We start from the raw sequence: 112,721 nt of genomic DNA, 5'->3' as shown, positions 1-112,721 counted from the left end.
GCGCCGACACCTCGGCATCCGATGTCGGACTACACCCTGATCGGTGTTGTTGAGGCAGATGGCGGAGGCTGGGCGCTGTTGCGAGATATGGACGGTGTTGTTACGGCGCGGATCGGGCAGGTTGTTGGCGGCTTCGAGCTGGTAGAATTATCGCCGGATGGCGCGATTTTCGCCCGTGGCTCAGAGGAAGTCCTCCTTGAGCGCTCATATTGACGGAAAAACATGGTTTTGCTGGTGACGACCTGCCGAGAGGTCTAGTATGTCTTCACCACCTTGGGGGGAGTAGCGTGCAGAATACGATGTTTAAGGGTCTGGTTGTGTCGTTCGCGGCGATTGTGACGCTGTCCGCGTGCGCGAGCTTGATGCCGGATGCGCGGACCGTGCATGAATCTCGTTACGCTGGAGCTCCGGTATCGCAACCCGGCTACACCCCGTCCTCGACAGTGGAGGCCGAAGCCGCATCAGAGGATACTGAAACCGTTCCCGGTGAAATCTCACCCACCGATCGACTTGTCTATTTTGATTCCACATCGGCTTCCCGATTGGGCGGGCGTGGCTCGGCAGACGAGCTGGATGGACGCACGTTGCGTCTCAACTTCATTGATGCCCCGGTCGCGGATGTTGTCCGCGCCATCATCAGCGAAGCGCTGGGCCAGACCGTCATGGTTGCCGACGGTGTGGACGGCCGGGTTTCACTGTCTTCGCGAGACCCCTCGCCCGCCCGCGCGGCCCTGCGTGCCCTGGAAACGGTGCTCGCGGAATCCAACCTGGTGCTGGTCGAGCGGAATGAGGGCTTTTTGCTGACACGACTGGATTCGGCTCGACCAAGCCTCGGCGGATCCGCATCCAGGCTTGGTTATGGTGGCCAGGTAGTGCCGATCGAACATACCGACCCCAGCGCTGTGCTCTCTTTGCTGGATCCATTTCTTTCCGACAATGTTCAGGTCGTTCCACATGATGATCTGGGGGTGCTGGTGATTGCCGGTACCGGACCCGATGTCGAGGCGGCTCGCGACGCAGCGATGACGTTCGACCGGCCGTTCCTGACTGGGCGGGTGATCGGCATGCTGGAGCTGAACTTCGTGTCTGCCGAGACCGTCACCTCGGAGTTGAATCTTGTTCTTCAGGGGCTGGGTCTGTCCACGGAAGCTGTTCGCGTTGTTGCCTTGCCGCGACTGAACATGCTGCTGGTCACGGCTCGAACGCAGGACCAGTTTGACCGTGTCACGGCCTGGATTGACCAATTTGACCGTCCGTCAGGAGGGTCGGAACGCCGGCTTCGTTATTATGTGGTCCGCAATGCACCGGCAACGGTATTGGCTACGCAGATCACCGCAGCGTTTGCTGGGGGGCAGTCAGGTGATGGTCAAAGTCTCGGACCGCGATTTCAGGGCGAGGATGCTGCAGAGGGCGATGACAGTAATGAGGAAGAGGGCCGCCTCGCCATCATCCCGGACGAGCTGAACAATGCCCTGATCATTCGTGCAACCGATCAGGAATACCGCGAAATCCTTGAACTGGTTCAGATGATGGATGTGATGCCACCGCAGGTACTCATCGAGGCGACCATCGCTGAAGTGCGCCTGCGGGACGGGCTGGATTTTGGTGTTCGCTGGTTCTTTGAAAATGGAGACCCGGGCGAGGTGACAACAGTTCGCTTCTCGGACTCGGAGACGGGCTCAACGGCACCGATTTTTCCGGGTTTCAGCTATGCCTTTTCCGGCACGGATGTCTCTGCGACCCTGAACACATTGAGATCGATGACGGATGTAACGGTGTTGTCTGCGCCGTCGATCATGGTGCAGAATAACCAGCGCGCGCATCTGCAAGTGGGTGACGAGGTTCCTATCGTCACGCAAACCGCAACGTCAGTGACAGAGAGCAATGCGCCGATCGTTTCCGCCGTCGAGCTTCGCGAAACCGGCATCATCTTGCAGGTCACACCGCGCATCAATGCGAGCGGGATGGTGGTTCTGGAAGTGACCCAGGAAGTTTCCAGCGTGCGTCCGACGACCACGTCCGGTATCGACTCGCCTACGATCCAGATACTCGAATTCACCAGCACGGTTTCGGTCCGCACCGAGAACACCATCGCTCTGGGCGGGCTGATCCGAGAACAGACCTCTGACAACGAATCGCGCATTCCCGGCCTGGGTGATATTCCCGGAGTCGGAAATTTGTTCCGCAATCGTGGCCTGTCGAGTGAACGCAACGAGCTGATCATATTCCTGACACCTCGGATTATCCGGACAGACGCCGACACGGCCGATGCCCTGTCGCACGTCCGCCGGCAATTGGAGGCGCTTGAACTTCGCCAGCCGAGACTGTTTGAGCAATGAATGTAGCACCGGGGGAGACTGAACGCGGCAGCGCACTGCTTCTCGTGGTGTGGATGTCCGCGTTGATGGCCGCCATACTCATTGGCGTCATCATGCTGGCTCACAACCAGGTCCGCGCGACCGCTGGTGACCGGGTCGCGCTGCAGCGGGAGGCCGCCTTGCAGTCCGCGCTTGAGATTGTCGCCTTTGACATCTCCCAGATTGGGCGGAGCCATGTCGCGCAACTGCCGGTGCAGATTGATGTGGGCGGATACAGCGTCCGGGTCTCTCAGGGTCGGACGCAAGTCCTGATCGATATCAACATGGCCAACGAGCAGCAATTCGCAGCGCTGTTTCGGCAGCTGGGGCACGATGATCTGGGCGCGAGGACGCTGGCCGACCGCATCATGGACTGGCGTGATAGTGACCAGACCCCTCGTGCCCTTGGAGGGGAATCGGAGGCCTATTCGGCGAGGCCAGCCTCGGCGCCCCGGAACCGGCCATTTGTGTCGGTTGAGGAATTACAGCATGTGCTGGGTATGTCGCCCCGGTTGTGGGCTTGCGCCGCACCGTATCTGACCGTGTTGGGCGGTACGCCTCTACCCGTTCGGGAGTCCGGCAGTTTCGAGGCGACGACGGATGAGACCGGGATGCGTGTCGCTTTGTTGGCCCGAACCATAACGGTTTCCGGCGCCCAGCACGAGATGGCGGGGTTGGCGGAGTTCCGTTCAGCGACAGAGGTTCCGTTTGAATGGGTTGCATTCGGTGATGACCGCCTGCGCACCCCGACCTGCCTTGGGGGAGGTGGGGCATGAATGGGACAGAAACCTGGGTTGACCGGGCTCGCTGGAAGCGCCTGGCCTTAGCCGCGCTCGCGGCGCTCGTTCTGGCCGTGTTGTTCTGGGCGACGTCGCGTTACCCGTCTCTGGATGAAAAAGCGATGATGAGTGGCGCCATCCAGCTCGAGTTTCCACTCGGGTTCGAGGCCCTGATTCCCTATGACCCGACTGCGCCTTTGGTCGAACGCGTCATGGTTGCAACGGTGAACTGGGTGGATACCAACAAGAAGGGAATGGTGTTCGGGTGGCTGTTTGGTGCTGCCTTTCTTACCATTCTGGGATATCTGCGCCGGCGCAGTTTCCAGGGTGGCTTTGCGAACGCTTTTTACGGCATGATCCTGGGGGCACCGCTTGGCGTGTGTGTGAATTGTGCTGCACCCATCGCTCGGGGCTTGTTCCAGGGAGGGTCGAGAGCCGAAACGACCCTGTCCGCCATGGTGGCATCGCCGACGATGAATATCGTCGTCCTGACGATGGCCTTCTCCCTGCTGCCGTTTTACATGGTGGTGACCAAGATTGCGCTGAGCCTGTTGGTCATACTCCTCGCGGTGCCGCTGATCTGCCGTTTCCTGCCCCCTGAAAAGCTCATCTTCTCGGTTAAGCAGGCCTCAAACCTGCCCGAAGTGCCGCAGATCGAGGAGCTGCCTGATGAGAGGTTCGTTCCGGCTTCCGGCGGTTTTGCTGCGGACTATCTGAAGAACCTCTGGTTTATTCTGCGGGCGACCGCCCCTTTGATGTTGCTTGCGGGTTTCCTGGGTGCACTTGTCGCGACGCTCTTCCCTGCCAGCTTGGTGTCTGGCCGTGAGTTTGGTGTGGTCAGCGCGTTCGTGGCAGGAGTCGCGGGCACTTTTGCGCCGGTTCCTATTGGGTTTGACGTTGTGATGTCCGGCGCGCTGCTCGCTGGTGGTGTGGCGCACGGTTTCGTCATGACCCTGTTGTTCACCCTGGGCAGTTTCAGCGTCTATTCCTTCTTCATCGTGGGCGGAACCATTGGATGGCGAGCTGCGACGATGTTGGGAATTGTGGTCATGGTGCTGGGCATTGGTGGCGGTTTGGCCATCGACGCATATCATGACTATCAGACACGCCGGGCCCTCGAGCTGCTCACGGCCGAAACCACCGTTCTGCAGGTAACAGAAACGGCCCCGGGCCATTCCGGTCTTGCTCCCAGCCGTGTGACAAAGCGTATGAAACAAGGCGCTGACGACTGGGGCATCGAGATTGAACGTGTTCCCTTTACCGATCCTGTGTCCTACGGCGATACACCCTTTACCCGCCGTGAAGCGTGGCGTTTGGGAGTTGATCACCCGGTCGAATTCTCATTTGCCGACATGTGGCCTCCCTTCTGGGAAGGACGCAGTGTCGCCTCCGGTGATCTCGATCGTGATGGTGATATCGACCTGGTCTTTGCCTCCACACGCAACGGCCTTTACTTTTATCGCAATGACGGCACGGGTCAGTTCAGTGCCGATCCGGTTTCCGCGCCTGCTTTATCTCGATGGCTGATCTTCAATGCCGCGCTTGCGGACATCGACAATGACGGCTGGCTCGATCTGTTCCTTACCACCTATCAGGATGGAAATTTCGTTCTCCCCAATGAAGAGGGGAGGTTTGATGCCGATGCCCTGCGACCGGTCCGAAACCGTGACGATGCCATCCTGACGCTCGCGACGAGTTTTGCTGATGTGGATCGGGATGGGGATCTCGACGTTGCGCTCGGCAACTGGGCGGCAGGCTGGTACCGCCGTATTCCCGGCGAGGAATCCCGCAACCGGATCGTCCTGAATGATGCGGGGCGCTTGTCTGGCAACCAGTTTGTCGATCTGCCCGGCATTCCTGGTGAAACCCTGTCCATCCTGTTCAGCGATATCGATGTCGATGGTCGCCAGGACCTTGTCGTGGGCAATGATTTCGAGGTGCCGGACTATGTCTATTTCGGGGACGGCACGGGCCAGTTCGACATGCTGACTTATCAGGATGCCCGTATTCCCCACACGACCAATACGACGATGTCGGTGTCAGCATTTGACGCGACTAATTCTGGCGACGTTTCGCTTTATTTCGCGCAGATTGCCGGTCGCGCCTCCGGTGTTTCGGAGCGTTTGCGCATGCAGCCGATTGAGCGGTATTGCGACATCATCGAACGCGATGGAGACCGTGAGATCTGTCAACGCAACATGGACATCAAGACCTGGTATCGGTCCGGCAACAGTCTGGACCCGTCCAATGCCAGTCGCTGTGCCAGCTTCGATGAGCCATATCGGTCCGAGTGTCGCGGCATGATGATCAAGGATCTGGCGATCCAGAACAATGACCCCAGCCTGTGTGCGCTGATCCCGCCGAACCAGGCCCGCGTTCGCGCATATTGCGACATTCATTTTCAGCCTGTGCGACCGATCCAGCCTGTCGAAGCTGATGTGGCGCTGCCGCAGATCATGTCCCGCAATGTGCTGCTTCAACCTGATGCGGACGGCGTTTACAGCGATATCGCCGAAACGGCCGGGGCCGAGGTCGGCGGCTGGAGCTGGGATGTCACCATGGGTGATCTCGACAATGACGGCTGGCAGGACATCTATATTGTTAATGGTACCTGGGTCCCCAATGAGGTGACGCCGTCCAACATCTTTCTGCGCAATAATGGCAATGGATTCCGGGAGGAAACGGCGGCGTTCGGGCTGTCTGACTTCGCCATCACGGCTTCAGCCGTGTTTGTCGACCTGGAGCATGACGGAGATCTCGATATCGTGACGGCTCCGGTCAATGCTCCGGCAACAGTCTTCCTGAACAACAGCGCCAGTCATAACGCCATCGCGTTCCGGCTCATCGATGAGCGTGGCAATCGGGATGGTGTGGGCGCCCGCCTGACAATCCGGCATGAGGGCTACGGAACCGGCATGCAAACGCGCGAGATTCAGCTGGGGGGCGGCTTCATGTCCTTTGAGGCGGCGATCGCCCATTTCGGATTGGGTGGGGCCAGCCATGTCGATTCAGTCCAGGTGGACTGGCCGGACGGTTCGGTCACGCATATCGATGAACCGCTGGACGCGGGGGCGAGTTACAACATTCGCCGCCGCGCCGGACCATAACATGCTCCCGGGGAAGGGAATTCAGAATGAACCAGAACCTTATTCGCATCGGCGCAGGCGTTGTCGGTGTCGTCATCCTAGGTGCCGGGCTCTACTTCGCCTCACAGTCGATGACCGCATCCACACCTTCCGATGAAGAGATGAATGCGCGGATGGCCGCGGCGGAGGAGGCCTATGGTCTCAATCGTTATGGCGAGGTGATGGATATCATGCAGGAGCTGGCGGAACAGGGCATGCCCCTTGCGCAATACCGGCTCGGATTGATGTACGCCAACGGCTTGGGTGTTGAAGTCGACCAGGACACTTCGATCATGTGGCTGGCGCGCGCCGTGGAAGCGGGATTTGAGGATGCGCGCTCACCTTTGATCGACATGTATATGGCGCGAGCTGTGGGCACACAGGATCTCGCTGATGGTCTGGTCTGGTATGAGCGGGCGGCGGCGCTGGGGCAAGCGGAAGCGATGGCAGTGCTGGGCAGCTACTATTTCACCGGTACGGTGGTCGAGCAGGATGTGCCGGAAGGTCTCCGACTGCTGCGGGCAGCAGCCGATGCAGGCGACCCGCGGGCCCAGAGCAATCTGGGTTTTGCCTATGCGAGCGGCACGGGTGTGATCCGCGATGATGAAGAAGCTTTCCGTTGGTATCTGCAGGCGGCGGAACTCGGGCTGGTGCGGGCGCAGGCCGCAGTTGGTCTGTTCTACGAGACGGGACGCGGTGTTGAAGCCAATATTCCCGAGGCCGTGCGTTGGTATCTCAATGCCTATGAGGCCGGTGCGCCGGGTGTGTCGGAACGCCTGGGGCAGTTTGTGGCCGACGGGGTCGTCAGCGCGAGTATCGACGCCGAGGCATCCGAGTGGGTCCAGGCGGCGGCGCGCGCGGGCAGTGAAAGTGCGGTGCGCTGGCTTGAAGCTGAAGGTGATGGCGGCAGTGCCGAGGCGCTGGCTGCCCTGGCAGAGCTGATGAGCGCAGGTGAGGCCGTGCCTCAGAATGCTGCGCGGGCCCTGGATTACTACCAGCGCGCTGCCGCTGCCGGGTCAGCGCCTGCCCAGCTGGAGATGGCACGCCGCCACGCGACAGGGGATGGCGTTGAACAGGATTATCTCCAGGCGCACGTCTGGGCCAACCTCGCCGCCGCCGCCGGCATGGAAGGTGCTGCGGATGAGCGTGCTGTGTTCGCGCGCTTCCTGTCTGCAGAGCAATTGGCTGAGGCGCAGGAACGCGCCTCGAACTGGCGTGAGTCTGTCGATGAGTGATCGGCTGGAGCATATCGCGCGGGTTGTCTCCGTTGCTGCAGGTTTGTTGGTTCTGGTCAGCCTGCCCGCGGCTGCGATCCAGACGGGTTTGACCCGCGCTGAGACGATGCTGGAACGCGGCCAGTTCAGCGAGGCCGCCGAATTGTTGGCGGCTCGGGCGAGGGCTGGTGATATTGAGGCGACGGCGATGCTCGCCCGTCTCTACACCCAGGGTGCCGGGGTCCCGCAGGATTTTGCGCGCGCGGCTGAACTGAATCGCCTCGCCGCTGAACAGGGCAGTGCCATGGGGCAAAACGCCCTCGGGCGTGCCTACTCGGCCGGTTACGGTGTGCCGCTGGATCCCGAACAATCCCTGCGCTGGCTGCGCACTGCAGCGGAGGCGGGAGAGCCGTCCCACCAGCTAGACTACGGTCTGGCGCTGGAGACGGGGCTTAATGGATTGGCAGACCCGGCTGCTGCCGCGATCTGGTACCAGGCAGCTGCGGAGCAGGGTTTTGTCCCGGCCATGACGAGTTTGGGAATTCTCTATCTCCAGGGCAGCGGCGTCGAGCGAAACACGGTGGAGGCACTCCGCCTGTTCGAGATGGCCGCGGAGGCCGACGACCCGCGTGCGCTCAACAATCTCGGATTGATGTATGTGAGAGGTGAAGGGGTTGAGCGGGACTATGCGGCAGCTGCCCCGCTTCTCGAACGTGCAGCCGAACAGGGTGTTTCCGAAGCGATGCGAAATCTGTCCGTCTTGTACGAGAGTGGGCAGGGGGTCCGCCTGGACGAGGAACGTGCCCGTGACCTGCTCGCGCAAGCGCGCGCTCTGGAAGCCGGACGCTTGCCAGCCCTCTTGAGTGCGATCGGGTTTCCCTATGATCCGGGACTGGTTGAGCCGGACTGGCAGGCGCCGCTAAATCCACAGATGGAGGACGCCGCCGCCGCGGGCGATGTGCTGGCGCTCTACGAGACGGCATTTCGTTACCTGCATGGTGCTGGTGTTCGCCAGGATATTCCCCAAGCTGTGACCCGGCTTGAGCGGGCGGCTCGGCAGGGGTTGGGAACAGCCGCCTTCAGCCTGTGCCTGCTCGAAGCCAATGGCGCCGGGCGCCCTCAGAACTACTACTCGGCCTACTCCTGGTGCAGCGTCGCCGCCTATCGCGGTGTGGCTGGAGCGGCGGCTGTTCGTGACGGGCTGGCATCGGCCATTGGTCCGGACCGTCTGGCGGGGGCGCAGGAAAGAACATTGGAAATTCTCGCGATTGAGAATTGAAAATCGGCTCGGCGCCGTTAAAAAAGAATTTGGTAAGTGAGTGCATTTCACTACCAGACGCTGTATAGTGCTTGGGGATCTAGCGCTTGTGGAAATTGGGGGAGCTGAATGCAAAGATATCTTGTTGTTATCACTGCCGTTTTGGCTGTGTTCCTGTCTGCCTCTCAGGCATCTGGTCAGGTTCGTGGTGAGGCGGGTGAAGACAGCTTGTCCTATCGATTCTCCGGAACACGAATCTTCTTTGACGCGAGTCCGGAGCTTTTTAGCTTTACCGTAAGCGTTACGGGTCCAAACGAGTATGTTGGACAGGTCTATTCGCAGCGCCGGCCGCCCAGTTTCCGTCTGGGGGATCATGGCGATGTCGCGGATGGTCTGTACCAGTTCGAGATTTCAGCTGCCTCGCGGCAGACATCGCGCAGTGTCTCTGCAGCCGTGATGCGTTCAAATGGGCGGGATGGATCGAGCCAACAAGCGTACGATGGCGCCCAGGCCTCCGGATCCTTCCGTGTGGTCAATGGCCAAATTCTCGTCTTAGACGAATTGGAAAGTGAAACAGAGCGCTAGGCGCTGCCGTTAATGGGGGAATGCAAATGTATAGCAAGTTTCGGAAATTGAGCGTACCGGCTGCGGCTCTCGCAGTTTCGCTTATCTCTCCGTCTGTTGGTTCGGCTGATATTGTCCACCTGGACGATGTCATCATCGAGTTCAGCCTTTGTGTCGGTAATGACTGCGTGAATGGCGAGAGCTTCGGTTTCGATACGATGCGCCTGAAGGAGAACAACCTTCGCATCCACTTCGACGACACCAGTACGTCAGCAAGCTTCCCGCGGAATGACTGGCGAATTATCGTCAACGATTCCTCCAATGGCGGTGACAGCTATTTTGCGATCGAGGACTCCACGGCAGGTCGCCAGGTCTTCCGCGTTGATGCAGGAGCTCCGGCGAATTCCCTGCGCGTAGACAGCGGTGGCGATGTTGGTATCGGCACCTCCAATCCGGTTGTCGAGCTGCAGGTTGTAGACGGCGACTCCCCGACGCTGCGGCTGGAGCAGAACGGCTCATCTGGTTTCACGCCGCAGACGTTTGACCTGGTTTCCAATGAAGCCAACTTCTTCATCCGCGATGTGACCAATGGCAGCCAGTTGCCGTTCCGCATCAAGCCGGGCGCCGACTCGAATGCGCTGTTTATCGCAGCCAATAACGACATTGGTTTCAGCACGGATTCTCCGACCGACAACCTGCACATTCGTGACGGCTCCGACACTTTCTTCGGCCTGACCCTCGAAGATACGACGGCAACCGGCGGCACGGGAACCTGGCGCGTGGTTCATGGTGGTCATGATGCGACTTTCCGAATTTCTCGCGGCGGCAGTGGCCTGTCAGAGCTGATCCTGTATGAGGGCGGCAACATGACGATTGGTGGAGAGCTCACCACGTCCGGAAGCTGCTCTGCCGGTTGTGACCGCGTGTTCGACGAAGATTACGAGCTGCCGTCCATCGAGGAGCATGCTGAGTACATGTTCGACAACCGTCACCTGCCGAATGTTGGTCCGACTGCTGAGGAAGGCCCGATGAATATCTCGCAGAAAGTCGGTGGCATGTTGAACGAGCTCGAGACGGCTCATATCTACATCGATCAGCTGCACCGTGAGCAGCGGGAATCGCGTGAAGCGATGGCGGCACTGGAAGCGCGCCTGGCTCGCCTCGAGCACACTGCCGACTAATTCGCGAAATCCAAACAATGAAGGGCTGCGAACTTGTTTCGCGGGCCTTTTTTGTTATTGGCTATGTCGATGCAGGATTGAAGGGCAAAGCTGGACCCCATGGCGAGCAAGTCGATCGGAATCCTACAGCCCGTCTATTTACCTTGGCTGGGCTATTTCGAGCAGATCGCCCGGGTTGATGAGTTCGTCTTCCAGGACGACGCCCAGTACACCAAGGCGGATTGGCGGAATCGTAATCGTATCAAAGGGCCTCAGGGGCCGATCTGGCTGACGGTTCCAGTGACCAAGGCGCCGTTGGATACGCCGATCAATGCCATTGAGATTGATCACCGGCATCGTTGGGTCGACAAGCACCTCAAATCCATCGCCGTTCACTATGCTCGAGCACCTTATCGCGACGCAATCCTTGCAGAGCTGGAGGCCGTCCTGCGTGTTGAGACGGCCTTGTTGTCGGAATTGACGACGCGGTTGATCATGCGTTTATCGGCCTTGCTGAAGCTGGAGACCAAGTTCAGCTTTTCCGCGGCTGTGCCGCGTGACCCGCAGGCAGGGCTCAATGACCGGTTGTTGGAAATCGCCCAGGCCCGCCAGGCAAACCATATCTATCTCGGGGCCACGTCAGGCGACTATGTACCGCCGGAATTCTACGCACCGCACCGCATCTCGGTCGAATTCCAGACCTGGGAACACCCGGTTTATGCCCAGCAGTACGGCCCCTTCGTCTCGCACATGTCTGTGATTGATGTTCTGATGAATATTGGGCCCCAGGCGACGGCCGAGTGCCTGCAACCAGTTTCCGCAAATTGATTTGGGCTCGCTAGCCGTCTGCGTCCGGTTCTTTCGTTCCCAGTTGTTCACGGACCAGATAGGCCGGTTTCGCAGACACCGCATCGAGAATTCGGATGAAGTACTGGCCCGCTATGCCGGTCGCTCCCAGATTAAGCCCCCCGATCAGGAGGATGGAGACCATCAGTGACGACCATCCGGTTTCCGTCGTGATCCCGAGGATCTTGCGTACCAGCACCACCCCCGCCAGAATCAGGCTCAGGGCCATGACGACGAGTCCCATCCACGCGATCACCTGCATCAGCAGCGCCGAGTTCCCGAACAGCAGGTTGGAAAACTGTTTCCAGCGCGTGCGCCAAGTGTAGCGCGACTTCCCGACTGAGCTGGCGTCATGACTGACCGGGACGCCGACAATATCCGTTGTAACTTCGCGGATGAGCGCGGGAATAAACGGCCGATTGCCTTGCATGGACAGCATCCCGTCGACAACGTGCCGGCTGATCAGCTTCATGGGTGCCATGGGCACCTTGTGCCCGAGGATCAAGCGGTCAAACCCTCGTTTGATGCGGCTCGCAGCACGCTGAGCCGGGGTGTGCTGCTTGTTGATATGCGTGGCGACAACGACGGCATGGGCGTTGTGCTCCACCAGTGCAGGAATATCTTCCGGCCGCTGTTGCAGATCATCATCGATCGTGATGGCAAACCGGCCGCGAGCTTCTTGCAGGCCGCAGAGAATGGCGCCGGGCTTGCCAAAATTTCGGGTCAGCACCAGGGCTCGCACAGCGTCATGCTGACAGACGGTCAGCAGGCTGCTGCGGGTGCATGGATCGGTAGATCCGTCATCCACGATGATGATCTCGTAACTGGTCTGCAGCGTGGTTTCGAACACGGCCGACAAGCGCTGCACCAGGTCGAGCAGGGCTTCGCCACTGTTATAGACCGGGACAATGACGGAATACTCACAAGCTGTGGCGGTGTGGGGCATGGGCAAACTCATGGAGCAGTGGCCGCGCCTGCGGAGCGCGCGAGCACACGATCAATTATGGCCAAGCGCTGTTGCCGGATTTCCGCTTCTGACGCGCTGCTCACCGCATAAGGCTGGGGCGGGGAAAGTTCCGCCTGTAGCGCCTGGGCGTCGGCGGCGCGCGCCACTTCCGTTGCGGGCAACAGCCCAGATCGTGGCTGGTAGTCAAACTGTTGCATCAGCTTCGCGCATCGCAGTTCGATATAGCGGATGTCTGTGGCCGAAAGCTTGTGCTCAAATCCACCCACATTGCCGGCCATGACGGGCCGGTTGAGGTTCGACCAAGCGTCAATTCGATCCGCGTTTCGGATCGTTCTGTCATCTCCGTGGAAGTCCAGCATACAGGGGTCATAGTCCAGCCCCAGATGTGCGCAGAGCAACCTCGCCGCCCCTGCGGTATCCATCAGCAAGTCTTCATAGCGCACACAAAGTAGCCGGTCTGACGGAGTGATCTGGTCCGCCAGCGCTAGCGCGGCGCTCTGGTCGGCGATCCATGTGTCCACGGCTTTCTCGATGCCACCGGGAATGCCCTGAGTGTGTTGCCAGCTCGCGGCAACATCCCTTGGGTCACGGACCTGATGGACGAGGCGGCACGACGGCCAGTGATTATTGAGGAAAGCCCAGAAGGACGGAGTGTGGTTCTCCTTCACGAAAGCCTGGCTGGCCGCGTCGGTAGACGCCTCCAGCTGGTAGATTGCATCCAGTACAAGGGCAATGCTGCGTGGCGATGACGGTGCCAGGATCGTGTCCCAATCGGGTGAGCTGTTCCAGGAGCCCAGCATCGCGTCAAACGCATCGCGAAAGTCGCGGGAGAAATCAGCCCAGTTCTGATCCTCGGACAAGGCGCCATATCGATGTGCGTTCAAACCGAACAAGCGAAAAAGGTGAGAAGGCGGCGGGCCAGAGACTTGCGGGTGCCCATTCATCAGCGAGGTGATGAAATTGCTCCCGGAGCGTTCGCTGCAGATCAGAAAAGTAAATTGCATCCCGCTCCCCCTCAATGTGCTTCAAGAAAAGCACGTACATGCAAAGCTAACGCGAGAGCCTGGTCTTCCGCAATATTCTTGTCGTTGAAAAGATTTACGGTTTTCGATTGAAGTCGGCGCGTTTCCGGGAGGTCGAATTTCCCGAAGGCGTGTTCAAACCCGCGATAGTGAGAAGATGCGAAAAAGCCGGCTGCACGAATGTGTTCGAGAAGGGCGTGGCTGTCGTGGGTTGATATTTGAAAGCGCCAGGACTGGAATGGGTCCGGCCAGCAGGCTTGTTCGGGTAGATGCTCGCGGTAGATCGCATTGATCATGCGTTTGTGCGCCAGAACAGGAGCAAGGTTTGATTTGACGTGCTTGTCCTGCTCAACGGGATCCGGACCGGCGGTATTTGGAAGCCAGTGGTCGCTGGATCTGCGCAGGATCTCATCCTCGTCCATCGGACAGACCTGGCCTCGTGTTTCCGCGGTCTGAAGTGCAGAGACCAGTCGGCGTTCAGCCGCCGGGTCATGGGGCGCTTCCGGCACCGGGATGTTCAACGGGTCCCTGGCAAAGCCATAGCCGCCGCTCCCCAGGTCCAGCACTTTTCCATATCCCGTGCTGTAAAGGACAAGGTCCGCTTCGGATTCCGTCGGCTCCAGCGATGGCACGCAGAGGCATCGGTCATCGATCAACAGGCTGTTCGAGCCGATGAGCTGGCGCAAGTGCCGAAGGCGTTGTGCCGCGCCGTGAGAGGAACCGTAGGGATGGATATTGATGATCCCGGCGCACGGCCCATGCCGATCGAGAGAAGATGCGACCCGATCGGTGTTCAGGGCCAGGGTTTCCACATCAATGTCGATGAACTCGATTGGCGCGTCCGCGCTCATCAGTGCCAGGGGAACGGCCTCGCAGATATTGCCGGGCAGCAGCCATCGTCCTGCGCTTTTTTGGCGAGCGGCTTGACGACGCGCGAAGCCATAGATCAGGCAAGAGGCCCGGGCCGTGGTGAGACGATGCATCATGTCGCTTCCACTGTCGGCCGGGGCGTGACCAGGTTTGGGAAGATGAACCCTTCCGGAGCACGCGCGGGCCCGCCGTGCCGGCATTGCGCGAGACGTTCAAGTTCTTCGCTCAACCGCTCCGGTGTCCATTGATAGGCACGCATCTCCGTCCGTTCGGGTGGATCGGTCTCAAAGGGGTGAGACCTCAAAATGGCCTCTCTCTGGTTGGCGGAGATATCTGGCGTGTAACCAAGCGCGGTCATCTCCTCAAAGCAAAGGGCGTCGATGAACCGGGCAACCGGTTCCCGCATGTGCTGCCGGTGGCGACCGATACTGGATGTAGAGACATCGTGGAACTCTTCGAATGAGCTGTTGGTGTCCCAGGAACCGGGTTTTGGGTTTTCCGGATAATCCAGCCCGGACAGTGATTTGAGTGTTAAGGTTGGACGTTTCACCAGGTCTTCGTAGCGGAGATGATGGAACCGTCCCTGGGCTTCCAGTGCGAGCGCGTAGAGCGCGGATTTTCGCCATTGTCGGCACAGGTATAAGAGGGGGCGGGATGCACCGGCATAGTCCTCTCCTCGCCCTGTCAGCTGGGAGTTGATCGAGTCGCGCGGATCGCGGATGACCAGGATGCCGGTATGCCCTTCCGCCAGCCAGGCCGGGAGCAACTCCTCGCCGAATACTTCCTTCCAGGCGATCACGCTTGTCGCGGCCTCGGGTTCTGCTGCCCATTGAATATATGCGGCGAGCGCCTCGATCGCCCGGCGGTTTTCCAGCGCACCCAGGCCCGCTCGCGGTGTTTGCGGTGCGGTATACTGTCCTGAATATCCGACCATTGCGTCGAGCCAGTGCGTCCAGAAATCCCTTGCGGGCACCGAGGATTGCAAGAATTCGGTGAATGCCTCGGGCGGGGTGAAGCTGGCAAATTGCTGGTCGGCGAGCGGGTAGGTGTCGGGCCAGTGTCGTGGTCTGGCGGATTTGAGGAATTCCGCCTTCAAGCCGACGGGCAGTAGCGGTGCGGGCTGGGAGCGCGCACGGACTTCTTGATGTTGGCCCAGCAGGTTGATCAGCAGGCTGGTTCCTGATCGCGGGGCGCCCGTGATGAAACACAGCCGGGTCATGAACCCTCCCCGGCAGGGTGAGACTTGCCGGTCCGCCGCTCCAAGATCGCCAGGCCCGCCCAACCGACCAGGCTGACCGATGCGGCGAGCAGTCGGGTACCGCTGGCTATCAGGATTGCCGCGGTCAGAGGGGGGCCCAAGGCAGCGAGTGCTGCGGCGATGGCTGCTTCACGCAAACCAATGCCGGCAGAGGTGAAGGGCACGACAGAGATAACCAGGCCAACACCGCTTGCGGCCAGTGCTATCGGCAGGCTGACTTGCTCGCCCAGCGTCAATGCAACGCTCCAGAGCAATAATCCCCGACCCAGGGCGACACCCAGGCTGACCAGGCCAGCGAGCAAGAGTGCAGGCAGGCGGATATCACCCACTGCCGTGGAGGTTTGCGAGAGGAGCTTTTGCACGCGGGCCATGAGCGGTCGACGCACGCGTGGAAGGAACAGCAAGACAGCTGTGGCCAACACCAGGAGTGTCAGCCCAATGCCAAGCGGACGCTGCAGGCCGGAAACATTGAAGGCAATTTCAGGCGGGTCGGTCAGGATTGCGAACGAGGCAATTGCAAACAGGGCTGTGGTGGCGATCAAGCCCAGCAGGCGGGCGATGGCGACGCCACCGAGCGCCTCCCCGGCATTGGCGGCGAAGCTGGACAGTTTGTGTGTGCGGTAGAGATCACCTCCGACCCAGCCCAAAGGCAGCAGGCTGAGGAGGTTGGCCATGAAGCTGATGCGTTGGCTGGCCAGCCAATGCGCCTTGCCCAGACGGGTCAGGAGGAGGACGCGCGCCGTCTCTCCCAGCTGGACAAACAGGGACATAGCCGCACCGAACGCCAACCAGGCAGGCGCCTGCACGATCAACGCGTCTTGGCTGAGCTCGGTTGCGACGGCCCAGCTGAACCCCATTATCGCCAACAGGGCAAACACGATGTTGAGTAAGCCCTTTAGCGGGGATTTTGGCGCGGTGGGTTTGCACATCCGGAATCGCTAATCCGGTTGTGCAGGCTTGGCAAGAACGAAGCCGTCGCTTCCGCGTTTCCACGCTCATATCGCCTTGCGTTCGGGCCTTGTCCTTCTACCGGCAGCCCGCATACTGACCGTACAGCCGGTCCAGGGGGAAATAATGGCTCAGGTGCCGATCAAAGTGCCGTTCTGCAAACCAGACTACGCCGTAAATGAAACGGGCCACCTGAACGCTGCTATTGCGGAGGGGCGGCTGGAAGGCGGTGGCCGGTTTACCCGGGCCAGTGAGGCGTTTCTGGAGACGATGCTCGGCGCCAAGGCCGCGCTCGTCGTGCCATCCTGCACCGCTGCGCTGGAGATGATGGGACTGGTGCTGGACCTCAAGCCAGGCGACGAAGTCATTATGCCGTCCTTCACCTTCGTCTCGACGGCCAATGCCATGGCGCTTCGGGGAGCGGTGCCGGTGTTTGTCGACATTGACCCGAATACGCTGAATATCGATCCGGTCGCGGCCGAGGCGGCGATCGGGCCGCGCACGCGCGCCATCATGCTCGTCCACTACGCGGGCGTAGGTTGTGATATGGACGCGTTTGAGGCACTGAGTCGGAAACATGACTTGGTCCTGCTGGAAGACGCTGCCCAAGCCCTTGAGGCGTCATGGAATGGCCGCCCCCTTGGCAGTTTCGGTACCTACGCAGCAATCAGCTTTCATCATACCAAGAACGTGTCGTGCGGCGAGGGCGGCGCATTCATCTCCAATCACGGTGGCGATGCGCGCTTGGCCGAATTCGTTCGGGACAAGGGAACAAATCGTGCGGACTTCCTGCGTGGAACCGAGAGCAAGTATGAATGGCTTTCACTGGGGTCATCCTATCTCCTGAGCGAGCTTGCAGGTGCAGTTCTGCTGGGGCAGCTCGAGCGGTCTGGCGACCTCCTTGCAAAGCGCTTGCGATTGTGGGCCCGCTATCAAGAGGCGTTCGCGGGTCGAGATGATGTCATCGTGCCCCGTATTCCACCGTCGGCCGGGCACAATGCGCACATTTTTCATCTCCGACTATGCGACCGGGAGGCCCGGGATGGCTTTTGCCAGGCCATGCGCGAACGGGGTGTGGTTGCGTCTCCGCATTACGTGCCGCTGCATCTGACGCCAGCTGGCCGCCAGCTCGGTCGAGCTGTGGGGTGTATGGATATCACAGTGCGGACGACGGAGACGCTGGTGCGTTTGCCGCTGTTCAGTGCTATGACCGACAGCCAGCAGGCGTTTGTCATTGAAACCGCTCTCGCCCTCCTTGACGGCGGCCGAGGTTAGTCCGTCGCGACTTCTCCCTGCCGCTCCCACAGAATCAAGGGTGAATTCAGATAGTCCGACCAGGTCATGGCGACCGGGGTGTAGGCCTCCGGAAAATCCAGCCCCCGCGCGTTGAGAGCATCCGGCGCCAGTGAGCGATCCCAGGCTGGAGCCTCGAGGATCCACGCCGATTCCAGTGTTTGCAGTGGCAAGCTGTCGTAGGTGTAGTCAAACAGGGCCTGGGATCCGGGATACATCGACAGGATCCAGGCTGAACGCGGCGTGTCCGCGTCCAATTGGAAGGCGACCATTGGTAACCGGCCGGAAAGATCAATCAGCGCCCGACGCGGTGCATCCGCGGGCTGGCTGTTTCGAACCTGTGCAAATGTGGTGAGCAATTCCCGTGTAGGGGCGTCGACGCGCATAAATCGAGTGCCACGCCCCTCCGGGACAGCCTCTGTCTGTTCCGAGAGCGGAGCCGGCAGGCGGTAGGGTATATCAAGCAGGTTTTTCACCGGCAGCAGGCAAAGCACCGCGCTGGTGGCAAGCGCAACCGAGAAGCGGATATCAATCTGCCGGGAGTGGGTGCTCAGTGTCACCAGGCACAGGGCGGCCAGAAGCACGCCGGAATACCGGAAATAGGTGGCGTACCAACCGCTCTGTGTCCCGAAGAATGCTGCGATGCCCAGCACGAGGGCAATCAGCACTACGCAAACGCGCGGCAGCCAGGCTGAGGCGGGTGAACGATAGATCAAGGCGAGAAGAGTGGCGATGAGGCTGCCGCCAACGGCAGTTGTTACCAGTGCGAAGCTCTGCAGGCTGAAATTGGTGCGTCGCGGTAGCTCGCCAAACAGTAGTGCCTGATAGTCGGCGCTTTGCAGGCCGATGGCGATCGCCAGAATGATCAATAACAGGCCGCTCAACCAGCCACTGTATTGACGTGTCCGGCCGGTCAGGGCGGGGCGTGAGAGTTGAAGGGCGAAGAGTGAGGTCGCTGCTGCGATGATAACCGGGTACGCAGAAAGGAACGTGCCGCTCTGCCTCGTCAGATAGGAAATACCATGGCTGAGAAAGTCTCGTCGGGCCAGGATTTCCCGTCTTAAAAAGCCGCCCTCCATGCGCTCGAGGGTCACCCAGACGGGTTCTATGATCAGCGATTGGACAATCAGATAAGCTGACAATCCGACCGCGACCCAGCCGGCAGCCTTGGCGAGCTCTTGCAGGCGCGGCCGTGCCACGATCAGCACCAGTGGAATGACGGACGCTATGACGAAGGCCGGAGCGATCAGGCGCGAGAGGAAGAGCGGAAACGATATCGCGCCGGCGATGATCAATTCGGTGCGGGACGACCGCGCGGAGTGCGACAGTTTGCCGGAAACCCTGAACGCCAGAGCGTAGATTAGCAATAACAGGGAGTAACCCAGGGAGTTGTAGGACGGGTCAGGCAGCCAGAATGTGTAGATCGGGATGATCGAGACCGTCGCGAGAGCGGCGTAGTGCAGATTGCGTTTTGGATTGTGTGGCAGGTCCCGCTCGATGAACTCGTGTGCGCTTCGGACGAAGAGGAACGCAGTGCCAAAGAGCAGGGCGAGAGTGATGAAGCGGTGAAAAAGAAACAGCTCCGTAAAGGCCAGAAAGCGCCACACAACGGAATACTGCGTGGTTTGCATATCGATCTGGGGCAGGTTGAAAATTGAGCTGTAATAGTAACCCGTGTCGGAGAAATCGAGTCCGCGCGGCAAGCTCACAACCAGGGTGAGGAGAAGGCCGACTATGAAGGCCGAGATCGCATATTCCACCATCGCTGTGACGCGCATGGTCGGCACGATCTGGCGGATATTCGCTAGCAGCTTGGCTGTCTTCATCTGTTGTTTCCCCCTCTTGCCAACAAGCAATCAGAGCCCGGGCTGATTGTCCATCTTGCGAGGGTGTGCGCTGCCATCTGCTGAGTGGTTGGGGTTTCGCCGCGATTGGGTGTTTGGGAACTTATGCAAAAATAAGCAAACTAACGCAGAATAATTTCTATTGTTCATAATATACTTTGCATATAGCCTACAAAAAAATGCGAATATGGGGATGTGAATGGCGCGTGTTCTCTTGAAGGCTGGAGTGTTGAGTGGTGTTGCGTGTCTGCTTGCGTCTTGCGAGGAGCTTGACCGGCAGCAGGCGGAACCGGTCGTTGACCCGGGTCTCCAGGCTGTGGCCGAACAAGATGCGCCGGTGATGGAGCTGGAGCGCCAGCCGCGCGATGAGATCATCTATTTCGTCATGCCGGACCGGTTTGAAAATGGTGATACAGCCAATGATCTGGGCGGTCTTGAGGGCGAGCGTCTTGATCATGGTTATGACCCCACCGATCCGGGCTTTTATCATGGCGGCGATATCGCCGGCCTGACCCAGCGGCTCGACTATATCCAGGGTCTGGGTGCGACGGCGATCTGGCTGACACCGATCTTCCAGAACCGCGCGGTTCAGGGCGAGGGCGACTGGGCCTCGTCCGCCTATCATGGCTATTGGATCACCGATTTCCTGCGTCCCGACGCGCATCTGGGCGAGCGCGAGGAGTTTCGCGCCTTTGTCGAGGCTGCGCATGCCCGGGGCATGCGGGTCTATATGGACATCATCACCAATCACACCGCGGACGTGATCGCCTATCGCGAATGCCATGACCCGACGTCCGAGCTCTATATCGATCCGGACGGCCAATGCCCCTATCGCCGCCGCGCGGATTATCCGTTCACCACGGTGGGTGGTCCCGATGGCGAGCCGATCAATGACGGCTTCCTGGGCGACGATCCGGTACATCTGACGCCGGAGAATTTCGCCAATCTGACGCGTCCCGATTTTGCCTATACGCCCTACATCCCCGAGGGCGTCGACGGCGAGCGCAATCCGCCCTGGCTCAATGACATGACGCTTTACCACAATCGCGGCGAGAGTTTCTGGTTCGGCGAGAGCGAGCTTTACGGTGATTTTGCCGGGCTGGACGATCTCAATACCGAGCACCCGACCGTCGTGCGCGGCATGATCGATATCTACAAGTCCTGGATCACCGACTTCCGCATTGATGGCTATCGCATCGACACCGCCAAGCATGTGCGTCCGGAATTCTGGGCCGAGTTCACGCCGGAGATCATGGCCCATGCCCGGGCCGAGGGCATCGAGCACTTCCATGTCTTTGGTGAGGTATATGAAGGCGATCCGGGTCAGCTGGCGCGTTACATCACCCAGGCGCGTTTGCCGGCCTTCCTGGACTTTGCCTTCCAGGGCACAGCCCAGGGCTTCGTTACCGGTGCAGAGCCGGGCATGCGCTTCCAGGAATTGTTCAACATCGATCACGTCTACCCGGGTGGCGAGGCGACAGCAGCGATCCTGCCGACCTTCCTCGGCAATCACGACATGGGCCGCATGTCGATGTTCATCCGCAATGCTCATCCCGACATTTCCGATGCCGAGCTGCTCGACCGCCTGGTCCTGGCCCATGGCCTGATGATGTTCTCGCGTGGTGTGCCCACTATCTATTATGGCGACGAGCAGGGTTTCATCTCCGATGGCAATGACCGTGCCGCGCGTGAGAACATGTTCCCGAGCGTAGTCGAGAGCTATAACGACAATGATCTGGTTGGCACCGATGCCACGACGGCAGGCGATAATTTCGATACCGGTCATCCGCTCTACCAGGCGATCGCACGCATGGCGGAGATCCGCCAGTCCAATGAGGTGATCCGCCGCGGACGTCTTCTGACCCGCTATGCCGGAAACGAGGAAAGTGTCCTGGTGATTTCGCGCATTGATGAAGCCTCCGGGGATGAAGTGCTGATTGCCTTCAATGCCGAGAACGTCGCACGTCAACTCAATGTCGAGGTTGATGGCCGCAATACACGTTGGGAAGCCTTGTGGGGCGAATGCGGGACAAGCTCTGCTGCTGTTGGCACATTCGCGCTGGACATCCCGGCCCATGGTTTTGTCGTCTGCCGCGCTGTGCGCTAGCACCAAAATCTCCACGCGCCCAGGCGCTGGAGTGATGACGGGAGTGCAGGGCGGTCCGGGGACCGGGAAGGCTCGATAGGTGTTGGTGTGGGGTGGTCCCGAAAAGACCGCCCTGCACGCAATGACCTGACCGGCCGCACGTCTCCGACGATGACGTGTCAGCCAATGTCCAGAATGGCCAGGACATCACACCTCCCCACATTCCGGAACGGTCTAGAAACGTCCCGCCTCGGGAAGGTGGGATGATTATGGGGGAGGATCGAGCGCTGTGGATATCTTCCCCGCTCGCGGGGAAGTGGGCTCGCCGAAGCCAGCGGCGAAGGCGAGGTCGAAGGGGGGGCTAACGCCAGTGAGCACAATACCTACGCGTTACGCGCTCCGGCCCCTCCGTCCCTTCGGGACACCTCCCCGAGGGGGAGGATAAGCAATGCTCCCCTTCGCCCATCAAGCGCGAGGATGAGTTGATCAGTGCTTTCGGTGCTCGGGCGTTACCCGTATTTCAGCCCTGCCAGCCCTAGCGGCCGGCGACGGCATCATAGCGACGCTGGCTGGTCAGCATGGAGCGGACATAAGCCATGTTGGCTTCCGCCATCTCCGGGGACACATCCACGCGGGCCATTTCCTCCGCTTCGTCGAAACGCCCCTGGAGGGCCATCACGAGCGCGAGGTTCTGGCGAACGGTGGAATCGGCGCCCGGGCGGATCATGGCTTCGCGCAACAGGCGCTCGGCTGTTCCCGCCTCACCGGAGAGTGCGTAGGACATCGCCAGGTTGGACATGACGGAGGGTTCGCTGGGGGCGTAACGCATGGCTTCGCGCAGGGTGGTTTGAGCCCGGTCGCTCTGACCGGCCTGTTCCAGTGCAACGCCCAGCACGTTCAGCGTACGCCAGTCGGTCGGATTGGCCTGGCTGGCGCGGGTCAGCGGTTCGATGGCGGCGGCACCGCGTCCGCTGGCAGCCATGGCCGTGCCGTAGGCAATGAGCAGTTCGCTGTCATCGGGATAGAGCGCCAGCGCTTGGCGGGAGACTTCTGCTGAACGCACTGGATTGCCGATATGGCGCAGTACATTGGCCAGTTCCAGCGAGGCCTCGCGATCGGACGGGTTGAGCTCATAGGCCTCGGCCCAGAAGGCGGCCTGGGTCAGCAAGTCCTGGCTGCTAATGGCATCACGCTCTGCACGGGTGGCCGGAACGATCGAGGTGGCGTCGAGTTCAGCACGCAGGGCCAGTTCCTGTTCGGTCGGCGCCGTCGTCGTCGCACAACCGGCCAGGGCGGTTACGGATACAAGGCATGTCACGAGGGCGGCGCGCATCTTCTCACCTTTAGCTGAGTGTTCGACTTGAACTTGCCGCGCTCCGGTCAAGAATGGGTTAACTTGTTTCGAAATGCCGGCCGGGAGGACGCCATGCCAGCCATCTCACTCGAATCCGAAAACGCCCGTGTCTTGCGCCTGGTCAGCAAGGCGGATCGCGATGAGGTCGTCGCGGCGCTGGGCGCTGAAGCGGTGGCCGAGCGTTTCAAGGGAAAACCAGGCGAAATTGTCATGCTGCCGGGCGGGGAGGTTGCAGCCCTGTTTGGTATCGGTGATGGCAAGAGCGAGTTCGCGCTGGGTGCCGCCGCCCTGTCACTTCCGGTAGGTGAATGGCGTATCGAAAACCTGCCGGAGGGGTGGGATGCGGAACTGGCCGCTGTGGCCTGGTGTCTGGGTGCCTACAAGTTCACCACCTACAAGCCGGCCGACCGTGAGCCGGCGCACCTGGTCCTGCCGTCCGAGGCCGATGCGGAGACGGTCTGCGCCATTGCCGATGCGTCTGAACTGACGCGAAACCTGGTCAACACACCGGCCCAGGACATGGGTCCGGTCGGGCTGGAACAGGCGTTCCGCGATCTGGCCGGGCAGTTCGATGCCCAGGTGCGCGTGACCGAGGGCGATGCTCTCGTCGAGCAGAATTATCCGATGATCCACGCTGTGGGCCGGGCGGCCGGCGAGGCGCCGCGCCTGCTGGAACTGGAATGGGGCAATCCCGACCATCCGCGTGTCTCGGTGATCGGCAAGGGTGTGTGTTTCGACAGTGGTGGTCTCGACCTCAAGGCGGCGAAATTCATGCGCCTGATGAAGAAGGATATGGGGGGCGGCGCCAATGCCATGGGCCTTGCGCACATGATCATGGCGACGGACCTTCCGGTGCGTTTGCATCTGCTGGTCCCGGCTGTCGAGAATGCTGTCTCCGCCGGTGCTTTCCGTCCAGGCGATATCATCGCCTCGCGTAAGGGGCTCAAGGTCGAGATCGACAATACAGATGCCGAAGGTCGCCTTGTGCTGGGTGACGCGCTGACCCGCGCTTGTGAGGACGAGCCGGAGCTGGTCATTGATTTCGCAACGCTGACCGGTGCTGCACGCGTAGCGCTCGGTCCGGAAGTCATGCCCTTCTATACCGATGATGAAGACCTGGCCGCGGCGTTGTCCGACGCTGGCAAGACGGTTGATGACCCGCTGTGGCGCATGCCGCTGTGGGACGGGTATGATCGTTATCTGGACGGCGAGATTTCCGACCTGGTCAATTCCGATGGCAGCGGTTTTGCCGGCTCCATCACTGCCGCGCTTTTCCTGCGCAATTTTGTCGATACGACAAAATGGGTGCATTTCGACATTTTCGCGTGGAATCCCAAACCCCGTCCGGGGCGCCCCAAGGGCGGCGAGATCCAGGCGACACGCGCCGTTTACCAAATGCTCAAGGACCGTTTCGTAGACTGACCCAAACGAACAGGGTTGTTCACGGGAGTAGGCGCATGGCTTCAGCGGCCATGACATCGCTGGAGACACTGCATCGCGTCAGTTCGGAAGTTGTCCGGACTGGCGATGTGGACCTGTCATCGCGCCAGTTTGCTGTTCTGCTGTCTGTTTTCATGCGATCAGAAGCGGATTCAATCCGCGAGCTCTCCACCCGTCTCGATTTGCCCAAACCCGCTGTTACCCGCGCGCTTGATGTGTTGGAGGGGCACGGTTTTGTCCGCCGCAAACGGGATCGTGACGACAAGCGGGATGTCTCTGTCCACCGCACTGTCAAAGGGGCGGTCTTCCTGTACGATTATGGCGAGAACGTCGCCAGCCACGCGGAGGAGAGCGTCAAGTGTCTGAAATGGATCGCCGCCTTACGCCCGCCAGATCCGATCTCGCTGCAAGTTTCCTGAAAGACCGGGTGAGTGCCGAACGCTATGTCGACCCGGTTGACCACCGCTGCATTCTCCCCTCTGCTGCCATTCGCCGTGATGCGTCTGCCACTGCCGGAATGGACGACCAGGTGCTCTACGGTGAGGACTTTGCGGTCCTGGAAGAGCGTGAAGGCTGGTGCTGGGGATTTTCCCGGGCAGATGGATATGTCGGCTGGGTCGAGGCCGGCGCGCTGAGCGGTGAAACGCTCAAGGCCGATCACAAGATCACAGCCCTGCGCACCTATCTTTTTCCCGAACCGAATTTCAAGAAACCACCAATCGCGCTATTGAACCTGAATGCCCGTTTCGCGGCAGGCGTGGTCGAAGGCCGGTTCGTTGAAGCTCGAGGTGCCGGCTGGGTCACGACTGAACATACAGCGCCTCTCACCGAGTTTGCCGGAGATTTTGTCGCCGTGGCGGAAGCCCATCTGGGCGCGCCCTATCTGTGGGGCGGCAAGGAGAGCCTGGGGCTGGACTGCTCCGGCCTGGTGCAGATGGCGCTCATGGCTGCCGGTATCGACGTGCCGCGTGATGCCGACCAGCAGGAAGCCGCTCTCAAGGAGATGTGGGACGACGTGACCGCCGATGTCGAGCGGGTACGAGGTGATATTGTCTTCTGGCCCGGCCACGTCGGTATCCTGACCGACAGTGAGCATTTGCTGCACGCCAATGCCTTCACCATGGATGTGACACTGGAGCCTTTCGCAGAAGCCGAGCGTCGCATTCGCGTAGCCGAAAACCCGGTGCGGACCATAGTGCGCCTGCCGCGCTAGATCGTAAAACCCGGCCAAGAAAAAACCCCGCTGTTTCCAGCGGGGTTCTTTTTGAACAGGGTGCGGGGAGTGCTACTCCTCGCCAGCCTCTTCGGCTGCGGCGTCTTCAGCAGGCGCTTCTGCGGGCAGCGGGGCCGGCAGCGGCTGCGGGTTGTTCGACTGAGCGCGCAGATAGGCGATCAGGTCGATACGATGTCCCTCATTGCCGAGGCCATTGAAGTTCATCGCCGTGCCCGGCGCGTAACCGCGCGGGTTCTCGATGAAGAGATTGAGGTTCTCATAGCTCCACTCACCCGCCGGCAGGGCGCCGGAGTAGGAGAAGCCGGCTCTTGCGGCAACGGCGTTGCCCACGATGTCGTAGAGGTTCGGGCCTTGAACAGACGCGCCACCTTCTTCAATCGTATGGCAACCGGCACAGCGGCGGAACTGGCGTTCGCCATTGGTCAGGTCTGCGGCGGCCAGCAGCAGGCCGTAATCGACCGGGCCGGATTCCTCGACAACAGCTTCGCCGCCGCCTTCGCCTTCGATGGCCGCCCAGTCGACCGGATAGGCGACGTGTTCCTCGTCGAGCGTTACCGCGTGCGACGGGATGAGAATGTGGCCGAGTTCCTTGATTACGATAACGATCAGCACACCGCCGATCAGTACGCCCGCAACCTTGTTCCAGAAGAGATCGCCCATGGACGCCCCCAATTGATTAGACAGCTGAAATTTGCCCGTGTTTGACATGCACTGAGCAGGGAAGCAACAGGCTAGCGCGTTCAACTGCATGCGTTATGTAGCCGCGCCCTGAATTCGGTCGGTGTCATGGGCTTGAGAACGCAACTGCAGAATTTTCGCAGTGGCCCTCTTGCACCTGCTCGCGGTCTATCCCAAATACCCGTCATTCGGCGGCGCACCTCCCCCCAAGCTGCCGTGAATGTTTCGAAATAACAGGTAATTACCAATGGTACGTTCAATCGTAGCAGCGTCTCTGGCTGCACTCTCTTTCGCGTCGGTTTCCCAGGCGCAGGACTTCACCTTCTCCGGCGGCTATGACCGCGCCGACTTCGACGGCGTCGAGTTTGATACTGTCGTTCTGCGTGGCCGTTACATGTTCAACGAGCGCTTCGGTGCGGAAGGCCAGCTGAATTTCGGCGTCAATGACGAATCTATCGATTTCGGTGTTGTGACCGCTGATATCAGCCTCGATTATGGCGTTGGCGCATTCGCTTTTGCCAATCTCTACACCAATGAGGGCCTGAACCTTTTCGGCCGTCTGGGTTATGTCCACGCCGAGCTGGAAGCAGATGCCGCCGGCATCACCGTGTCTGAAGATGACGGAGCTTTTGCAGCTGGCGTTGGTGCCGAGTTCTTCTTTGATGATCGCAATGGCGTACGTTTCGACTACACCTGGGCGGACTATGAAGACAGCGCGAACTTCTACGGTATTTCCTACGTTCGTCGTTTCGGCGGCTAGGCCGAATTCATTTGTACGCGTACCTGCAGGCCGTACCCAGCTGGGTGCGGCCTGTAGCATATTTGCAACTAATAGTTGGTAAAGTGATCAGCCTGCCGGAAAAGCATTGCGCACACGCAAGCGCGCGGGCAGGTTCCGCCCAGCACTCGGGGGATGAGTGCCCGTTTATCTAGTAAGTTGCGAGAAAACTAATGCTTCGTTCTATTGTTGCTGCGTCAGCAGCTGTTGTAGCCCTGTCTGCTGGTGCCTTTGCTCAGGACAGCACTATCTCTGTGGGTGTCGAGCGTGCCGACTTTGACGGTCTGTCGCTGGACTCTGTTGCCTTCCGCGGTGCTCACTTCTTCAATGAGACTTTTGGCGTTGAAGGCCAGCTGAATATCGGTGTTGGTGACGACACCGTGCGTTTCCTCGGCACCGATGTTGACGTGTCGCAGAACTGGGGTGCTGGCGTTTTTGCAGTTGCGCGCACCGGTGGCGAAGGTTTCAACCTGCTCGGACGTCTCGGCTATGTCCATACTGACATCGAAGCTGATGTTGCTGGCTTTTCCGAAAGCGAAGATGATGGCGCGCTGGCTGCTGGCGTTGCCGCCGAGTGGTATCTCGACGAGCGCAATGGCGTGCGCCTCGACTACACCTATGCCGACTTTGATGACAGCGTCAGCATTTTCGGCATTTCCTACGTTCGCCGCCTCGGTGGCTAAACGTTTGACCATCCGGTCTGGAAAGGGCGGTCCCGTCGGGGCCGCTCTTTTTGTTTGCGCAGGTGGTCGCCCAGGCATTTCGCGTTTGCGGGGAGCGTGTTCATCCAGCGCTCATCTACCTAGCGGAAACGTAATGCAGATGAACCGAAAAGCCGTTGCGATGCAGAGGATTAGTCGTCAGATTGGCCGGGTAAGAGCGAGGGACTTTCTTACACAGGCGAGTAGCTAAACATGTCGCGTACCCTTTTTGCCGCCAGCGCTGCCCTGCTGGCACTTTCCGCGTCGTCCTCTGCCCAGGAGTTCAACTTCTCCGGTGGTTACGAGCGGTTTGATTTCGAGACCGCAGACTTCGATACCATCGTTCTGCGCGGCGGCTATTTCTTCAACGAGAATTTCGGCGTCGAAGGACAGCTGAATTTCGGTTTCGATGATGACACCGTCACGATTGCCAACACACCGGTGAATGTCGAGTTCAATTACGGGGTTGGCGCCTTTGCTGTCGCCCGCACCGGGACTGACGGTTTCAATGTCTTTGGCCGCGTCGGTTACTACCACTCGGAAGTCGAGGCCAATCTGGCCGGGTTCAATGCGTCCGGTGACGACGGCGCGCTGGCCGCGGGCGTGGGTGCCGAGTTCGATTTTGACGATCGCAACTCCATCCGTCTGGACTATACTTATATCGACTATGACGACAGCGCGAACGTGCTGGGTCTGACCTATGTTCGCCGGTTTGGCGGCTAGGCCTTCAGGTCATACGTGTTATCGACCGGAGCTCTCCTCATGCGGGGGCTCCGGTTTTCTTTTTCATTTGCTGGAGGACTCGGAGCCGGGTTGTGGTTGTGTTATGGTTGCGTAGCGGAACATGTTGGCCTTCCCTCCCAAACAACCTGCCCCGCAAAAGCGTAGCCTGAGTGAGTTGCCGTTAAGTTCGGCAATGGCTGTTCGCCCTGCCGACGCGGTATCCCCCCTGAGCCCGTGCGCCACCCCGGCGCCTCGTTCAGGCGGATTATCCGCTTGTTGATACAGGAAAGGGCGAAAACTTGACCAAATTCACCATCTTCGACGACACCAACGCGCCGGCAGAAGCCAAGGCAACACTGCGTTCGGTGAAGTCCAAATACGGCTTCATCCCGAATCTAATGGGTGAGCTTGCGGCCTCCCCGTCCGCGCTTGAAGCCTACACCACCCTGTCGGCGGTCTACGGCCAGACCAGCCTGACGCCGATCGAGCAACAGGTTGTCCTGCTGACGACCAGCTACGAGAACAACTGTGATTACTGCATGGCTGCACACTCGACCGTGTCGCTGAGCGTGGGACTGGATCGGGAGATCCTTCTGGCCATCCGCGAAGGCCGTGAAATCGAGGAAGACAGGCGCCTGGAGGCGCTGCGCCGTTTCACCATCGCTGTCGTGCGCCAGCGCGGCCTGGTGGAGAACTCCGATGTCGAGACCTTCATGGAGGCCGGCTTTACCAAGGCCAATATTCTCGACGTGGTCACGGGCGTGACACTGAAGACGCTATCCAACTACACCAACCATATCGCGGAAACGAAGCTGGATGACGCGTTCGAGGCCATGAAATGGTCCAAGCCGATCCTGCAGCACGCAGACTAGTTCCTCCTCCCTCCGCCTCAGGGGCCGGTTCGTCGGCCCCTTTTTGTTGGGCTAGACCTTCTCCGCTGCCCACAGCTCCACAAGTCGCCGCGCGATGGCGATGGACGGCGGCAGGGCTGCGTGCGGGTGTTTGCCGTCAAGCATGGCGATGACATCGGCGCGGCTGAACCAGCGCGCCGCTTCCAGCTCCTCGGTATCGACAGTCAGATCCGGGCTTGTTGCCGGGGCCAGCAGGCCAACCATCAATGAGGAGGGGAAAGGCCAGGGCTGGCACAGGATATAGCGCGTCGCGGCAATATCGACAGCCAGGCCCGCCTCTTCCGAGAGTTCCCGGGCACAGGCTTCTTCCAGCGTCTCGGCCGGCTCAACAAAACCTGCCAGGGCAGACCAGACACCCGGCGGCCAGCTAGCTTGCCGGCCGAGCAGGACCTTGTCCTCATGCTGGGCCAGCATGATCACGACGGGGTCCACACGCGGGAAATACTCGGTCTCGCAGGAGGGGCAAACGCGTTTTGCGCCGCCCGCTGCCATGTTCGTCGGACTTCCACAGCGTGCACAGAATTGATGCCGGTAATGCCAGTCCAGCACGGATTTCGCCTGCGCGTAGATCGCCGCGTCTTGATGCGGGATTTGCATGGCTGCCGCGCGGGCAGGAATGTGTTGCCCGCTCATCGGACCCGGCAGGGCAAACAGGGGTTGGCCGTTCAGCTGGCCGAGGAAAATCCGACCCGGATCCTGTTTGGCCGCATGATCGAGCGGGTGCCAGATCAGCCCGTCATCATCGACTTCGGGATCTCCCTGGTGGAGGTGAAGAATACGCGCCTCCGGTTTCTCGGCTTCAGCCGCCAGCAAGACCTCGTCCCGGCGCAGGACTTCGCAACGGTCGAGCGGGGAGCCGGCGAAAACCATGCCTCCGGCACTTCCAAGCAGGGATCGGTCGTTCATGGCATCTCCTCGTTCGGGCGCAATGTGGGGTGGAGCAGCGAGATTTTCCACCATTGCTTTCACTGGACCGGCAAGAAAGATCTTGCTTTTGAGAATGAGTCGCAACAATCTGGTGCTGGAGGTGACAGATGAACATCGCGAACTATTCCTGCCCGAACATGACCCCCGCCGCGACCCGGACCGAACACGCCGTTCGCGATTGGTTGGCAACCCAGATCAATGTCCTGGCCTATTGGCGTGAACTGCTGCTGGCGACGGGCGATGAGACGGGTCTCGTCGAGCTGCTGGATGATCATGAGGCCTTCCTGCGAGGCGCGGCTGCAGCGAGTGAAGCCCTCCCGGTCAGTCATCAGTGATGCAGCCCCTTGCGGTCCAGGCTCTGGCGCGCGATATAGGGGGTGGAAGATCGGCGGTGGACGAGCGCCTCGCCAACCCGGTCAGGTCCGGAAGGAAGCAGCCGTAACGAGTTTCCGTTCGGGTCGCTGTCCGGTCTTCCACCTCTAATTCGTTCCTCCAGCCCAAGAGATCGCATGGACGATACGCTGCTCCAGAATGACGACGCCGGAGCGGCGGAGGAAGCTCTCATGCCGGGGCTCGACCTACCTGCGGCAGAGGCTGATGCCAGCTATCAGGTGCTGGCACGCAAGTACCGACCCGACACATTCGAGGACCTGATAGGCCAGGAGGCCATGGTTCGTACGCTCACCAATGCGTTTGCGGCGGGCCGGATCGCTCACGCCTATATGCTGACCGGGGTGCGCGGGGTGGGCAAGACCACCACGGCGCGTCTGATCGCACGGGCCCTGAACTACACGACGGACGAGATCGATGCTCCGCACATGGAGCTCAAGCAGCGCGGTGTGCATTGCGATGCCATTGCGCGCTCGGCTCATGTCGATGTGATGGAAATGGACGCCGCCTCGCGCACGGGTGTCGGCGATATCCGCGAGATCCTGGAAGGTGTGCGTTACGCGCCGGTGTCGGGCCGCTACAAGGTCTACATCATCGACGAGGTCCACATGCTGTCGACCTCCGCCTTCAACGCCCTGCTTAAGACGCTGGAAGAACCGCCTTCGCACGCCAAGTTCATCTTTGCGACGACCGAGATCCGCAAGGTGCCGGTGACTGTGTTGTCGCGCTGCCAGCGTTTTGACCTCAAGCGTATTGATCGCGAGGTTCTCACCGATCATCTCGATCGTATCTGCGGTCTGGAGCATGCTTCGGTCGATCGCGACGGTCTCTCGCTGATCGCCCGCGCGGCCGAAGGCTCGGTGCGTGACGCGCTCTCCCTGCTGGACCAGGCCATAGTCCAGGGCGGTGACCAGGATGCGCCGGTCGGTGCCGAGGATGTTCGCAACATGCTCGGTCTGGCAGACCGAGCTCGCGTGCTGGATCTGCTGGAACATGCGCTGAGCGGGCGCACATCGGACGCGCTCGACGAGCTGGCCTCGCTGTATGATGCCGGTGGCGATCCGATCGTCATCACGCGCGATCTGCTGGACTATGTGCACTCGCTTTCCCGGGTTAAGGCCGTTGGCAAATCCGCGGACCTGGGCGAGGCCGCCGAGACGATCGAGCGTCTCGCAAACCTGTCCGAACGCATGACGCTGGGCCAGCTGACGCGATATTGGCGCATTCTGCTGACGGCGCTGGATGATATTCGCCAGGCTCCCGATGCATTGTCTGCTGCCGAGATGACGCTGTTGCGTCTGATCTCTGCCGCGATGTTGCCCCCGCCGGAGGATGCCGCGCGATTGCTGGCGTCGACACCGCCCGCTACGGTGCCGCCGGAGGCGCCGGGAAAGCCTGAGGCGAGACCGGCGCCATCCCAACCGGTCGCCCAGGCAAGCCCGGTCGCTTCGGAACCATCTGCCGGAAACGGTCCGCATGATTTCGAGGAATTGATCGCCCTGCTTCAGGCCAAGCGCGATATCGGGCTGCAGTCTGACGTGGAGCGATTTGTCCGTCCGGTCGCTGTGCAAGCCTGTGCCTTCACCTTCCAGCCCGTCGAAGAAGCGCCCACCGATCTCGCCCAGCGGCTGGCCAAACGTTTGCTGGAGTGGACGGGTGATCGCTGGGCCATTCTCGCAGACCCTGGGCAGGAGGGCGGAGAGACCTGGGCCGAGCGCAAGCTTCGTCTCAAGCAGGAACGGGTAGATGCGGCGCATCGCGATCCGGCGGTCGTTGAGGCGATGGAACTTTTCCCGGGTGCGGAACTGGTGAAAATCCGGGATCCGAAACCGGTCGAATCCGGCGATGATGCCGAACAGATTGAAAGTACGGAGAACCGAGCGTGAAAGACCTGATGGGACTGATGAAACAGGCTCAGGCCATGCAAGAGAAGATGGCTGAGGCCCAGGCTGCGCTCGACGAGGCCCTTGTCACGGGTGAGGCGGGCGGCGGCATGGTCGCGGTCACGCTGACGGCCAAGGGCGATATGAAGGCCCTGCGCATTGATCCGACCATGATTGATCCGTCCGAGCCTGAAATACTGGAAGACCTGGTCCTGGCGGCCCATAACGAGGCGCGCCGCAAGGCGGAAGACAAGCAGAAAGAGCTCATGCAGGACGCGACCGCTGGGCTGCAATTGCCACCGGGCATGTCCCTGCCGTTCTAGGAATTACCCATGCGTACTGCCTCAGCCGGTCCCGAGATCGAGCGACTGATCAATCTCCTGTCCAAAATGCCAGGCCTGGGCCCGCGTTCCGCGCGGCGCGCGGCCCTGCACTTGCTGGGGCGCCGGGATGCGTTGATGCGTCCGTTGGCCGACGCGCTGGCCGACGCCGCGGACAAGATCTCGGCCTGCAGTGAATGTGGAAACATGGATGTCAGCGATCCCTGTGCGGTCTGTTCGGCCCCCAATCGAGCCGAAAACGCAATCTGTGTGGTCGAGACAGTCGGCGATCTGTGGGCGCTGGAGCGGGCTGGCGCTTTCAAGGGACGGTACCATGTGCTGGGTGGCGTGTTGTCGGCGCTGGACGGTGTGCGCCCGGAAGATCTCAATATCGCCAAGCTGATCGAACGCGCCGAGCGTTCCGAAGTCACCGAAATCGTGCTGGCGCTCAATGCGACCGTCGACGGGCAGACTACCGCGCACTACCTGGCAGATCGGCTGGACGCTGCCGGTGTCCAGGTAACGTCGCTGGCGCGAGGCGTGCCTGTAGGCGGCGAACTGGACTATCTGGACGACGGCACACTCGCAGCCGCTTTCAAGAGCCGGTCCACGGTCTGAATCATCCGATAGGAATCACGTTAGTTCTCAACTCGACGTTTCGGCGCTGAGTGAGGCCCCGCGTGAGCAATCCTCTCGATCCAAAGACGACGCGGGAACTTGCCGTCAATCGCAAGGACTTCGTACTCTTCTTCTGCATCGGCCTGTTCATGGTCTCCCTGGTCCTGGCCGCGATCACCGCCGTTAAGATCCAGAGCTTCCATTTCGGCCCCCTTGTCGTGCTGGTCCCGGCGGGCTCGGTTGCCTTCGGCCTGACCTATCTGGAGACGGATGTTATCTCGGAAGTCTGGGGCAGGTCATTCGCCCTGATGACGGTCTATGCAGGCCTCGTCATGCGCTTTGTGATGTTCATCCTGATCGGCTACGCACTGGGCGGGGAGGATGTCTTTCCCTTTATAGGCATCGCCGATAGCTGGGCGCCGGAACGCGATGCCGCGTTTGAAAGCGTGCTGGGGGCGTCGATGCGGATCAATCTGGCAGGTGTTGTGGCCTTTGGCCTGAGTGCCCTGTCAGGTGTCTTTATCTTCCATCACCTCAAGCATCGCGAGAAAGGCAAGAACCGCCTTTGGCTGCGCAATAACATTTCCACGACTGTCTCGCAGGTCCTCGACTCGATCGTGTTCGTCACGGTCGCGTTCGGCGGAACCATGCCCTTGGCCGCCGTGGCCAGTATCGTTCTTGGTCAGGTCCTGGTGAAGGTCTCGGTGGCCTTTCTGGACACACCCGTTGTCTACCTGCTCCGGAACATAGCGACGGATCGCAAGCTGTTCGATTTCCGCGGCTAGTTGACCACTGGTTCCAGTCGCAGGATGCGCCCGTCCAGATCATCAACGGCCAGATAGACATAACCGTCGACGCCTATGGCCACATCGCGGAGACGCTGTCCCAGGTCCGACAGCATGCGTTCCTCAGTCAGCACAGAGTCATTGTCGACCTCGTAGCGAAGCAGTGTGGAACCAGCGAGTGTCGCTACCAGCAGATCGCCTTCCCAGCCCGGGAATTGATCGCCGGAATAGAAGGCCATGCCGGACGGTGCGAGTGATGGCGTCCATTGCCAGACCGGGCTTGTAAAGCCAGGGCCTTCGCTCTCCTCGGAGATAATCGAACCATCATAGTCGATGCCGTAGGTGACCAGCGGCCAGCCGTAATTGTCGCCCGGTCGGATGATATTGATCTCGTCACCGCCGCGCGGCCCGTGTTCATGCGCCCAGGCGCGGCGGGTTTCCGGGTGGATGGCGATGCCCTGCACATTGCGGTGGCCGTAGGAGTAAATCTCGGGCTGGGCTGCGGCCGTCGTCGCGAACGGATTGTCGAAGGGTACGCTGCCATCATCATTGACGCGCACGATCGTACCGATGTGGTTCTCCAGGTTCTGGGACTCATTCATGTGCATGTAGCCATCACCCGTGGTCAGCAGCACGGACAGATCGTCCATAAACTGGACCCGGCCGCCGAAATGATAACCGCGCCGTTTCTCGAAATTCACATCGAAGATGGTCTCGACCGCTTCCAGCGTGCTCATGTCCTCGGACAGGCGGCCGCGGGCCAGCGAGGTGCGGTTGGCGCGTTCGGTCCCTTTTGAATAGGCAAAATAGACGAGGCGGTTCTGGTCAAAATCCGGGTGGATCGCGACGCCCAACAAACCGCCCTGTCCGCTGACCAGGATATCATCCGGCAGGCCACGGATCGCGGTGACTTCACCGGAGGTGACATTGACATGGTTGAGCCGGCCTTCGCGCTCGGTCACCAGGAGATTGCCCGCGTCCAGCGGTGCGATGGACCAGGGGAATTCCAGACCAGTCGCGACTTCAACGACCGAAAAATCTGCAACTTCGGATTCGACCAGAACCGGCTGGGCATGAGCCTGGGTGCCGAGAGTGGCCAGAACGAGACAAGCAGTGGCGATGCGCATGAAAAACTCCCTGGATGCTGACCAGAAAATAGGTCTGCTTTGCAAGAGAGAAAAGGGGGCAATGGCCTAAAGGCTGAACGCGCTCGCGAAGGAGTTAATTCGTGATGAGAATTGTGTTTCAAATGCACTGATCTGGGCCCAGCGACGCCGTGCGCGGCAGGGGACCTGCGCGATCTTGCTCGGCAGTATCGAGGCCGCTGTCTCTGCGTATTCCCATCCCCGAATGCCCAGTGCTGCCAACCCCGGGCGCAGGAAGCGACCGCTGTCCAGTGCGACTTCGTAACTGGCATAATACTTCTTGTAGTGCGCGCCACCGCGACCCAGATCGATGCGTTGCAGCCCACGATCCTGTGCCTGTTCGAACAGGCCGTGCAGCAGCAGGAGGCCGGGCGAGTATTTGGCAAGGTCCGGATCATAGGCCGGGAACCAGGAGTGATAGATGTCCGCGCCCACCAGTCCGAACTCGACGGCGGCCAGGCGATCACCGAACCAGAGTGAGGCCGTCAGGCCGGAAAATTCCTGGCCTTCGCGGCGACGCAGATCGTCCAGCACACGGCGCACCCAGGGAATGCCCATCACATCCAGCTTGCCGGTTTCGGTGTATTGGCGACGCTTCCAGTCCACCAGCGCGGCAAAGGCTTCGCCGGACGCATCGCCCAGCTCTACACGGACCGGGCCGAAATCGCGCTCTGCAGCACGCTGCCGGCGGGCAGATTTCTTGAAATGGTCCTTGAAGGCCGTCTTGCGCTGCGCGAAATAGCTGTCCGCGCCTTCGCCCAGATCGGCGATCACGGAACCATCGCGTTCACGCAGACCACCCGGATGGCCACCCATCGGACAGTACCAGTTGTCATAGACCAGGGCGGAACAGCCGGCAGCCTTTGCGACCAGATCCAGCGAGAGGCGGGAATAATCGCCAGCAATCACACCCTGGTAGTCGCTCATCGGCGCACCGATCGGACGGGCAATCCCGTCCTTGGGCATATGGTGTGGGAAATAGGCGAGGATTTCCTCACCATCGCGAATAATGCCGACCCGCACATCGTCACGCGCCCAGGAAACGATTTCCGCGAACTCGAACCGGAAGTAAGGGCTCGCGAGCGTGCCATTCGGAGCCGCCCAGCGGTTCCATTGCACGATCTGCTCGGTCGTGATGTCCTTGATTGATACGTTTTCGACGTGCATGGACAGGCTCCCAATTCACCTGCAGGGGGGGGAATGCAAGTCGGGGGCCGGATTGTCCGTTTCAGAAACGGGCTATGAAAATAATTGCGCCATCCTGGCTGATCCCGTCCTGTTCGATCTGCGCGAGCACCGGTGGCAAGGCAGACTGAGCCTCGTCGGACTGCGCCTTCTTGCGGTGATGATCAATCATCTCGTCCAGCTTGTCGTCCGGGATGGGATCCGGCTTGAGCAAGTGTATGAATTGCGGCGTGAAAGCGACATCATCCGGCATGGCCGCAAGGAAGTCCTGGGCGCTGTAGCAATTGTGATGGCTCTCGCCCGCCGCGCGGTCGATCGCCTTCATCCATTCATCCAGTGCCCGGGCCGAGCGCTGCGAGGGAATGCTGTCATCATACCAGGGGTCGAGAATGGCGATGCCACGTGTAGCGACCCGGCAGGCCTCGCGTAGATGTCCGGCGAGATCACGGAAATGATGAGCGCTGAATTCGCTGCAGACGAGATCGAAGGACTGGTCCTCGACCGGCAGATCGCTGGCCCGTCCGGTCTTCACAAAGGGGTTGGTGGCATGAGCGTAGGGCGAGGTGTCGATGCCGGTCGCATTGATATCCTGTTCGCGCAATTCACGGACCCAGCGGCCGGATCCACAACCCACGTCCAGAATGCTGCGCGGATGGAATTCGTGCACCAGCTGGTGAAACACCGATTTGTAGAATGCCTGTGGGCGCATGCGGGATCCCCTGGGCCAGACTGATCAGACATCCCAGCATCTGCGCTGGGCTGTTCGTGTGCAAGGGTTTTCATGTGGGGTGACAGGTTTTGTCTGGTCGGGCGTGTTAGGGTCAGGCCAGTTCAACGATTCGGATGTTCGACATGGATTCGCTTCTCCTGATGGGTACCACGGCAGCCGCTGCTCTTCTCGCCGGCGCAGGTCTGGGTTTTGTCCTCGCGCGCCGCGGGCCGAGCGCAAAACTGGCCGCGCTCGAGAGTGAGATCAGCGAGACTCGCGAGCGTGTTCACACCGCTGAAACAGCCCGTGTGGCGGCCGAGACCTCCGGTGAAGCCAGCGCCGAGCGTGTCAGCGAACTGGAAGCCCAGTTGCTGCGCGAACGTGATGCCGCTGTTGAGCGTCTCACCGGGGTCCAGGAGGAAAAGCTGCGTCTGTCGGAAACGCTTGCTGCATTGCAGTCGGAACAGAAGGCAGAGCGCGAACACCAGCAGGCGCGCCTGGCCGAGCTCAAGGCCGCGCGCGAGGAGATGAACCAGGCGTTCAAGCTGACCGCGAACGAGATCCTGAAAAGTTCCGGGCAGGAGCTGAACAAACAGGGCGCGGAAGGCATGCAGCGCCTGCTGACGCCGTTGCGGGAACAGCTCGGAAAGTTGGAAAGCCAGGTCAACAAGGATGCCGAGACCCGGTCCGGTCAGACCAGCAAGATCGAGGCGGTGATGCAGACCCTGCACAATGACGCCAAGCGCATGTCCGAAGAGGCGCAGAACCTGACAAAGGCACTGAGCTCATCCTCCAAGGTCCAGGGTGACTGGGGCGAGCTGGTGCTGGCCCGGATCCTGGAACAGGCCGGGTTGCGCGAGGGGCATGAGTTTTTCACCCAGGAGACCAAGTCCACCGAGGATGGTCGTCGCCTGCGTCCGGACGTCGTCGTCGAGATGCCGGGCCAGCAGCGTCTGGTCATCGACTCCAAGGTTTCGCTCAAGGATTTCGAGCGAGCGGTGAATGCCGATGATGATGCGGAACGTGGCGCGGCGGTAAAAGCGCACATCAATTCCGTGCGCACCCATATCAAGTCGCTGGGCGAGAAGAATTATGATGCCCTTTATGAAGGGGTGAACTTCACCGTGATGTTCATTCCGCTGGAGGGCGCAGCCTCCCTGGCCCTGCAGAACGACACCGAGCTGTCGAGTGATGCCTTCTCCCGCGGGGTGATGATCGCTACGCCGACGACGCTGATGATGGCCATGCGCACGGTCCAGAACCTGTGGACGATTGATCGCCAGAACCAGAATGCCCGCGCCATCGCCGAGCGGGCCGGAGCGCTCTACGACAAGTTCAACGGCTTCGTGGAGGACCTGGAGAAGGTGGGCGTGCAGATTGATCGTGCGCACCAGAGCTGGGGCGAGGCGAAATCGAAACTGGTTTCTGGTCGCGGCAATGTCATCCGCCAGGCGGAAATGCTCAAGAAGCTCGGTGCCCAGACCAAGAAATCCCTGCCGGACGAACTGCTTGCTACCGCAGAGGGCGGAGCCGATCTGCCGGCTATCGAACACGAACCGGCGCGCCTCGAAGACGACACGGCCTGAGCCGTCGTCCCCAGCCGCGTCATCTTCTTGATCGGTTAAGCTTGCAGGCTTATCTAACGGCTATGGCTATTCGTGAAATCCTGACGGTCCCGAACCCGATCCTCAAAGAGATCTCCCAACCTGTCGACAAGGTGGATGACGAGATCCGTGCGCTCATGGATGACATGCTGGAGACGATGTACGAGGCCGATGGTATCGGTCTTGCCGCGATCCAGGTTGGCGTGCCCAAGCGCATCATCGTGATGGATCTGTCCGGACCGGAGGAAAAGGCCGAGGCGAAGTTCTTCGTCAATCCCGTGCTGTCCGACCCGTCCGGTGAGAAGCGTCCCTATGACGAGGGCTGTCTTTCCGTGCCGGGTTACTACGAGACAATCGAGCGGCCAGACCGTATCAAGATCACCTATCTCGATTATGACGGCAACGAGGTGGAGGAGATCGCGGAAGGCATGTTCGCGACCTGTATCCAGCACGAGATGGATCATCTGGAAGGTGTTCTCTTCATTGATTACCTCTCCCGACTCAAGCGTCAGCGCGCGGTCCAGAAGGTCAGGAAGTACGAGAAGGAAAAGGGTCGCGACGCGGCCTGATCTCACGATCCAGTTGAGCATCAAAACCCGCCGCGGCCTGGCCCGGCGGGTTTTTCCTGTATGTAACCTTGACTGCCCATTATGTAACGTTTGCGTATCATGTAGCGTTTGAGTTACACGAGGATATGGTAATGGACACGATCAACAAGCTAATCCGGCAACGCGATATGACGCTGTCGCTGGCAGCACTGTCCTTTGTTGTCTGGCAGGGTGGGCAGCTGGCCGAGGATCTGGTGGTCGAACGCGGGTGGGGCGGCGATGAGCCGAACCTGGTCATCGTGTTCTCTGTTCTGATCGGCGCGATCGGCTGGGCCCTCGCAAGCTTCATGTTCCTTGTCTATGCAGGGCGCGTTTCCAAGGCGAAGGTCCAGTCCGTGCTCCAGGACGAGTTGTTCGACCAGCACAAACGCATCGCCCTGCGGATCGGCTATATGGCGTTGATTGGCGCAATCGCAGCTTTGCTCGCAGTGGACATGTTCGTGACGTTCTCGGCGGAAATTGCCATCCGGGCCCTGCTGATTGTCGGCATTTCCGTGCCGCTGATCACCTTTGTCCTGCTCAGCATGGGCGGGGATGATGACGGTGACGCGGAATGAAGGTCAGCGAACTGGGCAATCGCATCAAGGCACGGCGCGCTGAGCAGGGCATGACCCAGGCTCAGCTTGCCGAAGCTGTTGGCGTGACACGCAAGACGATCAATACGGTAGAGAACCGGATCTTTGTGCCCTCGACCATTCTCGCTCTGAAAATGGCCGAGGCGCTGGGCGCCTCGGTGGATGAGCTTTTCTTCCTGGAAGAGGAGGCCGCTGGCGGGGACTAGCCCCGCCCGTGCGGCTGCATGAAGTCGATCACCGGACCGGCCGGCACGATGCGCGTGGGATTGATGGTGTCGTGGCTGGCGTAATAATGCGCCTTGGCATGGTCCGGGTTGAAGGTAGCAGCGATGCCCGGCGTCTGGTACAGGTCACGTGTATAAGCCCACAGGTTCGGATAGTCCGAAATGCGGCGCAGATTGCATTTGAAATGCCCGAAATAGACCATGTCGAAGCGCAGAAGTGTCGGCAGCGTCCGCCAGTCCGCTTCGGTCGGTGTGTCACCGGTCAGATAGCGCTGGCGGGAGAGAATGTCCTCCAGCCAATCGAGCGTCTCAAACAGTGGGATGACGGCCTCTTCATAGGCGTCCTGGTTCGTGGCAAAACCTGAGCGGTAAACGCCATTGTTCAGCGTGTCGTAGACGCGAGCATTGATGGCATCGATCTCTGCACGTTTGTCAGCGGGATAATAGTCACCCGGGCTGGCGCCCACACCGTCAAAGGCAGAGTTGAACATGCGGATGATTTCCGAACTCTCGTTTGAAACGATGTGGTTGGTACGTTTGTCCCACAGCACCGGCACTGTCACTCGCCCGGAATAGTCCGGCTCGGACTGCAGATAGACCTCGTACATGAAGTTCTTGGCAAAGAGGTCATCGCCGACGATCCCGTCCTTGTCCTCGGCAAAGGTCCAGCCATTCTCGGCCATGAACCAGTGTACAACCGAGACAGAGATCATATCCTCGAGCCCCTTCAGGGCACGGTAGATCAGAGTCCGGTGCGCCCACGGGCAGGCGTAGGACACATAAAGATGATAGCGCCCGGGCTCGGCCCGGAAGCCACCGCGACCGGTTGGCCCGGCTTCCCCGTCAGGGGTGATCCAGTTGCGCAACTGGGCTTCGGACCGCACGAAGCGTCCCTTCGAGGCCTTGGTGTCATACCATTTGTCTTGCCACTTCCCGTCTACGAGCAGGCCCATGCCTCTTCTCCTGAAACTTGCCTAGGGGCTAGAAGCGGCCCGCCTGGAAATCGGTGACGGCCTGTTGCAGTTCCGCCTGGGTGTTCATGACGAAGGGGCCGTACCGCGCGACCGGTTCGCCGATCGGCTTGCCGGCAACGATCAGCAGGCTGGCGCCATCCGGACCGGCGACAAGGTCGAGCTGATCGCCCTTGCCCAACACGGCCAGGGCCGGTGTGGAGACTTCGGTATCGACAGCCGTCACCCGGCCACGATAAACGGCGATGAAGCCGTTCAGCTCGGCGGGCACCGCCTCAACGAAACGGGCACCAGGCTGCAGGGTGATGTCGAGCAAAAGCGGATCGATTGCCGCGCTGCGTGCCGGACCGCGAAGGCCGCTGGCCAGCTCGCCTGCCAGAACCCGGACAGAGGCGCCATCGCGTTCATCAACCGGGATTTCTTCGCGCGGAAACTCCTGATAGCCCGGATCTGTCATCTTGAGATGGCTGGGCAGGTTCACCCAAAGCTGGAATCCCCACATGCGGCCATCAGTCTGCTCAGGGATTTCCGAGTGCACGATGCCGCGTCCTGCGGTCATCCACTGGATGCCGCCGTTTTCGATGACCCCGGAGTGACCCTTGTTGTCACCATGGCGCATCTTGCCCTCGATCATGATGGTGACAGTTTCGAAACCGCGATGGGGGTGTTCCGGAAAGCCGGCGATATAGTCATCGGCATTGTCGGAGCTGAAATAGTCGAGCATCAGGAAGGGATCGAGCTGCATCAGGCCCTGATGGCCGAGCAGGCGAGTGAGCTTCACGCCGGCGCCGTCGGACGTGGGGATGCCGCGATGAACATGATCAATCGGTCGTGATTTGAGTGCGTTGGCTGTATCGGTCATACCAAGCTCCTGTCGTTTCGACACAGATAGCGCCTCGGCGCGCACAGACTATCCGGTGATCTGGAAATGTATTTATTCCAACCTGGAAGGAGTGCTGGTGTAAGTTGACCTTTGCCTGTTTCACGTCAGTGTATGCGGGCTTGGGAGGGCGAAAATGCTGATTATTCGTGGTCTGGGCGCACTGTGTGCGGCCGGCATGCTTGTATCCTGTACTGCTGAAACTCCGCCGGGTGCGGAGCTGATTGCACGCATGAATGCGTTGTGCGGCAAGGCTTTTGCAGGTGAAATCACCAGTGATGATCCACGTGATGCCGACTGGGCGTCGGAACGCCTGGTCATTCACTTCCGCGATTGTTCGCCGAGCGAGGTACGCGCGCCGTTCCATGTTGGCGATGACCACAGCCGCACATTCGTGATTACCCAGATCGATCATGGTTTGCGCTTCAAGCACGATCATCGGCATGAGGATGGTACCGAGGACGCGTTGTCCCAGTACGGTGGCGACACGCTCGAGAAACCCTATGGTCTGCGCGCCGAGTTTCCGGCCGATGATTTCTCTCGTCAGATGTTCGAGGAACAGGGCTATCTCGCCTCCATCGACAATATCTGGTCGATCGAGGTCACGGACGAGACTTTCACCTACGGGCTGGACCGCCCCAATCGACATTTTGAAGTCACGTTCGACCTGACCGAGGAAGTCGAGCTGCCGCCGCCAGCCTGGGGCAGCGAATAAGCCTGTCCGCAGGCTTGACGAGACCCCGTTTTGCGCGCTCTAAGCCGCGTCATGACACTTCGCATTGCTTTCATGGGCACGCCGGACTTCGCTGCGCGCTCTCTCGCTGAAATCGCCGCTTCCGGGCACGAGATCGCTCGCGTCTATACCCAGCCACCGCGTCGCCGTGGTCGCGGGCAGTCCGAACAGAAAACGCCGGTGCATCAGCTGGCCGAGATTCTGGGCATTCCCGTCGAGACGCCGGCCAGTTTCCGGGACCCCGAGGTGATTGCCGGTTTCCGCGCGCTGGATGTCGATGTGGCGGCCGTGGTCGCTTATGGCCAGATCCTGCCCCAGGACGCGCTGGACGCGCCGGAATATGGATGCCTGAACCTGCACGCCAGCCTGTTGCCGCGCTGGCGGGGGGCGGCGCCGATCCAGCGCGCCATTATGGCGGGGGACACAACGACCGGTGTGCAGATCCAGCAGATGGAAGCGGGCCTTGATACCGGTCCGATCCTGTTGTCCGAAGTGGTTCCCATCAAATCCGAGGATACGGCGGCGAGCCTGCATGACCGACTGATGGAGGCCGGTGCCCTGATGTGGCCACGCACGCTCTCGGCGCTGGAACGCGGTTCGCTGGAAGCGGTGCCGCAGCCCGAAGACGGCGTGACCTATGCGCACAAGATTTCCTCCGAGGTGGCGCGTATCGACTGGACCCGGCCCGCAGCGGAGCTGGCCAATCATATCCGCGGCCTCTCGCCTTTCCCGGGAGCGTGGTTCCAGCTGGCCAGCGAGAAGGGTCCGGTGCGGGTGAAAGTCCTGCTGGCCGAGACGGTTTCCGCAGAGGGTGGGGCAGGAACCGCCCTCGACGACACGCTGACTATTGCCTGTGGCGATGGCGCTGTGCGCCTGATCAAGCTGCAACGCGAGGGCAAGGGCGCGATGAAGGCCGAGGACTTCCTGCGGGGCACGTCAATCCCGGCCGGAACGGTGCTGGGCTGATGCCGCGTTACAAGCTGACGATCGAATATGATGGCGGGCCGTTTTCCGGATGGCAGCGGCAGGACAATGCCCCCTCGATCCAGGAAGAGCTCGAGAAGGCCGCCGCGCGGCTCGACCAGGCCGAAGTGACTGTCCAGGGCGCGGGACGCACCGATAGTGGTGTGCACGCGCTGGGGCAGGTCGCGCATATCGACCTCGCCAAGGACCTGGCCGAAGACAAGGTCCGTGACGCGCTCAACTATCACCTCAAACCCAACCCGATTGCGGTGCTCGACGCTGAACGGGTGGAGGATGACTTCCATGCGCGGTTCTCGGCCACCCAGCGACACTATCTCTATCGCATCATCGATCGCCGTGTACCGCTGACGCTGGATCGTGGTCAGGTCTGGCGGGTGCCGCGGGCGCTGGACGCCGACGCCATGCACCAGGCCGCGCAATTCCTGGTCGGGACACATGACTTCACCACTTTCCGCGATGCCCAGTGCCAGGCCGACAGCCCGGTCAAGTCGATCGATCGTGTCGCCGTCGCCCGTTATGGCGAGGAAGTCCAGCTGACCATCGAGGCGCGTTCCTTCCTGCATCGCCAGGTGCGCTCGATCACGGGGTCACTGGTGGAGGTCGGTGTCGGCAAGTGGACGCCGAAGGATTTCAAGTCCGCCCTGGACGCAGCTGATCGCAGCCGCTGCGGCCCGGTTGCACCACCGGATGGCCTGTATCTGACAGCAGTGGACTATCCCGGAAAGTCAGGCGCCTAGGATGCCGGCAGAAAGGCCTGGTAGACCAGAACCTGGGAGATGAAGCCCATCACCAGTGGCACCGCTGTGGCAAAGGCCGAGGTGATGGTCGGCAGACCCAGGCTGACATAGGCAATCCTCCAGTGAGCGAGAAAGCGCAGATAGCTGTAGAGAAACATCACGAAGACGAAGAAGTCCTGGCTCATCAAGCCGGCGGTGCGCATCAGCGAAACCAGGGCCAGGAACATCCACAGCCAGACGACGCCCCAATTGTGCAGGATCACCCAGGGTACGAAACGGTCTTTCACACCCAACACCACGGCAACAATCGCTGCGGCCCCCGGGAACAAGACCCAGGAGACGCCGAACAGGATGAAGCGGTGGACCAGCGAGATCTGGCTGCCCGCATCGACGCTGCCGACATGGATGAAGATCAGGCAAATCGTGGCCGGAATGATCGCTGCGAATGAGTGCCAGAACCCTTTCATGCTGACATCAAACTCGGCCTCCCAGCCGGGTTTGAAGGTCAGCGCCTTGAGGGCGCCGTCAAGAGCGAGATAGGCCTCTGCGATCAGGCGGATCATGCAGGCGTGTCCGTGAAATAGCGATCCAGGATGCGGGTATAGATGCGGGTCAGGCTTTCAATATCACTAACAGACACGCGCTCGTCGACCTGGTGCATTGTCGCGCCGACAAGGCCGAACTCGGCAACCGGTCCGTAAAGCTGGATAAAGCGGGCGTCTGACGTGCCTCCGCCGGTTGTCAGCGAGGGGCGGCGATCTGTTTCAGCCTCGACACAATCCTGAAGCAGGGTAGTGAATTCCCCGGCCGGGGTCAGGAAGGCTTCGCCGGTGACGTGGATTCTGGCGTCGATCGAGCCGTCGAAATCGAGATCGACCAGCGCTACCTCGTCCCGGATCCAGCGGCTGAGCTCATCGCCGGTATGCTTGATGTTGAAACGGATGTTGAAATTCGCCCGTGCCTCGGCCGGGATCACATTCGTTGTCGGGTTTCCCACATCGATCGTCGTAACTTCCAGATTGGAAGGCTGGAAGGGGTGATGGCCTTCATCCAGTGTGCGCGCGAGCAGTTTGTTGATCACCGCCATCAAGGGCGGGATCGGGTTCTCGGCACGCTCGGGATAGGCGACATGGCCCTGGCGCCCGCGCGAGATCAGGGTGCAGTTGAGACTGCCCCGGCGGCCGGACTTGATGGTCTCACCCAGCTGGTGCGGGTTGGTTGGTTCGCCCACCAGGCAGTGGTTGAACGTCTCACCTTCCTCGGCCAGGGCCTGCAGGACCTTCTTGGTTCCATTTATGGCCTGACCTTCCTCGTCACCCGTGATGAGATAGGCGATCGAGCCCCGCAATTCACCGGTTTGGAGATGGCGCGACGTCGCAGCGACCATGGCAGCCAGCGCGCCCTTCATGTCGGCGGCACCACGCCCCCACAGGACCCCGTCATCGGTCTCGGCCTCGAAAGGCGGCTTTGTCCAGGCCTCTTCGTCGCCCGGCGGTACGACGTCGGTGTGACCTGCGAACATGAAGCACGGCTCGGCCGAACCCAGGCGCGCATAGAGATTGTCGACATCCTCGAAACGATAACGCCGACAGGAAAAGCCGAGCTCTTCCAGGGCCTGTTGCATGACATCAAGCGCGCCGGCATCAACCGGGGTGATCGACGGGCGCTGGATCAGTCTTTGGGCGAGCCCGAGGGGATTGGAATGGCCTGTTTTCGTGTCCATACAACGAACATAACCGGTTTGTTCGTGCGGACCAGAATGAGGATGCAGCCATGCGCAAATTTCGTATCGCCGAGCTCGAGCAGAAGTCCGGCTCAAGCTATCCCGCGCCGTTTGACGAGCCGTGCCTGGCGCGGTCCTGGCAAGGTCTGGCTTCCGCAGGCGAGCTGACCCAGTTCGGCGTCAACCAGGTTCGTCTGAAACCGGGAGGCTGGTCCTCCCAGCGGCACTGGCACACTCATGAGGACGAGCTGGTTGTCATGCTGGAGGGCGAGGCCGTATTGGTCACTGATGACGGTGAGAGTGTGATGCGCCCGGGCGAGGCCGCAGCTTTTCCGGCAGGCGAACGCAATGGCCATCACCTGCAGAACAGGTCGGATGCGGACTGTGTCTTCCTGGCGATCGGGTCACGCAGTGACGAGGATGCCGGTGAGTACCCGGACATCGACCTGCGGGTGAGGCCCGGACGTTACTCGAAACCGGCTGTGTTCACCAACAAGCGTGATGAACCGTATTGATCAGCTAGTGCGAACGACCATGCGTTTCGCGATAGCGTTCCATCGAGACAGAGATCTTGAATGTCTCGCGATATTTCGGTGATCCGACCGGGCGCGGCGGTTCCTGCGCTGTCAGTGCCAGGATGCGTTCCAGCGTGTCGTGCGCTGCGCCACTCTGACCGGCACCGATATAGGCGTGCAGTTCGACAAGCGCGTCGGAGAGCGGGTCCCCACCCCGGATGATGAAATAGGGTTCGTCCTTGCCCAGACGGTTCAGAACATCGTGTTCGGACGGATTGTTTGCAGAACCGTATGGCGCTGCCGGATCAGCTGCGGCTGGCTTTTCTTTGGTCATTTCATCACTCATGGCGCGCCCCTTTGTTCAGTTGAGTTCATTCGATCAGATTCGAGCTGGATTCGATAGCGGCGCATCAGCGCAGGGCTAGGAATTCTGCACGAGCCCGCCTAGACATGCCTCATGTCATCGGGCTCGCACATCGCCATCATAGGGGGAGGCCCTGCCGGGCTTTTCGCGGCCGAAAATCTCGGTCAGCGCGGATATCGCGTCAGCGTGTTTGAACGCATGCCGACGCTTGGCCGCAAATTCCTCATGGCCGGCCGCGGCGGGCTGAACCTCACCCATTCCGAACCCGATCAAGCCTTCCGAACGCGCTATCGTGAGGCGGCGGACTGGCTGGCGCCGGTCCTGGACGCCTTCTCGCCGGGGGATCTCCGGTCCTGGGCTGACGGTCTGGGCGCGGAGACATTTGTCGGATCCAGCGGCCGGGTCTTTCCGAAAGCCATGAAGGCTTCGCCGCTGTTGCGCGCCTGGCGCCAGCGGCTGGACGCGCTGGGTGTTGAATTCCATTTCCGAACGCGCTGGACGGGGTGGGATGAGCAATCATTGCGCTTCCAAAACGATGCCGGCGAAAGCGTTCAGATTCAGTGTGATGCGGTGATCCTGGCACTGGGCGGTGCGAGCTGGCCGCGGCTGGGGTCGGACGCCAGCTGGACCGGGATGCTGCAGGACAAGGGCGTGGACCTTGTCCCGTTCCAGGCATCCAATTGCGGTGTCGAGATCGGCTGGAGCGATGTCGTTCGCGAGCGTTTCGCCGGCGAGCCCCTGAAGACGATTGCCCTGAGCTGCGGCGAGGAGCGTGTGGCCGGAGAGGCGATGATTGCGGCCTACGGCCTGGAAGGCGGCGCGGTCTATGCCTTGTCTGAACCGATCCGCAATGCGCTGCGGCTAGGCGCGTGTGAGCTGCGACTGGATCTGCGGCCCAACCAGACTGCCGATCAGCTGGCCGCGAAACTGGAACGGGCGCGCAAGGGGCAATCCCTGTCGACTGTCCTGCGCAAGACTTTGGGCCTGGCACCCCAGGCCGCAGCCCTGGTGCGCGAGACCGGTGAGGTTCCGCGTGAGCCGAAGGCCCTGGCAGCGCACATCAAGTCCATCCCGCTGGACGTGACAGCCCAGCGCGGTCTCGACCGCGCCATTTCCTCGGCAGGTGGCATTGCCCGCTCGGCAGTGGATGAACAGCTGATGCTGAAAGCCATCCCCGGGACGTTTGTTGCCGGGGAAATGCTGGACTGGGATGCGCCGACGGGGGGCTATCTGCTGCAGGCGACCTTCGCGACGGGATTGGCCGCCGCGAAAGGTGTCGAGGTCTGGCTTAACGCAGAAGGTCGTTGATCGAGGTCTTTGAACGCGTCTGAGCGTCCACGCGCTTGACGATAACCGCACAGGCCAGCGACGGACCACCCTTGGGATCGGGCAGTGTGCCTGGCACGACAACGGAATAGGCCGGAACCTCTCCGCGCGTGATCTCTCCGGTTTCGCGATCGACGATCTTGGTCGACTGGCCCAGGAAGACACCCATCGAGATGACCGCGCCCTCGCGCACGATGACACCTTCGGCGACCTCGGAACGGGCACCGATGAAGACATCATCCTCGATGATGACGGGGCCGGCCTGCAACGGCTCCAGAACGCCGCCGATACCAACACCGCCGGAGATGTGAACCCGCTTGCCGATCTGCGCACAGGAGCCGACCGTGGCCCAGGTGTCGACCATCGTGCCCTCATCGACATAGGCGCCGAGATTGACATAGGACGGCATCAGGACAGCGCCCGGCGCGATGAAGGAACCCCGGCGCACGGCACAGGGCGGTACGGCACGGAAGCCGGCAGCCTTGAACTTTTCCTCGCCCCACCCCTCAAACTTGGACGGGACCTTGTCCCACCACTTGCCGGCCGCGATACCGCCATCCACCAGCCCCATCGGGTTGAGGCGGAAGCCGAGCAGAACAGCCTTCTTGAGCCATTGATGCACGACCCAGTCGCCGTTGCCTTGCTTCGACGCCACGCGGCCCTTGCCGCTGTCGAGAAGGTCGATCGCGGTTTCAGCCGCATCCCGGATCTCGCCGGTCGTCTCGGTGGAGACGCTGTCGCGATCATCCCAGGCCTGGTCGATAATGGTCTGCAGCTCGGTGCTCATGGCTTACTCGGTCTTGCTTTGCGCCGTTTTTATCTCGCCCAGGAAGGTGGGCAGGCAGTCGACGGCGTAGTGGACGTGGTCGGGGTGTTCGCCCGGCGCGGCGCTTTCCTCGTCACGCGGGCCTTCCTTGGCCCGAACGAGCACGGTCGTAAAGCCCATATCGTGCGCGGTCTTCAGATTGCGCACACTGTCCTCGAACATGATGCTTTCCGGCACCGGCAGGGCATAGCGGTCGGCAAAGAGTTCGAAACCCTCGCGATGGGGTTTGGGCACGAATCCTGACGCGGCGACGTCGAAAATGTCGTCAAACAGGTCGGCAATACCCAGGCGCGCCATGATGTTCTCGGCATGACCCACAGAGCCGTTGGTATAGACGAGGCGTTTTCCGGGCAGGGCCTTGATGCGGGCCGCTAGTTGTGGGTCCGGTGTGATCACCGAGGCATCGATATCGTGCACGAAATCGAGGAATTCATGCATGTCGACCGTGTGGTTGGACATCAAGCCATTCAAGGTCGTTCCGTAGTCGCGCCAATAGGTCTTCTGGACCTCGCGCGCCCTGTCGTGTGGCAGGTCCAGCAGGCGCGCGACATATTCGGTCATGCGCCGGTCGACCTGCGACATCACGGCGGCGTCGGACGGGTAGAGTGTATTGTCCAGGTCAAAGACCCAGTGGGTGATATGTGTCAGGTCCGGCTGATCACTGGTCACGCCTGATGCCTCCGAAATCATCGTCCGAGACAGATATACGCACGCCACCGTCTTCCGGTTCAGGGATCACCCGGAAACGGGCTTCCGCGTAACCCCGCTGGGCGCAGTTCTCGCGACCTTCGGAGACAAAACGGGCCGGGGCCAGGCAGAAGACCTGGGTGCCGTCCTCGATCGGCGTACGTTCGCCGGTATTGATCCGTTCCGCGTAATAATAGGCGTTTGCGGTGTCCAGGTGGCTGGCCAGCATGCGGGCGCACTCGCCTGAATGCAGCCGCCACCAACCGCGAGATTGCCAGACATCCGCGAGGCGGTGGCCGATGACCGCGGAGATATCGCCGATCGTATTGTTGCAGAGGATGACACCCGACGTCGCATTGCGCTCCAGTGCATAGGCTTCCAGCTCGTCGATCAGGCGGGAGGCGGCCGGCCGGCTGCCCAGCTCGCGGTCCGACAGGAAAGTGCTGACAGCACGGCGGGTGCCGCGGCCCTCATAACCGTCCACGGAGGAGATCGCATAGCCGGCGGATTCCAGCAGGCGCTGGATGCCGGCGGTCTCGGCGCGCCGTCCAAAATTGTCCGGCTCCACCAGCACGGTACGGGCGCGGTTATCGCCTTCACGGATCATGAAATCGCGAGAGGCCAGACCCAGGGCCGCGCAGCGTGTATTGGCGACGACGTCAAAATCCGCCTCGTCCACACACAGCGGAACCCCGCCTCGCCATTCGCGGACGCCGCCCAGATAAGCCGAGCTGGTCTTGGCGTAATAGAAAATCGGTGTGTCGGTCTCCAGGCTGACTTCCTGGGCCGTGGCGACACATTCACCCGGACGAATGCGCTGCCAGCCCTGGATGGAAACGCCGCCCTCGACCGGCCAGCCCGTGGCAAGCTGGATGACATAGCTCGTTTCGTTGCACAGCTCGGCGGCCTCGGCGCGCTGGGCCGAGAACAGGGTCGTCAGAACGGCTAGAAATACAACACTGAGAGACTGGGCAGGCTTCATCAGGATTATCCGATGCGGGAAAGTTCGGCGATTTCAGCACGCATCATATCAAGCCCGTCTTTCTTGGAGCTTGACGTCGCCAGAACTCGCGGAAAGGCAGCCGGGCGCTTGATGACGGCGTCCAGGGTTTCCTGGGTCACACGTTTGACCGCTGGCGGTTTGATCTTGTCGGTCTTGGTCAGCACGATCTGATAGCTCACGGCGGCTTCGTCGAAGACATCCATGATCGCAAGATCGACATTTTTAAGGCCATGCCGGCTGTCGATGAGCAGATAGACACGCTTGAGATTGACCCGGCCGCGCAGGAAGTCGCGAGTCAGGCGGGTCCATTTGTCGACCACATCCTTGGGCGCCTTGGCATAGCCATAACCCGGCAGGTCGACGATGCGCACATTGCTTTCTTCGATATTGAAGAAGTTGAGCTCACGCGTACGGCCCGGCTCCCCGGACGCCCGGGCGAGGCCTTTCTGATTGGTCAGGGCGTTGATCAGTGAGGACTTGCCGACATTGGAGCGGCCTGCAAACGCGATTTCGATGCGATCGGGCTCGGGCAATTGTCCCAGGCTGACGGCGCCCATGACAAACGTCGTCGGCCGGCCGAAAAGTTTCCGGCCGGCCGTGAGGTCGAGTTCGTCTTCAGCCGACAAGGTCAGCTTCCCTCTTTCGCCTTGCCCATCAGGCGAGCGATCAGCTTGTCCAGCTGGGTCTCGTTCCCGTGGCGGCGCATGATGATGTATTGCTGCACAACAGACAGGAAGTTGTTCCATGCCCAGTAGATCACCAGACCGGCGGCAAACGGCGCCAGGATGAAGGTGAAGACGATTGGCAGGAAGGCAAAGATCTTGGCCTGCATCGGATCCGGCGGCGGCGGGTTCAGTGCCTGCTGCGCGGCCATGGTCAGGCCCATGATGATCGGCCAGGCACCCAGGCCCAGCACAAAGCTGAGAACCGGAATGGACAGCGGGTCATAGGGCAGGAGACCGAACAGGTTGCCGATCATCAGCGGATCACGTGCAGACATGTCCTGGATCCAGCCGAAGAAGGGGGCGTGACGCATTTCCAGCGCGTTGAACAGGGTCTGGTAGAGCGCGAAGAAGATCGGGATCTGAGGCAGGATCGGCAGACAGCCGGCCAGCGGGTTGATCTTCTCCTTGCGGAACAGCTCCATCATCGCCTGCTGCTGCTTTTGCTGGTCAGCGGCATAACGTTCGCGGATTTCCTGCTGCTTGGGCTGGATCAGCTTCATCTTGGCCATGGACGCATAGGCGCGATTGGCCAGCGGGAACATGATCAGCTTGATCAGCAGCGTCAGGGCCAGGATGGCCAGACCGAAATGACCGGTCACGCCCTCCAGCAGGTGCAGGATCCACACGAACGGGCGCACCAGGAACCACAGCCAACCCCAGTTATAGGCCCGGTCGAAGCCGACAACGCCGACCTCGTCCTCGACATAATGCAGAACGTCGAGTTCCTTTGCGCCGGCAAAGATATAGCCGACAGAGGTCAGGCTGGAGCCCGGCTCGAGCAGCTGGGCGCGTTCGCGATAGGTCGTGTCAAAGGTCGGAATGCCATTGCGCTCGACCGTGCGGAAATTGGCGGTGAAATTGCTGTCCAGGCTCGGGATCGCCGCAGCCAGCCAGTAGCGGGTCGTGATGCCGACCCAGCCGCCCTGGCCGCTTTCCTCAAGTTCTGCACCGTCTTCAAGGCTGGAATATTTCTCGCGCTCCATCGCACCGTCCACGACAGCGATAGCGCCTTCGAACACAGCCATGTTCGGCTCGAGATCTTCCGGAATGCCCTGCTGGCGAACTAGGCCGTAACGCTGAAGTTCGACTTCGGCATCGGAGGTGTTGCTGACCTGGTCGGTGATTGTGAACAGGTAATTGTCATTGATCTCGATCGTACGCTGGATTTCAAGGCCGCTCCCTGTCGTGAAGGCCAGGACCACCGGGGTTTCCGGCGTCAGTTCGCTGCCACTGCGCAGGGTCCAGCGGCTGTCATGGACCGGCAGGTCGTTGAAGCCGGGCGTACGGGAGAGCCAGCTGTCGCGCGCATAAAAGGCACCGGATGTACCGATCGGATTGAGCAGGGAGATCAGCTCGTCGCTGTCGACCTCTACAGTATGATTTCGCAGCTGAAGATCGTCGAACAGGACACCGTCCAGCGAGATGGAGCCGGTCACAGAGGGTGCATTGATGGTGATGCGCTCGACGCTGCTGAGGGCTTCGTCGCGATCAATCAGGCGCGTCGTCGCGGCGATTTCGCCATCCGCCCCCGGCGGCAGGTCCGAGGCCTCTTCCTGCAGCGCTAGCTCGGCTTCGCGCTGGAGTTCCAGCTCGGCACGGCGTTCAGCCTGTTGCGGACCAAAGAAGAAGACCTGGAACACCATCAGGATGGCCAGGATCAGACCCGTTGCCACCAGGAAATTGCGATTGTCGTCGCCCATAATACTTCAGCCCCTCAGGCTTCTTTGTTCGTCTCGCTCGTGCGCTCGCTCCGGGCGAGGCGCTTCAGCGCTGTTTCTACATCATCGACCAGCTTGGACCAGTCCCTTTCGGGCGTGGCCGCACGCGCGATGAATACATAGTCAAAGCCGGGCTGTCCGTGGAGGGGGAGTAGCAGCCGGGCCGTCTCCCTCAAACGCCTTTTGGCGCGATTGCGGATAACGGCATTGCCGACTTTTTTGGTGGCGGTAAATCCGACGCCACAATGTAAAGAGCCGTCCCGACGGCGGGCCTGAATGACCACACCGGCGCGGACGGCTTTTTCGCCTTTGGCAACGTACAAGAATTCGCGCCGCTTTTTCAGCCGCTTAACGGCCGATGGCGTCGCGCTCATCGTGCTTAGGCAGACAGGCGCTTACGGCCCTTGGTCCGACGACGAGCCAGAATCTGGCGGCCGGACTTCGTGGCCATGCGCGCACGGAAACCGTGCCGGCGCTTGCGGACGAGCTTGGACGGTTGGAATGTGCGTTTCACGGTGGCGCTCCATCGCGTAGAAAATCAGAGCGGCGGCTAATACGCGTGGGTAGAGGGCACGTCAAGTCTAGACGCCGCAAAAGACGCATGCGATGGCAGGGGAAATACAGCCACGCGTCTCGGGTGCCCTATCATGTCTCTCAAACAATTGGGAAGTCGGCTCAAACAGGGCATCTCCACGCGGGGCGCCATTTTGTTGCTGATCCTCGTCCTGCTGGCCCTGGCCTTCATCAACGGGGTGACGCCGCAGGGGCTTGCCCAGCTCTTGCAGGACAACCGCGAGGCGCTGAACAACTGGGTCACCGATCACCCGCTCTTTGCGGCCTTCGGTTATGCCATTTTCTACATGGTGATGGTGTCGGTCTCACTGCCCGGAGCACTCTGGTTCACCATTGGTGCGGGATATCTTCTGGGAGCAGCCACGGCGATTCCCGTCTCCCTGTTCGGGGTGACCGTCGGGGCGACCAACATCTTCCTGGTTGCGCGTTATGTCGCCGGCGAGCAATTCCATGAACGATTCGAGGGCCGGATCGGGCGGTTCGCCGATGGTTTCCGCCGCAATGACTTCACCTACATGATCCTGCTGCGCATGACCCCGACACCCTTCTTTGTGATCAATGTCGCTGCAGCCCTGCTGGGCGCGCGGCTTAAAAGTTATGTCCTGGGCACGTTGATCGGGGCAATCGCGCCAACGATTCTCTATGCGAATCTCGGTGCAGGGCTGGGTGAGCTTGTCGATGCCGGTCTGTCACCGGGTTGGAATGATCTGTTGCGTCCAAGCTTCCTGGTTGTGGTGGCCATGGCCCTGGTGCTGGCCATCTTTCCCTTTTTGCGCCAGCGCTGGCAAAACACTCGCCGATAGAGTTACCTGCCGCGCAAATCATTCTAGGCTGCGGCAAAACCTGACCTGATCCATGCAATCCGATCCGCAACAGTCCCCCGGCAGATCCGCCCTGCCGCGTCGTGTGCTCGACGCGGGTGCCGGGGTGTTGGCGCGGTTCCAGCTGAACCTTCCCGGACAATTGCTGGCGCTGATCATCGGCCTGGTCGTGACCGCTCTGGTCCTGGTCTATTTCCCCGCCGCTGCGGCCTATCGCCTGCAATGGATGCAGGACCGCGCCGAGGCCGCGCATCTCGCCGCGCTCGCAGCCGACGTGGCGGAGGATTCCGGCGCCCTGGGCGAACGCACCGTCGAGGAATTGCTGGAAGGCGCCGGCGCCGTGGCCGTGTCTCGGGTGCGTGACGGCATCAACGAGCTCATCCTCTATGGCGGCCCCATCAATGCGGACATGGTCACCAGCGACCTGCGCGAGGCCAGCTGGTGGGATCATCTGCGCGAGACGGTCGATACGCTCTATGCCGAGGACGGGCGTATGTTGCGTATCCGGGCCCAACCGCAAAGCCGTCCGACCGAGACGATTGACGTCATCCTGTCCGAACAGCCTCTGAAGGAGGCGCTCAACGCCTTTTCCAGGCAATTGCTGACCGGATCCATCCTGATCGCCCTGGGAGTTGGTCTGGTGATCTATCTGGCCATGTTCTTCCTGTTTGTGCGGCCGATGCGCCGTCTGGCCGGATCCATGCTGCGTTTCCGCTCTGCCCCGGAGGACGCGTCCCGCGTCATCTCGCCGTCTGCGGGGCACAATGAGATTGCCCGTGCTGAACAGGAACTGGCGGCGATGCAGGAAGAGATCCGCCAGGCCCTTCATCAGCGCGAACGCCTGGCCGCCCTGGGCGAGGCCGTCGCCAAGATCAATCACGACCTGCGCAATGTCCTGACCAGTGCCCAGCTGGTGACCGACCGCCTGGCCATGGAAAAGGACGAGCGCATCCAGAAAATGGCCAGCCGTCTCGTGCGTTCCGTTGATCGTGGTATCCGCCTGTGCGAGGCGACGCTGGAATTCGGTCGTGCCGAGGAAGCGCCATCTGCCCGCAGCAGTGTTGTCATGGCCGAGCTGATCGAGGACGCGTTCGACAATGCCCAGCTCGCTGATGGCGAGGTGGACTGGTATCTCGATATTGACCGCGCCCTCCGCCTGGATGTGGATCAGGACCAGACCCACCGCATTTTCTTCAACCTGTTCCGCAATGCGATCCAGGCGATGACTGCGGCCGAGGGTGAGACGCGTCTCTCCGTCACCGTGGAAGAGGACGGGCATTGTGCCCATTTCTGGGTGCGCGATACCGGGCCGGGCCTGCCGCCCAAGGCACGGGACAATCTGTTCAAGGCGTTTACCGGCTCCACCCGCAAGGGCGGGTCAGGTCTGGGCCTGGCGATTGCCCGCGAACTCGCCCGGGCCCATGGCGGCGACCTCGTCCTCATCAAGAGTGACGTGAACGGGACGGTGTTTGCGGTCATGCTGCCGCTGAAAACCGACTAGGGCTCCCCCACAACACCTTCACGGCGCGGGTCTGCGCCACCGATCAGCGTGCCGTCTTCCAGGCGCCGCACGATATGGATGCCGGAATTCTCGCCACGATTGGCGTCCAGCTCGAAGCCGAGATCCTGCAGGCCCGCGAGGATTTCGATATCCATGCCGTTCTCGATCCGCACGACATCCCCGCGCGCAACGATATTGGGCAGTTCAATCGCTTCCTGCGGGGTCAGGCCCCAGTCGAGCATCGCCACAAGCGTCTTGGCCGTATAGGCGATAATGGAGGAGCCACCGGGCGAACCAGTGGCCAGGACGAACTCCCCGTTTTCATCGAAGACGATGGTGGGGGACATGGAAGAGCGCGGGCGCTTGCCGCCGTCCGGTGCGTTTGGGATCAGCCGGCCTTCGGCGTCCACCGGCGTTCGCGAGAAATCGGTCAGCTGGTTGTTGAGCAGGAAGCCGCCGGCCATGCGATGGCTGCCAAACCCGCCTTCAACCGTGGTGGTCATCGAGACGACATCGCCGTCACTGTCGACAACGACAAAATGGCTCGTTCCCGGCGCGTCAGGCGTCGCGTCGGCTCCGGGCGCCTCAATGCCGGCCGGAATGCCCGGCGTCGATGTCTCGATGGCCGTTTCGCGATCCATCAGCGCGGCGCGGGCGGTGATGTAATCATCCGCCAGCAGACCCTCGACCGGCACGGTGACAAAGTCCGCGTCGGCGACATAGGCATCGCGATCAGCATAGGCGAGGCGACTGGCCTCGATGAAACGGCGCCAGCCTTCCAGCGTGTCCGGCCCGGTGGCGGACATGTCATATCCTTCCAGCAGGCCCATGATCTCGTTGACGGTCACACCGCCCGATGCCGGCGGCGGCGCGCCACAGATGGTGTACTGGCGATAGGGACGACAGATCGGGCTGCGCACGACCGGCTCATAGGCCGCCAGATCGGCCAGGGTCAGGTCTCCTGGCAGCGGCTCCGCTCGCACGGCGTCAACAATCGCCTCGGCGATCGGCCCTTCGTGCAGGGCGCGCGGGTTCTCTGCGAGGGCGCGAACCGTCGCCGCATAGTCCGGGTTCTGCAGCAGGTGACCCACTGGCAGCGGCTCACCCGCCTCGGTGTAGAAATAGGCGCGGGTGGCCGGCCATTCGTCCAGTGGCGTGCGCTGGCCGTAACGACCGATCAGGGAGTTGAGGCGCGGCGAGACTTCAAAGCCTTCACGGGCCAGGCGTTCCGCGTGTGTGAAGCCGTCCGCCCAGTCCAGGGCGCCATGATCCTCGTGCGCCCTTGCCAGGGCCGGGATCGCGCCCGGCGAACCGATTGACCGGCCCGAGAACACAGCCTGGAAAAAGCCCAGCGGCTGGCCGTTTTCGTCCAGGAAAAGGTCCGGACCCGCAGAGGCCGGCGCCATCTCGCGGCCGTCATAGACGGTGACATCGCCGCTCTCGGCGTCGAAATACAGGATGAAGGCGCCACCACCCAGGCCGGAGCTCTGTGGCTCGACCAGGCCCAGCACGGTCTGCACGGCGATCGCGGCGTCAATGGCATCACCACCCGCGCGCAGGGCTTCCAGGCCCGCTTCAACCGCATGTGGGTTGGCTGCAGATACCATGGCGGGACCGCTCAACGCGGCTTCTTCCTGCGGGGTCTCGCTTGATCCACAGGCGGCCAGAAATCCGGCCAGGGAGAAAATCGCGGTGGACAGCAAAAAGCGCTTCATGGAATTTGTCCTCTACTCGCCGACCCGTCCGGAGCCGGTGTCCAACAGTTAAGAGGCCTTTGATGGCATTGCCAGTGAAAAACAACACCATCACCGACGTGCCGGGGATAAAGGTCGGTCAAAGCGAGGATGAACGGTCACGCACCGGTGTCACGGTCATCCTGCCCGATGAACGCGCCGTGTGTGCGGTGGATGTTCGCGGTGGTGGCCCGGGCACGCGCGAGACTGACGCGCTGGCTGCGCACACCCTGGTGGATGCCGTTGATGCGGTCGTGCTTTCCGGCGGTTCGTCCTATGGCCTGGCGGCGGTGGATGGTGTCGCAGCGGTGCTTGGTGCGCGGGGGCAGGGGTTCGGGCTTGTCGAGCGTCCAGGCGTGCCCAAATCTCCCGTCGTGCCCGGCGCGATTCTCTATGATCTCGCCAATGGCGGTGACAAGGACTGGGGCGAGGAACCGCCCTATCGTGATCTGGGCAAGCAAGCCCTCGCCAATGTCTCCACGGAGGTATCGGTCGGTCGTTTCGGAGCCGGTTATGGCGCTATGGCAGGATCTCGCCAGGGCGGGATCGGATCCGCCAGCATCACCAGCCGGGACGGTTTCACCCTGGGTGCGATCGTCGGCGTCAATTCCTTTGGCTCGGTGATGATGCCCGGCACAGACGTGTTCTGGGCCTGGCCCTGGGAGATGGAGGGCGAGTTCGGTGGTCAGCGTCCGCCGGCCGGCTGGTCTGCAGAGCCGGAAGACTGGGGGGATGCCAAGCTCAATCCGGGGGCCCGTGAGAACACCACGATTGCTTGCATCGCGACGGATGCCGCTCTGGCCCCGGCCCAGGCCCAGCGTCTTGCCATCATGGCCCAGGACGGTTTCGCCCGCGCCATCCGCCCCGTTCACACCCCGTTTGACGGTGATGTCGTGTTTGCCCTGTGCACCGGCCGCAAGCCCCTGGGCGATGCTGCCGAGCTCACGCTGGCGCGCCTCGGAAGCCTGGCTGCGGACTGCCTGGCACGCGCCATTGCCCGCGGTGTCTTCGAGGCCAGCAAGGCCTGAACACCCGTAACTGCACCCGGGCTGCACTTGCACTGTTTTTTGCGCGAAAGCCCCCTTGCCAAGTCCAGGGCCCGAAGCTAGGTTCCGCGCCTCTTCGGGGACTTGCCCTGAAGACACGGCCTGCACCGGTAGCTCAGCTGGATAGAGCACCAGACTACGAATCTGGGGGTCGGGGGTTCGAATCCTCCCCGGTGCGCCATTTTTTCCGCTTCAATAATGCCAAACGATTGACCGCATAATTGCGGGTGTTCGCGCGTGTCAGCCGCCTGACAGGTTCGACGAGATTTTTTGGGCGACCTTGAAAAACGTGATGAGCTCTTGCTTGTCAACGTCCTGCGTTGCCCGGTCATAGAGGCGCGCTTCAGCCGCATGGACGCGGGAGAATATGGTCCTGGCCTTCGCGGTCAGCATAGCCAGCTTGCTGCGTCCGTCCTGAGGATTGGGTTTCAGGGCAATCAACCCGTTAGCGGAGAGTTCCTGCAACAGGCGTGTAACATGGCCACGGTCGCGATTGATGGTGCCGGCGACCGCCAGTGGCGTTGCCGTCTCCTCCTCGTACAGGAAGCGTAAGATTCTCATGTTGATGGGCGGGATATCCAACCCGTCCAGCTCCGGGCTGCCTTCGAGTTGCGTACCGAGATCGATGGACAGTTTGAAGACGACGTCTGTGAGCTTTTGTTGTGCCATTTCTGCATCCTAACAGAAATTAGTTGCGCTGCGCAAATAGTTGTACGAGATAGCTGCGTAGCGCAACTAAATTGAAGTGGTAAAAATGAGCAAGCAAGAGGTTTTCAAAGGGTCTGTCATTGCAGGTCTGGTGTTCATGGTCTTGATGGCGGCGGTGCTGATCGTCTGGCGGCGGATGCTCTGGGGCGATGTTTATCTCGAAGAGGGGTTTTTCGGTTTTACCGAGCCGTCGCGTTTCCTGTTGGTGGCGGGGCTTGGGACCTATTTTCTTATCGGGGCCTTTTTCGCCATGCTGTATGGGCATATCCGCGCCGTCGCCGGCCAGGTCTCCACGCTTCGCATCGCCGTGATGTTCGCGGTGATCTACTGGGTTTCTGCCAACCTGGGCTATATCGGCCGTGTTCCGCTGGAAAATCCGGGTCTGTTCCTGCTTTTGGAAGGCGTAAGCGATGCCGTGGTGTTTGCACTGTTCGCCCTGGTTCTGAAGATGGTGTTCAACTCTCAGCCAGTCGATGCCTTGTCTGACGCCTAGCGTTAAGCCGGCACAGATTTACCGCCCAAGCCTGATCAAGCAGGCGGGCGGTTGAGCTGGGAAATGCGTTGTTAGATTCATACGATCCAAAGGCTGCGAAAAACGGTTCCGGGACCTGATGTTCGTCGCATGACGAATTCGCTCTAAATTATTCATGCGCCTGATATTCCAATAAGCATGATTGACATCGACTTGGTGTTCGGGCGGAATGATAACGTTATCATAATGGTCTTTGCCGGGGAGGAAGTGATCGTGTTGAAACTTCGTATGGGATTGTTTGCCGCACTCATCGCGCTGCTTGTTGGAGCGGGGTTGAGTGTTACCACGAGCTCCGAGGCGTCAGCCATGCAGGCATTGAACGACACGATGTCGGTGCGCTGGGACGTTGAAGGTGGAAGCATTCGTCGCAGCATCGTTGCGTCCGAGACGGCTCCTGGGGGCGCTGCTCTTGAAGTCCGGATGCGTCGCCGCCTCGAAGAAGTCTGGCGTTCACGTGTGACAGTGCCGCTGGTGCGCGATATCAATGCCGGCGATATCGTGGAGTTGCGTGTCTGGGTCCGGGCCGAGACGCCGATCCGGGGCATGGACACCGGTAATATCGATCTCCAGCTGGTGCGTACCAGTGAGCCCTATGACAACATCTTCAGCGAAAACATCCGGCCGACCGAAGAAGGGCAGTATTACACGGTCCGCGGAACGGCGACCGCGGATTTTGCTGCAGATGATGTCGTGTTCGGCGCCAATATGGGCTACGGCCGCCAGACCATCCACTTCGGTCCGATTTTCATCAACCGGGTCGGGACCGCAGAATAGGCTGCGCGGACGGCCTCGCTGGATCCGCAGAAAATAGCACTCGTGCAGCGGGAAAGCCGCGATATGCTCGGAGCGTCATGATTCCGGCGCAATCTGCGGCGTATACGGCGCCTGGAAGAGCCTGAATTGGCTCGTTGAGGCTAGACCCGGTTGCGACGTCTGATTTTCATCCCACTTGCCTGTTTGCTGGCAGGACTGTGTTCATCGCAAGCCACTGCGCAAGCGTTAGCACAGTTCTGCTGTGTCGATGACCCGGAGCTGTCAGCCGGTCTCGAACGGGCGATTTCCCTGGACATGCCCGATGACACTGCGCCCTGGCAGCGTGCCCGAACAGCGTCGGAGCGCGCGCGGCGCTATTTGCGTGCACAGGGGTATTTCGCGGCGACCGTCGTGCCGGCACTCGGCGCGGCCCAGAACCCGGTTCTGCGTATCGAGACTGGCGACCGTTTCACTTACGGAACCATCAGTGTGGATGTGGGGGCGGATGTGCAAGCGCGGGAGCGTGTTCGCGAAGCGCTGACCCTCGAGCCGGGTGAGGCCTATGATGCCGGCCTCTTGCTGTCGGTTGAGCTGGCTGCCCTGGAGCGTCTTCGCGCGTCGGGTTGGCCGGAAGCGAGCCTGGGGGAACGCGCAATCACGGTGGACCACGCGCGGCAAGAGGTCGATGTGGTCTTGCGCTACCTGCCGGGAATATATTCGCGCCTCGGTGAAATTCGACTGCACAGTGAGGCTTGGAATGCGGATTTCATTTTGGGCTTGTCGCCGCTCGAGGATGCTGCGGCGGTGTCGGCTGACGGGTTGCGGGCCTATCGCAACCGGCTGCTTTCCTTGCAGAGTGTCTCCGCTGTCCAGCTATCGCTCGGAGAACCGGATGGAAAGGGGGCGCGCGATCTTGGCATCACGCTGGAACACGCGCCGCGCCATGTGGCTGAGGTCGCGCTGAGCTATTCCACCAGTGATGGCGGCGGCGCGATTGCCGCGCTGAACCGGCGCAACCTGCTGGGTGAAGACCAGCTTTTCACTTTCAGAGCCCAGCTCCAGACTCTCAGCCAGGGTGTCGAGGCCTCTTTGAGTTTTCCGCACTGGCGTCGTTACGGGCGGACTTTGCTGTTGTCGGCAGGGCTGCAGTCGGAAGAAACCGATGCCTATGACCAGCAGGAACTGACCGCCGGTTTCAATCTCAGTCGAGCCTTGCGCGAGCTGTTGCAATACGCGGTTGGTGCCGAGCTGGACTATTCCAGGGTCACAAACCCTGAAGGTGTCAGTGATGCCATATCCGTCCAGGCCGGCCTGGGCCTGACGCTGGATGCGCGCGATGATCCACTCGAACCGACCCGCGGTTACCGGGCGCGTGGCGAGATGGTCCCGACGGCGACATTCGGCGATACCAACGGTCAGTATGTGCGCCTGGAAGCCAGTGGCAGCGCCTATTGGCGGGCGAGTGAGAGCTGGGTCGTGGCCGCGCGCGGCCGTATCGGCTCGCTGATCGGGGCGCCCATAGATGATATCCCCGCAGACCAGCGCTTCTATGCCGGTGGCGGCGGATCTGTGCGCGGATTTGATTACCAGGGGCTTGGACCCCAGACCGTTGAAGACCTGCCTTCAGGCGGCCTGTCGGTCGCGGAAGCCGGGCTGGAGCTGCGCTGGCGCGATACATCGCGCTGGGGCGGCGTTGTCTTCGTCGAGGCGGGCGCCGCGGGTGATGATCTCTTGCCCGCAGTGGATGACGTGCGTGCGGCCCTCGGCATTGGCGCGCGGTACTACCTGGACTTTGCCCCCGTTCGCATCGACCTGGCGACACCGCTCGACCGGCGTGATGGCGAGACGCCTGTGCATCTCTATTTCAGCATCGGACAGGCCTTCTGATGCAGGGGCTCCGCGATCTTCTGAAACATCGCTGGCTGCGCCGCGGGGCGCTGGCTCTGGGCGGAATTGTGCTCGCCGGCCTTGTCTCGCTTGGCTTGCTCACCCACGGTCCCGGCCGTGCCTTTGTGACTTCGGTGCTGGATGGCCGCGAGATGGGCGCGCTTGGCCGGCTGGATGTGGAGGGGGTGCGCGGCAATGTACTGGCGCGTTTCACCATTGACCGGCTGGCGTTCAGCGATGCAGACGGCGAGTGGCTCGTGCTCGAGAATGTGCGCGGTGACTGGGACAGTCTGAGTGCCCTGTTTCGGCCGCTGATCATCGAGGAGATCACGGCAGCTCATGTCAGCGTATTGCGGCGCCCGCAACGCTCCTCGCAGGCGGCGGCGGGTGCATCGAGCGGTGGTTTGCCGGATTTGGATCTGCGCAGTGCGGTGCTGGAAAACCTGGTGATCGCGCCCGGCGTTGCCGGGCCGGGCGGCCGTTATGCGGTGCGGGGCCAGGCCCGGCTGGTCAATGGCGACGTTGTGGCACTCGACTTTTCCGGGCAGGGGCTGAGCGATCGTGAGGACCACATCGCGCTGGCGCTTCACCGCGACGCGGCTGGCCTGCAAGGTACAATTCGCATGGACGTGCCTGGCGGCAGTCCGATAGCGCATATGATGCGGCTTCCCGGCCGCGCAGTCAGTGTCCGCGCCGACCTTACCGGAGAGTTCGAGGCGGGGCGTGGTGCGTTCAGTGTGGAGGCGGATGAAGTCGGACTGGCGTCCGGTGCACTGGACTGGACGGAGACTGTCTGGTCGTCTGACACGTCGATCAATCTCGCCCGATGGCCGATTCTGGGGGCTGCGACGGGCGAGGCTCTGCAGTTGGTTCAGCTGACCGCGGACGGGACGCTCGGTGAGCTGGACCTGACGCGTGCGACGCTCCTCGCTGACGGCCTGGAGGCTAGTGCTCTGCGTGAGGGCGAGGGGTGGCGGTTGTCGGCGCGTGTGGACGGCGAGGTGGCAGCGGAATTTCTTCCACCTGAGTTGAGACTGGCCAGTGCCGGTTTTGAAGGCCGCGTGGAACGTCGACCGCGGGCGCAGTTCACGGGCGAGATGACCCTGTCCGGGCTGGAGCACACCCAGGCTGTGATTTCTGACCTTTCCGGGCCCGTAGAGCTTTCGCGCGATGACGGTGAATTTCGCTTGGAGAGCAGACTGGCGGCGTCGGGGCTGGTGCTGGCCGAGCCTGTTCTGGCGGGGCTGATTGGTGATGAATTGCAGATCGAGCTGCAGGCGCAATCGAGTGGAAACACCTATCGGCTGGATCGTCTGCTGCTGGAAACAAACGCTGCTCAGATCACGGCGAATGGCGCCTACGAAGACGGGCAAACCCGGTTTTCCGCGCTGTTGGAATTGCCGGATGCAGGCCGGCTTTATCAGGACCTCTCCGGTTCGCTCTCGGCAAACATAACCGGTGAAAACTCCGAGATGTTCACCATTCAGATTGCCGCGGACCGGGTGGTCTGGCCAGAGGCCAGTTTAGGCTTTCTGGATGGATTGACGGCCGGAGCGCAGCTTAGACGAGAGGCTGAAGTCTGGTGGCTGGACAATGGAGAGCTGAACGGGCGGGCCGTCGACCTCGACATCTCCGCCCAACTCGGTGCGAGCGGGGATTGGTCAGTGGCAATGGCCGGAGCCGCTGGCCTTGCGAACCTGGCCGGCCCGATAGGTGGTTCAGGCGTTCTTGCGTTGAACCTGGAAGCCGGGAGCGATGCGGGACAGATCAGTCTCGACGCCGGTCTTGCTGCGAGCGAGATCCGGATTGGCGAGACCCGGTTAGCCGGGCCGGAACTGGTCATCCAGTCGTCGCTGGATGATGAAGGCGCTGTGCTGGCGCGATGGGGCCTGCGTGGGCAATTGTCCGATCAGGCGCTGGAGCTTTCCGGCACGGCCGACCTGAATGCCAGCGGCGCTGCGCTGAATCTGACCGACGGGCGCTGGGGCGCGATCACGGCTTCCGGGCGCGGTGAGCTTCAGGGCGAGGCTCTAGCCATCCAGCTGGTCGCCAGCGACGTCGGTCGGTTTGATGCCACGCTGGATTATACCGGCCAGACTGCGGACCTGTTTGCCGGGCAGATGGAAGCGCGTCTTGAAACCCCGGCTCGCCTGATCCCGGGCGGAAGTCTGTCCGCAGCGGAAATCACCCTCTCGGGACCGTTGCAGGCCATGACGCTGAATAGCGAGCTGTCCGGTCAGCTGGGAACGGATTTCGTGCTGGATCTGCCCGGAGAATTGTCGCTCACGCCTGAAGGACTTGCTGGTCGCCTGTCACTTGCCGGTGTCTGGGGTGAGGCGGCTATCCGTACGGAAACGCCGATCCGCTTGCTGGCGGGCCCGCTGCAGGCGCGCGGACGCGTTCTGATGGGTGCCGGCGTCTTGGATCTGGTCCTGTCGCCACAGCAAATTGACGTCGTGGCGAGTGAAATTCCAGCCGACCTCGTGGGCTATACGCGGGGGCTTCCGGACTTGTCGGGCGAAGTGGCAGCGCGCCTGCAGCTGGTCAATGCGGACGGTCACTGGCAGGGCGATGGCGAGCTGAGCATACGTGATCTGACTTCGCGTCATGATGATACAGCGCCGGTTCTGCAAGTGGGCGCAGAGCTGGAGATCGATGGCCGCAACCGTCTCGATCTGCAAGTCGAGGGCGATGCCCTTGTGGTCAGGATCCTGGCGGAGGAAGCCGAGGGGGCGCTTGGCGGTGAAATCGCGGTTCATGGCGAGATCGCGCCGCTGGCCCGGCTGCTGTTACCCGCGACAGCGGATCTTTCAGGACAGGTTGAGGCCTCACTGGAGCTTGGCGGGCGTGTCGAGGTCCCGACGGTGAACGGGCATGCGTCGCTGCATCGCGGCCGGGTGTTGTCTGGGACGTATGGCTCGAGTTTTGCCGATATCGAGATTGTCACGGAATTTGCCGGCGACCGGCTGCGGGTCGAGACCCTGGAGATGAGCGATGGTGCTCACGGGCGGGCCAGTGGACAGGGCGAGTTTCGCCTGGATGCGGAGACCGGCTATCGCGGAGAGGCAAGGCTGGAAATGACGCGGATGCGTCTGCTTTCGCTGCCGGATCTGGACATGACATTGAGTGGTCAGACGCTTGTGAGCGCAGACGCGACCGGTTGGCTGGTGTCAGGCCAGTCGAGAATCGACGAGCTTCATGTGACGCCCGGTAATGACACCGCAGAGGCCATCCCCAATCCCGTCGTCACCGAGATCAATCTGCCAGACGGTCGTGCGCGCAGTGATTATGTTGGCCCCGAAGTCCGACTGGACTATCGCGTGACGTCGGAGGAAGGCGTGCGGGTCGCTGGCACTGGCTTCGACAGCGAGTGGAGTGTTGAGCTGGTTCTGAGCGGACGTCTCTCCCGACCGCGTGTCTCCGGGAACGCGACCCTCAAGGGCGGTGAGGCCTACCTGTTGTCCCGGCCTTTTGACCTGACCCGGGGGCAGGTCAATCTGGATGGGCGCTTGACCACCGCCCGGGTTGAGATCGACGCGCGTCATCAACGTTCCGATCTGACGGTGGAAGCACGTATCGCAGGCAGTGTAGATGCGCCTGAGCTGATGCTTTCCAGTACGCCGCAATTGCCGCAGGACGAGATCCTGTCTCGCCTGTTGTTCGGGCGGGACGCGACAGAACTGTCTGCCTTCGAAACCGCGCAGATCGCGGCACAATTGTCCGGATATTCCATGTTCAACATGATCAACGAGCTGCGCGACCGGGCCGGTGTTGACCGTTTGCGGATCACCTCCAATGCGGATGGCACGATTGCCGTGACCGGGGGGCACCAGATCAGTGATGACGTGTATCTGGAGGTGGAGACCGTCGGTCTTTCCGCACTGGCGACGACCCGTGTCGAGTGGTCACTGACGCCAGATCTCAGCCTGCTTTCACGTATCAGCGATGATACAGACGCGTCTGTCTCCCTGCGCTGGCGGCGGGAGTTCGATTAGTCCTCTGCCCACATGCGCAACAGGTTGGAGCGGGTCTTGGACAGCGTGTCGAAAATGGCTGATTTGCCGTCTTTTTCGTAGATCGCGCGACTGGTGAGTTCCAGATCGAACAGGATTTCGCGCTGATCAGCCCGGCGTACCAGGCTGCGGATCCAGCCGACCACGGCGAGGCGTTCGCCGCCCGTCACTGTGGCTACACGGTGCAGGGCCCCGGTGGGATAGATCACGGCATCGCCGGGCCCCAGCTTGATGGCGCTTTCGCCGCCCATATCCTCGATGACCAGCTCGCCGCCTTCATAACTGTCCGGTGCGGACAGGAAGAGGGTGAAGGAGAGGTCGGTGCGTCGCCCCCCCATCAACGCATCATCGACATGAGTGCCGTATTCCATGCCTGGCGTGTAACGCGAAACCAGCATGCGCGTCACCGCCCTGGGCTGGGCGAAGGGTCGGTAGAGCGGGTGTTTCTCGAGAGCCTTGCGAACAACCGAACGGACCGTATCGATCTCGGCGCCGCTGGCGAGTTGTTCGTTGTCCTTGACCTGGCGTGCGGCATAACCCGCCGTGGCCTTGCCGTCCTGGAAATTATCCTGGCGGGTGATCAGGTCACGCAGGGTGGTGACTTCAGCTTCGGTGCAGACTTTTTCCAACTGCAAGAGCATTTTGTGTCCTGAGAATAATTGTCAGTTTCACGGCAAGCCGATATGACGTTTTAACAGAAGTGTTCGCGACGTCGATCAGTGAAAGGACAGGTCATGGGGATCAAGCGTAAGTCCAAGCTTTGGAGCCAGGTTGGCGCCATGGCCTTGATGGGGGGACTGGCTGCCTGTGGTGGCGAGATGGGCGAGGGTGGATCCGAGCACGGCCAGCCGGTTGATGACCAGACCGCACTCTCCAGCCACGCCGGTGAAGGCGAGGGCGAAAGTGGTGCTGAAGGTGAAAATGAATCCGGTGGTGGCGGCGAGTTCGGCATAGATCCGGAGCTCGCACGTCAGGACCCTGTCGTTTATCTGAGTGCGCTTGAAGTCATTCGCGCCCACTACCTGGCCGGTATCGGTGCGCTGGAAGATGGCGGACGTTCTGCAGCGGCGGAAATGTTCGCGCATCCGATTTCGGAGATCTATGTCGATCTGGAAGAGGTTGTGATTGCGCTGGGAGCCGAGAACTTCCTCGATCTGATGTCCGACGCGTCAGCGGCGCCTTTTGACGGGCGAAGCGATGAGGAAGTGGGCGCAGCGGTGACGCGCGTGCTCAACGCCATCAACGCAGCCGAGACCTTTAGACCGGCCACCGAGGAAAGCGAAGCCAGCGTCTATGCCAAGGTGATGGCAGGCCTGATCCATCGTGCCGTGTTGCAGTACCAGTTCGCTGCCGCTGAACCGCGGGCGGTCGAGGCCTATCTGGACGGTTTTGGTTTCGAACGGGCGGCCTCTGACATCGCGGGTCGGCAGATGCCTGCGATCCGCATGGAAAACGCGGCGCTGGCGGATGCGCTGGAAGCTGCGCTTGCAGCACTGGCAGAGGTCTATCCGACGGCCGTACGACCGGAGGCCTTTGACGGTGACGTTGATGGCCTGTTTGCGGCCAGCGATGCCATCACCGCCGTGATCAAATCCTGACCTGCAGGACGAGTCAGTCGGGCGTCTTCCGGCGCCCGGCACGCTGGCCCAGCACGATATGTCCCAGCGGGATGTATTGCAGGACATGGTAGAGCAGGACGGGCAGACCCAGTCCCATAATCAAACCGGCCACCAGGTGCAGGGCGGGATTGTCCAGCCCCATTCCTTCGAGCAGCCGGCGTGTCGCTGATGTCCCGAAGACGTGCCAGAGATAGATCGCGAACGAATACGCTGCCAACGGCCTGAGCCATCGCAGCGCCGGTGAGGCATGCATCACGATGATGATCAGCGAGAGGCTCAGCAGGAAACCGTTCCAGCTTCGAAAATTCGCTGTCAGCTGGGTGTCCTGCATGTAGGCGTAGGCCATCGGATAAAGCGCGGTCGCCGTCAGAAGTGCGGCGCCCAGAAGCCACCATCTGGTCTTCTCCAAGACATGCTCGAACCGCGTCAGAACGAGCCCAAGCACGAAGAAGGGCAAAATGGCCAGCATGCGATTGGTCGCCCAGGTATCTTCCGGGAGCGCGAACGGGGTGAGAATAGGCAGACAGCCGAGGGTAATCGCGATCCACAGGGCCCGTTCACCAGCTACTCGCCAAATCAGGTATGCCCCCCCGGTCATCATGATGAAGGCATTGATGAACCAGAAGTGGGCGTAGGGCATGACCAGTGTGTCGATCAGCTGATCCAGGCCGAAAATGCCAAAGCGTGTGCCCATGACTGTCGAGATCGCAGCGAAGGTGAACATGGCGATCAGGGTGGGGATCACGACTGTACGCACGGTGTGGCTCAGGAATCGCGCAGGCGACATCTCGGTGCGCCCCAGCATGGCAAAAGACAGGCCTGCGAGCAGGGTATAGAGCGGCATGGAGAGATAGCTGAGCATGTCGAATGTCGCGAACAGAAGGGAGTCGCGCTCAAGACGCAGGCCGGTTTCCGGTTTGTCGCCGACGATATGGATCAGCACAACCAGCAGGGTGCCGAGCGATCGCAGGGCCGCCATGTCGTAGAAACGCGGTGTTGCCTTGGCAATGCTGGTGTCTTCATGCGTGTCCAGTTCGGCGATGCTAAGCTGGTGCCAGCCTTGCGGCAGGTCGGACAAAATGGCGCCGAGACGGATTTCAAGGTCGACGAACTCGATCGAGGAGGCTTCCAGTTCATCGAAACTGGTTTCAGGTGAAATGCGCTCGCCGGGGAATTGTTCCCGGAAAGCGGCGAGAATTTGCTGCAGCCTCGGTCCTTCGACCCTGGTCTCAGGTTTTGCTGACGCTTCGATTAGGGCCAGGGCGGTCTGGTAATCAGGTTTGCCGTTTGCCTTGAACGGTATGTGCTCTGTAGAGCAGGTGTGAAGCCGGCTGGCCGGAATACCCAGCTCTTCACTCAAATCCGCCGCGACCGATTCCGCGTCGCTGACCTTTGTCAGCACCAGGCCCAGAAAATCGTCCCGGCCGGTTGCGAGGCCTTCGATGCCCTGGCTGGCCAGGCGTTCTTCCACGGCATCAAGGCTGACACGTTTTCCGGCGATCTTGAGGAAGCGCGCCGCGCGGCCCTGCAGTGTAAACAGCCCGTCGGCATCGAAACTGGCGAGATCGCCTGTGCGGAGGCAGTCGGTCTCCGGTGGCCGGGCCAGATCATCTTTCGTTGTGGCATACCCCATCATCACATTGGGGCCGTGATAAACCAGCTCGCCGGTGATGCCTGGGCGGGTGATGGCGTTCCCGTCCGCGTCGATCAGGCTTAACCTTCCGCCCGGAATGGCGCGCCCGATGGAGCCGGGGCGCGAGGCTGCCAGATGCGGCGGCAGATAGGACAGGCGTGGGGCCGCCTCGGTTTGCCCGTACATGACATAAAACGCCCAGCCGTCCGCGGCTCCTTGCCGGGCCAGGGCCTCGACACGGTCGGGCGACAGGCGTCCGCCCGCTTGTGTGACATACCGCAGGCTCGGGGCGTCGGTGGGGAACAGGCCCGTTTTCTCGATGAGTTTGAAGTGCTCGGGCACGCCGGAAAAACTGGTGCAGTTGTGCGCGCGGAAATCGGCCCAGAACGCGTCCTCGATCAGCGATTTTCCCGTGACCAGCAGGCGACCGTCTGCGTGCAGATGCGAGTTGATGACGGACAGACCGAAGGAATAGTCCATCGGCAGGCCGGTCGGTGCGCAATCCCCGTGGGTGAGCTCGAGATACCGGCAGATCGCCTCGGCATTGCTGCGCAGGTTTTGGTGCGACAGGCGGACCAGTTTTTGTTGTCCGGTCGAGCCGGAAGTTGAAAGCAGCAGGGCGAGGTCGGGGTGCAGGGGTGTGTCGCGGTGAGCTTGTCGAATGTCGAGTGAATCGTCGTGAGCGGCGTAGACGTACAGGACCGGAAATTGCTCTAGCAGCTGTTGTTTCTGTGCTGTCGCCTCAGCATCGACGAGCAGGGCCGGACACTGGGCGTGCAGGCTTGCGAGATAGGCGAAGACCGCGTTGACCGAGTTGTCCGTTTCGATCAGCACCACGCCGCGGCCGGCTTCAAGCCTCAGTGCGAAGAGTTCGATGCGATCCGACAGCGTTTTGTAGCTGATCTGCTCGCGGCTTGAGGCGCAGATCAGCGCAATCCGGTCCGGATTGTCGGATGTCAGCCGCATATGCGCGTCAAAAGCCATACCAAAGCCCCCTGGTGCCCATGCTTAGGGCAGCTGGCCCCGGATTAGAAGAGCATCGCTATTTCAGGTGGCTGCAGTCCGGCGTCGCGGATTGAAAAAGCGGGACCTGCAAGCGGTGGAGGAAGAGGTGACAGCGGTCGTCACCACTTCCTCCTGACCGACAAACAGGTGCTCGCCTGGCTCAGCTAGCCGCGAGCACCGGTTGTCGCTGGGAATCGAGCGCCTCCATCTGCTCGATGAGGCGTATGCCCAGCCGGGAACAGGTCAGATCTCCGCCGAGATCGCCGGTCCATTCCCGGTTGGCATGCATGCGGTCCACGGCCCGGCGGATGAGGGCCGCAGCCTCGTTCTCGCCGAGACCGGCCTCGAGCAATTGCGCGGCACTTTCGATGGCGCCAAACGGATTGGCCTTGTCTTCGCCGGCGATGTCTGGCGCCGATCCGTGGATCGGTTCAAACAGCCCGGGACGCTCTCTGCCCAGCGAAGCCGAGCCCAGAAGTCCGATGGAGCCCGGCAGCATGGAGGCCTCGTCGGAAAGAATGTCGCCGAACATGTTCTCGGTCAGTACGACATCGAAATCGCGCGGTGCTCGTAGAAAATGCATGGCTGCAGCATCGACATACATGTGATCCAGCGCGACATCGGGGTAATCCTGCGCGCCCAGCTCGCTCACAACGGATCGCCAGAGCTTGCTGGTAGAGAGCACATTGGCCTTGTCGACCGACGTCAGCTTGCCCCGGCGCAGGCGCGCCTGTTCAAACGCCACCCGGGCGACACGCTCAATCTCGTGGCGGCTGTAGGTGCATTTGTCGCTGGCGGAATTTTCGCTGACCTCGCGCTCGCCGAAATAAATGCCCCCGGTCAGCTCCCGCACGATCAGCATGTCCGCACCCTCGACCAGTTCCTGGCGCAGGGGCGAGCGATCGGACAGGGCCGGATGGACGCTGGTCGGACGCAGATTGGCGAACACGCCGAGTCCCTTGCGCAAGGCAAGCAGCCCAGCCTCCGGACGTTCCGGCGCGTCATCCCATTTGGGACCACCGACAGCGCCCAGGAAGACCGCGTCGGCAGCCTGACAGGCCTTCAACGTGTCCGCGGTCAGCGGTTCGCCGTGCGCATCGATGGATGCACCGCCGAAATGATGACTGTTGAAGTTCAGCTTGATCCCGGTCTGCAGCGCGGCCTGTTCCAGCGCGGCCCGGGCCACGCGGGTTACTTCCGGACCGATGCCGTCACCGGGAAGCAGGACGATGTTCCAGCTCATGCTGCGGCCTCCTCGAATTGGCGGATCTCGTCGGCCTGATCGAGCAGATACCCCATCGGGTCATTGCCGCTGAGCAGGCAGTGCCGGGCGAAGGGTTCGATGTCGAAATCGAAACCCGGCCCGCCGGAGATGTGTACGCGGGTTGCTTCCAGATCGATCTCGACCTCAGCGCCCGGATTGTCCAGCAGCCATTGATGCGCCGCTTCCGGGGCGACGATCGGCAACAGCCCGTTGCGTGCCGCGTTGGAGCGGAAAATGTCGGCGATCTCGCAGGAAATCACGGCGCGAAATCCGTAATCCAGCAAAGCCCAGGGCGCGTGCTCGCGCGATGAACCACAGCCGAAATTGCGCCCGGCCACCAGGATGGATGCGCCGCTGGCATCGAATCCGCTGAGGGGCGAACCGGGCCTGGGCGAACCCGATGCGTCGAACCGCCAGTCATGAAAGGCAAACCGCCCCAGACCCGTCCGAGAGGTCGTGGTCAGGAAGCGGGCCGGAATGATCTGGTCCGTGTCGATATTCTCGCCCGCGAGATTGAAAGTCCGGCTTCTGATCGGAAATGTCTCAGGCATATTCCGCCTCCTTGAGTTTGGCCGGATCCGTGACACGGCCGGTGACGGCGGAAGCTGCCGCGACTGCCGGACTGGCCAGCATGGTTCGTACGCCAGGACCCTGACGGCCCTCGAAGTTGCGGTTCGATGTCGAGACGATGAGCTCGCCCGGTGCGCCCTTGTCGCCATTCATGGCGATGCACATCGAGCACCCGGCTTCACGCCATTCGGCACCGGCTGCCTTGAACACCTTGTCCAGGCCTTCTTCTTCGGCCTGCGCCTTCACCCAGACCGAGCCCGGTACGACCAGCGCGGTGACACCCGGCGAGATCGCTCGTCCGCGCATGATGTTTGCCGCTGCCCGCAGATCGGAGATGCGGGAGTTGGTGCATGAGCCGATGAAGACACGATTGACCTTCTGGCCTGACACGGTCTCGCCAGCAGCGACACGCATATAGTCCGCCGCTTTCCGATCGCTGTCATTGCGATAGGCTGGAACGGCATCATTCAGCGCGATCGCGGTATCCGGCGCGGTGCCCCAGGTAATCATCGGGCGCAGGCCCTCGACATCGACAACAACCTCGCTGTCGAAATGCGCGCCTTCATCCGTGTAGAGCTCACGCCATCGCGCGACGGCCTGGTCCCATTCAGCCCCCTGCGGTGTGCGCTTGCGACCATCCAGGAAAGCGACGGTCTTCTCGTCCGGGGCGACCAGGCCGGCTCGGGCACCGGCCTCGATGGACATGTTGCACAGGGTCATTCGCCCTTCCATGTCGAGCGCGGTGATGGCCTCGCCGCTGTATTCGATGACATGGCCCGTTCCGCCATCCACCCCGATCTTCGCGATGATGGCGAGGATGATGTCCTTGGCGGATGTGTTCGGCCCCGGACGTCCGGTCACATGAACGCGCATGGATTTCGGCTTGCGTTGCAACAGGCATTGCGTGGCTAGAACATGTCCGACCTCGGTCGTACCGATGCCAAAGGCGAGCGCCCCGAAGGCACCATGGGTGGCCGTGTGGCTGTCGCCGCAGACAATGGTCATCCCCGGCTGGGTCGCACCCAGTTCCGGACCGATGACGTGCACGACGCCCCGGTGTTCGCTTTCCCAGCCATTCAGTTCGATGCCATGACGGGCGGTGTTGGCGTAGAGCGTTTCCACCTGCGCTGCCGCTGCATCGGTGGCATAGGGCGGTGGCGACCCGGCCTTGAAGGGCAGGGTCGGGGTGGAATGGTCGATCGTCGCGAGAGTGCGATCGGGACGACGCACCTTGAGGCCACGGTCCTCCAGCTCGGCAAAGGCCTGCGGAGAGGTCACCTCGTGCACCAGATGCAGGTCGACATACATCGTCGCCGGCGTGTCCGGGGTCTCGGCCCGCACGATGTGTGCGTCCCAGATCTTATCGAAGAGGCTTCTAGGCGACATGCTGAACCTCCATCGCGTCATCATGGACCGGGGTCAGCCAGTTCCAGCGGTCTTCCGTCTCGCCACTGAACAGGCCGAAGAAGCGCTTCTGCATCAGTTCGGCAACCGGTCCGCGCCCGCCGCAGCGAACAACATGCCCGTCGACCGAGCGCACCGGGGTGATCTCGGCGGCCGTGCCGGTGAAAAAGATTTCGTCAGCGACATAGAGGCTTTCGCGTGACAGTGTCTGTTCGCGCACATCGAACCCGTCGGCCTCGGCCAGCTTGATGACCGCATCGCGGGTCAGGCCGGAGAGGATGGAGGACGAGGTCGGGGGCGTGCGGATGACACCGTCGGAGACGACAAAGATGTTCTCTCCCGCGCCTTCGGAGACGAGACCGTTGACGTCCAGTCCGATGCCTTCATCAAAGCCGCGATCATGCGCTTCCTGGCTGATCAGGACGGAGGACAGGTAGTTGCCGCCCGCCTTGGCGCCGGTCGGGATGGTGTTGGGGGCTGCCCGGCTCCAGCTGGAGATGCAGCAATCCACGCCCTTGGACAGGGCTTCCTCGCCCAGATAGGCGCCCCAGGGGAAAGCGGCGATGGCGACATCAACCTTGGCGGCCTTGCCCGGCATGACGCCGATCCCGCCATAGCCAAAAAAGGCGACCGGACGCAGATAGGCGTCGCTGAGCCGGTTCGAGCGCACGACATGGCGGCAGGCCTTCTCCAGCTCTCCCTGCGTGTACGGCAGCGGCATGCGATAGATCTTGGCCGAGTCAAACAGGCGGCGGATGTGGTCCTGCAGCCGGAAGATCTGTGGACCCTGCGGCGTCTTGTAGGCGCGGATGCCTTCAAAGACCGAGGTGCCATAGTGCAGGGCGTGGCTCAGGATATGGGTTTGCGCATCGTGCCAGTCGATCAGCTCGCCATTGCGCCAGATGAAGTCAGTTTCCTGGATAGACATGATAGTTCCTTACATGACAGCGCTTTGCGCTGCGTGGTGTTGGGTTTGCGGTGCCGGCTGGCGCTCGAAGGCAAAGAGCAGGGAGTCGATAGCGGCAGTGACCACATCGGGCCCCCGTGCCCGGCCACGCACACGCTGACCTTCCAGATCGACTTCAATCTCGGCGACAAATTCACGTCCCGTCTGCGAGCGCAGCATCTTGGTTTCCAGGCCAATTACATCGGCCTTGCGTCCGGTGATGCGCTGGACAGCCGCGAAGGCGGCAGCGACCGGACCTTCACCGGACGCGATATCGGAGACCCGACCGCGATCCGGGTGGGAGAGCTCGACACGGGCGAACTGTTTGGGACGCGGACCGGCGGTGGTGCGCAGCTCGGTCCGCATGACCTGCCAGGCCGATCCGCTTTCGCTATAGCCTTCCATCAGGCTGACCAGATCGGCGTCGGTCACTTCGCCATGGTCATCAGCCAGGCGTTTGAATTCGCGAAACACCTCGTTCAGGCGTTCCGGATCCGGCTGATATCCTAGCTGGGCGAGGCGCTGGTTCAGCGCGTGCTTGCCCGAATGCTTGCCCAGCACCAGTTCCGAGCCCGGTGCGCCGACGCTTTCCGGGGTCATGATTTCATAGGTGCGGCGATCGGCGATCATGCCGTGCTGGTGAATGCCGGCCTCGTGCGCAAACGCATTCTTGCCAACAATCGCCTTGTTGGGAGCCACCGGTGCACCGGTCAGGCGCATCAGCTTCTGGCTGGCCGGCCAGAGCTGCGTGGTGTCGACGCGGGTCGCGGCGGGGAAGATGTCCGGGCGGACATTGAGCGCCATGACCAGTTCTTCCAACGAGCAGTTCCCTGCGCGTTCTCCGATGCCGTTGATGGCGCATTCGACCTGGCGCGCACCAGCCTGAACTGCGGCGAGGCTGTTGGAGACAGCCAGGCCCAGATCATTGTGACAATGGGCAGAGAAAATGACGTGTTCCGGCCGTTCGACCTCGCGCATCAGGCGTTCGAACACGCGGCGGATTTCGCCGGGTTCACTGACCCCGACCGTATCGGGCACGTTCAGCACATCGGCGCCATGGGTGGCGGCGCATGCCATGGCTTCGGTCAGGAAGTCGTCCTCGGTACGCAGTGCGTCCTCGGCGGAAAACTCCACCTCGTCGAAACACTCAGCGGCATGGCTCAGCGCGGTTTCGATCGCCTTGAGTACTTCCAGTCGCGACATGCGCAGCTTGGCTTCACGGTGGATCGGACTGGTGGCGAGGAAAATGTGGATACGCTTGCGGCGTGCCGGAGACAGGGCCTCGGCAGCCGCATCAATATCCCCGATCGAGGCACGCGACAGCGAGCACAGGGTCGGGCCCTCGATTTCGCGAGCGATTTCTGTGACGGCTGCAGCGTCTCCGGGAGAGGCGGCGGCAAAACCGGCCTCGATCACATCGACATGCATGGCAGCAAGCAGTTGCGCCAGTTCAACTTTCTGCGTCGGTGTCATGGAGAAGCCCGGCGCCTGTTCTCCATCGCGCAGTGTGGTGTCGAAGATCCGGACGTGATCCCCGGCAGCCGGGTGGTTTATTGCGGTTGTCGACATGACGGCTCTCCTGGAGGCATGGCGTGGCTGGCCATGTGGGCCGGCATCGGGGTGTGGACGTCCATGACGTCGAACAGGCGGGAAAGCTGGCGTGTGAGGACGTCCAGCGAGCGCTCGCCGCGTGGCGTGATGCGCGCAGCGATATCGGTCACGCCGTTCTGTGCGGCCGTCTTGTGCAGGCTCTCGATAATGAAACCGCGGCGCTCGATATTGCTGAGCAGGCGCACAAGGGCACCCTCGCGCTCGGCGAGTTGAATTCGAATATTGTGCATGGGTCAGTCCTCCATCATTTCTGCATTGGATTTGCCTGGCGGAACGAGCGGCCAGACGTTTTCGCGCGGGTCGATCAGGCAGTGCGCCAGGATCGGTCCAGTGGCGTTGAGCAGTCGCTGGATGGCACCGGGCACCTCGTCGCGACTGTGAATGGTGAATGCTTCGACGCCGAATGCGCGGGCAACTTCGGCAAAGTCCGGATTGTCGTAGAGATCGATCTCGGAGAAATTCTGGTCGAAGAATAATTCCTGCCACTGGCGCACCAGGCCCAGCGAGGCATTATCCAGCAGCAGGATACGGATCGGCACGCCGTAACGGCGCGCGGTTGCCAGTTCCTGGATATTCATCATGATCGAGCCATCGCCGGTGACGGTGACAACCTTGCTGTCCGGGCGCTCCAGCGCAGCACCGATGCCGGCGGGCAGGCCGTAGCCCATCGCGCCCAGGCCCGCGCTCGTCAGATGGTTCTCCGGCCGAGCGAAGCGGCAATGCTGGGCCACCCACATCTGGTGCTGGCCGACATCACAGGCAGCGATGAAGTCATCGCCAGCGGTTTCAGACAATTCCTTCAACAGGCCAGGCGCGTAAATGCCGGAACCGGGCGCGTCATAGCTGAACGCGAACTCCTGCTTTCGGTTGCGGCACAGGGTGCGCCAGCTGTCGATTGCCAGATATCCCGCATCCAGCCGCGCCAGCGCGTCTTGCAGATCACCGCGAATAGCGGCGTCCACGCCGCGCAGCTTGCCGATTTCGGCGTGGTCGAGATCCATGTGGATGATGCGGGCATGGGGGGCGAACTGATCCGGCTTGCCGGTTGCGCGGTCATCGAACCGGGCGCCGCAGCAGATCAACAGATCACTCTCCTGGACGGCCATGTTCGCGGCGCGGGTTCCGTGCATGCCCAGCATGCCTAGATAGTTCTGGGCGTCCGGATGAGCGCAGCCAATGGCTTTCAGCGTGGCCACGGTCGGGATGCCGGTGCGTGCCATGAAGTCTCGCGCCGCTTCCACCGCATGCCCGAGGGCAATGCCCCCACCCATGTAGAGAACAGGTCGCCGGGCGGCCCGGAGCAGGCTGAGCGCTTCCTCGATACTGTCATCGCTGGCACGGGACGGAGCTGGTGTCGGCGCGGACATGGCCGTTTCAAACGCCATGCTCGCCTGCAGCGTATCCTTGGGCAGATCGACGAGGACCGGGCCGGGTCGACCTTCCTCGGCGATTTCGAAGGCCTCGCGGATGGTGGCCGGAATGTCCTCGGCATGACGCACGATCATGGAGTGTTTGACGACCGGCAGGCTCATCCCGAACACGTCGACTTCCTGGAAGGCGTCTGTGCCCATCAGGGTCGAAGGAACCTGTCCGGTCAGGATGACCATGGGCACGCTGTCCATGTAGGCATTGGCGATTCCGGTCAGCAGATTGGTCGCGCCGGGACCGGAGGTGGCTAGGCAAACGCCGGCCTTGCCGGTCAGGCGCGCCTGCGCGTCGGCGGCAAAGCTCGCCGCCTGTTCATGGCGCACCAGGATGTGTTCCAGTTTCGAGCCGACCAGCGCGTCATAGACGGGCATGATCGCCCCACCCGGATAGCCGAAGATACGGCGCACGCCGAGGTCCTCGAGCGTCCGCACCACGGCTTGGGCACCCGTCATCAGAGGGCGGGAATGCGCGTCAATCTCGGCGGCGGGCAGGGCGGTCATGTTTCTCGTCTCCTCGTTGGGCCGGCTAGTGAGCGTTGGCGCCCGGCTGCAGCCAAGGCATGTCGGCGCGCAATTGCGCCCCGGTCTTTTCAATCGGGTGTTCGAGATCCTTGCGCAGGAGCGCGGCGTATTGCGGCTTCCCGGCCTGGTTCTCGGTGATCCAGTCGCGGGCAAATGTGCCGTCCTGGATGTCCTTGAGGACTTCGCGCATGCGGGCGCGGGTCTCGTCATTGATCACCCGCGGACCCGAGCGCAGATCACCGTAGATCGCGGTTTCGGAGATGAATTCATGCATCTTCCCGAGCCCGCCCTCGTAGAGCAGGTCGACGATCAGCTTGAGCTCGTGCAGGCATTCGAAATAGGCGACTTCAGGCTGATAGCCGGCCTCGGTCAGGGTCTCGTAACCGGCCAGGACGAGCTCGGTTGCACCGCCACACAGGACTGCCTGTTCGCCGAACAGATCAGTCTCGGTCTCCTCGGCGAACGAGGTCTCGATGACGCCGGAATTGGCGCCGCCAATGCAGGAGGTATAGGCCAGTGCGCGGTCACGGGCCTTGCCGGTCGCGTCCTGGTGAGTGGCAAACAGGCAGGGCACGCCGCGTCCGCGTTCGTATTCGCGACGGACGAGATCGCCCGGGCCCTTGGGCGCCACCAGCATAACATCGATATCGGCTGCGGGTTGGACGCGCCCGAAATGGACGGAGAAACCGTGAGCGAACATGAGGGCGTTGCCAGCCTCCAGGTTCGGGGCAATCTGCTCACGGAAAATCTCCTCATGGGTCATGTCCGGGGTCAGGATCATGACGATGTCGGCTTGTTTCGCGGCATCGGCCGGTTCGGCAGTGGTCAGACCATCTTGGGCAGCGCGCTGGGCGCCGGTACCGCCGGCACGAACGCCGACGATGACCTTGCAGCCGCTGTCCTTGAGGTTCATGGCGTGGGCGCGGCCCTGGCTGCCATAACCGATGATGGCCACGGTTTCCGACTTGAAGTCGGTGGTGTCGATTTCGAAATCACTCCGGCGAGGAGCCTGGGTCGGGCGGGTCATGCGAAAATCTCCTGTTCGCGATGTGTCTGTGTCGTTTTGGATGTGGCTTGCCTGGCGGGCGGTGGGGCAGTGACAGCCCCTCGGGAAGCCGAGCTGACGAGGTGAGCGTACTTGTCGAAAACGCCCCCCATGCGATCGGGCTGAGGCGTGATCATGGAGCGGCGGCGCGCTGACAGATCGGCATCCGTATCGATCCGGCGCGCTTCGACATCGATGTGGATCCGGTCGCCGTCCATCAGCAGACCGATGGCGCCACCAGCGGTGGCTTCCGGGCTGACATGGCCGATAACGAAGCCTTTCGATGCGCCGGAGAAACGTCCATCCGTGATCAGGGCAACATCTTCGCTGAGACCCTGGCCGACCAGCGCCGCCGTGACTGCAAGCATTTCGCGCATCCCGGGGCCACCCTGGGGGCCTTCGCAGCGGATGATGACGACATCACCGGCCTTGATCTGATTGGCTTCGACGGCCGCAAACGCATCATCCTCGCACTCGAAAACGCGGGCCGTACCAGCAAACGCGCTGCGGGAATGACCGCTGAGTTTGAGAACCGCGCCCTCCGGAGCGACATCGCCATAGAGTACGCGGAAGCCGCCATCGGGTTTGACCGGGTTCTCGACGCTGTGGATAACGCGCTGGTTGGGGCTTTCCTCGGCCTTCGAGAACTCTTCGAACAGGCTTGCGCCGCTGACGGTTGGAGTGTCGGCGATGCGACCGGCCTGCATCAGGCGCTGACCGAACAGGCGTGTGCCGCCGGCGAGGAACATGTGGTGCGCGAGGAAGCGCCCGCCCGGTTTCAGATCGGTGATGACCGGCGCCTCCGATGAGACTTCGTCAAATGTGTCGATGGAAAAGGCAATGCCGGCCTCTGCTGCGATGGCAGCCAGGTGCAGGACGGCATTGGTTGAACCTCCGCTGGCCGAAGCGGCGATCGCTGCATTGCGCAGCGACTTGGGGGTGATGAAGCGGCGCGGATTGACCGCGGCTTCGACCAGCTCGACCGCCCGGATGCCGCACTTGCGCGCTGCATCTGGCTTGTCGGGGTGAGGGGCGGGGATGTCGTTGACGCCCATGGGCGAGAGTCCCAGGAAGCTTAACATCATCGCCATGGTATTGGCCGTGAACTGACCGCCACAGGCGCCTTCGCCGGGGCAGGCCGCTTTCTCGACCGCTTCCAGCTCGGCATCGTCGATTGAGCCGCAGGCATGAGCGCCGACAGCCTCGAAAACATCCTGGATGGACAGCTCCTGGTCGCCCTTGCGACCCGGCATGATTGTGCCGCCATAGAGGATGCAGCCGGGAATGTCGGCGCGGACCAGAGCCATGGCGGCGGCCGGGATGGTCTTGTCGCAACCCGCCAGGATGATGATGCCGTCCAGGCTGTGTCCGCGCACGGCCAGCTCGATGCTGTCGGTGACCACCTCGCGGGAGATCAGCGAGGCACGCATGCCCTCGGTCCCCATGGTGATCCCGTCGGACACCACGACCGTGTTGAAATCGACCGGAAAGCCGCCGGCTTCGCGAACGCCTTCACGTGCGGCATCCGCCAGCTTGTCCAGGTGCATGTTGCAGGGCGTGATCGTGCTCCAGGTATTGATCACGCCGATCATCGGCTTGGCGAAATCCTCGTCCGTCATGCCGGTGGCGCGCAGCATGGCGCGCGCCGGGGCGCGGGCGGGACCCCTGGTGATCGTGTCGGAGGATTTGGGAGAATGCTGGTTCATCGTGTGTCCTGTGCGGCCAGCACGAAAAAACCCCGCTCCTTGTGGGAGCGGGGTTCTTCGTGTCTGCCTAGTCTTGCTTTGCTAGATGGCAGGCGTCGTCGCCGCTCCCGTTATCTGGGCGGTAATAAGCACCACAAGAATAAGCACGAGACCAAGCGTCCGCACGCCCGGCTGGGCGGCGACGGCAATGGCCTGAATGGTGTTCGTGCTCGGGTTCATGAGAGCCGGTTCCTGTGTTTGCTGCGCTGCACAGTTACCGGAGTGAGTTTCGATTGCAACCCCGAGAAAGAAAAAAATGTGCGTGTGGCGCGCCCTGTTGCGAAAACGGCGCAAAAATCGTGCTCGCGGGGAGTAATGCTCGCGCGCGCGAAGACGGGCTGCAGCTCACAGCGAATTCAATGCAGCGGCGTGGTGACGCAAATGGTCCTCGATGAAGCTCGCGATGAAATAGTATGAATGATCATACCCCTCATGGCGTCGCAGGGTGAGGGCCTGTCCCGCTTCCGCGCAGGCGGTTTCGAGCAGGTCGGGGCGCAGTTGCTGGTCGAGAAACTGATCCCCCAACCCCTGGTCGACCAGGATGTGCGCGCGGCTCGGTTGCTTGCGAACCAGGGCGCAGGAATCGTGTTTTTCCCAGTCTGATTTCCGGTCGCCGAGATAGGTGTAGAACGCCTTTTGACCCCAGGGCACATCCATCGGCGCGACAATGGGTGAAAAAGCCGATACGGAGCGGAATTTTTTAGGGTTTTTCAGGTGAAGCGTCAGCGCGCCATGGCCACCCATGGAGTGGCCTGTAATGCCCTGGCGGCTCATGTCCGCAGCAAAGCTTTTTTCAATCAGTGCACTGAGTTCTTGGACTATATAGCGGTCCATGTGGAAGTGCTGCGACCAGGGCGCCTGGGTGGCGGACAGGTAGAAGCCTGCGCCCTGGCCCAGATCATAGCCGTCGTCATTGGGCACAGCCTCGCCGCGCGGACTGGTGTCCGGCGCGATGACCATCAGCCCCAGTTCGGCGGCGACACGCTGCAGGCCGGACTTCTCCATCACATTCGACCAGTTGCAGGTCAGCCCCGACAGATACCAGAGCACAGGCACCGGCCCGTCCTTGGCTTGCGGCGGTGTGAACACAGCGAAGCGCATCTCGCAGCCGCATACGGCGCTGTCATGGTCGAAAACGGCCAGCTCGCCGCCAAAGGAAGTCCAGGAGGAAATGGTTTTCATGAGTTACCCTACCAGAATTTCCACCAGGGTTTTTCGTTCGAGCTTACGGGGGCAGAAGATGCGGGCTCCATTGCGCGCGGGCGCTGAGGGCGTGCTTTTGCGATCATCTGTTCTGCCAGATCGATCTCGGTGGGGGAGGGTTCCGGAGGCCAGCTCTGATCATCCACCGGTCCGCCCGTCAGGATTAGGCGCCAGCGTGTCGCCAGCTCCACGGCAGTGCAGTCGTCAGCCGGCGCGGGTTCCCCTCCGACATCGAAGGCGCCGGCGAACAAGAAATCATCCAGCGTTAGTGTGTGTTGCCCGTTGCGAGCATCGTCAAGTTTCTGGATCTCGCCAGGGAAAGCTTCCAGCGCGCTCGGATCGAACTCGGCGAGCGCAAAGAAATCGGCGATCTCAAACAATGCTCCATCCTGAAAATCCGATTTCACTCGAGCGGCGAACGCGTCGTAGAGTCCCGCATAGTCATCCCTCAGTTCGCTTGGCAACAAGTCCAGCATGACATCGCGGCTGGATGCGAAGTTCTCCGCGAGAGCCCCTGGCGTTGCGTGAAAGCTCGGAAATTCAAGTCCGATCTCGCTGTGGTGAAGGTCGACGCGACCTGTCGAGGAAAAACCTGCGTACCAGAACAGGGGCACATTCCATTTCATGCACCAGGAACCGGCCTGGGGAAGGTCGTCCGCAGGGATGCCGGACGGGAAGGGACAGGAAAGAAGGAAAGCGCGACTGGACATGAATCTTCTCCACTTGGCGAGCAGAAGTAAGTCTTGTCCCAGCTCGCACCTGCAATCAAGGCGTGCGGTCGCTGCTATCGTCCGCGTTTGACCTGTTGGATGAGCGCTTCCAGCCCGTTGAGAAAGGCGGAGCGGTCCTTTTGGGAAAAGGGTTTGGCTCCGGATGTGATGACGCCGGTTTCGCGCAGGTCGGTCATCAGATTGCGCGTTGCGACAGCCGAGCCGATCGTATCCGGCGTGAAGGCCTTGCCGCGCGGGTCGATCGCTCGGGCGCCCGCCTTGAGGCAGCGATCGGCGAGCGGGATATCCGCGGTTACACAAATGTCGCCCGGGCCAATTCGTTCAGCAATCCAGTCATCGGCAGCGTCCAGCTTACCCTCGACGATTACCAGTTTGGCCCAGGGCGAACGCGGTCGCATCAACCCGCCATCACAGACCAGCAGGATCTCCGAGCGGTGCCGCTCACCCACCCGGATCACCTCGTCTTTGACGGGGCAGGCATCTGCGTCGACATAGAGGATCAAAACTCCACCACGCTCCGGATGCTTTCGCCGGCATGCATCAGGTCGAAACCCTTGTTGATGTCTTCCAGCGTGAGCTTGTGCGTGATCAGGTCGTCGATATTGACCCGGCCTTCCATGTACATGTCGACGATCTTGGGCACGTCGGTCCGGCCTCTCGCGCCGCCAAAGGCGGAGCCGCGCCAGACGCGGCCGGTGACCAGCTGGAAGGGGCGGGTCTGGATTTCTGCGCCGGCCGGTGCAACGCCGATGATGACGCTTTCACCCCAGCCCTTGTGGGCACATTCCAGCGCCGCGCGCATGACCTCGACATTGCCGATGCACTCGAAGGAATAGTCCGCACCGCCGCCGGTCAGCTCGACCAGGTGGCCGACAAGATCACCCTTGATGTCCTTGGGATTGACGAAATCGGTCATGCCGAACTGGCGCGCCATCGCCTCCTTGGCCGGATTGGTGTCGACACCGACGATCTGGCGTGCGCCCACCAGTTTGAGGCCCTGGATGACATTGAGGCCAATACCGCCGAGGCCGAAGACGACCGCGGTGGAGTTCGGCTCCACCTTGGCGGTGAACATCACCGCGCCGAGGCCTGTGGTGACGCCGCAGCCGATATAGCAAATCTTGTCGAAGGGGGCGTCCTTGCGCACTTTCGCCAGCGCGATTTCGGGCAAGACAGTGTAGTTCGAGAAGGTCGAAGTGCCCATGTAGTGCAGGATCTTCTCGCCCTTGTAGGAGAAGCGCGAGGTGCCGTCCGGCATCACGCCCTGGCCCTGGGTCGAGCGGATCGACTGGCACAGATTGGTCTTGGGGTGCAGACAATAATCGCATTCGCGACATTCCGGCGTGTAGAGCGGGATGACATGATCGCCAACCTTGAGGTCCTTCACGCCCGGGCCGACCTCCACGACAACACCCGCGCCCTCATGGCCCAGGATCGCCGGGAAGGCGCCTTCCGGGTCCGCGCCGGACAGGGTGAACTCGTCGGTGTGACAGATACCGGTCGCCTTGATCTCGACGAGGACCTCGCCCGCCTTGGGGCCTTCCAGGTCAACCTCGACGATTTCGAGAGGTTTTCCGGCTTCGAACGCTACTGCAGCTCTGGTTTTCATGATGTGTTCCCCTCAGAAGTGTCGGGAGCGAACCACTTCTCAACCGGGCTCGCAATCCATTTCTTGGCCGCAAGATGTTTCACCCACTGTGTTAGCCCTAACATCCGTGCTATAAACGTTCGGAACCCAAATGAAGGCGTGCCCGAATGGCTGAGCTAGTCCCAGTAGAACCATTTGATATCGTTGTTTTTGGCGCGACGGGAGACCTTGCGCTGCGCAAGTTGATTCCGGCGCTCTTTCACCGCTGGTGCGACGGCCAGATCCCGGCGGATTCGCGCATTGTTGCGGCCTCCCGGGAGGAGATGGAAACCGCGAAGTACTGGGAGCTCGCGGCTACTCATGTGCTCGACGAAACCTCGTCCGACAATCGCCGCAACCGCTGGAAGGATTTCCTTGATCACGTCACCTATGTCGCCGTGGATGCCACGGGTGCAGGTGAGGGATGGAAAGCGCTCGCAGACGCGCTTGACGATGCCGAGGACAAGATCCGCCTGTTCTACCTGGCCCTGCCGCCGTCTCTCTATGGTCCGGTCTGTGCCGCCATTGGTAAGCACAAGCTGAATACGGCCAATGCCCGGATCGTGCTGGAAAAGCCCATCGGGTCGAATTTCCACACGGCACGCGAGATCAATGACCGGGTTGGCCAGGTCTTCCCGGAGAACTCGATCTTCCGCATCGACCACTATCTGGGCAAGGAAACCGTCCAGAACCTGTTGATCCTGCGGTTTGCCAATTTCCTGTTCGAGCCGATGTGGAATGCCAACGGCATCGACCACGTCCAGATCACCGTGGCGGAATCGCTCGGCGCCGGGCAGCGCGCCAGCTATTATGACCGTTCCGGCGCGTTGCGCGACATGGTCCAGAACCACCTGCTCCAGCTGGCCTGTCTGGTCGCGATGGAAGCACCGTCCTCCCTCGACGCGGATGCGGTTCGCACCGAGAAGATGAAAGTCCTCCGCGCCCTGCGCACAGTGGATGCCCACTCCGTCTCCCATGACGTCGTGCGTGGCCAGTACCAGTCCGGCGCTGTCGACGGTGAGGGTGTTGACGGGTATGCCGAAGAGGTCGGCCATGACAGCCAGACCGAGACCTTTGTTGCTATCCGCGCCCACATCGACAACTGGCGCTGGGCCGGCGTGCCTTTCTACATGCGCACCGGTAAGCGCATGGCCGCACGCCGCAGCGAGATCATCGTCCAGTTCAAGGATGTGCCACATGATGTGGTCGGTGCCAGCAATGCCGGCTCCCACCCCAATCGCCTCATCATCCGCCTGCAGCCGGATGAGGGGGTCAAGCTGATGCTGACCACAAAGGATCCGGGGCCGGGCGGGCTGCGCCTGCGTTATGTGCCGCTCAACCTGAGTTATGCCGAGCATTTCGAGAAGGATTACCCGGACGCTTATGAGCGCCTGTTGATGGCCGTGGTGCGCGGCAATCTGGGCCTGTTCATGCGCCGTGACGAGGTCGAGGCAGCGTGGCGCTGGGTGGATGGCATCATCCAGGCCTGGGATGACGGCCAGGCGAAACTCTATGGCTATCCGGCGGGTACAGACGGTCCGACCCAGTCCGCCCTGTTGTTGGCAACGGAAGAACGGGAGTGGTTCGATGCCTTCAGCGCTTGAGCTAGAGATGACCGAACACACCTCGGTGGAGGCGATGGCCGTGGCCCTTGCGGCAGAGATTGAAGCGCGCCTGGCCAACGCGATCGCAGAGCGCGGTGCGGCATCGCTCGCCGTCTCGGGCGGTTCCACGCCGAAACCCCTCTATCAGCGCCTGTCAGACGCCGATATCGACTGGTCGAAGGTTACGGTCGTTCTCGTGGATGAACGCTGGGTCGATCCGGGCGAAGCGGGGTCCAATGAGGATTTTGTTCGAACGAGCCTGATCCAGAACAAGGCCGCTGCGGCGAGCTTTATCGGTCTCAAGACGGCGGGTCTGAAACCTGCTGACGGTCTGGCCGAGGCGGAGAGCCGCCTGACAGACCTGCCCCTGCCGATCGATGTGAGCATTCTCGGCATGGGCAATGACGGGCATACAGCATCCTGGTTCCCACACGCTGTCGGACTGGATGCCTGTCTGAACGCGGACCGGTCGCTGCTGGCGGCGGTGCGTGCGGAACGCTCCGAGGTGACCGGCGATCATCTCGACCGCATCACCCTGACCCGTCGACCGATCGCCCGTTCCGGTGTGATCTATCTGATGCTCAGCGGCGAAGCAAAGCGCGAGGCGCTTGCGGCCGCGGCGGGTGGCAGTGATATCGCCCAGATGCCGGTGCGTACCCTGCTGCGGGACGAAACCCTGCCATTCCAGATCCATTGGGCCGGTTGAACGAACGAGGCGCTTGCATGTCACTCAATGATACCCTCCACCGCGTTACCGAACGTGTCCGTGAGCGCTCCCGCCCGACCCGCCAGGCCTATCTGGACCAGATTGAGCGCGCGATCGGCGAAGGGCGCAATCGAGACGTCCTGTCCTGTGGAAACCTGGCCCACGGCTTTGCGGCCTGTGGCGGTACCGACAAGCGGGCGTTGAAAGATGGTGGCAGTGCTAATGTCGGCATTATCACCGCCTATAATGATATGCTGTCCGCGCACCAGCCGTTTGAAACCTATCCGGAAATCATTCGTGATGAGCTGCGCAAACATGGCGGTGTCGCGCAGGTCGCAGGCGGTGTGCCGGCCATGTGTGACGGTGTCACCCAGGGCCAGGACGGGATGGAGTTGTCCCTGTTCAGCCGCGATGTCATCGCCATGGCCACGGCAGTCGGGCTCTCCCACAACATGTTTGATGCGGCGCTGTTTCTGGGCGTGTGCGACAAGATCATCCCGGGTCTGATGATGGGCGCGCTGCGTTTTGGTCATCTGCCGTCGATTTTTGTGCCAGCAGGCCCAATGCGTTCCGGCCTGCCCAATCCCGAAAAGGCTCGAGTGCGCCAGCTTTATGCCGAGGGCAAGGTCGGTCGCGATGCCCTGCTGGAGGCCGAGAGCAAGAGTTATCATTCGCCGGGAACCTGCACCTTCTACGGTACTGCCAACTCAAACCAGATGCTGATGGAAATCATGGGCCTTCACGTGCCCGGATCTGCCTTCATCAATCCGACCGACCCGCTGCGCGAGAAGCTGACACGTGCTGCGGCCAAACGGGCGCTGGACCTGGTGCACTCCGGCGATGAATTCACGCCGCTCGGCCATATTGTCGACGAGCGGGCCATTCTCAATGCCATTGTCGGCCTGCACGCTACAGGTGGCTCCACCAATCACACCATCCATCTGATCGCCATTGCGCGTGCGGCCGGTATCGCCATCAACTGGCAGGATTTCGACGACCTCGCCTCGGTGACACCGTTGCTTTGCCGCGTCTATCCCAACGGCCCGGCAGATGTGAACCATTTCCACGCGGCAGGCGGCCTTGCCCTGGTGATCCGTGAGCTTCTGGAGGCTGGTCTGTTGCATGGTGATGTGAAGACGGTCGCGGGCGACGGGCTGCAGCACTATACCCGCGAGCCCTATGACAGGGATGGTGAGCTGGACTGGTCTGAAGGTACGCGCGAAAGCGCCAATCTGGACATTGTCCGCCCGGTCGCCGAGCCGTTTTCCGCTGATGGCGGTTTGCGGGTTCTCGACGGCAATCTCGGACGCTCGGTGATCAAGGTCTCTGCCGTGAAACCGGAGAACCGAGTGGTTGAAGCGCCAGCCATCGTGTTTGACAGCCAGGATGACTTGATGGCGGCTTTCAAGGCAGGTGAGCTGGAACGCGATTTTGTGGCTGTGCTGCGGTTCCAGGGGCCGCGTGCCAATGGCATGCCGGAATTGCACAAATTGACGCCCGCGCTGGGGTCGTTACAAGATCGCGGCTTCAAGGTGGCGCTGGTCACGGACGGACGCATGTCCGGTGCTTCGGGGAAAGTGCCGGCAGCAATTCATGTCAGTCCGGAAGCAGCGCTTGGGGGACCGCTCGCGCGGGTGAGTGACGGGGACATGATCAGTTTGCACGCAGACGCCGGCACGTTGCAGCTGACCGGACCCGGCTTCGACAAGCGCGAGCAGGCGCGTCTTGATACATCTGCGACGCTGGGAATGGGGCGAGAGCTCTTTGCTGGTTTCAGGGCCGTTGCCAGTGCGGCTGAAGAGGGAGCGATCGCCATTCCGGGGCTCGGCGAGAATATTGTTCGTGATATGGTGACGGTCTGACCATGGGTATGGTTGATCGATATCTCGTAGCCGATATCGGCGGCACCAATGCAAGGTTTGCAATGGTGTCAGGGTCTGTGCGTTCCGGGTTTGAACTGGAAGAAACGCGACGGCTCAAAAACGAGGATTTCGAGAACCTGCGTGACGCTGCGCATGCTTTTCTGGAGAGTTGCTCAGGCGGGCACCCGTCGCGTGCCTGCTTTGCCGTAGCCGGGCCAGTATCCGAGGGCAAGGTCAAGTTGACCAACTCCACCTGGCGGTTCTGCCCAAAGGACCTGGCGGAAGATTTGCGCCTGGAACAACTTCTGCCGGTCAATGATTTCGCGGCCCAGGCAAGGGGCGCACCTCTGAGCGGTCGAGACGCTTTGATGACCTTGCACAAGGGCACTGCGATCCCCGGAGCGCCTTGTGCCGTGCTCGGGCCAGGCACCGGGCTGGGTCTCGGCCTGGTCATCCCGCGCGGTGATGGTGTCAATGTTGTCGCGACGGAAGGCGGTCATGCCGGTTTCGCACCCCGGACCGAGGAAGAAATCGCGGTCGGGCGGTTTATCGCGGACGAGTATGGTTTTGTCTCCTGGGAGCGCCTGTTGTCGGGGCGCGGTCTGGTGAACATCCACCGCGCGCTGTGCCATCTCTCCGGCGAACCCTGGCCCGGTCATCGACCCGAGGACGTCACGGCCGAGGCGATCAGCGATCCGAATTCGATCTGTCGCCGGGTCGTTGACCTGTTTTGCGCCGTGCTGGGCGCCTATGCCGGTGATGTCGCGGTTATCGCTGGCGCACGCGGCGGGATCTATCTTGGCGGCGGTATTCTGCCAAGAATTCGCGAACTGGTTCCGGACAGCGCCTTTGAAGCCCGTTTTCAACGTCGCGGACCTATGACGCATTATGTGTCCAACATTCCCGTCAATCTCATCCTGTCCGACAAGGCTGCGCTTCTGGGCGCTGCCGCTCTGGCAGAAGCTGGAGGCCTTTAATGGAAGTTTCCATGGACGAGCTGCTGGCCGCGGCCAGCGTGATCCCGGTTCTGGCGGTCAAGAATGCGGCCGACGCCGAGCCCCTGGCGCATGCGCTCGCGCGCGGCGGTTTGCGCGTGGTCGAGATGACCTTGCGCACAGATGCTGCCATCGAGGTCATGCAGCGCATGCAGGCTGCCGAGCCAGAGTTGATTGTCGGCATGGGCACGCTGCGCACGGGCGATGATGTGACCCGGTCGGTTGCGGCCGGAGCTCACTTCCTGGTGTCGCCGGGCCTGACGGATGAGCTTGCTGCCGCGATGCTCGCCGTGGACGTACCTGCACTGCCGGGTGTGGCAACCGCGAGCGAGGCCATGACGGCGTCGGCAGCGGGTTTCGAAGCGATGAAATTCTTCCCGGCTGAACAGGCTGGCGGGCTGGATTATCTCAAATCTCTCAAGGGACCACTGCCGGATATTCGTTTCTGCCCGACCGGTTCGATCACCCGCGAGCGTGCGGCTGATTACCTGGCGACACCGAATGTCGCCTGCGTCGGAGGGTCCTGGATTGCCAATGCCGCAATGATCGAGGCCGGTCAGTGGGATGAGATCGAAGCCAATGCCCGGTTCGCGACATCCCTGAAGGGTTAGGGAACTGGCGCTCCCCGTGCCGCTTCGAGGAGGGCGTACCAGTCCTGGCGGTCCAGCGTGATCTGGCGGTAGGCGTTGGCTTGTCGTTCCAGCCGTTCCGGTTTCATCGTGCCCAGGATCGGGATTGTATGCGCTGGCAGGTTTTTCAACCAGGCAAGCGCGATCTCGTCGATTCCACCTGCATCCATATCCTGCTGGACACGTTCAAGGCATGCGCGGACAGGCGCGAATGCATCGCTGCCACCAAACAATCGTCCGCCAGCCAGCGGGGACCAGGCCAGGAGGGGCATACTCGCCTGCGCGGCCCGGTCCAATCGGCCATCATCGAGCGCTGAGCTCTCGCACACCGAAATTTCGATCTGGTGCGCGGCGATCGGCAGATCGCTGGCGGCCTGAAGGCGGCTGAGCTGGTGTATGGAGAAGTTGGAGGCGCCGTAAGCGGCGACCTTGCCTGCGGAAACGAGGTCCTCCAGTGCCCGTGCCGTTTCATCTGCGCGCATCAGATAATCCGGTCGATGCAGCAAATAGAGGCCGATCTGCTCCACGCCGAGCCGTTTCAGAGAGGCCTCTGCTTGCTGCTGGATATAGGCGGCGTCGGACCGATAGTGCACTGTGCGCACGCCGGGCTGGCCGGGGCTGGGAAACCGTACACCGCACTTGGTGATGACGTGCAGTCGCTTGAGCTGCTCGGCATCAAGATGCGCCAGCGCCTCGCCGTGCAGGGCTTCGACGGCACCATCATCATAGATATCCGCGTGATCGATCCAGTCGATATCCAGGTCCAGACATCGGGCGAGCAGGTCGGCAAAGCCTGACGGCTCGCGGGTATGCTGGTTCTGGCGGGCGCGCCAGGCGCCCCAGACGAGATCGGTTTGAGCAAGCGGGGTCATGGCGGCATGTTAGCGTTATCCAAATTGGAGCGCAAAGCCGCATGTGTCATTCTTGGTGGATGGTTTTCCTGTCTCGACTATCCGCGGTTTCACACTCGATTGTGCGACTGGCCGTGCCGGCCTGTTTGGGCCTGTCATTGCTGACGGCACCGGCCTCTGTGGCCAGTGAAGACGCGGTTGTCCCTGCGCAGGATACGTTTTCCCTGACTGCGCGTTATTCCAGTCGCGTTCTGATTTTCCCGGTGGGTGACATCGTTTTCGAGGCCCGGCTCGCGGATACCGCCTACTCCGCCAGCACCCGGATCGAGGCAGCCGGGCTGGCAGCACTGTTCACTGATTTTGACATCAATGCGGAAGTGCAGGGATATATCGAAGATACCGAGGCCTCGCCTCGTCGTTATGCCCATGTCGAGCGGACCGGACGCAAGGTCCGCTCGGTCGAGGTGAGCTTCGCCGAAGGGGTTGCCCGATCTGCAGTCGAGCCGCCCTTTGGCTCCTGGGGCGTGCCACCGGCTTCGGAGGATGATCGCACTGGCGCGATCGATCCGATGTCCGCCTTTGTTGCCCTGTCAGAGCAGTTGAACCGGGATGAGGGGCGTGGTTGTGAAGGGGTGCTGCCGGTGTTTGACGGCAAATCGCGATACAATCTGCGCCTCGAAAATCGCGGCCGTGACCGCATCCGGACACGTGGATGGCGCGGTGAGGCGGTTTTGTGTGATATCTGGTACGAGCCGATCTCGGGATATGATCCGGAAGATTATCCCAGCGAGCGCGAACTCAGCCAGCCCTTGCGGATCTGGCTCGCTCCGATAGATGGTGGCCGATACTATCTGCCAGTCCGGCTCTATACGCGCGCCGGTCTCGGCGGTGTGACGATCGAACTCGCGCAAGTTTCTGCTGCATAAAAGTTTTATGGCGTGACCGCAGTCACGCGAAGCGCCCACGAAGCTCGCTAGATTGCTCTGGCTGCCGACCGGGATGGCCCCAAAACATCCCTCAGCATGCTTGGCGGAGTGCGGCACTTGCCCAATAAGCGCCTGATCAGCGCGTCGCACTCCGCCCTATCGCTTCCAATCGGTATGCCGCCCAAAATCGTGACCATTTTCAACAAGCTGGGCTTCGCTTCTGCTTGCGCACGCAATGCGTGTGAAGGAGAGTGGTCGGTGAGTGATTTTGGGGACTCGCATGACCGACGTTTCGAACTACGCAGCTTTTATAAGCTACTCTCACGATGATGAGCGTTTTGCGCGCTGGCTGCATCGTCAGCTCGAGACCTACCGGATCCCCAAACACCTGGTGACGGCAGATGGCGCGGTTCCCGGCCGGATCGGTCGCATTTTCCGGGATCGCGATGACTTGCCGGCAGCAAACGACCTCTCCGCCGTCGTGCAAGACGCCCTGGCTTCGTCGGCCGCGCTGATCGTGGTCTGCTCGCCGTCGGCGGCAAAGTCACAATGGGTCAATCGGGAGGTCGAGGTTTTTCGGGAGTTGCATCCGGACCGGCCGATCCTCGCCGCGATCACGGCGGGTGAACCCGGCGGTGAGGACAGCAACGAGAATTGTTACCCACCCACCCTGCGTCGGCCGCGGGAGGATGGCGGGTTCGATGAGCCGGCCGGAGCCGATTTCCGCCCGGGCAAGGATGGTAAGCGCACGGGCGTCGTCAAGCTGGTCGCCGGCCTGTTCGGTCTTCCGCTCGATCAAATCCTGCAACGCGATTTGCAACGGCGACAGCGTCGCGTGACGGCGGTCACGGTGGTTACCTCGGCTCTTGCGTTAATCATGACCTCACTTTCATTGCTTGCGATGTCGGCTCGATCCGAGGCGGAGCATCGAAAAGCGGAAGCAGAGGATTTGATCGAATTCATGCTTACTGATCTCAAGGCGCAGCTTCAGCCCGTTGGCCGTCTCGATGTTCTCGACGCAGTTGGGGAGAAGGTCATCGAATACTATTCCGCCCAGCCTTCGCGGGAGATGACAGCGGATTCGCTCGGACGTAGCGCCCGGGCGCGACACATGCTGGCCGAGATCGAGCTGGCACAGGGAGATCTGCAAGCTGCGCGCGGTTATTCAACGTCTGCTTTCGAGGCCACCCGCGTTATCCTGGAGCGAGATCCGACCGAACCGGCCCGGATCTACGAGCACAGCCAGTCGAGCTTCTGGCTGGGGTATTTCGCCTTTCTTGGGCAGGAGCTGGATATCGCCGAGGCGCGGTGGGACGAGTACAGACAGCTTACCGAACAGCTGGTTGAGATCGACCCGACCAATCTGGAATGGCTGAACGAGGCGGGGCATGCGCGCAACAATATGGGTATTGTCCAGATGCGCCGCGGCAATCTGGAAGAGGCTGAAGCCTCTTTCGAATATGGTCGCGACCACTTCGCCAGCGCGTTCCAGCAATATCCGACTAACGCCCAACGCGATAATCTGGCCGGATCCTATGGCTGGCTGGCCTCCGTTCGCGAGGAGAATATGGACGCCCAGGGCGCTATCCTTCACCTGCTTGAACAGATCGAAGTACTCAATGGCGCAGAGAATTTCGAGGATGACTGGCGTCTTCGCCGTGATGCCATGGTTGCCGAGGCCAATGTCGCACGCATGCACCTTTATATGAGAGCCCCGCCCAGCGCGGAATCTGTCGAGAACGCGCTGGTCTATCTCATCCCGGCCTCGCTTGAGGCGCAGGCCTTGGTCCGTCACGAACCGGACCGCGTGAACTGGCGCATAAATGCGGTGCGCACGCTGTCACTGCTGGTTGATGCCCACCTGTTCGCGGGTGAGGTAGCCGAGGCCCGAGCGGCCATGATAAACCTGTCGCGTCTGATGAGCCATGAGAGCTGGGAGACAGCGGAGCTTGACCAGATCGGTGAGGCCCGCGTCCAGGTCCGTGCCAGCCAAATGCGCCTGCTCGCGGCGATCGGTGAGGAAGAGGCATCACGCTCGGAAGGCGAGAACTTGCTGGTGCAATTTGCCCGCGCCCGCGAAGACGGCTCCGCGTCCAGCCAGGACTATATCTATACCTTGTTGATCTCGAATTTTCTGGCGGAACAACACCGTGCAGCGGGGCGTCACGCTGACGCGGACACGGTGCTGGGCCAGGCATTGACAGCCTATGAAGCCCGCCCGGAAGGGGTGGAGCACATCTTCCTGCGTGCCCAGCTGGAACAGGCCAATGCCCTGGCGGCAGCCATGGAGCCAGCAGAATAAATATCCGAGTTTGTGAGTAGAGAGGGGATTACCATGATCGACCAAGAATCATTCGATGGCAGCCGGGTTCAGGCCAATATTGATGACGCCTGCGATTTCGAGCCGGAGCTCACTTATCTCAGCCTGATTGCGAAAGCCAATGACGGATTTGTCGTGGTCAACGGAAGTGACTGGGGATTGCCGGCGTTTGACGATACCCAAATCACGCAGATCCTGATGGTATTCAATGAGGTTGTGGACGATTATGCCACTACCAACTCTGCGACCATGCGGATGGCGGTTACCTCGGCGCTTGCCGGCATGTGGGCGCCGTGTTCCGGTGTCATGAATTGCCCGTTCGACCAGCACGTCGTCGGTCCCGCGCGCATCATCTTCCATGTCCACGCGCCGGGCTGGGGATTCGAGGAAGCCCGCATCAAGTTCAAGACCGAGGGGGCCGAAGCCCTTTTCTGTGGCCTGGACTGGCTGGACCTGCATGGCCAGAGCGCCAAGCCATTCAGCTTCCAGATCGGTGTGCAGAAGGTGAAAAAACGTGTCAAACATCAGTTTGCGCTCTTCATCGAGGCGTCCCAGAATGCCGGGCAGCAAGTCACGCGATTGATCATTGATCCGGAGGTCGATGTGGATGTCGGTCCGTCCTAGGCCCGGTATTTCATCAGCCTTCTGACCTGGCTCGATCGCCAATCACTCTGGGAGGGGGCGTTTGAAGAACACGGTCGACGCAGAGATCCGCAACGGCAATCTCGTACGCGCGCATGAACTGTGTCTGCGGGCCCTCCAGGAAAATCCCGATGACGCGCGGCTGAAACACGCTGCCGTCATCTGCCTTCTGCGCAGTGGCGCGATTGACCGGGCTCGTAGAGAATTCCGCGAATACGGTCTGCACCAGGCCGAGCTGGACGAGGATCTGATGGCGTTGGATGCGCGCCTGGTGAAGGCGATGGCATTCGAGGCCGTCAGCGAACACTTCCAGCCCCTGGCCCGCCAGTCCGCTCTTCGTTACGGCGCCGTGTTCGAGGCGACTGGCGGATCCTATACCGGTGTGAATGCCGCCAGCATGATGGCGCTCAGCGGGGACGGGAACCAGGCCCGCGAGTATGCGCGGCGAGTGCTGTCCTCCGGCGAGGTCCAGGCTGGCAATCCGCAGGCCCGGTACTACCAGCTCGCCTCTACCGCTGAAGCTCACCTCCTGCTCGGGGATCTGCGTGCGGCGCAGGTCGCCCTCAACGCAGCGCTGGCCGAGGATCCGGAAAACTACGGCGCCCATGCCGTGACCCGTCGCCAGCTGGCCCTCGTCGGTTCCGCCATGGGGCTCAGCGCGCAATCGCTACCCCTGCCGGTCCTGCCGCGCCCCTTCCACTATGCCGGCCATATCTTCTCTGAAGTGGCCGAATTGCTTCCAGCGGGTGGCGAGAGCAACAGCCTGGCCGGCCGCATCGAGCAGGCGCTGGAACAACACAACACCGGAGCCGCTTTCGGTGCACTGGCCGCCGGGGCCGACATCCTGTTTGCCGAGGCAGTGCTTCGACGCGGGGCGTCGTTGACCGTGGTGCTGCCCGTGCCGGTTGATGTCTTCCTGCAGAGCTCGGTGCAGCCTTTTGGTCGCGAATGGGTACGCCGCTGCGAACATTGTCTGGGTGAGGCAGATGATATTCTCGAGACCAGTTCGGACCGAGTGCTGATCTCCGGTGCGTCGATCAATCTGGCCAGTTCCATCGCCATGGGTCTGGCCCGCTTGCGCGCCGAAATGCTGGCGACAGAGCCGGTCCAGCTGCTGGTGCTCGACCCGTCCGACCCGGCCCGGGAGTTCGGCACGGCGCGCGATGGCGATATCTGGCTGGGCGCGGACTTGCAGCAGAGCCTGATCGAGGTCCGTCGCGAGCGTTCGAGCGCGCGGCCAAAGCGGCCGCTGGAAGCCGAGGCCAGTGACTACCGCCCCGCCATGCGGGCGATGCTGTTTGCCGATGTGGTCGGTTCTTCCCGCATCGCCGAGGACACCGTGCCGAGTTTCGTGGAGGCCGTGCTCAAGCCGATGGCCATGGCCGCTCGGGCGACATCACCGGCCTATCTCGACAGCTGGGGTGATGGACTTTTTCTTGCCTATTCAGGCAGTTGCGAGGCCGCGGAAGCCGCTTCGCAATTGATGCAGGCTTTCAAGGCGATTGACCTGACCGAGTTGGATCTTCCGGACCAGCTCGACCTGCGCATCGGCCTGCATTTCGGTCCGGCGCACCAGGGGCGAGACCCCTTGATGGACCGGGACAGCCTGTTCGGGGCCCAGGTGTCTCTCGCGGCGCGCATCGAAAGCACGGCTATGCCCGGCACGATTTTCGCCAGTGAAGCCTTTGCTGCGGTGCTGGCGATGGAACAGGATGGCGGGTTTCGCTGTGAACCGGTGGGGCTCAAACGCGTCGATCCGCAATTGCCGCCCGTGCGGCTGTACACGCTGCGCAAGGTCGCCCCGGACTCCCTGGTCGCGCGGGCGTTTCGCAGTTCACATGGTATCCTCGAGACGGCTTAGCTGTTCCGGATCGATCAGCTCGATATGGTCGTCCCCGCGCTGTATCAGACCGCGTTCGGCCAGGCGGCTGACCGTGCGGGACACGGTTTCACGCGCCGCGGCCACCCGGTCCCCGATCTCCTTGAAGGACGGGATGGGCGAGATAATCCGCGTGCCCCCCTCGTCACTGCTGCGCGACATGCGCAGCAATTCCGCATAGATGCGGCCCGTCGTCGACAGGGCGCTCAACTCGAACATGCGACGGGTGGTGGCGTGCATGCGGGCGGCCAGCATGCGTGACAGGGCGAGGCCAATCTGGCCGTGCGCCTCGATCAGCGCCAGGAAATCCTCGCCGGTAATGCGGGCGACAACGCTGTCCTTGCTGGCCGTGATCTCCGTCGTGCGCGGATCGCCCGTCAGTGCGGCCATTTCGCCAAACATCGCGCCCGGCTCGAGATAGCTGACCCAGACATCCTGCCCCGACCGTGCCAGCACTCCGACCCGCATCTCGCCATCCAGCAGAAGATAGACGCTGTCGTCGGTCGCATCCTGGGAGATCACAGGCTCGCCATCTGGCACCTGTGCGAGCTCGCTTGCGCGCTGCAAGGCGGCGCGCGCAACCGCATCGGTCAGGCCGATCCGGTTCCAGACTGATTCCCAAGCGCTTTCGAAAGACATTCGATCCCCGGCATGATTGGATATTCTCTTTAGGCTAGGGAGGTTTGCGCGGGAAGCAAGTGCGCTTAGTCTGACTGCAAAACACGGGGGAGAAGTCCGTTGTACAACAAAACCAGTTGGTCGCATGCGCTGCCCATGATCGTGCTGACAGCAAGCCTGGGCGCGTGCGGCGCGCCCACACGTGAAAACGTGGCGGAGTATGACGCGGAGGCCGCGGTCGATGCGTCCGGTTTCCGAGCCGCCACGCCCGCCACGCAGGCCTATAATGGCGAGGTCCTCGCCTCGCCCCTGATGCAGGATGACGCTGATTTCGAACTCGCCATGCGCGGGCTGGTGTCGCGCGAGGACAGTCTGGATATACGCGGGGCGGAAGGTGAAATTGTCTGGCGGGCCGCCGACTATGCCTTTCTCGACAGCGAACCGCCGGCGACGGTCAATCCCAGCCTCTGGCGCCAGTCACAGCTCAACGCCATTCACGGCCTGTTCGAGGTCACCGAGGGTGTCTACCAGGTGCGTGGCTATGATCTTTCCAACATGTCCGTCATTGATGGGCCGGATGGCCGGATCATCATTGACCCTCTGACTTCTGTGGAAACCGCACGGGCGGCGATGCAGCTGGTCAATGAGGCACTGGGCGAACGCCCCATCGCTGCGATCATTCTCACGCACAGTCATATCGACCATTTTGGCGGCCTGGCTGGCGTGGTGGAGCTGGAGCAAATCGCTTCAGGCGAGGTGAGCCTGATCGCGCCAGCCCATTTCCTGACCGAGGCTGTCAGCGAGAATGTTATCGCCGGCGTGGTGATGGGACGTCGCTCCGGCTACATGTACGGCATGCCCCTGCCGCGAACGCCGCGCGGTCATGTCGGCTCCGGCCTGGGTCAGCATCCGGCCATCGGCACGTATACAATCGCTGCGCCCACGCACATTATTCACCAAAGCGGCCAAGCGCTGGAGTTCGGCGGTGTGCGCATGGAGTTCCAGTACGCCCCGCACACCGAGGCTCCGGCCGAGCTGACAGTGTTCTTCCCGGACTACCAGGCCTGGTGCGGCGCCGAGATCGTCTCGCGCACCATGCACAATCTCTACACGCTGCGGGGAGCCCAGGTGCGTGATGCGCTGGCCTGGTCAGCGGCGATCGATGATGCGCTGATGCGGTTCGGTGACCGCACCGAGGTGATCTTCAACAGCCATCACTGGCCGGTCTGGGGCAATGCCGAGGTCCGCGACTATCTCGCCGGGCAGCGGGACATCTACAAATACATCCACGATCAGACCCTGCGTCTGGCGGCGTCGGGCCTGCGCCCTGACGAGATTGCCGAAGCGATTACCTTGCCGACAGCGCTGGAAAACAATTTCGCAATCCGGGGTTATTACGGCACGCTTCGACATAATTCGCGGGCGGTCTATCAGCGCTATTTCGGCTGGTATGACGGTGTTCCTGCGCATCTCAACGCCCTGCCGCGCGTCGAGGCGGCCGAGCGATATATCGCGGCGATGGGCGGTCTGGACGCCGTGCTCGAAACGGCAGGAAATGCGTTTGAGGCGGGTGAGTACCGATGGGCTGCCGAGCTCGCCCAGCATGCTGTCTTTGCCGAACCCGCCAGCGCCACTGCGCGTGAGCTCCTGGCGCGCAGCTATGAGCAGCTGGGCTACCAGGCCGAGTCCGGCCCCTGGCGTGATGTCTATCTGACCGGTGCCTACGAGCTGCGTCACGGTGTGGAGGCACGTGATGTGACGCGGGCGGCTGGCAACATCCTGGAGACCATTCCTCTGGACATGTTCTTCACGGCCATGGCCACGCGTCTGGACGCCGGGGAGGCGGGTGAGTTTGAGGCGGTGCTGAACTTCATCTTTGAGGATACGGGTCAGACTTTTGTGATTGAGATCTCCAACGGGGTGATGCGCCATTATGAGCGCGCCGCTGCGGATGATGCCGATGCGACCGTCAATCTGACCCGGGCCTTCTGGCTGCGCCTGATCCAGCAGGAGGCCGGCCTCATGGACATGATCACGTCGAGCGATTTTGCCGTAACGGGCGATCGTGGACGGTTGCTGCGCTTCTTCTCGCTGCTGGAACAGCCGGTGCCGTCTTTCGATATTGTCACGCCGTAAGTCGTGATTTGAGTTTAGGACAATTCCGTCTAAGTCATCGGGACGCAACATTCTGGGGAGGAATATGATCAGGTCTCTTGCCGCTTTCAGCGCGGCGCTGTTTTTCACGACGGCGCCAGCCATGGGCCAGTCTGCGCCATTTAACGTGCGTTATGACGATAACATCCCCACGCTCGAGGAGTTTGCCGGGCATGACTTCCGCGATGAAGTCACACGACCGGAAACCGCGATCGCCTATATCCGCGCACTGGAAGAGGCGGCGCCGGATCGCGTCGATGTCTTCTCTTATGCGACGACCTGGGAAGGACGAGAGCTGGTCTATGCCGTGATCGGGTCGCCGGAACGCATGGCGGATCTGGACCGGGTCCGTGCGGGCATGAATGCCCTGGCTAATCCGGACGGGATGTCGGCTGCCGAGCGCGATCGTCTGATCGAGGAAATGCCGATTGTTGTCTGGCTGTCCTATGGCGTTCATGGCGATGAGATCTCTCCGACGGGGGCCGGTCTGCGAACGGCCTACCACCTGCTGGCTGCCGAGGATGACGAGACGGTCGAAACGATTTTTGACAATGCCCTGATCATCATTGATCCGACCCAAAACCCGGATGGCCGCTCGCGTTTTGTGAATTCATTCGAATCTGCTCGTGGCCTTGAGCCGAGCGCTGATCGTTATGCGGTGGAACATGACCAGCCCTGGCCGCGCGGTCGTTACAATCACTACCTGTTCGATCTGAACCGTGACTGGTTCTCCCTGACCCAGCCGGAAACACGTGGCCGGGTGCGCGAGATGCAGGTCTGGTGGCCGCAGGTTGTCGTCGACTCGCACGAGATGAGCGGTGACTCGACCTATTTTTTCGCGCCGTCTGCCGAGCCCTTCAATCCGAATATCGAGGCGCACCAGCGTCGCACCCAGGAACTGATCGGCCGCAATCATGTCGGCTATTTCGACGAGCTGGGCTATCACTACTTCACGCGCGAGGTCTATGACGCCTTCTATCCGGGCTATGGCGATATGTGGCCGACCCTGCATGGTGCGGTCTCGATGACCTATGAACAGGGGTCTGCCCGTGGCCTGTCCTGGCGCCGTCCGGATGGATCCATCCTGACCTATGGCGATGGCGTTGACCGTAATTTTGTCACCAGCCTCTCCACTGTCGAGGCGGCCGCGCGCAACCGCGTGCAGCTGCTTGGCGAGTACGCCGATTTCCGCGCCAGCGGTGGTCGCCAGCCCAATGGCAATGAAGCGGCGGTCTTTGATGCCAGCGTAAATTCCTGGAATGCCGATCGTCTGGCTCGCCAGCTTGCCTATCAGGGCATCACGGTTGAGCGTCTGGAAGGGCGCCAGTCCCTGTGCGGCGCGACATTTGATGATGGCGCCTATGTGGTGCGGTACGACCAGCCCGCCGGCCGGCTGGCGCGTACGTTGCTGGAGCCGACAACGGATCTTCCGTCCGATTTTGTCGACGAACAGGAACGCCGCCGCGAGGCCGGCCTCAATGCCCAGCTGTATGATGTCACCGCCTGGGCCCTGCCGCTTATGAGCAATGTCGAGGCGACGCAATGTCGACGCGCGCCGGGAAGTGCTGGCGTGATCGTCAGTGCGGATGGTTTGCCCGATGCGCAGCTTGTCGACATGGACGCGGCGTGGGGTTTCGCCATCCCGTGGGATGATGCCGGCCAGGCTCACCTGGTCGCGGCGTTGGCCCGCGAGGGTGTGCAGATGCGCACGACGACGGTACCGTTCCGTATTGGCAATACGACCTATCCCAGCGGATCGGTTGTGGTCCCGCGCAGCGATAATGGTGCCGAGCTTGAATTCCTGATCACACGTCACGCCCGTGAAAGCGGCGCAGAAGTGCATGGCATGGAGAGCAGCTGGGTCGACGAGGGCCCCAATCCGGGTTCCGGGAACTTCTCGCCGGTGTTTGCGCCGCGTATTGCCCTCCTGTGGGGGCAGGGTGTTGGCGCCACGGAAACCGGTGCGACCCGCTATATTCTCGAGCGCCGCTACAACCTGCCTGTGACCATCATCCGCCCGGCCTCGATCAGTCGTGCGGACCTGGACCGGTTCGATGTCATCATCATGCCGGACCAGGGTTTCCCGGGCTATAATTCGATGCTGGGTAGCGCGCGTTCTGCCTTGCAGGGATATGTCCGTGACGGGGGTGTGCTTGTGGGTCTTGGCACCGCCACGCGCTGGCTGGCCGATGCGGACAATGGCTTTCTGCCGCTGCAGCGGGAGCGCGCTGCGCAATCGCCACGCGATGCGGAGGGACAGTCCGCCGGTGTGACCGATGGCAGTGTTCTCACCAGCGAGGCCGAGCGCATGATCGCGGAAGCGGTGCATGGCGCCATGCCGGATTCCTCGCCGGGCGCGCTGGTATCTGTCACCGCCAATACCGATAGCTGGATGTCAGCTGGCTACGAAAACGGTGCCTATGCGCTGGTGACCGGATCGGACATCTACGCGCCGGTTGCGCTGGATGATGCGACGACCGCATTGCGTTTCGCCGGGCCGGAGGAATTGCTTCAGGGTGGATATCTGTGGGCGGAATATGCAGAACAGCTCGCGCACAAACCCTTTGTGGTGACACGCCGGATGGGTCGTGGCCATGTCGTGGCCTTTACCCAGTCTCCGACCACGCGTGCCTATCTGGAAGGGCTGGACCTGTTGCTGCTCAATGCGGTTATCCTCGGCCCCGCTAATTCCAGCCGCTTGCGCTAGTTGATGGAGGGCTAGCTGCCCTCCAGCTCCTCGCGCAGGGTTTCCAGCTCCAGCCAGCGATCCTCCTTGTCGGAGCGTTCCTGCATCGCACGGCCCAGTTCTTCCGAAACCTGGGTCATGCGCGCCGCATCGCTGGCCAGTGCCGGGTCCGCCAGGGACTTCTCAAGCTCGGCTATCCGCGATTCCAGTGCCTCGATCTGCTCGGGCAGGTGTTTGAGCTCGTAACGATCCTTGTTGGCCATGCGTTTGCGTTCCGGCGTCGACTGTTGCGGCTTGGCGCTTGGCTTGTCAGCAGGGCTGGCCTGTTTTCGCGGGGCGTCCTTCTTGGCGACGCCGGCACCGCGCTGGGCCAGCATGTCGGTGTAGCCGCCGGCATACTCCACCCATTTTCCGCGCCCTTCCGACATCAGCACGCTGGTGCAGGTCCGGTCGATGAAGTCGCGATCATGTGACACCAGGAAGACGGTGCCCGCATAACTGGCGATCAGGTCCTGCAGGAGGTCGAGCGTCTCGAGGTCAAGGTCGTTGGTTGGCTCGTCGAGGATGAGCACGTTGGAAGGCAGGGCCAGGGCGCGGGCGAGCAGCAGGCGGGCGCGTTCGCCACCGGAGAGGACTTCGATCGGCGTGTTGGCTTGTTCGGGCGCGAACAGGAAGTCCTTCATATAGGCCATCACGTGTTTGCGCTGGCCGTTGACTTCGACCATGTCGCCGCTGCCCTCGGTCAGCGTTTCCGCCACCGTCCAGTCCGCCCGAAGCGCGGAGCGACGCTGGTCGAGGCTGGCATATTCCAGGTTCTGGGCGAGTTTGACGCTACCCGTGTCCGGTTCCAGCTCGCCGGTTAGCATTTTCAGGAGGGTCGTCTTGCCGGCCCCATTGGGTCCGATCAGGCCGATGCGGGCGCCCCGCGTGACTCGCATGGAGAAGTCGTTCACCAGCCCCTGTTCGCCATAGGCCTTGGACAAGCCGCGCGCATCAACGATCAGCTTGCTGGCCTCCTGGGCCGTCGAGGCCTCCATCTTGGCGGTGCCGGTCGGGCCTCGGTGTTCGGCGCGCTGTCTGCGCAGGTCGTGCAGTTCCGAAAGGCGCCGCACATTGCGCTTGCGCCGCGCGGTGACCCCATAGCGTAACCAGTGTTCCTCGCGCACGATCTTGCGATCCAGCTTGTGCAGTTCAAGCTGTTCGGCTTCCAGTGTCTCGTCGCGCCAGGCTTCGAAACTTTCGAACCCCTTGTTCAGCAGACGTGTCTGCCCACGGTCGAGCCAGACTGTGGAGCGGGAGAGATTGCTGAGGAAACGCCGGTCGTGGCTGATCAGGACCAGGGCAGCGCGGATGGATTTGAGTTCGTCCTCGAGCCACTCGATCGCGGGCAGGTCGAGATGGTTGGTCGGCTCGTCCAGCATCAGGATGTCCGGTTCCGGGGCCAGGGCGCGTGCGAGAGCCGCGCGGCGCGCCTCCCCGCCCGAGATCGAAGCCGGGTCTTCATCACCTGTCAGGCCGAGATGTTCGAGCAGGTAGAGCGCGCGATATTCGCTGTCTGCCGGTGCCAGGCCGTCGAGCACATAGCCCTTCACTGACTTGAACGCGCTGAGATCAGGTTCCTGTTCCAGATAGCGGATGGTCACACCCGGCTGGACAAATCGCACCCCGTCATCAGCCTCGACGAGTCCTGCGGCGACTTTCATCAGCGTGGATTTGCCTGACCCGTTTCGGCCGACGAGGCACAGGCGGGCATTTTCCCCAATGCTCATCTCCGCCCCGTCGAGCAGGGGCGTGACGCCGAAGGTCAGGTGAATGTTCTGGAGGGTGAGAAGCGGTGGGGCCATGCCCCTGAATACGGTCCGAGGCGCTGGCCGTCACCCCGTCATTTCAGGTCAGGCGATGCGGGCATGATCTTCGTCCGGGCCATGGTTCCGGGTCAGGCTGCGCAGGAAGCCCGGGAAGATGTCCATGGCATCGCGGGCCGGCATGGTCTCCTCCTCGCGATTGCCACACCAATAGTCCCAATAGCTGGTGACGTGCGAGACGGCTGAGAGGTCATGGCCGAGCTGGGCGAAGAATTCCGGCGCCTTGAGCAGGATGTGGCGGATAGCCCGGGGATCGCCGCCAGTGGCAAAACGGGCGTATTCGCCTTCGTATTCCGCCATCACGGTTTGCAGCGAACGCCAGCGATTGCGGGTTTCGCCGATAATGTCGCGCCGGATCTCGTCGATCATGAAGCGCTCATTCTGGGTCATGCCGGTGACGATGAGATCGTTGATGGCGATCAGGAAACGCCTCAGTGCATCCTTCTCATCGGCAATGCGCCAGCGATAATAGAGGATGCCCTTCCAGCCGAAGATGGCCGCGCGATACTTGGCTTCGTCCAAGTCCAGCGCGTGTTGCAATTGGTCAAAACGCTCATCTTCCTCGCCGGCAAGGATATAGCGTGCGAACCGAATGGCGCGCTGGCGGGAGCCGTCCTCGTCGGCGGTTACGTCCATAGTATCGAAGGCCAGATTGACCATGTCGGACACCTGGTCCGCGACATAGCCCTCCATTTTTTCCAGATCCTTGTCAGAGATGTCAAAATAGAGGTCGGCGACAGGGCTGTCGTGATCGCGGAAGCGGTTGCTGAGCAGGAACGGGTCGAAGGAGGGCATGGCGGCCAAATCGCGCAAGCGCTCCAGATCGTGGGAATAGGCCAGTTCATTGGCGTCCTGGCCGATGAATTCGCGCAATTTGGGTTCGAAGCCGCGCTCCTCGACAAAGAAGGAATGCCCACCCATGGCCAGATCGGTCGTGGTGACCGGCACGATCACTTTGGTGACGACCGGATTGTCAGTGACCAGATAGGGACGCTCGTGTTTGCGTACAGTGTGTTTGATCAGGAAGGCGGTGTTCAGGCGGCGGTTATAGAAAAACGGCAGGTTGGAATGATCGCTCTTGTGACGATAACGACGATGGATCGAGTATAGGTCCAGGATGCGGAATGTTGTCCCGCCCTGCACGATCCGTTTCAGATTTGCTGCTGCCGTAGACTTGCCCAAGTCCCGCATCCCAACATTGCCCGATTGTAATTAAAACCACACAATCCTCACCAGAGCTCTAACGTGAAGTCTGGAGGGGCGATAAGTTTTACTGGCTTGTGTATGAATGCTCAGGCTATGTGAGGGTGTATCTGTTCCCGATTTCAGGCTTCACAAAGATCTGCGCTGATCCTTATGCGGTTACTTCAACTGATTTTCCTCATGACCCTGATCTGTGTTTCGGGGACCGCCTCGGCACAGGCGCTGTGGCGAGCAGGAGATGATCCCGCATGGGCCGAGGCCGGGGTGGAGCTGGCGGACTGGCGCTCGATCGAGACGCTGGGGACGGGGTTTCGCGGCCGCTACTGGCTGCGCGTGGTCACGGTGAGCCCAAGCGGCAGCGCGGACACGCTGCCCAGCGCTGTCAGCCTGCGCGCCAATCACCCGGTTGATGTCTACTGGAATGGCCAGCTGCTCGGTCGCAATCATGTTTCCGGTGAGCAGGTCTATGAACGCGTGGATCTGAACCTGCCGCCCGACTGGAGCGATGGCGGCGAAGCGCTGCTGGCGTTTCGGGCGGACGCATCCGGGCTTGCCGATACAGAAGCGCTTTACGTCACTTTCGGGGTGGTGGAGCTGCCCACCGCATCACGGCGCGAAATGACGTTGATGGCCGTAGATGGCGCTGTTGGTTTTCTCGCTCTTTTCCTTGTGGCGTGATTCATCGTGCTGTGGGTGTCTGGCCGGCGCAGTCCCGAGATCATGCTGGCGGTGGGCGTATGCGTGATGGCGGCGCTGATCCTGTGGCTGGACGACAGTGATCGCACCTTCAGGGCACCCGACCAGCTGCTCGACGAGATCGTGCTGTTCGGTTCCGCGCTGGACTGTTGATCCTGGTACCGGCGATTTTCTTCTTCCGTCTGAAACTGCAATCCAGCTGGGCCTGGCTGGCGGGGCTTGTCGTTGCGATCACGGCCTCGATGGTGCCGATCGGCGGGCTGGAACAGGATGCGCGGGCTCTGCTGGCGATGAGCCTCTTCCTGGCGGTTATGGCGGTTATGGCGCGAACCGCAACGAGCTGGGAGCGCTGGAGCCATCTGGCTGCAGCGCTCAAGCTGACCGGTGCTGTCGTCATTCGACCGGACCTGCTTCGCTTCTTCCTGGCGGCGCTCGTTGTTCTGATGGGAGCCAGTCTGCTGGCCGAGGTGCTGGCGCGCGAGATTATTGCCAACCGCAATCTGGCGCGTATGGCGCGATTGCAGCTGGCCCTCGTGAAGCGGAATATCCAGCCGCATTTCATCATGAACAGCCTGACCGTAGCCAATGAGCTTCAGCAAACCGACAGCCAGGCGGCCTCGCGTTTTGTCGACGCCATGGCAGGAGAATTCCGGGCCCTGGCCAATATGGTGGACCAGGACACAACGACGGTTCTTGAGGAGATCGAACTGTGTCGCAATCACCTGACCATGATGGGGCTGCGGCTGGGACGCGAGTTTTCGCTTGAGTTCACATCCGACCAGAGCGACGCGCCTTTTCCGCCCGGTGTGCTTCACACGCTGGTCGAGAATGCGATCAGTCATAACCGCTACCGGCAGGAGGCAGTGACCTTTTCGCTGACCGGGCAGTCCGTAGGCGGTGCGAGGGTGTTCGAACTGCGGGTGCCGCGCGCTGACAGGGCGGGTGAGACGTCAATGGGTACCGGGTCTGGAACAGCCTCTATCGAGGCTCGGCTGGAAGAGTTTGCGCCGGGGGACTGGCATTTCAGTTCCCAGGCGGACGCTCGGGACTGGGTCAGTTGCATCACTCTGCCAGAGGTCAGCACATGACCAGCGAAACGCCCATTCGTCTCCTCTCCATCGAGGACGAACCCCTGATTGCCCAACGTCTGAAACGCTTCGCGGCAAGCATTCTTGGCGAGCAGCTGGTCAGTTTCAGTCTTTGCGAGAGTATTGGGGAAGGGTTGGAATTCCTGGAAGCCCGGCCGGTCGATCTTTTGCTGCTGGACCCCAATCTGCAGGGCGAGGACGGCTTCAAGGTGCTCGAGCGGGTTACCTCCTACGCAGCGCAGACCGTGATTGTCTCGGCCCATTCCGAACGTGCGGCCACGGCGTTTGACTATGGTGTGATCGATTTTGTCTCCAAGCCGTTCGACGAACCGCGCCTGGCGCTGGCTTTCGAGCGTTTCCAGACCCGTCGGCCGAAACAGGCTACGGCTGCGAAATATCTGAGTTTCCGGACGGGGCGTCGGGTAGAGGTCGTGCCGCTGGAAGACGTCGCGCTGCTGCGTGGTGCGGACAAGTATTCCGAAGTCTTGCTGGCCTCCGGTGATATCAAGCTGCACGACAAGGCGCTGGGGAAGCTGGAGCCGCACCTGCCCGAGACCTTCCTGCGCATCCACAAATCCTACATCGTGCGCCTAGACCAGGTCGATCGCTATGAAAGCTTCCCTGGTAACAAGATGGAGCTGGTGCTCCACAATGGTGAACGCGCGCCCGTGAGCCGTTCGAAAATGGCTGACGTGCGCGCGCTCTTCCAGTGATTGGCAATCGCGTCAGAACGCCACGCGCAGTCCGGCTCCCAGCGTGTATCCGTCGTATTGGAAGGACACACTTGACGAGCCAAGTGGAGCCGACAGCGTGTAGTCCGTCTCGCCGGCCCGGAAATAGCGCAGGTCCGTGAACAACTGCGTGTTTTCCGAGAGGGAGTAGTACACTCCGCCAATCAGCTGGAGGGCGGCGACGGAGGCATCGCCCTCGATCGAGCCTCCAGTGCCAGCGAAGTCGGCGCTTATGCGCGCCATGCCCAGACCAGCACCGACATAACCGGACCAGCGGGCTTCGGGGGAAAAGTCGTAAATCGCATTGGCCATGATGGAGGTGGCGCTGAGGCCGTCCCCACTGCTGCCCGTATCCGTGCCATTGAGGGTCAGAGCATTGAACTTGCCGCCGCGATGCGCGAATTCGGCTTCGAAACGCCAATTGTCCATGCGGCGGCCGATAGCGCCGCTGAAGAAGGATGCGTTGGCCAGCTCAAGCTGCATGTCCGCACCCGCGAGTGAAACGTCGGTATCCTCAACGGCACGGATGCCGAACTGACCGGAGACATACATGTCCTGCGCCTGTGCCGGCAGGGAGAGCATCGCAGTGGTCGCGATGGCCAGGAAGATCTGGGTTTTCATTGTGTTACCTCAAACTCGTTGTCTAATCGCCTGCCAGCGGAGGGCTGGTCTGGCTCGTCACGAGTTCGGGGATAGGGGAGCGCCGCGGCGTCGGGGAGGTGGCGTTTCGTGAATGGCTCCTTGTGTGGCGCCAGCGGCTCTTCTGTCGCTCCTGCCGGGATTTCAGGCGGCCTTGTCGGGTTGCGGTGGCACAAAAACCTCGGGGCGGGGTATGTTGGAGGAAGAGCGGTGAACGATTTCGCCTGGCTCTCCCAGCTCGATATCGCGGGTCACACTGGCCATGAAACTGGCGAAAAGCGGCATGGCTTCACGGGCGTGCAGGAAACCCTTCTGGTTCTGACTGGCCCAGAAGCGCCAATAGCCCGGGATATGGCTGACGACCGAGAGATCGCTGCCGATATCATAAAAAAGGCTCGGCGCGCGCAGGAGGAAGGAACGGAAGCCACCGGCGTCCTGCCCGTTACAGAAACGCGCAAAAACGTCTTCATACTCCTGCATCACGCTGGCCAGACTGCACCAGCGGGCCCGGGTTTCGGTCATGATCTTGCGACGCAGATGATCCAGTTCGGTCTGTTCATGCGGCGTGGCGCCGACGATTGCCACCTCCTTCAGCTCGTAGAGGAAGGATTTGAGCGCGTGCAAGGTCTGCGACATGCACCAGCGATAATACAGGATGCCCTTCCAGCCGAAGACACCGGTCTTGAACTCCATTGCGGTCATGCCCAGCGAGCTGCGCAGTGCGTCCAGGCGGCCATCATCGCGATTGGCCAGCAGCTGGCGGGCGAAGTTGGCGGCGCGGGCATCATCGCGATCGGATTTCTCCGAGCCAAAGGCGAGCGAGATCACCGAAACCACCTCACTCGCGACGGCCTCCTCCATGCGCTGGCTCTCGGCTTCGGAGATGTTGAAATAAAGATCGGATACCGGCCGCGTGTGGTTGCGATAACGCTCGCTGAGCAGGAACGGGTCAAAGGAGGGCAGGGCGGCCAGTTCACGCAGGCGCAGAATGTCCAGGTCAATCAGGTGTGGGTCATCGGGACAGTCGAACTCGGCGCGGATCTTGTTGGCAAAGCCGACCTCCTCGACAAACACAGCATGCCCACCCAGCGACAGGTCTTCCTGGGCTAGCGGAATGAGCAGCTTGGTCACCACCGGCTGATTGGACATAACATAGGGGCGTTCATGCGTCCGGACGGTGTGCTTGACGACAAAACAGCGGTTCAGCCGGGAGTGGTTGAAAAACGGGCGCTCGGAATAGTCCAGCCGGTCGCCATAAGCCTGGGCGATAGAATGCAGGTCCAGGATGCGGCTGGTCGCGCCGCCCTTGACGATCTGTCTCAGATCAGACCGGACTGTCTGACGTAGTTTCATGTTCGCCCTCCACTTGCGTGACCACCAAGGCTAGCAGTCCCGGCTTAAGGGAGATTGCGTCTGCGCGGAGGGATTTGAGACAGTTTTTACGCGGGTTTTAGCCTTGCCGCTAACCGTGCTGGAGATGTCGGGCCGGTTTCAGGAGGGCAAACAGCAGGCCTGCAGCAGCACCACCAATGGAAAGTACAAGCAATCCCGTAACATCGCGGCCAGAGGCCACCGGCGTGATCGTCGAGCCCAGCACGGTGGTATAGTAAACCGTGATGGCATTGATCAGCGTGAACACCGCCGTGGCGCCCGCCAGTGCATAACCAATGCGCCGCCAGCTTTCGCCCAGCCAGCGCGCAATCAGGCCGGCGACCGGGAAAGCGATGGCAAAACCGATGGCCAGGAGAGCCATCAGGGTCGGTCCGAAACCGACCAGGTCCCGGCTGATCGCATCGATACGGACATGGGTGGGGATGTTCGCGCCGACACCCACCAGGCCTTCCAGCACAATGTGTGTATTGGCGATGCTGACAATGACGGCACCAGCAATCAGTGCGGCCAGATAGGACAGGATCAAACGTGTCATCTTTCCCCCTTCACGACGGCAACGAAGCCAAAGCCCGGCCGGATCGTCAAGCCGAAACCGGAAAATCGTCGCCCATACGCGTAATCTTAACTGGTTGAATGCTAGGTGAAGACTGAGAAAGGGTTTCTCGGGGAAGACATTTGGCGTCACAGCGCGCAACAGATACCGCAAGGGCGAGTCGTGCCCGAGCGCAGGCCGGACATCGCTCCCGGGCTGCGGCGGGGCCGCTAGTGGCGCTGCTTGGAGCCTGTGTCACCGCATATATGAGTTTGTCCGGCTATCTTGGGCAAATCGAGTTGGCGCTCAATTTTTTCCTTCTGTCCGGCCTCGCCGTCAGCCCGCTCATGCGCCGGTGGAAGCACCTCAGAAACTGGCATGCCCTGTACGTGATCAGTCTGGCGCTTGGGCTGTTTATCTATTCCTCGCTAGCGTCGAACGGCGTTCAGAATTCAGGGCTTCCAGTCCTCATCATAGTCCAGGTCGCGGCTGGTATCTATCTGGGTGCCAGAGGCGTATTGGCAGCAACGGCGGTGCTGGTGCTGTATGCAGCGGCTCTGGTCTTCAAGCTGCTCTATTTCCCTTCGGCTGCTGAGCTCGCCGTTCCGGCGTCCCAGCTGTATGGCAAGGTGTTCCTGTTCACCTTTGCGATTTTCGCGGCGCATTGGGTGACCACGCGTTATCTACGTGAGCATTCGCGATTACTCGAGGAATTGCAGAAATCTAGCGAGCAGAAGTCCAATTTCCTCGCCAATATGAGCCATGAGATCCGGACGCCGCTGAATGGCATTCTGGGCATGGCCCAGGCGGTTCAGGATCGTCCGCTGGATAATGAGTCCCGGGAAATGGTCGCGACCATGCTGGACAGTGGACGCATGCTGAACACCATCCTCAATGATGTTCTGGACCTGACCAAGATCGAGGCTGGCAAGCTGGATATCGCGCCGGTCGAGGCCGATCTGCCTGCGGCCCTGCACAGTGTTGCGCGCCTGTGGAAGCCGAGCCTGCGCGAAAAGAAACTCGATTTCGTTCTAGATATTGATCCGGTCATTCCAAACGAGCTGGAATTTGATCCTGTGCGTGTGCGCCAGTGTCTCAACAATCTGATGTCCAACGCGCTCAAATTCACCAGCGAAGGCTCCGTCAGCTTGCAGGCACGGATGCCGGTCCGTAAGGGTCATGATCGTTGCACGATCGAGATCAGTGTCT

General features: G+C 61.5%; 105 protein-coding genes, 1 tRNA gene and 1 other RNA gene (2 of these 107 only partly in view). 58 read left to right on the top strand and 49 right to left on the bottom strand.

The genetic code is table 11. The features are described from left to right. From JJ889_RS11395 to JJ889_RS11355, 9 genes are all read left to right on the top strand, one after another. Positions 1-213 carry the 3' portion of a hypothetical protein gene (locus JJ889_RS11395; RefSeq protein WP_291895165.1) on the top strand. 204 nt of this gene lie to the left of the window's left edge, so the window shows 213 of its 417 coding nt (coding positions 205-417); the start codon falls outside the window, past its left edge; its stop codon occupies positions 211-213. Positions 214-299: 86 nt separating this feature from the next. After that, positions 300-2,339 carry a type II secretion system secretin GspD gene (gene gspD / locus JJ889_RS11390; RefSeq protein WP_291895164.1) on the top strand — a complete coding sequence of 680 codons (2,040 nt, stop codon included), beginning with the start codon at positions 300-302 and terminating at the stop codon, positions 2,337-2,339. Continuing rightward, a complete protein-coding gene (locus tag JJ889_RS11385) occupies positions 2,336-3,133 on the top strand; it encodes a type II secretion system protein GspK (protein ID WP_291895162.1) in 798 nt (265 codons plus the stop codon). The genes gspD and JJ889_RS11385 overlap by 4 nt, the downstream gene beginning before the upstream one ends. Beyond that, a complete protein-coding gene (locus JJ889_RS11380) occupies positions 3,130-6,243 on the top strand; it encodes an FG-GAP-like repeat-containing protein (RefSeq protein ID WP_291895159.1) in 3,114 nt (1,037 codons plus the stop codon). Before JJ889_RS11385 ends, JJ889_RS11380 begins: the two co-directional genes overlap by 4 nt. A 26-nt stretch (positions 6,244-6,269) precedes the next feature. Beyond that, complete coding sequence (locus JJ889_RS11375) at positions 6,270-7,496, top strand: hypothetical protein (RefSeq protein WP_291895157.1); 1,227 nt, start codon at positions 6,270-6,272, stop codon at positions 7,494-7,496. Then, positions 7,489-8,754, top strand: a complete 1,266-nt coding sequence (locus JJ889_RS11370) for a tetratricopeptide repeat protein (RefSeq protein WP_291895155.1) — start codon at positions 7,489-7,491, stop codon at positions 8,752-8,754. Before JJ889_RS11375 ends, JJ889_RS11370 begins: the two co-directional genes overlap by 8 nt. Positions 8,755-8,862: 108 nt before the next feature. Further along, complete coding sequence (locus JJ889_RS11365) at positions 8,863-9,318, top strand: hypothetical protein (protein ID WP_291895152.1); 456 nt, start codon at positions 8,863-8,865, stop codon at positions 9,316-9,318. Between the two features lie 26 nt (positions 9,319-9,344). Then, complete coding sequence (locus JJ889_RS11360; RefSeq protein WP_291895150.1) at positions 9,345-10,478, top strand: hypothetical protein; 1,134 nt, start codon at positions 9,345-9,347, stop codon at positions 10,476-10,478. A 99-nt stretch (positions 10,479-10,577) separates the two neighbouring features. Next, positions 10,578-11,285 carry a WbqC family protein gene (locus tag JJ889_RS11355; RefSeq protein WP_291895148.1) on the top strand — a complete coding sequence of 236 codons (708 nt, stop codon included), beginning with the start codon at positions 10,578-10,580 and terminating at the stop codon, positions 11,283-11,285. Between the two features lie 10 nt (positions 11,286-11,295). Here JJ889_RS11355 and JJ889_RS11350 read toward each other — a convergent pair whose 3' ends face one another. From JJ889_RS11350 to JJ889_RS11330, 5 genes are read right to left on the bottom strand one after another with little or no spacing between them, the layout of a single operon-like run. Then, positions 11,296-12,249: a glycosyltransferase family 2 protein gene (locus JJ889_RS11350; RefSeq protein ID WP_291895146.1), complete on the bottom strand. Its 954-nt coding sequence runs from the start codon at positions 12,247-12,249 to the stop codon at positions 11,296-11,298. A gap of 8 nt (positions 12,250-12,257) precedes the next feature. Further along, positions 12,258-13,274 (bottom strand): sulfotransferase, encoded by a 1,017-nt coding sequence (locus JJ889_RS11345; RefSeq protein ID WP_291895144.1) that lies wholly within the window; start codon positions 13,272-13,274, stop codon positions 12,258-12,260. 11 nt (positions 13,275-13,285) lie between these two features. After that, a complete protein-coding gene (locus JJ889_RS11340) occupies positions 13,286-14,278 on the bottom strand; it encodes a hypothetical protein (RefSeq protein WP_291895142.1) in 993 nt (330 codons plus the stop codon). Then, positions 14,275-15,381 carry a sulfotransferase gene (locus JJ889_RS11335; RefSeq protein WP_291895140.1) on the bottom strand — a complete coding sequence of 369 codons (1,107 nt, stop codon included), beginning with the start codon at positions 15,379-15,381 and terminating at the stop codon, positions 14,275-14,277. Before JJ889_RS11335 ends, JJ889_RS11340 begins: the two co-directional genes overlap by 4 nt. Next, positions 15,378-16,277, bottom strand: coding sequence for a lysylphosphatidylglycerol synthase domain-containing protein (locus tag JJ889_RS11330; RefSeq protein ID WP_291895138.1), 900 nt, complete (start codon positions 16,275-16,277; stop codon positions 15,378-15,380). The genes JJ889_RS11335 and JJ889_RS11330 overlap by 4 nt, the downstream gene beginning before the upstream one ends. A 217-nt stretch (positions 16,278-16,494) precedes the next feature. Here JJ889_RS11330 and rffA point away from each other — a divergent pair, with 217 nt between their 5' ends. Next, positions 16,495-17,643: a dTDP-4-amino-4,6-dideoxygalactose transaminase gene (rffA, locus tag JJ889_RS11325; RefSeq protein WP_291895136.1), complete on the top strand. Its 1,149-nt coding sequence runs from the start codon at positions 16,495-16,497 to the stop codon at positions 17,641-17,643. Here the strand turns inward: rffA and JJ889_RS11320 are convergent. Beyond that, positions 17,640-19,487, bottom strand: coding sequence for a hypothetical protein (locus tag JJ889_RS11320; protein WP_291895135.1), 1,848 nt, complete (start codon positions 19,485-19,487; stop codon positions 17,640-17,642). The genes rffA and JJ889_RS11320 overlap by 4 nt on opposite strands. Positions 19,488-19,704: 217 nt before the next feature. On the opposite strand from JJ889_RS11320, the gene JJ889_RS11315 reads away from it, so the two are divergent. After that, positions 19,705-21,612 carry an alpha-amylase family glycosyl hydrolase gene (locus JJ889_RS11315; protein ID WP_291895133.1) on the top strand — a complete coding sequence of 636 codons (1,908 nt, stop codon included), beginning with the start codon at positions 19,705-19,707 and terminating at the stop codon, positions 21,610-21,612. 514 nt (positions 21,613-22,126) lie between these two features. Here JJ889_RS11315 and JJ889_RS11310 read toward each other — a convergent pair. Then, on the bottom strand, positions 22,127-22,924 hold the full coding sequence (locus JJ889_RS11310) for a tetratricopeptide repeat protein (RefSeq protein WP_291895131.1): 798 nt from the start codon (positions 22,922-22,924) through the stop codon (positions 22,127-22,129). 93 nt (positions 22,925-23,017) lie between these two features. On the opposite strand from JJ889_RS11310, the gene JJ889_RS11305 reads away from it, so the two are divergent. The 3 genes from JJ889_RS11305 to JJ889_RS11295 are packed head-to-tail and all read left to right on the top strand — an operon-like array spanning position 23,018 to position 25,598. After that, on the top strand, positions 23,018-24,367 hold the full coding sequence (locus tag JJ889_RS11305) for a M17 family metallopeptidase (RefSeq protein WP_291895130.1): 1,350 nt from the start codon (positions 23,018-23,020) through the stop codon (positions 24,365-24,367). 35 nt (positions 24,368-24,402) lie between these two features. Next, complete coding sequence (locus JJ889_RS11300) at positions 24,403-24,804, top strand: MarR family transcriptional regulator (protein WP_291895127.1); 402 nt, start codon at positions 24,403-24,405, stop codon at positions 24,802-24,804. Next, positions 24,753-25,598, top strand: a complete 846-nt coding sequence (locus tag JJ889_RS11295) for an NlpC/P60 family protein (protein WP_291895199.1) — start codon at positions 24,753-24,755, stop codon at positions 25,596-25,598. The genes JJ889_RS11300 and JJ889_RS11295 overlap by 52 nt, the downstream gene beginning before the upstream one ends. A 72-nt stretch (positions 25,599-25,670) precedes the next feature. Here JJ889_RS11295 and JJ889_RS11290 read toward each other — a convergent pair whose 3' ends face one another. Next, positions 25,671-26,279, bottom strand: a complete 609-nt coding sequence (locus JJ889_RS11290; RefSeq protein WP_291895125.1) for a c-type cytochrome — start codon at positions 26,277-26,279, stop codon at positions 25,671-25,673. A gap of 265 nt (positions 26,280-26,544) precedes the next feature. On the opposite strand from JJ889_RS11290, the gene JJ889_RS11285 reads away from it, so the two are divergent. From JJ889_RS11285 to JJ889_RS11270, 4 genes are all read left to right on the top strand, one after another. Continuing rightward, positions 26,545-27,057, top strand: a complete 513-nt coding sequence (locus JJ889_RS11285) for a porin family protein (protein ID WP_291895123.1) — start codon at positions 26,545-26,547, stop codon at positions 27,055-27,057. A 191-nt stretch (positions 27,058-27,248) separates the two neighbouring features. Continuing rightward, entirely contained in the window at positions 27,249-27,758 is a 510-nt protein-coding gene (locus JJ889_RS11280; RefSeq protein WP_291895121.1) for an outer membrane beta-barrel protein, read from the top strand. Between the two features lie 231 nt (positions 27,759-27,989). After that, the gene (locus tag JJ889_RS11275; protein ID WP_291895119.1) at positions 27,990-28,499 is read left to right on the top strand and encodes a porin family protein; all 510 of its coding nucleotides are present in this window, start codon (positions 27,990-27,992) and stop codon (positions 28,497-28,499) included. 299 nt (positions 28,500-28,798) lie between these two features. After that, positions 28,799-29,371, top strand: coding sequence for a carboxymuconolactone decarboxylase family protein (locus tag JJ889_RS11270; RefSeq protein WP_291895117.1), 573 nt, complete (start codon positions 28,799-28,801; stop codon positions 29,369-29,371). Between the two features lie 51 nt (positions 29,372-29,422). On the opposite strand, the gene nudC is transcribed toward JJ889_RS11270, so the two are convergent. After that, positions 29,423-30,316 carry an NAD(+) diphosphatase gene (gene nudC, locus JJ889_RS11265; RefSeq protein ID WP_291895115.1) on the bottom strand — a complete coding sequence of 298 codons (894 nt, stop codon included), beginning with the start codon at positions 30,314-30,316 and terminating at the stop codon, positions 29,423-29,425. A gap of 128 nt (positions 30,317-30,444) precedes the next feature. Between nudC and JJ889_RS11260 the strand changes: the two genes are divergently transcribed. From JJ889_RS11260 to JJ889_RS11235, 6 genes are all read left to right on the top strand, one after another. Then, positions 30,445-30,672, top strand: coding sequence for a hypothetical protein (locus tag JJ889_RS11260; protein WP_291895113.1), 228 nt, complete (start codon positions 30,445-30,447; stop codon positions 30,670-30,672). 44 nt (positions 30,673-30,716) lie between these two features. Next, an RNA gene (gene ffs, locus JJ889_RS11255) (signal recognition particle sRNA small type) lies at positions 30,717-30,815 on the top strand. 31 nt (positions 30,816-30,846) lie between these two features. Then, positions 30,847-32,613, top strand: a complete 1,767-nt coding sequence (locus JJ889_RS11250) for a DNA polymerase III subunit gamma/tau (RefSeq protein WP_291895110.1) — start codon at positions 30,847-30,849, stop codon at positions 32,611-32,613. Beyond that, positions 32,610-32,933, top strand: coding sequence for a YbaB/EbfC family nucleoid-associated protein (locus JJ889_RS11245; protein ID WP_291895108.1), 324 nt, complete (start codon positions 32,610-32,612; stop codon positions 32,931-32,933). The genes JJ889_RS11250 and JJ889_RS11245 overlap by 4 nt, the downstream gene beginning before the upstream one ends. Positions 32,934-32,942: 9 nt before the next feature. Then, entirely contained in the window at positions 32,943-33,548 is a 606-nt protein-coding gene (gene recR / locus JJ889_RS11240) for a recombination mediator RecR (RefSeq protein ID WP_291895106.1), read from the top strand. A gap of 62 nt (positions 33,549-33,610) precedes the next feature. Continuing rightward, on the top strand, positions 33,611-34,333 hold the full coding sequence (locus tag JJ889_RS11235; protein ID WP_291895104.1) for a queuosine precursor transporter: 723 nt from the start codon (positions 33,611-33,613) through the stop codon (positions 34,331-34,333). Here JJ889_RS11235 and JJ889_RS11230 read toward each other — a convergent pair. The 3 genes from JJ889_RS11230 to JJ889_RS11220 all read right to left on the bottom strand — a co-directional run bounded on the left by JJ889_RS11230 (position 34,330) and on the right by JJ889_RS11220 (position 37,372). After that, on the bottom strand, positions 34,330-35,460 hold the full coding sequence (locus JJ889_RS11230; RefSeq protein WP_291895102.1) for a PQQ-dependent sugar dehydrogenase: 1,131 nt from the start codon (positions 35,458-35,460) through the stop codon (positions 34,330-34,332). The two genes, JJ889_RS11235 and JJ889_RS11230, sit on opposite strands and share 4 nt — an antisense overlap. A gap of 66 nt (positions 35,461-35,526) precedes the next feature. Next, on the bottom strand, positions 35,527-36,645 hold the full coding sequence (locus JJ889_RS11225; protein ID WP_291895100.1) for a GNAT family N-acetyltransferase: 1,119 nt from the start codon (positions 36,643-36,645) through the stop codon (positions 35,527-35,529). Positions 36,646-36,706: 61 nt separating this feature from the next. After that, complete coding sequence (locus tag JJ889_RS11220) at positions 36,707-37,372, bottom strand: class I SAM-dependent methyltransferase (RefSeq protein ID WP_291895098.1); 666 nt, start codon at positions 37,370-37,372, stop codon at positions 36,707-36,709. 143 nt (positions 37,373-37,515) lie between these two features. Between JJ889_RS11220 and rmuC the strand changes: the two genes are divergently transcribed. The 4 genes from rmuC (at position 37,516) to JJ889_RS11200 (ending at position 40,365) form a co-directional block, all read left to right on the top strand. Beyond that, positions 37,516-38,958: a DNA recombination protein RmuC gene (rmuC, locus tag JJ889_RS11215; RefSeq protein ID WP_291895096.1), complete on the top strand. Its 1,443-nt coding sequence runs from the start codon at positions 37,516-37,518 to the stop codon at positions 38,956-38,958. Between the two features lie 62 nt (positions 38,959-39,020). Beyond that, positions 39,021-39,545: a peptide deformylase gene (def, locus tag JJ889_RS11210; protein ID WP_291895095.1), complete on the top strand. Its 525-nt coding sequence runs from the start codon at positions 39,021-39,023 to the stop codon at positions 39,543-39,545. Between the two features lie 131 nt (positions 39,546-39,676). Then, complete coding sequence (locus tag JJ889_RS11205) at positions 39,677-40,141, top strand: hypothetical protein (protein WP_291895094.1); 465 nt, start codon at positions 39,677-39,679, stop codon at positions 40,139-40,141. Then, positions 40,138-40,365: a helix-turn-helix transcriptional regulator gene (locus JJ889_RS11200; protein WP_291895093.1), complete on the top strand. Its 228-nt coding sequence runs from the start codon at positions 40,138-40,140 to the stop codon at positions 40,363-40,365. The genes JJ889_RS11205 and JJ889_RS11200 overlap by 4 nt, the downstream gene beginning before the upstream one ends. On the opposite strand, the gene JJ889_RS11195 is transcribed toward JJ889_RS11200, so the two are convergent. Continuing rightward, positions 40,362-41,336, bottom strand: a complete 975-nt coding sequence (locus tag JJ889_RS11195) for a glutathione S-transferase family protein (protein WP_291895091.1) — start codon at positions 41,334-41,336, stop codon at positions 40,362-40,364. The two genes, JJ889_RS11200 and JJ889_RS11195, sit on opposite strands and share 4 nt — an antisense overlap. Before the next feature lie 28 nt (positions 41,337-41,364). After that, positions 41,365-42,216 (bottom strand): pirin family protein, encoded by an 852-nt coding sequence (locus JJ889_RS11190; RefSeq protein ID WP_291895089.1) that lies wholly within the window; start codon positions 42,214-42,216, stop codon positions 41,365-41,367. Between the two features lie 154 nt (positions 42,217-42,370). Here JJ889_RS11190 and JJ889_RS11185 point away from each other — a divergent pair, with 154 nt between their 5' ends. From JJ889_RS11185 to truA, 3 genes are read left to right on the top strand one after another with little or no spacing between them, the layout of a single operon-like run. Further along, the gene (locus JJ889_RS11185; protein WP_291895086.1) at positions 42,371-42,949 is read left to right on the top strand and encodes a hypothetical protein; all 579 of its coding nucleotides are present in this window, start codon (positions 42,371-42,373) and stop codon (positions 42,947-42,949) included. Positions 42,950-43,000: 51 nt separating this feature from the next. Further along, complete coding sequence (gene fmt / locus JJ889_RS11180; protein WP_291895085.1) at positions 43,001-43,933, top strand: methionyl-tRNA formyltransferase; 933 nt, start codon at positions 43,001-43,003, stop codon at positions 43,931-43,933. After that, positions 43,933-44,688 (top strand): tRNA pseudouridine(38-40) synthase TruA, encoded by a 756-nt coding sequence (truA, locus tag JJ889_RS11175; protein WP_291895083.1) that lies wholly within the window; start codon positions 43,933-43,935, stop codon positions 44,686-44,688. The genes fmt and truA overlap by 1 nt, the downstream gene beginning before the upstream one ends. On the opposite strand, the gene JJ889_RS11170 is transcribed toward truA, so the two are convergent. Both JJ889_RS11170 and dapE read right to left on the bottom strand, forming a co-directional pair. Further along, positions 44,685-45,251 carry a hypothetical protein gene (locus tag JJ889_RS11170; RefSeq protein WP_291895080.1) on the bottom strand — a complete coding sequence of 189 codons (567 nt, stop codon included), beginning with the start codon at positions 45,249-45,251 and terminating at the stop codon, positions 44,685-44,687. The two genes, truA and JJ889_RS11170, sit on opposite strands and share 4 nt — an antisense overlap. After that, positions 45,248-46,411 (bottom strand): succinyl-diaminopimelate desuccinylase, encoded by a 1,164-nt coding sequence (gene dapE / locus JJ889_RS11165; protein ID WP_291895078.1) that lies wholly within the window; start codon positions 46,409-46,411, stop codon positions 45,248-45,250. The genes JJ889_RS11170 and dapE overlap by 4 nt, the downstream gene beginning before the upstream one ends. 50 nt (positions 46,412-46,461) lie before the next feature. Between dapE and JJ889_RS11160 the strand changes: the two genes are divergently transcribed. Next, positions 46,462-46,926 carry a cupin domain-containing protein gene (locus tag JJ889_RS11160; protein ID WP_291895076.1) on the top strand — a complete coding sequence of 155 codons (465 nt, stop codon included), beginning with the start codon at positions 46,462-46,464 and terminating at the stop codon, positions 46,924-46,926. Between the two features lie 4 nt (positions 46,927-46,930). Here the strand turns inward: JJ889_RS11160 and JJ889_RS11155 are convergent, their stop codons facing one another. Then, complete coding sequence (locus JJ889_RS11155) at positions 46,931-47,272, bottom strand: aspartate decarboxylase (protein WP_291895074.1); 342 nt, start codon at positions 47,270-47,272, stop codon at positions 46,931-46,933. A 111-nt stretch (positions 47,273-47,383) separates the two neighbouring features. Between JJ889_RS11155 and JJ889_RS11150 the strand changes: the two genes are divergently transcribed. Next, on the top strand, positions 47,384-48,598 hold the full coding sequence (locus tag JJ889_RS11150; RefSeq protein ID WP_291895073.1) for a TIGR03862 family flavoprotein: 1,215 nt from the start codon (positions 47,384-47,386) through the stop codon (positions 48,596-48,598). Here the strand turns inward: JJ889_RS11150 and dapD are convergent. From dapD to rpmH, 7 genes are all read right to left on the bottom strand, one after another. Beyond that, the gene (gene dapD, locus JJ889_RS11145; protein WP_291895071.1) at positions 48,579-49,403 is read right to left on the bottom strand and encodes a 2,3,4,5-tetrahydropyridine-2,6-dicarboxylate N-succinyltransferase; all 825 of its coding nucleotides are present in this window, start codon (positions 49,401-49,403) and stop codon (positions 48,579-48,581) included. The two genes, JJ889_RS11150 and dapD, sit on opposite strands and share 20 nt — an antisense overlap. 3 nt (positions 49,404-49,406) lie before the next feature. After that, a complete protein-coding gene (locus tag JJ889_RS11140; RefSeq protein WP_291895069.1) occupies positions 49,407-50,111 on the bottom strand; it encodes a pyrimidine 5'-nucleotidase in 705 nt (234 codons plus the stop codon). Beyond that, a complete protein-coding gene (locus JJ889_RS11135; protein WP_291895067.1) occupies positions 50,101-51,111 on the bottom strand; it encodes a DUF1036 domain-containing protein in 1,011 nt (336 codons plus the stop codon). Before JJ889_RS11135 ends, JJ889_RS11140 begins: the two co-directional genes overlap by 11 nt. A 5-nt stretch (positions 51,112-51,116) precedes the next feature. Continuing rightward, a complete protein-coding gene (gene yihA, locus JJ889_RS11130) occupies positions 51,117-51,689 on the bottom strand; it encodes a ribosome biogenesis GTP-binding protein YihA/YsxC (protein WP_366940097.1) in 573 nt (190 codons plus the stop codon). Between the two features lie 71 nt (positions 51,690-51,760). Further along, a complete protein-coding gene (gene yidC, locus JJ889_RS11125; RefSeq protein ID WP_291895063.1) occupies positions 51,761-53,557 on the bottom strand; it encodes a membrane protein insertase YidC in 1,797 nt (598 codons plus the stop codon). Positions 53,558-53,571: 14 nt separating this feature from the next. Further along, on the bottom strand, positions 53,572-53,949 hold the full coding sequence (gene rnpA / locus JJ889_RS11120; protein WP_291895061.1) for a ribonuclease P protein component: 378 nt from the start codon (positions 53,947-53,949) through the stop codon (positions 53,572-53,574). Between the two features lie 5 nt (positions 53,950-53,954). After that, on the bottom strand, positions 53,955-54,089 hold the full coding sequence (gene rpmH, locus JJ889_RS11115) for a 50S ribosomal protein L34 (protein WP_291895059.1): 135 nt from the start codon (positions 54,087-54,089) through the stop codon (positions 53,955-53,957). A 133-nt stretch (positions 54,090-54,222) separates the two neighbouring features. Here rpmH and JJ889_RS11110 point away from each other — a divergent pair, with 133 nt between their 5' ends. After that, positions 54,223-54,951: a VTT domain-containing protein gene (locus tag JJ889_RS11110; protein ID WP_291895057.1), complete on the top strand. Its 729-nt coding sequence runs from the start codon at positions 54,223-54,225 to the stop codon at positions 54,949-54,951. A gap of 52 nt (positions 54,952-55,003) precedes the next feature. Further along, entirely contained in the window at positions 55,004-56,470 is a 1,467-nt protein-coding gene (locus tag JJ889_RS11105; protein WP_291895055.1) for a HAMP domain-containing sensor histidine kinase, read from the top strand. Here JJ889_RS11105 and ggt read toward each other — a convergent pair. Beyond that, entirely contained in the window at positions 56,467-58,185 is a 1,719-nt protein-coding gene (gene ggt, locus JJ889_RS11100) for a gamma-glutamyltransferase (protein WP_291895053.1), read from the bottom strand. The genes JJ889_RS11105 and ggt overlap by 4 nt on opposite strands. A gap of 62 nt (positions 58,186-58,247) precedes the next feature. Here ggt and JJ889_RS11095 point away from each other — a divergent pair, with 62 nt between their 5' ends. Together JJ889_RS11095 and JJ889_RS11090 are read left to right on the top strand one after the other, a co-directional pair. Beyond that, positions 58,248-59,231: a P1 family peptidase gene (locus JJ889_RS11095; RefSeq protein ID WP_291895050.1), complete on the top strand. Its 984-nt coding sequence runs from the start codon at positions 58,248-58,250 to the stop codon at positions 59,229-59,231. 122 nt (positions 59,232-59,353) lie between these two features. Continuing rightward, a tRNA-Arg gene (locus tag JJ889_RS11090) sits at positions 59,354-59,430 on the top strand. 59 nt (positions 59,431-59,489) lie between these two features. Here JJ889_RS11090 and JJ889_RS11085 read toward each other — a convergent pair. After that, positions 59,490-59,918 carry a MarR family winged helix-turn-helix transcriptional regulator gene (locus JJ889_RS11085; protein WP_291895048.1) on the bottom strand — a complete coding sequence of 143 codons (429 nt, stop codon included), beginning with the start codon at positions 59,916-59,918 and terminating at the stop codon, positions 59,490-59,492. Positions 59,919-60,003: 85 nt separating this feature from the next. On the opposite strand from JJ889_RS11085, the gene JJ889_RS11080 reads away from it, so the two are divergent. The 4 genes from JJ889_RS11080 (at position 60,004) to JJ889_RS11065 (ending at position 67,124) form a co-directional block, all read left to right on the top strand. Beyond that, positions 60,004-60,450: a hypothetical protein gene (locus tag JJ889_RS11080; protein ID WP_291895046.1), complete on the top strand. Its 447-nt coding sequence runs from the start codon at positions 60,004-60,006 to the stop codon at positions 60,448-60,450. A gap of 252 nt (positions 60,451-60,702) precedes the next feature. Then, positions 60,703-61,263 (top strand): hypothetical protein, encoded by a 561-nt coding sequence (locus tag JJ889_RS11075; RefSeq protein WP_291895043.1) that lies wholly within the window; start codon positions 60,703-60,705, stop codon positions 61,261-61,263. Between the two features lie 294 nt (positions 61,264-61,557). After that, positions 61,558-63,129, top strand: a complete 1,572-nt coding sequence (locus JJ889_RS11070) for a BamA/TamA family outer membrane protein (RefSeq protein ID WP_291895041.1) — start codon at positions 61,558-61,560, stop codon at positions 63,127-63,129. Beyond that, the gene (locus JJ889_RS11065) at positions 63,129-67,124 is read left to right on the top strand and encodes a translocation/assembly module TamB domain-containing protein (RefSeq protein WP_291895039.1); all 3,996 of its coding nucleotides are present in this window, start codon (positions 63,129-63,131) and stop codon (positions 67,122-67,124) included. The genes JJ889_RS11070 and JJ889_RS11065 overlap by 1 nt, the downstream gene beginning before the upstream one ends. On the opposite strand, the gene JJ889_RS11060 is transcribed toward JJ889_RS11065, so the two are convergent. Further along, positions 67,121-67,783: a Fe2+-dependent dioxygenase gene (locus JJ889_RS11060; RefSeq protein ID WP_291895037.1), complete on the bottom strand. Its 663-nt coding sequence runs from the start codon at positions 67,781-67,783 to the stop codon at positions 67,121-67,123. The two genes, JJ889_RS11065 and JJ889_RS11060, sit on opposite strands and share 4 nt — an antisense overlap. Before the next feature lie 93 nt (positions 67,784-67,876). Between JJ889_RS11060 and JJ889_RS11055 the strand changes: the two genes are divergently transcribed. Further along, positions 67,877-68,740 (top strand): hypothetical protein, encoded by an 864-nt coding sequence (locus JJ889_RS11055; RefSeq protein ID WP_291895035.1) that lies wholly within the window; start codon positions 67,877-67,879, stop codon positions 68,738-68,740. A 13-nt stretch (positions 68,741-68,753) separates the two neighbouring features. Here JJ889_RS11055 and JJ889_RS11050 read toward each other — a convergent pair whose 3' ends face one another. The 15 genes from JJ889_RS11050 to JJ889_RS10980 all read right to left on the bottom strand — a co-directional run bounded on the left by JJ889_RS11050 (position 68,754) and on the right by JJ889_RS10980 (position 85,476). Continuing rightward, positions 68,754-71,378 carry an AMP-binding protein gene (locus JJ889_RS11050; RefSeq protein WP_291895033.1) on the bottom strand — a complete coding sequence of 875 codons (2,625 nt, stop codon included), beginning with the start codon at positions 71,376-71,378 and terminating at the stop codon, positions 68,754-68,756. A 181-nt stretch (positions 71,379-71,559) separates the two neighbouring features. Further along, entirely contained in the window at positions 71,560-72,642 is a 1,083-nt protein-coding gene (gene leuB, locus JJ889_RS11045; protein WP_291895031.1) for a 3-isopropylmalate dehydrogenase, read from the bottom strand. Further along, positions 72,639-73,214, bottom strand: coding sequence for a 3-isopropylmalate dehydratase small subunit (gene leuD, locus JJ889_RS11040; RefSeq protein ID WP_291895028.1), 576 nt, complete (start codon positions 73,212-73,214; stop codon positions 72,639-72,641). Before leuD ends, leuB begins: the two co-directional genes overlap by 4 nt. Next, the gene (leuC, locus tag JJ889_RS11035) at positions 73,207-74,619 is read right to left on the bottom strand and encodes a 3-isopropylmalate dehydratase large subunit (RefSeq protein WP_291895027.1); all 1,413 of its coding nucleotides are present in this window, start codon (positions 74,617-74,619) and stop codon (positions 73,207-73,209) included. Before leuC ends, leuD begins: the two co-directional genes overlap by 8 nt. After that, positions 74,609-75,565, bottom strand: coding sequence for a branched-chain amino acid transaminase (locus tag JJ889_RS11030; protein WP_291895026.1), 957 nt, complete (start codon positions 75,563-75,565; stop codon positions 74,609-74,611). Before JJ889_RS11030 ends, leuC begins: the two co-directional genes overlap by 11 nt. A gap of 9 nt (positions 75,566-75,574) precedes the next feature. Then, on the bottom strand, positions 75,575-77,152 hold the full coding sequence (locus JJ889_RS11025; protein ID WP_291895024.1) for a 2-isopropylmalate synthase: 1,578 nt from the start codon (positions 77,150-77,152) through the stop codon (positions 75,575-75,577). Beyond that, a complete protein-coding gene (locus JJ889_RS11020) occupies positions 77,134-77,424 on the bottom strand; it encodes an ACT domain-containing protein (protein WP_291895022.1) in 291 nt (96 codons plus the stop codon). The genes JJ889_RS11025 and JJ889_RS11020 overlap by 19 nt, the downstream gene beginning before the upstream one ends. A 3-nt stretch (positions 77,425-77,427) precedes the next feature. Further along, positions 77,428-79,122 (bottom strand): acetolactate synthase 2 catalytic subunit, encoded by a 1,695-nt coding sequence (gene ilvG, locus JJ889_RS11015; protein WP_366940078.1) that lies wholly within the window; start codon positions 79,120-79,122, stop codon positions 77,428-77,430. A 25-nt stretch (positions 79,123-79,147) separates the two neighbouring features. Then, complete coding sequence (ilvC, locus tag JJ889_RS11010; protein WP_291895020.1) at positions 79,148-80,170, bottom strand: ketol-acid reductoisomerase; 1,023 nt, start codon at positions 80,168-80,170, stop codon at positions 79,148-79,150. Continuing rightward, positions 80,167-81,894 (bottom strand): dihydroxy-acid dehydratase, encoded by a 1,728-nt coding sequence (locus JJ889_RS11005; protein ID WP_291895019.1) that lies wholly within the window; start codon positions 81,892-81,894, stop codon positions 80,167-80,169. Before JJ889_RS11005 ends, ilvC begins: the two co-directional genes overlap by 4 nt. Before the next feature lie 81 nt (positions 81,895-81,975). Further along, a complete protein-coding gene (locus JJ889_RS11000; protein WP_291895016.1) occupies positions 81,976-82,113 on the bottom strand; it encodes a hypothetical protein in 138 nt (45 codons plus the stop codon). 165 nt (positions 82,114-82,278) lie between these two features. Then, entirely contained in the window at positions 82,279-83,115 is an 837-nt protein-coding gene (gene fghA / locus JJ889_RS10995) for an S-formylglutathione hydrolase (protein ID WP_291895014.1), read from the bottom strand. Between the two features lie 8 nt (positions 83,116-83,123). Further along, on the bottom strand, positions 83,124-83,846 hold the full coding sequence (locus JJ889_RS10990) for a hypothetical protein (RefSeq protein ID WP_291895011.1): 723 nt from the start codon (positions 83,844-83,846) through the stop codon (positions 83,124-83,126). A 74-nt stretch (positions 83,847-83,920) separates the two neighbouring features. Beyond that, positions 83,921-84,370, bottom strand: coding sequence for a YaiI/YqxD family protein (locus JJ889_RS10985; protein ID WP_291895010.1), 450 nt, complete (start codon positions 84,368-84,370; stop codon positions 83,921-83,923). Further along, complete coding sequence (locus JJ889_RS10980; RefSeq protein WP_291895008.1) at positions 84,367-85,476, bottom strand: S-(hydroxymethyl)glutathione dehydrogenase/class III alcohol dehydrogenase; 1,110 nt, start codon at positions 85,474-85,476, stop codon at positions 84,367-84,369. The genes JJ889_RS10985 and JJ889_RS10980 overlap by 4 nt, the downstream gene beginning before the upstream one ends. A 146-nt stretch (positions 85,477-85,622) precedes the next feature. On the opposite strand from JJ889_RS10980, the gene zwf reads away from it, so the two are divergent. The 5 genes from zwf to eda are packed head-to-tail and all read left to right on the top strand — an operon-like array spanning position 85,623 to position 91,272. Next, complete coding sequence (zwf, locus tag JJ889_RS10975) at positions 85,623-87,098, top strand: glucose-6-phosphate dehydrogenase (RefSeq protein WP_291895006.1); 1,476 nt, start codon at positions 85,623-85,625, stop codon at positions 87,096-87,098. After that, positions 87,082-87,804 (top strand): 6-phosphogluconolactonase, encoded by a 723-nt coding sequence (gene pgl / locus JJ889_RS10970; protein WP_291895004.1) that lies wholly within the window; start codon positions 87,082-87,084, stop codon positions 87,802-87,804. The genes zwf and pgl overlap by 17 nt, the downstream gene beginning before the upstream one ends. A 17-nt stretch (positions 87,805-87,821) precedes the next feature. Then, positions 87,822-89,666 carry a phosphogluconate dehydratase gene (edd, locus tag JJ889_RS10965; RefSeq protein WP_291895002.1) on the top strand — a complete coding sequence of 615 codons (1,845 nt, stop codon included), beginning with the start codon at positions 87,822-87,824 and terminating at the stop codon, positions 89,664-89,666. A 2-nt stretch (positions 89,667-89,668) separates the two neighbouring features. Beyond that, positions 89,669-90,643: a glucokinase gene (gene glk, locus JJ889_RS10960; RefSeq protein ID WP_291895001.1), complete on the top strand. Its 975-nt coding sequence runs from the start codon at positions 89,669-89,671 to the stop codon at positions 90,641-90,643. After that, positions 90,643-91,272, top strand: a complete 630-nt coding sequence (eda, locus tag JJ889_RS10955; RefSeq protein ID WP_291895000.1) for a bifunctional 4-hydroxy-2-oxoglutarate aldolase/2-dehydro-3-deoxy-phosphogluconate aldolase — start codon at positions 90,643-90,645, stop codon at positions 91,270-91,272. Before glk ends, eda begins: the two co-directional genes overlap by 1 nt. Here the strand turns inward: eda and JJ889_RS10950 are convergent. Next, complete coding sequence (locus JJ889_RS10950; RefSeq protein WP_291894998.1) at positions 91,269-92,162, bottom strand: aldo/keto reductase; 894 nt, start codon at positions 92,160-92,162, stop codon at positions 91,269-91,271. The two genes, eda and JJ889_RS10950, sit on opposite strands and share 4 nt — an antisense overlap. A gap of 113 nt (positions 92,163-92,275) precedes the next feature. On the opposite strand from JJ889_RS10950, the gene JJ889_RS10945 reads away from it, so the two are divergent. From JJ889_RS10945 to JJ889_RS10930, 4 genes are all read left to right on the top strand, one after another. After that, complete coding sequence (locus JJ889_RS10945; protein WP_291894996.1) at positions 92,276-93,067, top strand: DUF3108 domain-containing protein; 792 nt, start codon at positions 92,276-92,278, stop codon at positions 93,065-93,067. A 280-nt stretch (positions 93,068-93,347) separates the two neighbouring features. Beyond that, positions 93,348-95,369 carry a TIR domain-containing protein gene (locus tag JJ889_RS10940; protein ID WP_291894994.1) on the top strand — a complete coding sequence of 674 codons (2,022 nt, stop codon included), beginning with the start codon at positions 93,348-93,350 and terminating at the stop codon, positions 95,367-95,369. A gap of 33 nt (positions 95,370-95,402) precedes the next feature. Continuing rightward, positions 95,403-96,011 carry a hypothetical protein gene (locus JJ889_RS10935; protein WP_291894991.1) on the top strand — a complete coding sequence of 203 codons (609 nt, stop codon included), beginning with the start codon at positions 95,403-95,405 and terminating at the stop codon, positions 96,009-96,011. A 61-nt stretch (positions 96,012-96,072) separates the two neighbouring features. After that, positions 96,073-97,890, top strand: a complete 1,818-nt coding sequence (locus tag JJ889_RS10930) for an adenylate/guanylate cyclase domain-containing protein (RefSeq protein ID WP_291894989.1) — start codon at positions 96,073-96,075, stop codon at positions 97,888-97,890. On the opposite strand, the gene JJ889_RS10925 is transcribed toward JJ889_RS10930, so the two are convergent. Further along, positions 97,864-98,547, bottom strand: a complete 684-nt coding sequence (locus JJ889_RS10925) for a Crp/Fnr family transcriptional regulator (RefSeq protein ID WP_291894987.1) — start codon at positions 98,545-98,547, stop codon at positions 97,864-97,866. The two genes, JJ889_RS10930 and JJ889_RS10925, sit on opposite strands and share 27 nt — an antisense overlap. Positions 98,548-98,646: 99 nt before the next feature. On the opposite strand from JJ889_RS10925, the gene JJ889_RS10920 reads away from it, so the two are divergent. Next, positions 98,647-100,662: an alkyl sulfatase dimerization domain-containing protein gene (locus tag JJ889_RS10920; RefSeq protein WP_291894985.1), complete on the top strand. Its 2,016-nt coding sequence runs from the start codon at positions 98,647-98,649 to the stop codon at positions 100,660-100,662. Positions 100,663-100,726: 64 nt separating this feature from the next. Beyond that, the gene (locus JJ889_RS10915) at positions 100,727-103,387 is read left to right on the top strand and encodes a M14 family metallopeptidase (protein WP_291894983.1); all 2,661 of its coding nucleotides are present in this window, start codon (positions 100,727-100,729) and stop codon (positions 103,385-103,387) included. 11 nt (positions 103,388-103,398) lie between these two features. Here JJ889_RS10915 and JJ889_RS10910 read toward each other — a convergent pair whose 3' ends face one another. Then, positions 103,399-105,210, bottom strand: a complete 1,812-nt coding sequence (locus JJ889_RS10910; protein ID WP_291894981.1) for an ATP-binding cassette domain-containing protein — start codon at positions 105,208-105,210, stop codon at positions 103,399-103,401. Positions 105,211-105,258: 48 nt separating this feature from the next. After that, on the bottom strand, positions 105,259-106,413 hold the full coding sequence (locus JJ889_RS10905) for a hypothetical protein (RefSeq protein ID WP_291894979.1): 1,155 nt from the start codon (positions 106,411-106,413) through the stop codon (positions 105,259-105,261). Positions 106,414-106,587: 174 nt separating this feature from the next. On the opposite strand from JJ889_RS10905, the gene JJ889_RS10900 reads away from it, so the two are divergent. From JJ889_RS10900 to JJ889_RS10885, 4 genes are read left to right on the top strand one after another with little or no spacing between them, the layout of a single operon-like run. Then, positions 106,588-107,112: a hypothetical protein gene (locus JJ889_RS10900; protein WP_291894977.1), complete on the top strand. Its 525-nt coding sequence runs from the start codon at positions 106,588-106,590 to the stop codon at positions 107,110-107,112. A gap of 6 nt (positions 107,113-107,118) precedes the next feature. Beyond that, complete coding sequence (locus JJ889_RS10895) at positions 107,119-107,283, top strand: hypothetical protein (protein ID WP_291894975.1); 165 nt, start codon at positions 107,119-107,121, stop codon at positions 107,281-107,283. Next, a complete protein-coding gene (locus JJ889_RS10890) occupies positions 107,280-108,218 on the top strand; it encodes a histidine kinase (RefSeq protein WP_291894973.1) in 939 nt (312 codons plus the stop codon). The genes JJ889_RS10895 and JJ889_RS10890 overlap by 4 nt, the downstream gene beginning before the upstream one ends. Continuing rightward, positions 108,215-108,931: a LytTR family DNA-binding domain-containing protein gene (locus JJ889_RS10885; RefSeq protein ID WP_291894971.1), complete on the top strand. Its 717-nt coding sequence runs from the start codon at positions 108,215-108,217 to the stop codon at positions 108,929-108,931. The genes JJ889_RS10890 and JJ889_RS10885 overlap by 4 nt, the downstream gene beginning before the upstream one ends. A gap of 12 nt (positions 108,932-108,943) precedes the next feature. On the opposite strand, the gene JJ889_RS10880 is transcribed toward JJ889_RS10885, so the two are convergent. The 3 genes from JJ889_RS10880 to JJ889_RS10870 all read right to left on the bottom strand — a co-directional run bounded on the left by JJ889_RS10880 (position 108,944) and on the right by JJ889_RS10870 (position 111,515). Continuing rightward, positions 108,944-109,570 (bottom strand): opacity family porin, encoded by a 627-nt coding sequence (locus JJ889_RS10880; RefSeq protein ID WP_291894969.1) that lies wholly within the window; start codon positions 109,568-109,570, stop codon positions 108,944-108,946. 162 nt (positions 109,571-109,732) lie between these two features. Continuing rightward, positions 109,733-110,941, bottom strand: a complete 1,209-nt coding sequence (locus JJ889_RS10875; RefSeq protein WP_291894967.1) for a hypothetical protein — start codon at positions 110,939-110,941, stop codon at positions 109,733-109,735. 109 nt (positions 110,942-111,050) lie between these two features. Continuing rightward, on the bottom strand, positions 111,051-111,515 hold the full coding sequence (locus tag JJ889_RS10870) for a hypothetical protein (protein WP_291894965.1): 465 nt from the start codon (positions 111,513-111,515) through the stop codon (positions 111,051-111,053). 230 nt (positions 111,516-111,745) lie between these two features. On the opposite strand from JJ889_RS10870, the gene JJ889_RS10865 reads away from it, so the two are divergent. Beyond that, positions 111,746-112,721, top strand: partial view of an ATP-binding protein gene (locus JJ889_RS10865; RefSeq protein ID WP_291894963.1) — the 5' portion only. It continues 683 nt past the right edge of the window; 976 of the gene's 1,659 nt are visible here — the first part of the coding sequence; its start codon is at positions 111,746-111,748; its stop codon lies beyond the right edge, outside the window.

Origin of the sequence: Maricaulis sp. (assembly GCF_017643475.1) — a bacterium.
Classification (GTDB): Bacteria; Pseudomonadota; Alphaproteobacteria; order Caulobacterales; family Maricaulaceae; genus Maricaulis.
The sequence above is the reverse complement of the archived record's forward strand: the minus strand, read 5'-3'. Positions and strand labels throughout refer to the sequence as shown.

What these genes read in the sequence shown, in the direction of transcription:
- JJ889_RS11295 (WP_291895199.1), top strand. Translation starts at nt 24,753, where the DNA reads ATGGATCGCCGCCTTACGCCCGCCAGATCCGATCTCGCTGCAAGTTTC.
- JJ889_RS11335 (WP_291895140.1), bottom strand. Translation starts at nt 15,381, where the DNA reads ATGACCCGGCTGTGTTTCATCACGGGCGCCCCGCGATCAGGAACCAGC.
- JJ889_RS11305 (WP_291895130.1), top strand. Translation starts at nt 23,018, where the DNA reads ATGCCAGCCATCTCACTCGAATCCGAAAACGCCCGTGTCTTGCGCCTG.
- JJ889_RS11355 (WP_291895148.1), top strand. Translation starts at nt 10,578, where the DNA reads ATGGCGAGCAAGTCGATCGGAATCCTACAGCCCGTCTATTTACCTTGG.
- JJ889_RS11350 (WP_291895146.1), bottom strand. Translation starts at nt 12,249, where the DNA reads ATGCCCCACACCGCCACAGCTTGTGAGTATTCCGTCATTGTCCCGGTC.
- JJ889_RS11195 (WP_291895091.1), bottom strand. Translation starts at nt 41,336, where the DNA reads ATGGGCCTGCTCGTAGACGGGAAGTGGCAAGACAAATGGTATGACACC.
- fmt (WP_291895085.1), top strand. Translation starts at nt 43,001, where the DNA reads ATGACACTTCGCATTGCTTTCATGGGCACGCCGGACTTCGCTGCGCGC.
- rnpA (WP_291895061.1), bottom strand. Translation starts at nt 53,949, where the DNA reads ATGAGCGCGACGCCATCGGCCGTTAAGCGGCTGAAAAAGCGGCGCGAA.
- JJ889_RS11055 (WP_291895035.1), top strand. Translation starts at nt 67,877, where the DNA reads ATGGGGATCAAGCGTAAGTCCAAGCTTTGGAGCCAGGTTGGCGCCATG.
- rffA (WP_291895136.1), top strand. Translation starts at nt 16,495, where the DNA reads ATGGCTCAGGTGCCGATCAAAGTGCCGTTCTGCAAACCAGACTACGCC.
- JJ889_RS11135 (WP_291895067.1), bottom strand. Translation starts at nt 51,111, where the DNA reads ATGAAGCCTGCCCAGTCTCTCAGTGTTGTATTTCTAGCCGTTCTGACG.
- JJ889_RS11155 (WP_291895074.1), bottom strand. Translation starts at nt 47,272, where the DNA reads ATGAGTGATGAAATGACCAAAGAAAAGCCAGCCGCAGCTGATCCGGCA.
- JJ889_RS10870 (WP_291894965.1), bottom strand. Translation starts at nt 111,515, where the DNA reads ATGACACGTTTGATCCTGTCCTATCTGGCCGCACTGATTGCTGGTGCC.
- JJ889_RS11020 (WP_291895022.1), bottom strand. Translation starts at nt 77,424, where the DNA reads ATGCACAATATTCGAATTCAACTCGCCGAGCGCGAGGGTGCCCTTGTG.
- eda (WP_291895000.1), top strand. Translation starts at nt 90,643, where the DNA reads ATGGAAGTTTCCATGGACGAGCTGCTGGCCGCGGCCAGCGTGATCCCG.
- JJ889_RS11080 (WP_291895046.1), top strand. Translation starts at nt 60,004, where the DNA reads ATGAGCAAGCAAGAGGTTTTCAAAGGGTCTGTCATTGCAGGTCTGGTG.
- recR (WP_291895106.1), top strand. Translation starts at nt 32,943, where the DNA reads ATGCGTACTGCCTCAGCCGGTCCCGAGATCGAGCGACTGATCAATCTC.
- JJ889_RS11375 (WP_291895157.1), top strand. Translation starts at nt 6,270, where the DNA reads ATGAACCAGAACCTTATTCGCATCGGCGCAGGCGTTGTCGGTGTCGTC.
- JJ889_RS11060 (WP_291895037.1), bottom strand. Translation starts at nt 67,783, where the DNA reads ATGCTCTTGCAGTTGGAAAAAGTCTGCACCGAAGCTGAAGTCACCACC.
- JJ889_RS11280 (WP_291895121.1), top strand. Translation starts at nt 27,249, where the DNA reads ATGCTTCGTTCTATTGTTGCTGCGTCAGCAGCTGTTGTAGCCCTGTCT.
- JJ889_RS11365 (WP_291895152.1), top strand. Translation starts at nt 8,863, where the DNA reads ATGCAAAGATATCTTGTTGTTATCACTGCCGTTTTGGCTGTGTTCCTG.
- JJ889_RS11190 (WP_291895089.1), bottom strand. Translation starts at nt 42,216, where the DNA reads ATGACCGATACAGCCAACGCACTCAAATCACGACCGATTGATCATGTT.
- leuC (WP_291895027.1), bottom strand. Translation starts at nt 74,619, where the DNA reads ATGTCGCCTAGAAGCCTCTTCGATAAGATCTGGGACGCACACATCGTG.
- JJ889_RS11370 (WP_291895155.1), top strand. Translation starts at nt 7,489, where the DNA reads ATGAGTGATCGGCTGGAGCATATCGCGCGGGTTGTCTCCGTTGCTGCA.
- JJ889_RS11275 (WP_291895119.1), top strand. Translation starts at nt 27,990, where the DNA reads ATGTCGCGTACCCTTTTTGCCGCCAGCGCTGCCCTGCTGGCACTTTCC.
- JJ889_RS11290 (WP_291895125.1), bottom strand. Translation starts at nt 26,279, where the DNA reads ATGGGCGATCTCTTCTGGAACAAGGTTGCGGGCGTACTGATCGGCGGT.
- JJ889_RS11070 (WP_291895041.1), top strand. Translation starts at nt 61,558, where the DNA reads ATGCCCGATGACACTGCGCCCTGGCAGCGTGCCCGAACAGCGTCGGAG.
- edd (WP_291895002.1), top strand. Translation starts at nt 87,822, where the DNA reads ATGTCACTCAATGATACCCTCCACCGCGTTACCGAACGTGTCCGTGAG.
- JJ889_RS11170 (WP_291895080.1), bottom strand. Translation starts at nt 45,251, where the DNA reads ATGATCCGCCTGATCGCAGAGGCCTATCTCGCTCTTGACGGCGCCCTC.
- JJ889_RS10880 (WP_291894969.1), bottom strand. Translation starts at nt 109,570, where the DNA reads ATGAAAACCCAGATCTTCCTGGCCATCGCGACCACTGCGATGCTCTCC.
- JJ889_RS11200 (WP_291895093.1), top strand. Translation starts at nt 40,138, where the DNA reads ATGAAGGTCAGCGAACTGGGCAATCGCATCAAGGCACGGCGCGCTGAG.
- JJ889_RS10915 (WP_291894983.1), top strand. Translation starts at nt 100,727, where the DNA reads ATGATCAGGTCTCTTGCCGCTTTCAGCGCGGCGCTGTTTTTCACGACG.
- fghA (WP_291895014.1), bottom strand. Translation starts at nt 83,115, where the DNA reads ATGAAAACCATTTCCTCCTGGACTTCCTTTGGCGGCGAGCTGGCCGTT.
- JJ889_RS11005 (WP_291895019.1), bottom strand. Translation starts at nt 81,894, where the DNA reads ATGAACCAGCATTCTCCCAAATCCTCCGACACGATCACCAGGGGTCCC.
- JJ889_RS10910 (WP_291894981.1), bottom strand. Translation starts at nt 105,210, where the DNA reads ATGGCCCCACCGCTTCTCACCCTCCAGAACATTCACCTGACCTTCGGC.
- zwf (WP_291895006.1), top strand. Translation starts at nt 85,623, where the DNA reads ATGGCTGAGCTAGTCCCAGTAGAACCATTTGATATCGTTGTTTTTGGC.
- JJ889_RS10935 (WP_291894991.1), top strand. Translation starts at nt 95,403, where the DNA reads ATGATCGACCAAGAATCATTCGATGGCAGCCGGGTTCAGGCCAATATT.
- JJ889_RS11110 (WP_291895057.1), top strand. Translation starts at nt 54,223, where the DNA reads ATGTCTCTCAAACAATTGGGAAGTCGGCTCAAACAGGGCATCTCCACG.
- JJ889_RS11160 (WP_291895076.1), top strand. Translation starts at nt 46,462, where the DNA reads ATGCGCAAATTTCGTATCGCCGAGCTCGAGCAGAAGTCCGGCTCAAGC.
- JJ889_RS11000 (WP_291895016.1), bottom strand. Translation starts at nt 82,113, where the DNA reads ATGAACCCGAGCACGAACACCATTCAGGCCATTGCCGTCGCCGCCCAG.
- JJ889_RS10940 (WP_291894994.1), top strand. Translation starts at nt 93,348, where the DNA reads ATGACCGACGTTTCGAACTACGCAGCTTTTATAAGCTACTCTCACGAT.
- JJ889_RS11360 (WP_291895150.1), top strand. Translation starts at nt 9,345, where the DNA reads ATGTATAGCAAGTTTCGGAAATTGAGCGTACCGGCTGCGGCTCTCGCA.
- JJ889_RS10925 (WP_291894987.1), bottom strand. Translation starts at nt 98,547, where the DNA reads ATGTCTTTCGAAAGCGCTTGGGAATCAGTCTGGAACCGGATCGGCCTG.
- ggt (WP_291895053.1), bottom strand. Translation starts at nt 58,185, where the DNA reads ATGAAGCGCTTTTTGCTGTCCACCGCGATTTTCTCCCTGGCCGGATTT.
- JJ889_RS11065 (WP_291895039.1), top strand. Translation starts at nt 63,129, where the DNA reads ATGCAGGGGCTCCGCGATCTTCTGAAACATCGCTGGCTGCGCCGCGGG.
- JJ889_RS11025 (WP_291895024.1), bottom strand. Translation starts at nt 77,152, where the DNA reads ATGTCGACAACCGCAATAAACCACCCGGCTGCCGGGGATCACGTCCGG.
- JJ889_RS11385 (WP_291895162.1), top strand. Translation starts at nt 2,336, where the DNA reads ATGAATGTAGCACCGGGGGAGACTGAACGCGGCAGCGCACTGCTTCTC.
- JJ889_RS11185 (WP_291895086.1), top strand. Translation starts at nt 42,371, where the DNA reads ATGCTGATTATTCGTGGTCTGGGCGCACTGTGTGCGGCCGGCATGCTT.
- JJ889_RS11260 (WP_291895113.1), top strand. Translation starts at nt 30,445, where the DNA reads ATGAACATCGCGAACTATTCCTGCCCGAACATGACCCCCGCCGCGACC.
- JJ889_RS11310 (WP_291895131.1), bottom strand. Translation starts at nt 22,924, where the DNA reads ATGCGCGCCGCCCTCGTGACATGCCTTGTATCCGTAACCGCCCTGGCC.
- JJ889_RS10950 (WP_291894998.1), bottom strand. Translation starts at nt 92,162, where the DNA reads ATGACCCCGCTTGCTCAAACCGATCTCGTCTGGGGCGCCTGGCGCGCC.
- ilvG (WP_366940078.1), bottom strand. Translation starts at nt 79,122, where the DNA reads ATGACCGCCCTGCCCGCCGCCGAGATTGACGCGCATTCCCGCCCTCTG.
- JJ889_RS10980 (WP_291895008.1), bottom strand. Translation starts at nt 85,476, where the DNA reads ATGAAAACCAGAGCTGCAGTAGCGTTCGAAGCCGGAAAACCTCTCGAA.
- JJ889_RS10990 (WP_291895011.1), bottom strand. Translation starts at nt 83,846, where the DNA reads ATGTCCAGTCGCGCTTTCCTTCTTTCCTGTCCCTTCCCGTCCGGCATC.
- yidC (WP_291895063.1), bottom strand. Translation starts at nt 53,557, where the DNA reads ATGGGCGACGACAATCGCAATTTCCTGGTGGCAACGGGTCTGATCCTG.
- JJ889_RS11315 (WP_291895133.1), top strand. Translation starts at nt 19,705, where the DNA reads ATGGCGCGTGTTCTCTTGAAGGCTGGAGTGTTGAGTGGTGTTGCGTGT.
- dapE (WP_291895078.1), bottom strand. Translation starts at nt 46,411, where the DNA reads ATGGACACGAAAACAGGCCATTCCAATCCCCTCGGGCTCGCCCAAAGA.
- JJ889_RS11105 (WP_291895055.1), top strand. Translation starts at nt 55,004, where the DNA reads ATGCAATCCGATCCGCAACAGTCCCCCGGCAGATCCGCCCTGCCGCGT.
- leuD (WP_291895028.1), bottom strand. Translation starts at nt 73,214, where the DNA reads ATGCCTGAGACATTTCCGATCAGAAGCCGGACTTTCAATCTCGCGGGC.
- JJ889_RS11250 (WP_291895110.1), top strand. Translation starts at nt 30,847, where the DNA reads ATGGACGATACGCTGCTCCAGAATGACGACGCCGGAGCGGCGGAGGAA.
- def (WP_291895095.1), top strand. Translation starts at nt 39,021, where the DNA reads ATGGCTATTCGTGAAATCCTGACGGTCCCGAACCCGATCCTCAAAGAG.
- JJ889_RS11285 (WP_291895123.1), top strand. Translation starts at nt 26,545, where the DNA reads ATGGTACGTTCAATCGTAGCAGCGTCTCTGGCTGCACTCTCTTTCGCG.
- pgl (WP_291895004.1), top strand. Translation starts at nt 87,082, where the DNA reads ATGCCTTCAGCGCTTGAGCTAGAGATGACCGAACACACCTCGGTGGAG.
- JJ889_RS11300 (WP_291895127.1), top strand. Translation starts at nt 24,403, where the DNA reads ATGGCTTCAGCGGCCATGACATCGCTGGAGACACTGCATCGCGTCAGT.
- JJ889_RS11095 (WP_291895050.1), top strand. Translation starts at nt 58,248, where the DNA reads ATGGCATTGCCAGTGAAAAACAACACCATCACCGACGTGCCGGGGATA.
- ilvC (WP_291895020.1), bottom strand. Translation starts at nt 80,170, where the DNA reads ATGACCCGCCCGACCCAGGCTCCTCGCCGGAGTGATTTCGAAATCGAC.
- JJ889_RS11030 (WP_291895026.1), bottom strand. Translation starts at nt 75,565, where the DNA reads ATGTCTATCCAGGAAACTGACTTCATCTGGCGCAATGGCGAGCTGATC.
- nudC (WP_291895115.1), bottom strand. Translation starts at nt 30,316, where the DNA reads ATGAACGACCGATCCCTGCTTGGAAGTGCCGGAGGCATGGTTTTCGCC.
- JJ889_RS11085 (WP_291895048.1), bottom strand. Translation starts at nt 59,918, where the DNA reads ATGGCACAACAAAAGCTCACAGACGTCGTCTTCAAACTGTCCATCGAT.
- JJ889_RS11320 (WP_291895135.1), bottom strand. Translation starts at nt 19,487, where the DNA reads ATGAAGACAGCCAAGCTGCTAGCGAATATCCGCCAGATCGTGCCGACC.
- yihA (WP_366940097.1), bottom strand. Translation starts at nt 51,689, where the DNA reads ATGGGCGCCGTCAGCCTGGGACAATTGCCCGAGCCCGATCGCATCGAA.
- glk (WP_291895001.1), top strand. Translation starts at nt 89,669, where the DNA reads ATGGGTATGGTTGATCGATATCTCGTAGCCGATATCGGCGGCACCAAT.
- JJ889_RS10885 (WP_291894971.1), top strand. Translation starts at nt 108,215, where the DNA reads ATGACCAGCGAAACGCCCATTCGTCTCCTCTCCATCGAGGACGAACCC.
- JJ889_RS11345 (WP_291895144.1), bottom strand. Translation starts at nt 13,274, where the DNA reads ATGCAATTTACTTTTCTGATCTGCAGCGAACGCTCCGGGAGCAATTTC.
- JJ889_RS11340 (WP_291895142.1), bottom strand. Translation starts at nt 14,278, where the DNA reads ATGATGCATCGTCTCACCACGGCCCGGGCCTCTTGCCTGATCTATGGC.
- truA (WP_291895083.1), top strand. Translation starts at nt 43,933, where the DNA reads ATGCCGCGTTACAAGCTGACGATCGAATATGATGGCGGGCCGTTTTCC.
- JJ889_RS11380 (WP_291895159.1), top strand. Translation starts at nt 3,130, where the DNA reads ATGAATGGGACAGAAACCTGGGTTGACCGGGCTCGCTGGAAGCGCCTG.
- JJ889_RS11220 (WP_291895098.1), bottom strand. Translation starts at nt 37,372, where the DNA reads ATGCGCCCACAGGCATTCTACAAATCGGTGTTTCACCAGCTGGTGCAC.
- leuB (WP_291895031.1), bottom strand. Translation starts at nt 72,642, where the DNA reads ATGAGCTGGAACATCGTCCTGCTTCCCGGTGACGGCATCGGTCCGGAA.
- JJ889_RS11150 (WP_291895073.1), top strand. Translation starts at nt 47,384, where the DNA reads ATGTCATCGGGCTCGCACATCGCCATCATAGGGGGAGGCCCTGCCGGG.
- dapD (WP_291895071.1), bottom strand. Translation starts at nt 49,403, where the DNA reads ATGAGCACCGAGCTGCAGACCATTATCGACCAGGCCTGGGATGATCGC.
- JJ889_RS10900 (WP_291894977.1), top strand. Translation starts at nt 106,588, where the DNA reads ATGCGGTTACTTCAACTGATTTTCCTCATGACCCTGATCTGTGTTTCG.
- JJ889_RS10875 (WP_291894967.1), bottom strand. Translation starts at nt 110,941, where the DNA reads ATGAAACTACGTCAGACAGTCCGGTCTGATCTGAGACAGATCGTCAAG.
- gspD (WP_291895164.1), top strand. Translation starts at nt 300, where the DNA reads ATGTTTAAGGGTCTGGTTGTGTCGTTCGCGGCGATTGTGACGCTGTCC.
- JJ889_RS11050 (WP_291895033.1), bottom strand. Translation starts at nt 71,378, where the DNA reads ATGGCTTTTGACGCGCATATGCGGCTGACATCCGACAATCCGGACCGG.
- JJ889_RS11330 (WP_291895138.1), bottom strand. Translation starts at nt 16,277, where the DNA reads ATGGGGTTCAGCTGGGCCGTCGCAACCGAGCTCAGCCAAGACGCGTTG.
- JJ889_RS11225 (WP_291895100.1), bottom strand. Translation starts at nt 36,645, where the DNA reads ATGCACGTCGAAAACGTATCAATCAAGGACATCACGACCGAGCAGATC.
- JJ889_RS11205 (WP_291895094.1), top strand. Translation starts at nt 39,677, where the DNA reads ATGGACACGATCAACAAGCTAATCCGGCAACGCGATATGACGCTGTCG.
- rmuC (WP_291895096.1), top strand. Translation starts at nt 37,516, where the DNA reads ATGGATTCGCTTCTCCTGATGGGTACCACGGCAGCCGCTGCTCTTCTC.
- JJ889_RS11230 (WP_291895102.1), bottom strand. Translation starts at nt 35,460, where the DNA reads ATGCGCATCGCCACTGCTTGTCTCGTTCTGGCCACTCTCGGCACCCAG.